This window comes from Natrinema sp. 74, assembly GCF_046097095.1.
In the GTDB taxonomy this organism is placed as follows: domain Archaea; phylum Halobacteriota; class Halobacteria; order Halobacteriales; family Natrialbaceae; genus Natrinema.
This window is the reverse complement of record NZ_CP175699.1, coordinates 519045-634387: the sequence shown is the minus strand read 5'-3', so window position 1 is coordinate 634387 and position 115343 is coordinate 519045. Positions and strand designations below refer to the sequence as shown.

The window sequence follows — 115343 nt, the reverse complement described above, 5'->3', positions numbered from 1 at the left end:
TATGAGTAGCCGCTCAATCGAGGGACAGAACCCGCTCTACCTGCCACAGGCGAAGGTATACGACAAGTGCTGTTCGATCGGTCCCTGCGTCGCGTCGGCCGAGAGCGTCGGCGATCCCCACGAACTAACGATGTCGATGGAGATCAGCCGCGACGGGACAGTTCTTTACGACGGCGAGACGTCGACTGGAAAGATGGAGCGTACCTGTGAAGAACTGGTCGACTATTGGCGCGACCACAACGCAGTTCCGGGGAACGGCGTTTTGCTCACTGGAACGTCGCTCGTCCCCGAGGAGGAATTCACGCTCCGCCCGGGCGACGAGGTGCGCATCTCAATCGACAGAATTGGCGAACTCGTTAACACGGTCGTCGAAGTATAACCGTTCTCGAGCACTGTCTTACACGATGACGAATGTGACGTTCATTGGAGCCGGCAGTATTGTGTTCGCGAAGAACCTCCTGACGGACATCTTCTCGTTCGAGGCCCTCCGGGACAGCACGATCACGCTGATGGATATCGACTCACAGCGGCTGGCCCGGACCGCCGAGGTCGGCGAGGCGATCGTCGACCACCACGACCTTCCCGGAGAGATCCGCGCCACGACGGATCGGCGAGCGGCCCTCGAGAACGCCGATTACGTCCTCAACATGATCAACGTCGGCGGCGAGGAGCCGTTTGAGAACGAGATCCGCATTCCCGAGGCGTACGGCGTAAACCAGGCCGTCGGCGACACGCTCGGTCCCGGCGGCGTCTTCCGTGCGCTGCGGACCGCGCCGACGGTACTCGACATCGCCCACGACATGGAAGCGCTGTGTCCCGACGCCCTTTTGCTGAACTACACGAACCCAATGGCGATGCTCTGCTGGGCGGTCGACGAAGCGACCGATGTCGACGTCGTAGGGCTCTGCCACAGCGTCCAGCACACGACTGCGGCCATCGGTCGCTACCTCGATATCCCGCGCGATGAGATCGACCACTGGGTCGCCGGTATCAATCACATGGCGTGGTATCTCGAGGTAGAACGCGACGGCGAGGATCTGTATCCGGCACTTTGCGACGCCGCGGACGACCCCGATATCTACGTGCAAGATCCGGTTCGCTTCGACGTGATGGACCACTTCGGGGCGTTCATCACCGAGTCGAGCCACCACCTGAGCGAGTACCTCCCGTACTTCCGGACGGACCAGGACGTCATCGACGAGCTGACCCCCGAGGAAGAGTTCGGTCACTACACGAGCGAGTGGATGCCGACCGGGCGGTATCTGGAACACTGGCGGTCCTACCAGCCGACCAGCGAGGGCGAGTTCGAGGTCACCACAGAGGACGTGGCGCTCGAGCGCTCCGCCGAGTACGGCTCCCGGCTCATCCACTCGATCGAAACCGGCGAGGAGCGTCGCATGAACCTCAACGTCCGGAACGACACCGGCGCAATCGATACCCTCTCGGACGACGCGTGCGTCGAGGTCCCCTGTCTCGTCGACGGGGGTGGCGTTCATCCCTGCTCCGTCGGCGACCTGCCGCCGCAGCTCGCGGCGTTGAACCGATCGAACGTCGCCGTCCAAGAACGCGCCGTGACCGCGATCCTCGAGCACGACGAGACAGCGCTCCGTCAGGCCGTCAAACTCGATCCGCTTACGGCGGCCGCGCTCGACCTTGAGACGATCGACGAACTGGTCGATGACCTGCTGGTCGCGAACGCCGAGTATCTGCCCGACCTGGACTGACGCGTCCCGAACGAGTTCTCTTCTCCGTCGCCCCTCCGAATTTATCACGCCGATCACGGAGCACCGGCGATTGCCGCGTAGACGCGGTGTTCATCTGGAAAGCGGCGTCGGGAGGTCGACACGCAGGTCGCGGCCGACGGCCTCGTACGTCTTGGTAGGCCACGATCCGGTGTCGGTGACCGCGTCGACGCCGGCCGACGAAACCAGGACGGTGTCTTCCGCCTTCGCCCCCTGCACCGTCGGGTTCCAGGCGTACGGCGCGGGCGTTTCGACGGGCGTGTCGGCCGACGGCGTCGCGGTCCACTCCCGGCTCTCGAATCCAATAGCACCGCCCTGGTGATGTCGCCGCCACTCGTCGTCCCAGCCGACGGCCGCGTACGCTCGCTGGATCTCGGCGAAGACATCGCCGACGGTGCCATCATCGACCGTCGCGGCGTCTCGTGTCGCCGCCACTGCCGTCGCCGCAACGCGGCTCGCGTCGTCGTGGCGCTCGCGCAGCCACGCCGGTGCGTCGAAGTCGACGGTTCGCGTGACGGCGACGTTGACGCCGCGGTCGACCGCGACGACAGTCAGCAGCGCGTACTCGCCGAGTGGTTCATTCGTCGGCGTGAAGTGGCGATGGCGCTGGGAACGCTCGGCACCGCCGACGAGAACGACGGGCGACTCGAGGCCACGCTCCCAGAGTTCGTCGCGGAGGCGTCCTGCCACGGCGCGCTCGGTATCGCCCGGTGAAACTGCTCTCGCGACCGTTTCGACCGCATCGGCGGTGGCTCGGCCGGCCTGCTCGAGTATCTGCCGGTCGTGTTCGGTAAAGGGCAGCCGCAGTTGCGAGGCATCGACCGGCGCTACGCCCGGGACCGTCGGGACATCCGCACTGGCCCGGTCGGCGCTCTCCTGTGCGACCGCCTTCTCGAGGGATGATTCGTGCCAATCGAACGTCTCGATCGGCACCGCCGGCGGCAACTCCTCCTCGCGGAACCGATCCGCCTCGTTGTTCGACGTGAGCGCTCGCACTGCGTCGCCGTCGTAGCCGAGCGCGGCGACGCCGATGTCCGCCGCGCGGTCGACGGTCGAGTTTCCGCCGGCCAACCACGCGACGTTCGCCGGCCTGAGAAACCAGAGTTCGGTTACCGCTTGTTCGGCCATGTATTCGTCTAAACGCGTCAGTTTCTGGTCGGATACCGCCGTCATATCCTCCGCAACGAGAGCCTTCCAATAAATCATTGTGGATGCGGCACGTTCGGATCGATACACAGCGCTATCGCACCGACTTATCGACTCGAGAGTCGGAAAGAGAAGGCATGGGAGGAGCACGATGATACCATCATAGTACCGGAGTAGCGAGCGGTCACGTCGTCTTTGAAGCAGGCGGCTTTTCTACTGGAGAGACCGCGCGTTTATTCACATATAGTGGTATAAAACACGACTATCGTACGGTCTTGGACGATCGGGATCCCCGACTGTATATTAGACCACGGATTAGGCAAGAAATATATGTGATGTTATTGCAGAGTCATCATACATAGAAGATAATGATTGGAGGTGACAGCGGTAATGGTACGTCTCGACGGCATAGGTAGTTCGACGAACCGACGACGATTCCTGCAGGCGGCGGGCACCGCTGGGATCGCTGGGATAGCCGGGTGTGGAAACCTCGTTACCGCCGGCAACGACGACGGGATCTCGTATTGGACGCTGTTTGGCGGCGGCGACGGAAGTACGATGAAATCGATCGTCGATAGCATCAACGACGAAACCGATCTCGACGTCAACCGCCAGCGAGTTCCACCGGACGAGTACTACAACCGCCTGTATACTGCACTCGCCGCCGGGGAAGTCCCCGACGTGGCCATACTCCGCTCGGAGCGACTCCGAGAGTACGAGGACTACGTCGTCCCGATGACCGATGACATCGACTCCAGCGTCTACGCCGACGCGATCATGGAGAAGGTGTTGGTCGACGACGAACTCCTCGGGGTGCCACTCGACGCGCATCCGTACGGGCTGTGGTGGAACAAGGACGTCTTCGAGGAAGCGGGGCTCGATCCTGAAGACCCGCCTAACACACCGGAGAAACTCCGGAATGTCTGTCAGACGATCACCGAGAACACCGATTACATCGGCGGACATATCCACGGTGATTCGATCTTGGCGGCGATGTTCCAGATGTTCGTCAGGAGCATGGGCAGGCCGCTCCTGACCGAAGACAACGAACCGGGCTTCGACAACGAGGACGGCGTCGCCGTCGCGAGGTACTTAGACGAGATTATCAACGAGCGCGGCTGGGTGCCACAGGACGGCACTGCCGGGTGGGAAGCCTGGAACAACGGCGAAGCGGGCTTTCTCATCGACGGCACATGGCATCTCAGTGTCGTCCGCGAGATCGGCTTCGATTTCGGACTCACGACTCCGGCGGTGATGCCCGACGCAGAGAAACACATGACCAACGCGAGCAGTCACACCCTGATTATACCCTACGACGAATCCCGCACCGACGCGCGGCGAGAAAAGACGATCAAATTCATCCGCGAACTCACCCAGAATCACGCTGTCAAATGGGGTACCGATGCGGGACACCTGCCCGCGAGTAAGGCGGCACTCGAGAGCGACGACCTCCGCAACAGCGACGCGTGGTCGAAGTCGGTGGGAACGTTCTACGAGATGTCCCAGAACGGGCAGTTCGCGTACGAACCCCGGACGGACTCGAATACGGAGTATTTGGATGTGATCTGGCAGCGAATTCAGTCCGTTCGGCTGAACGACGTCGACCCCGAAACGGGGGTCAAGCAGGCCGCAGACGGCATCCGCGGGGTGTTCGACTGACGACCATGGCACAATCTAAACACCGTTCTGATGGAACCGACGACGGTCGCTTCAGACTCGACCAGATAGTTCGAGGGCGACGCGAGCAACTCGCAGGAATCGGCTTCGCGCTGCCGTATCTCGTCATCGCCACCGGATTCCTGTTTGGCCCGCTGCTACTTGGCCTGTTTATGAGTCTCCACGAGTGGGATCCGGTCTTCCCGGCACAGTCCGAGTTCATCGGCCTCGAGAACTACCGGATACTATTGAATGACCCGCGGTTCTGGCAGGCGTTGCGGAACACGATCTACTTCGTAGTGCTGACCGTACCGACGATCGTCGCGCTGTCGCTCCTACTCGCGCTCGGCGTCAACCGCGAGATCAAGGGACAATGGCTGCTCCGAACGATCTTCTTTAGCCCGTACGTGCTGACCGTCGCCGTGATCGGGCTATTATGGAGTGATCTGTTCAGCGCCAGCGGACTCATTACTCACTACATCCCCGTCGATACGGGGAACTGGTTAATCTCGTCGACCCTCGCGATGCCCGCTATCATGCTCGCGACGGTCTGGTGGTCGCTTGCGTTCAACTTCGTCGTCTTGCTGGCGGCGAGACAGAACGTCTCCGACAGGCTCTACGAGGCGGCGAAATTGGACGGTGCCAGCAGCTGGCGAATGATGTGGGACATCACGATCCCACAAATGAAGAATCCCCTCATCTTCGTCGTCATCACGACGTTCGTCAATTCGTTTCAGGTGTTCGGCCAGCCGTTCATCATGACACAGGGCGGGCCGTCGTTCTCGACGACGACGATCGTGCTGTACCTGTACAACACGGCGTTCAGCACCGGTGACTTCGGCTACGCGGCCGCCGTGGGCTACGTCCTGTTTATGATCCTGATTGCGGTGTCCGCGACTAACTTCTACATCCTCGGAGGTGATACGTCATGAGTACCGAATCGGGCGGATTCCTCGAGGACGTCTCGTTTTCCGAACAGCGGCTTCGATCGATCGCCCTCTACGTCGCGTTGTACGGCACGGCCGCTCTGTTTCTCCTTCCGTACTGGTGGATGTTCTCGACGTCGATCAAGCCACGCGAGCAGATCTATTCGTCGGTTCCGCACTTACTCCCCAGCGAGATCACGTTCGAAGCGTACCGGATCTTGCTCTCGAACTCCCAGATCGTCCAGTGGACGATAAACACGGTCGTTCTCGCGACTCTGACGACCGTCACGGTACTGGTAATCGACGCGATGATCGCCTACTCGCTGACGCGCCTCGAGTGGCCGGGACGAAGGATCGTCTTTACGGTCATCGTGGCGTCGTTCCTCGTACCGGGTATCGTCAACCTCGTCCCAGTATTCATGATCGTCGCGAAACTCGGGTTGGTCAACAATCTGTTCGGCGTCGTATTACCGAGCGTCGCCAACCCGCTGGGCGTGTTCATGCTTTACCAGTTCTTCCGGGACATCCCGGAGGAGTTAGAGGAGGCCGCACGCCTCGACGGGTTCTCGCGGCTGCGCATCTTCACGCATATCATCCTGCCGTTAATGCGCTCTGCGCTGGCCGCCCTCGGGCTGTTCATCTTCATCTGGACGTGGAACTCGTTCCTGTGGCCGCTGGTCATCTTGCAAGACAGCAGCCTGTATACGCTCCCGATTGGGCTCGTGACCTTACAGGACAACATGGGAATCGTGAACCCCGGCATCGTGATGGCGTCCGCGGTGATCGCGTCGCTGCCGCTGCTGCTGGTGTTTCTGGTCTTGCAACGGCATCTGGTCAAGGCGGTCGAAGCGCAGGGGACGGTCAAATGATCGAAACGAACCCCGACACGCACGACCCCCTGCATGCGACGATACAGTCGACGGGGCGGTTCGTCTGGACCAATTTGGTCTCGGTGGTCGTCATCAGTCTCGGATGGTTCCTCGCGTCGCTCCCGATCGTCACCGTCGGGCCCGCGACAGTGGGTGCCTACCGTGCGGTGCTGTCGCTCCGCGAAGGTGACATCGATGGGATCGACCGAGACGCGGTGTGGACGACCGTTCGCGAGCAGTTCGTCCACGCGACGCTGATCGGTCTCGTTCCGTTCGTGATACTCGCCATCGCGGCGACGTACGCGTACACGTATCTAACCACAGGAACGCTCATATCGGGCCTGCTGGCCCTGATCGGCGGCTACACCGCGATCTACCTGTGGCTCGTCTCCGTGCCGACGTTCGTCGGGCTGGCGGAAGGCAAGTCCGTCGTCAACGCGGTGACGGCCGGCTACCGCTGGACCGCACGCCATGCCATCGGTGCAGTGGCGCTTGCCGTGGTGACAGGTACGCTGTTCGTCGTCTCGTCGCTACTGACGGTCGCCGTGGCGCTGCTGTTTGCCGGCGTCGCCTTCGCCTTCCACGTCGAGTTCGTCACGACCGTCTCGGAGACCGATTGGCCGAACGAACGGGCAGTAGACACATGATCCGATACGTCGCATACGGACGTCCGCGCACAGTCTCCAACGAGCGACCGCTCGCTCGTTTCGGCAGTACAACCGACGATATCGCGAACCACGATCGGAGGATACACCATGAGTAACGAGAACAATTCGAGCGCGTCAGTCACGTTCAACGACACGAGAAAAACGTACGACGACTTCATCGCCGTCGACGGCTTCAACGCTCGTATCGAGGCCGGCGAGTTCATCACCATCGTCGGCCCGTCGGGCTCTGGCAAATCGACGCTGTTGCGGATGGTCGCCGGCCTCGAGGAGATTTCGGACGGAGATATCCAGATCAACGGACAGAGCGTCAAAGGCGTCGAGCCCCAACAGCGGGGGATCGCGATGGTGTTCCAGAACTACGCTCTCTACCCGCACATGAGCGTTCGCAAGAACATGGCCTACGGGCTGAAGCTGACGACGGACCTTTCCGGCGACGATATCGACCAACGGGTTCGCGAGACGGCGGCGATGCTGGAGATCGAGGACCTGTTGGATGACAAGCCGGCGAACCTCTCCGGCGGCCAACAACAGCGAGTCGCCACAGGACGGGCCATCGTTCGCGACCCGGAAATCTTCCTGATGGACGAACCGCTCAGTAATCTCGACGCAAAACTCAAAGTACACATGCGGACGGAATTACAACGCCTCCAGGAGGATCTAGGGACGACGACGATCTACGTCACCCACGATCAGGAGGAAGCGCTGACGATGAGCGATCGGATCGTCGTTCTCAACGAGGGCGAACTCCAGCAGTTCGGTACCCCGGAGGAAGTGTACGACCGCCCTGCAAACCGATTCGTCGCCGACTTCATCGGGAGCCCCGCTATGAACTTCTTCGACGTGGAACTGAACGGGTCGACGCTCGTCGGCGAAGGCCTCGAGTATTCGATCCCGTCGTCCGTCGCAGAGACGATCGGCGATACACAGACGGCATCAGGTCTCGAACTCGGCATCCGTCCGGAAGACATCCGGATCGAAGCGACGGGCGAGAACGCAATACCCGCGACCGTCGACGTCGTGGAGAACGCGGGCAGCGACAACTACCTCTACCTCGACATCGACGGCCAAGAGTGTCGGGTACGGGCCGCAAGCGGCGTGACACCCACCGTCGGTGAAACGCTCCACGTGACGTTCGATCCGTCGGACGTCCACGTGTTCGATACGCGGACGGGCGAGAATCTCCTCGTCGATGAGATGGAGCAGGCGATGGTGTCGGACGAACCACCCGCCTGAAATACGGACGTGTACGGAACGCGGCGGTCCGGACAGCAATTCCGTCACGCTCGGTCGTCGGCCTCGAGTCAGTGTCGTTCCCGCGGCCGACTCGCCGTCGAGACACCGGCGTCTGCGGCCGGCGAAGCCGTACGGTGATGCGTTGCGTCGGCGAAACACCGTCATCAATCGGCGGCGTGATTTGGGACGTGGCCACAGTCGAGACAACGCCACGACTGCCGAACGAACGTCAGGTCTCCCTCACAGTTCGGACATCGATATACCCGGTCTGTCGCGTCCTCTCGTTCCGTCATTAGTGGCTCTTCAGGAAGACCGACATTAAACGTTCCCCCGATACGCTCGCAGTGCAGTTTCCCTCATAGATCGAACGATCCGGTGGCGTAGCTAATCTCACACCGTTCGTTTTCGACGGCCGTCGAGGTCAACTGAAGCAGCCGTTTGCCGCCCTGTAGCGGGAGTATTGGCGTCGTCCAGCCGACCGTCTGCTGACCGACATCGATCGCGTCGTCGAACTGAAGCGGGGCGGACACGGTCGTCCACGAGTCGAGTTCCGAGAGATCGGTCGCGGCGAGGAGCGTCTGTCCGCTTCCGGGGGCCTGATTTCCGTCCTGATCGCGCAATGTCTTCCCCGAGACGAGGACAGTTCCCTCGTCACCGCCAGCGGCCGTCCAGTTGATGTAGGGGCCGTTCACGAGTTGGTACCCCTCCGCCGTCCGTACCGGAGAGCCGACGGCGGCCGGATCTCCCCACGATCGTCCGTCCGGCGAGGTCTTGACGAAGATTCCGCCTTCATATTTCGGCCCGACGATCTCGACGGCCATCGCGTACCTGCCGTCGGGGAGTTTCGTCACGACCGGCATCCCCGGACGCTCTTCGCCGTCGGGTATCGCGACGTCGAACGTCTCCTCGCCCCACGTTCGACCGCCGTCGCGGGAGACACGGTGGCCGACGAGTTGATTGTACCCCTGCTCACGGTGGCGTTCGTCGGCGAAGTAACAGACGAGGTTCCCGTCGACGTCGAGCGCGAATTCGGGCTCCCAGACTGGCGTTTCGCCGGCTCGAGGGACCGCCTTGCCGCCCGTCGCGACGGTGCTCACATACGACCAAGTTCGGCCGCCGTCCTCGCTCGCATAGACATCGATCTTCGTTTGAGACCGATCTTCGGGGATGGCGTTCCCCGCGGCCAGTATCGTCCCCGCTTCCCACGGGCCGATCGACTCGGGCAACTCGAACAGCGTCGGCTGATATCGAAGCCCCCACCCGTTCTGTGTATCGCGGATCTCGGAGAACCGCGACCAGGTCCGTCCGCCATCTAGACTGCGATACAGGGGAAAGGCCGGCGGATCAGACCCGTCCCTGTCGCCGCTTCCGTACTGTTCGAAGGTCGTGAGCAGCGTCTCCCCCGCGGACTCGTCGTGTGCCAACCGCACGACGCGGGGGTACATCGCGCCGGGGCCGGGAGTGTCCGCTGGTGGCGTAAAGAGGACACGTCGGCCTCCGTCGGCCGGCGATCGAGGTTCGTCAGCCGTCATTCGAGTTCCCACCGTCCTTTTGTCGATTCGCTCGGCTCGATACCGAGCCGTCTCACTGGTCTGTTCACGAACCACACGTTCGCTCGAGCTCACATAAATCTGAGTGATCGACGCGAACCGTGAGGGGAGCGAACGCGAGCCCCCGTGCGATCGCCGTCGGTTCGCCATCGTGGCTCGGTCTCCGTGAGCTGAAGCAACAATTAAGTGACTGGTCGAGGGAGGCACCGTATGGGAGAGATAGCGTACGATTTCTCTGATGAGACCGTGATCGTGACGGGCGGCACCTCCGGTATCGGCCGTGAAGTCGCACGTCGATTCGGTGAGGCCGGCGCGACGGTGATCGTGGCTGACATTCGGGAAGCGCCCAAAGAGGACCACGTCTCGGGGCCGACACACGAACTCATTCAGGATCGCGGCGGCCGCGCGGAATTCATCGAAACCGACGTCTCGGACCCGGAGGAAGTCGGCGCAGTCGTCACGGCCGCCAGGGAGTTCGGCGGCGTCGACGTGATGGTCAACAACGCCGGGATCTACCGCGAAGCGTCCCTGGTAGAGACCGACGCGGACGCGTTCGATCAAGTGTTCGCGATCAACGTCCGCGGCGTCTTCGCCGGCTGTCGGGCGGCGGCCAGGGACATGCTCGACAGGGATACGCCGGGATCGATTGTGAACACGGCTTCGATAAGCTCCGAGTACGCTCAGGTCGGCCACTCGATGTACGACGCCTCGAAGGGCGCGGTCATGATGCTCACTCGTGTCGCAGCACTCGAGCTCGCCCGATACGACATCCGGGTCAACGCCGTCGCGCCGGGGATCATCGAGACGACGTTCGGAACCGGCAACCCCGACTTCGCCCGTGAGATTGGCGACGGATTCGTCCTCGAGGACGCGGCCCTCCCCGATCTCAACGCCCAGGAGATCGACCCTGAGATTCCGATGGGGCGGATGGGAACACCGGACGAACTCGCGGGGTCGTATCTGTTTCTGGCCTCCGACGCGGCCTCCTACGTTACCGGCCACCTCCTGTACGTCGACGGTGGCTACCAAATTCTGTAACGGCTATCCGTCTCGAGGCCACGCCTCGTCGTCTCCGTCGAAGGGCGACCTCCCTCGTCCCCGTTCCCGTCTCCTTCCAGGACGACACTCGTCCTCATCGCCGCCGAAGCCGGACCACACGCCGTTGTCACCGATCACGTCGGGGCGTCCGTGATCGTTGTCGACGAGCAATCGAACCACCGACGCAGGACCGACTTCGATCGAGAGGGTCCCGTCCCGGTCGACGCGCTCGATGGACTGGGCTACTTCGTAGACATCCGGTTCTTCCCACGATTCCTGGAATTCGTGGGGAAGCGGTCGTTCGCTCGCGGTCGCGCGGTGGCGGGTGATCGCCACCGGCTTCCCGGCGTACCATTGGGGGAGTTTGACCGTTGTTTCGCTGTATTTCCGGAGGTTTCGGTTCGTCAGAAAGAGACACAGTTCCTTGCTGCGCTCGTTTTGCATGGCGGCGGCGTCGACGTATGGGACGTCCGCCATGTGACGAATGCGCGGGCCGGTGTCGGGAATCGTTCGCCCGGCACCGCCGACGTCGATATCGACCGCGTGCCACTCGGCGGCGGTCTCGAACACCGCGGAGTAGAGGCCGAACACCGAACCCGCCGGCGCAAGCGGGTTCGGATCCGGCGGCGACTCGGTGAATTCCGGCGGAAACAGACGCACGGGTACCCACGTCTGGGACGCCTCTACGACGGTCTCGCTTTGCCGGATGAACGAATTAAGCATCCCTGCGACGTACGATCCGCCCGGCATCGTCTCCGGTCCGGGGTACGGCGCGCCCTCGTCGACCGTCGGGAAAAGCCCGTACTCGCCGACGTTGATTCGGAAGTCCTTGATGCCCGCCTCGGCAGCATCGGTGCTGAGTTCGTCCATCAACTCCCCGAACTGCGTGGGGAACATGACCAGCACCTCGTTGTAGTCAATCGGCCCTGCGTCGTTTGCCTCGTACCACGCGTCTCGCTCCGCCTGCTCCTCGATTCCCCAGTTATAGCGATGGAGATCCAGTCCGTCGAGACGGTCGCCCGACTCCGCGAACAGCGTGCCGTTCCACTCGTCCGGGTCCGGCGTGTTCGCCTCGTCGTACCCCGGATCCATCCCGTCTGCGAGGACGGTGATGGAGTCGTCGACCGCCGTCATCGCATCGTAATACGCATTGAATCCAATCCGCTCGTCAGAACCGCTCGCGTACTCCGATGGATCGGCCGTATGGCCGCGTTGCCACGGCCCCCACACCTCGTTGCCGACTTCCCAGTGTTCGATGTCGTACGGCTCCGGATTCCCGTTCTCGGCGCGGAGCGCGCCCATCTCCGTCTCCACGGAGCCGTTACAGTATTCGACCCAGTCGGCGGCGTCTTCGGGGAGGATCTGTCGCTCCGAGGCCCACTCCCCCGGATTGTCCCACCAGCCGACGGTGAGACGCGGCGTGAGATCGGCGACCTCACACAACTCGAGGTACTCGTCCGTGCCGAAGTAGTTCGGATCGACGCCGCCCCACGCGTGGTTGAAACGCATCGGACGCTCGTCCAGCGGGCCGACGCCGTCCCGCCAGTTGTACTGGCTCGTAAAGTTCCCACCCGGCCACTTCAGCCAGGTCGTGTTCTGCTCTCGCATCAACGCGACGGTCGACGGGTTGAACTTGCCGTTGATCGCGTCGCCGGCCCGAAGCGTGATCCAATCCAAATCGACGTGCCCGCTTCCCTCCGCGGTGAACTCGAGGACGTACTCCCCGTAGGGGGTCTCGACGTTCGCGACCGATCCGGCGACGTACTGATCACCGCTGTCCTCGCTGAGTTCGACCGCGACCTCGTGGCGCTCCCAGCCGTCGCCGACGCTGACCTCGGCGGCTGCGAGGCATTCGCCGTCCATCGTCGTAATCGCGGCGGAAAGGGCCTCGAGCCCCTCGCCGCGAACCGAGAACGAGAGGTCGTATTCCAGTGTGCGGAAATCCGGCAGGACGATTTTCTGCGAAATCCCCCCACGGACGTCCTCGAGAACGACACGTTGGTAGTCGGTCGTCTCGACCGCGGCGACACCGCCGTCGCGCTGTTCGAATGCGACACCGTCGCCGTCGACGGGTTCCCACGGGAACGGCACGTTCTCGTGGCGGTCGATCGTCGCGGGGTCGAAGAACGTCTTTGGTCCGAAGTAGTCGTCAGTCGACCACTCCCTGGGGTAAAACGAGTTGTTCTTGACGTGCTCGGAGTAGACGCCGGGGTAGATCGTTCCCGCTTCGTAGTGCTCACAGAGGCGACCGAATATCTGATCCGACACGGGCCTCTCCGTCCGATCCGAGGGATCCACTGAGACCGTATTCTGTACGCCATCGGCGGCGTCGGGAGCTGACTCCGCCGCTGCCGTTCCGGTCGCAGCCCCGGCGACGATCATCGACTGGAGCGCTAAAAAACGCCGTCGCGAAACGATCCCGCGCTGTTCATCGTCGTTACCACGACTGCTGGTGGGCCTATGGTTGTTACCACGAACCATGAACCTATTATTCATCACCATTTATTAAGTATTCTTCGACAATGAGTCTGTTCGAGAGGAAGCTCGAGTGGAGCACTATTGCTTGCGTCTCGCTCGAATTCGAGCGAGACATCACCGTCCTCGCCATCGAAGACGACACCTTTGTCAACAGAGGCGGTGCCTCGTCGTTCTCGGCCATAGAACCGCGTTCTCTCCTCAACACACGATGTCTCGCGAGAGCCGATCGTCCACTCGAGATCGAACGAACCGACCACAGCAGGCGGAGGAGAGAATCGGGGTTGATCCCTGTGTTACGATTGTATTTGTGTAAAGAGCGTCGGTGACTGAATTGCCCTCTCTCCGGTGATAATAGCGAGTTCGTCGTGCAACCTTGCGCTCGATCGGCCACTAATAGAGAACGACGGTGAGCATGCTCCGAGTGAGATTCTGCAGTTACCCGGGTCGCGTTGATCCGTTCCGGTCGTTTGCGACCAGTCCCGTAGATGCCCGCTGTGACGGTCTCCCTCGATATAACCTTTGTACCAATACTAAGGAGTCATAGAACAGTTGGCATCGTTTCCGGATGTCGGTTAAGAGGTCCACTCTCAGTGGTTCTGCTGATCGAGATATCGACTGTTCCCCAGCCACTGGTTTTCAGGCTGTTTCTGAGAGGCACGAAGAATTCTATGACATTCTGTCAATACCGCTGGATGCCCTTACGGGCGTTCCACGTTTGACGACGGCGTCATTCTTGCTGGTCATGGCGATGTGTTTTCGTCACCGTGTTCGTTGTATGCGCCAACCGCACCCTATCCACCAGCTCCACCGCTACCTTCGGTGGTAGTAACGAGATACCCAACGGTCTCGCCGGGGTGATCGCTCTCAGAATCGTTACTTTGCTCTTCTTCGACTTCGATGTCCACACCGCTAGTATCGGGATCTCTGTATCGGAGGGTTGCCACATCGCCGCTGTTGGTTGTCTGCATATCCGCGACAAATTCGGGCGACGAGTAGCTACCATTGAACTCGAGTCTCTCCCAGCCGTCGGTTACACCACTTTTCCGCCCAATTTCGACCTCACCTCCGCCGAGGGTCGTCACACCGGGTTCGATAGCGATATAGGCGGTCACCTCACCACGGTGGCTTTTGTTACCTGTCTCTTGGAGTCGGACGATGAAGTCTTCTGTGTTTACATGCGCGTTGCGTGTAACGACTGGGTCCGAACCGTTTACTGACTGTGTCTGTGTGAACACGATGGGGGCTTGATTGAAGTTCGATTCGAATGTAAGAGTACTAAATGACTCGTCAGCGGTCGTCGTTCCAACTTCGAGGTTGTTCCCATCGCTCGTCACTCCGGTTCCTTTCTCCATCGCGAGGTAGCTGATTGTCTCAGGGCGGTGTCCATCCGCCGTGTATTCCCACTCTTCGATCATGTACTCGAAGCCACTGCTCGTCACATTCCGGATTCGAGTGTGACTGGGGTTCTCACCGTTGAACTGCGCTACCGGCTTCATTACCACGATCGGGTCAGCGAACGACTCGTCGAACGAGACACTTTGCCACATGTCCGAGTCCTGTGAAACTGTTCCGATTTCAGCGGTAAGCGACCCATCCCCGCCGCTCCCCCTATCGCCTCCGTCTCCGGAACGCGGATGACCGATATCCGAAGCGGGCTCGTCACGACCGTAGTGGTTATTGGTGAACGTAAGATTCATCCAGTTATCCTGGGGAGTCTTGTATTGACGGAACGGCTGTCCGTTTTCGCTAGTGTTAGTACTATCTGGTTTGTTCTGCCCATCCGGGAGATCGTGGTAGAACCAGTTGTTTTCTAGTATGGCCTGTTCATCCGGTACACCGCGAACGGTAACTCCTTCTTGTCCGGTTTTGTAGACATAACTTTCCTCAAACTGGAACGTATTGTGGTGGATGTGCATCTCGTCACCGGCGCGCTTGCCACCGGTTACGTCACCAGTCTCTTCTCCATGCATGTCGAATGCATGGCTGACCGTATGCGGTCCAACCAAATTATACCGCGCTTCATAACTACATCCTGGCGATCCACTCGCAGCGATTGAATGACGATTTCTATCGAAATAATTCCATTCGATTGTCGGATTGCCCACAGTAACTCGAACTCCGTATCCGTATCCTTCCATTTGGTTGTTATGGAGGCTATTATGGTGAATATGAGTGTTTACAGCATAGCCATCATAGGCACCAGTCATGATCGGCACCCACGGCCACCCATACATTTGGCAGTTATCTACCTCCACCTCAGAACCCATAATCAGGAATCCACGTGTCGCATGGGTACCCATAGCTTCGTCATCTCGACATTGTAAGCCGGTTTGGCCTTCGCATTTGCCTGGATTAAAATAGTCGGCTCGTGGCCCCTGCATCCGAAGACCAGTGATACGAACGTTATCACCCCTGATTTCGAAAACAGGGGTACCCGATTCTGAATTTGTATTGATATGGTCCGTATACAGCCGGCCACCGGGCGCACCGTTGATTCCGCGTCCACTGGCTAAGGTCACACCTGAGTTAATGTGGATGTTCCTCTCTTTTCCGAGGTCGATTGCTACATCATTCGGGATGTAGACGGTTTCTCCAGAATCAGCACTGCTTAGCTTATCGACCAGCTGATCTTTTGTAGAGACAGTATAGTCTCCTTTAGAAACTTTTCGCCCATACTGTTCCCCCCCACCAATGGCGGAGTCAACCGGTGCCGGGTCAGATAGAGGGTTCGATGCCGCGCGTGCAGTCCTCATTCCTTCAGTGAGCACTGCTGGAGATACGGCTATCCCAGTCGTGACAAGTCCTGCTCGCAGATAATCACGTCGCGAAACGCTGTCTTCCTCCAATTCGCTGTTTCGGGAATTCTCTTGTACCATGCATAATCTCGCTACGGCTTCGGACTTCATCCTACCGATTAATATATGAATTAAAACATAAAATTATTCTCATCTTCATATGGCTTAATCGATATACTACCCGTTCTGGATGTAGGGCACTAACTCTTCAGACCTAGCACCTCGCAAAGCAAGTTAGTTGAAACGTTTGATTGGTAATTATGCAATCACGAAACAGTAGGTGAACGACGAAACACACGCAGACCGTCCACTTTTCGTCGCCGGCTATGGCATCCGGTACTCTCAGTCGCGAACCTTCCTTTACAATGGTTTCTCAGTACCGGCTTCTGCGTCGGCTCGCGTCTCAGAAGCAGTTAATGAGAGGGCTTTGTAAGGAACCGATCTAAGCGATCACGTATCGTGCTCTGCGAACGCGTCGCCGGCGTCTTTGGCCATCTCCTTCGCTTCGATGTGCGAGTACGATTCTCGGACGACTTCTTCACTGTTATCCAGTAGACGGGCGGCGGCGGTAAATCCGCGTTGGCGAACCATCACTTCGCCCGCGCCGCGCCGGCCGCCATGTGGTGCGAGATAGCCGTGTTTATCGTCGAGATCGATGTCGGCACTCTCACAGAGACGCCGCATGATCCGTCGAGCGCCGTCGGTGTTGATCGAAGGTGGCGTGAGCTCGTGCGCTCGGAGCGCGTCGAATACGTCCACTTGGCCGGTGAGTTCGCCGACGTACTCCTTGACCTCCGTTTCCGACCAACCGCGGTCCTCCTGTAGCCCGTTCCGAAGCGTCTCGTAGAGCGTCGGGAGGTGAAATGTCGGAAAGACCGGCCAGTCATCCCCCGCGGGATCGAGGATTTTTCTGTATCGCGACATAGGATTTATCGTCTGTTCCGTTAGCGATCGATCGGACCAGTTTTGCTTCTTTGCGAGAACGGTCATCGTCCGATCCTCGAGCGAAACATCATCCCATCGGAGGCCGTTTCGACGGTCGTCTTTCGGATCTGCGAAAATCTCACCGCCGCGGACACCGGAATAGCAGAGGACGTAGACGAGCGCTCGGTCACGGAATTCTCGGACAGCGTCGAACCCCTTCTCGTCGGCAGCGTCGTGGGCCCGCTCGTCGACGTAGCGCGTAATCTGCGCTCGGTGGTCGTCGGTCCAGGCCTGCTGATCGCCCGATCGACGGCCGTCGTTGTCGGGGAGCGGTTCCTTCGCGACGTTTCGCTGGGCGTAGTTCGCCTCGAGGAGTCCTTCGCGAACGCACCAGCCGATGTAGGCGCTGACGTGTGCATAGTAGGTGAGCACCGTCCCTGCTGTGAGGTCTCGGTTTGTGAGTTCTCGCGCATATCGGCGGAACGTCCGTTCGTCTAACTCGCCGAACGTCCCGTCCGAGCGTGCGTCTTCCGCAAGCCATTCGAGGAAATCTTCGATACAGCGCTCGAGATTGCGTCGGTAGTTCCCGCTGTCTTCGCCGCCTTTCGATTTCGACCGGAGGAACTCCTCGAGCGGCTCGGCGACTGCCATCGATGCTGGATTCACGTGCGATCACCCTCGAAAGGCAGTTTCCGCTTCCCTCTCATTGTTCGTGATTCGTAGAGAAGACGGACTCTCATAAAACCACACTTGATTAATTGGCGTCAAGTAGATCTACGTTGTTGTTCGCGTAGTGTTCAAATAGGTGATTCCGGCACTGTCTAGATAAGGGAAACCGCAAGACGTGGAACCAGTGAAGACGTGATGGCTCCTGTGACATCGTCATCTCGTCTCTGACAGAAGTGGGACTCGATCGACGAGCAACGAACATTCAGCTACCGCAGCATACTTCTCACAAAGAGTGAGTATTTCATCCTTCAGCAGTAGTGCTGCGACAGCCGCTAAAGCGTCGATCGACGCCAGAAGTGCGTAACTAGACAGTGCCGCCGCTGTGTGAAACTCAGCGAGCACTCCATCAACGTGTTTAGGGTTGCGGATCTTCTCTTCGAGGTCATCAACTACCAAGTGTTTCAGCCCTATTATCATAAAATCCTCGAGAAGAGACGAAAAGAGACCGACTTACGCGACTGCTTCTCTTCGGGTTCGACGATGTCTTCACCGTCAGTGTAACGCATCGGTCGGACGTAGACCCACACGACCTCGTTGCCCGACGATACTGAGGCGTAGTTGATACTCTCGAGGGGCTTGATGATCTCGTCGAGAACAGCGCTCTTGGGCGTGACGTTGTCGTAGAGCTTGTTCTTTGCGGCCTCGAGGGTCACGCGAAGCTCGGTTTTATGGGGAGCCGATGCGCGCTGGTGGAGCATCCGGTAGGCATCAGCGAGCCGTTCGTCGTCGGGAAGAATCGGCTGGGACTCGTGCAGATCGCCTTTCGCCTCGATTTCGTTCCGGACCAGTTCGCGCAGCTTCTCGCTTCGGTTCTTGTCCTCGCGGTCGGCGATCTCGTCAAGCGTCTCGAGCAACTCGTCGGGACAGCCGAACGAGACGCGACTCGAGGGATCGTAATCCATCCGGGCCATCACTGGCTCACCCCGATTTGCATATCCGGTGAATACGCAGACGGCGTCGGGACGTGCAGTTCGTATACAAGGGGGTGGGGACCCGTACGGAGACGGCTATCGCGCAGGTGTGTATGCGCCTCATGCGAGACCCTCCACCTCCCACTCATAGTCACGGTTTGCTCGATCGCAGCATCGTGTGGTTCTCCCTCGAGCGTCTCGTTGGTCGCGTGGTGTCTCTCGTGTTCGTCGTCGGGGCTGCCGTCGGTCGCCCCGACACTGATCAGCCCGAGGAAGTCCCCAGTCCCGCTTGCAACCCAACAATTAAATTATGATGGTTTCAGAAATATATAAAACAGCATCTATTTATTACCGGACGGTATGTGTGGGAAATCTACTGGTGACGGGAAATTGGAGTGGGTGAGTTCTCGATTTCGACCTGGTTCACTCGGACGGCCTTTCGGAATCCTCTTCGTCGCATCCATAGGTTCATTCGTGCTCTCAACGATGAGCCTCATAGTACTGGGCTGGTGGCTGCCCGCAGACGTACCGGAGTTTTCGGTAGGTGACCCACCCGTTCTCGCCTTACTCGGGTCATGGGTGGGTATGTGGGCGTCACCGCTTGTGTACAGCGGCTGGTCGTTCTGGCAACTTCGAGGGATGACAATCGAACGATCCCGTCCACGATCCCGAAACCCACTGGTACGCGGGTACCAATTGCTTGCACTTGTGTCCGCAGATCTAGACGAGTTAACAGCGTACGAAAAACGACTGCAACTGATCATCCAATCGTTTCTCCTCGGAACGATTATACTGGTCGGTCCCACGTACCTCGTCGTGAGCGGTCACGGGCGGGGTGTCACGACTCCCAACTATAGTAGTCATTAGAAGTAATTGCTCACTTTTGGAAGCGAGAGTTGATCAAGAGCGGTATCAATCGCTGCTGTGAGTTCAGGAAGTGAGTCAAAGAGCCAGTTGCTAGGGCTGCTTGGAGCTGTCTCCAGCACTCCTCGACCGGATTTAGTTCGGGAGAATACGCCGGTAATCTCATGAAGGCGAGGTCGTCACGGGCCGCCAGGTCCGTGACGGCCGACGCCTGAAAATACGGCGCTTCATCCAGCACGATGATTAGATCATCTTCGAACTATTTCCATAACGCAAGAATGAAATGTTTTGCGTGGGCGGCGGTAACGTACTCTTCGAACCGAGAGAAAAAGAGATCACCGTCCTCGGTGATCGCGCCCAACAGACACGTCCAGTCGCGTTGTCCAGACAGTTCGACGGACGGCCGCGTGCCGCGCGGAAACTAGGCGGCACGCGGCTCAACTTGCACGGATTTTTGGTTTGATCGATACAGACTACTGTGGCGTCCATCTCCCGCCGCTTTTTTTGAGTTCCTCACGGAACGTTTCTTGCTCCTCAGCATCTGATTCGACGGCTGTAGGACGTGGTTTTGATAGCTCAATCCCGCTTCTTTGAGCAACCGCCGGCAACTCGAGATTGAGTACTTGACATCGTAGGTCTCGTTGAGATACTGCTGGACGAGCGCCGGCGTCCACGCCGACGCGTCTACCCCAACTTCTTCGGGAGATTCGTGGACTGTTTCTTCGAACTCTTGTTGCTCTTTTTCTGAGAGCTTTCGCTTTCTCCCAGATCGGTGAGCATCAGTAACAGCCTGCTCAAGCGACTCGTCAGTGTCGAGTCGCTTGAGCCAACTGTAGATTGTTCGTCGGCCGGTGTTGTGCCACTCGGCAAGTTCGGTCTGCGTGACGCCGTTTTGTACGCAATTGCCGCTAATAGCCGCTGTGACGGCTTCTTTCCCCCGACGTTGTCGAGTGCATCGTGAAGCTCTTCGAGGGAGATTTCGTCGAGATGGTCTATTACAAACAGTAACAATTTATGGGCAGAAAATTCTAACAGCTACTATAGTTCGAAGATTGAAATCATCTAGAGCGTCTTGGTTCTTTCACTAAATTATTGTTAGACGTACTATGGTAAGTACGATTTTCCGTCCGGGAAATGGTCTATCGCCACGATAAACCCATTAGCCGAATGGTCACAGGATTCAGAGGATAGGCAAAGAAATTTCCGCTGGGCAGCCGCATCTATATTCGTGACAACGACCGATCAACTCGCCAGATTCGTTCAAGAGGTCTCTGCTAAAGAGTTCTCTGAGAATACACAGGAGGAAGTGAAAAAGCGGGTACTTGATTCGGTCGGCATTGCAATCAATGCCTTAAGGGCGGAGCCAGTGGAGGTAGTTCACCAGACTGTCCAGCGAACTAACCCTGGTGACGACTGTACACTCTGGGGCCGAAATGAGACTGCGTCGCCGGTAGGCGCTGCGATGCATAACACAGCGTTGACTCGCTATCTCGATTTCATGGACTCTTTTCTCGCGCCTGGAGAGACACCCCACCCAAGCGATAACATCGGAGCCGTCGTTGCGGTCGCCGAGGCTGCCGACGCGTCTGGTGAAGAACTTCTCGAGGGCATCGGCGTCGCCTACGAGGTTCAGGGCGAACTTGCCTGGAACGCCCCAGTCCGCGACATGGGCTGGGACCACGTGACCCACACGGTTCTCTCGGCGACTTGCGGCGTTGCGAAGGTACTCGACCTCGACGTCGAAACGACTAGGGACGCCATCGGCATCGCCGGAACCGCCCACAACGCCCTCCGCGTAACCCGCACGGGTGGCATTAACGAGTGGAAGGGTATCGCGTCGGCCAATGCTGCCCGCAACGCCGTCTACGCGGCCCTGTTGGCCAGTGATGGGATGGAGGGACCGAAGAACCTCTTCGAGGGACAAAAGGGGTGGAAGCAGGTGATCAGCGGCGAGTTCGAGGTCGATCTTGACCCACGCTGCACCCACGTCCATGACGTCATGACGAAGCGATACGTTGCGGAAACGTACGCCCAATCTGCTGTCGAGGGCATCATCGAACTGGCCGAACAGGAAAATCTCGATGGGAGCGATGTCGAACTTATCGATCTGAAGACGTTCGCCGGCGCGAAGCTCATCATCGGTGGTGGCGAGGGAGATCGCCACACGGTTGAGACAAAGGCACAAGCCGATCACTCACTCCCGTATATGCTGGCAACAGCACTCCTCGACCGTGAGATGGGGAACGCCCAGTATGAGCCGGAACGCATCACCCGTGATGACGTCCAGTATCTCCTCCGGCACGTCACCGTTGAGGAGGACGAGGCATTTACTGAACGGTTCGAAGCCGGGGAGATGCCCGCTCGCGTGACGGTCGAACTCGAGGACGGCGCTACTCACGTAGTCGAGAAGGACGCCTTCCAAGGCCATCCAACGAACCCGATGAGCTGGGACCAGATCGAGTCCAAATTCCACGATACGGCTGGCACTCACCTCGACGAAGATCGTCGGGACACTGTCGTTGCGACGGTCAGGAAACTAGAGTCGCATACCGTTGACGACCTGGTGAGCCTGTTGACGTAGGCCGTTTTCCCGTCTGTTGGGTCTCGTTAAACGGACTATCCGCGTCGCTAAGTTTTCCATAGGTATTCCTCATATTCAGATTAACCTGATCATTGCACCCCGCACTAAGGATACAGACACCGAAGCTGCTACCGGATTATGGTCGACCGCACGTTCGAGTTCCTGCATCACAACGAGCGCGAAGAGAAGCCCCGAGAGAAAGGTATCACGGAGATTCGGGGACCATATTACGATCCCATGGGGCCCCGCGAGCTCCGCGACATCTTCGAGACGATGGGGCAATACGTCGACATCTACAAGTTTAGCGGCGGCTCGTTCGCCCTAATGCCGGAGGAGGCCGTGACGGAGCTAATCGACGTCTGTCACGAGTACGACGTCAAGGTGTCCACGGGCGGGTTCGTCGAGAACGTCCTTATCCGCGATAACGACAAGGTCGAGCAGTACTTTGAGGAGGCCGAACGGCTCGGGTTCGATATTGTAGAGCTTTCGAGTGGTTTCCTCGCGATTGGAACCGACGACATGGTACGGATGACTGAAGTCGTGGCAAATGACTACGAAATCGATCCAAAACCGGAGATCAATGTCCAGTTCGGAGCAGGCGGCGCTACCGATCCCGAGATTCTCGAGGAGCAGGGCCAACAGGACCCCGAGCAGGCCATCGAGGAGGGCCGTCGCCACTTAGATGCTGGCGCCGAATTACTGATGGTTGAGGCCGAGGGTATCACTGAAGAGGTGACTGAGTGGCGAACCGATGTCGCCTACCAGATTGCGAACGAACTCGGGATCGAGAATCTCGTGTTCGAGGCGCCGGGCCCCGAAATGTTTGAATGGTATATCAAGAACTTCGGCCCCGAAATCAACCTGTTCGTGGATAACTCCCAGATCGTCGAACTCGAATGTATGCGTTCTGGCCTCTGGGGCAAGGCGACTACCTGGGGGCGGACCGTCACGTGGAAGGGTGATGACCTGTAGCTAGACGCTATATCTGTTGGGCAACAGTAATCAGATAACATGGGTCTATAGCGTTCTATTTCGATCACGATTTCATCGAGACTGGCACTGCAGAGATGCAATATCTACTACTTCCATGTCTGTGTAGGCAGAGTAGAGAGACGATTACGCTCCATGGACATCGCTTGGCGTTCCACGTCTTTGTCGAGTTCTGCGATACGATTGACGCCGTCAAACTGGGAGAACGCGCGAGCGCGGTCAGATCTCGGAATACAATTACGTAACGGATATCTTGAAGATAGTCAGTGATTTCGGTCAGAAGACGAACTATCGTAATAATTTGATATCTAGTAGGCGTCTGGAACGTGATGTTGTCTACCGTCCGAGGCGCAGAGCAGTTCAACGGGATGATTATCGTCTCGTAGCTGTTTGTTCGTTACGTATATTTCGCATTCCGCGGTAGAGAATAGCCACGCTCATCGCTAATGCACCGCCGAGAAGAAGGGTCAAACTGAGATCGTGTAACAGTTTGATATCGAATGTATGGCTGATGGTTTTACTTGCGACCGACACACTTCCGACGAGTAGCATGACACCGAAGCTCGTTCTGAGCTCTGCATCATTAAGATAGTCAGTCAGCAGAGCTCCAATGCGGGTTCCGACCGTACTGCCGATCAACAGAGGGAGCAGCATGGCGAAATGAATCGCCCCTCGCTGTCCGTACACGAACGTCCCGTAGGCACTAGAGATTGTGATCTGAAAGATATCCGTTCCGACCGCGACGGCTCCCGGCATCGCCAGACCGTACACAAGTGCCGGCATCATTAGAAATCCTCCGCCAACACCGAGGAATCCGGACAGAATTCCGATCAGTACTGCGATTAAGGACACGATCCAGATCGAGATATCGATGCTTCCGTGAAAGGAAACCATGGGCGGTAAATAGACTCGCTCGAGGGCCAGTGGAGCTCGATTCACGACATCCGTCTCTTCTTCGAGTGCGGGATGTCGTCCGTCACGGATGACAAATATGCCAACTACGGCGAGAAGGACGACATAGAGTATGCTCACTACGAGATCCGCAAGTCCGAAGCCAGCGAGTACGAGTAGTGCTCGCTTCCCGATTTCGATGCCGACCGTCATCCCGACGATTAGCAGACTACCGAGCCGATAGTCGATATGATCGAGCTCTCGATGAGCAAGAGTAGCAACAAGCGAGGTCCAAAACACGAACGCAAGACCGGTTCCAACAGCGGTGGGAGCGGAATGGCCGAGAACGAGTAGTGCCGGGGTGACAAAGAAACTCCCACCCATCCCAAAGAAACCAAAGAGGATTCCGACAGTCAAGCCGAACACGACGAAAAGGAAGACGAGTGGGATGGTTACCTCGAAAAGGCTCATATGTTCACACACGGTCGCAACCACTACAATCGTTTCTCCCTTGAGGCGAGCAAAACAGTAGGTGATAGCTAAGTACTGTTCCTGTGGTTCACGATCACCACGACTTGGAGGAACCAGTGAATGACCACGGACATGGCCCCCTCATGGCCACACCGAATCTGAAAGTCATGTGCTCTCCGGTAGGCTGACTGTCGTCATGGACAGACTCCAACTTGAGGCCTCCGAGGCTCGAATTAAATTTATTGGGGGATTGATTATTATCCACACAAATAGGGCCGAAAGACCAGTCGTTAGCGTTGTTTTCGCCTTCTGATTCAAACAGATATCCACCATGACCCGCAACGACTTCCTCACTGCTCCGTGTGAGGCCTATTTCCAAGGTGGTCAACTTCTTCTATAGCTTTCATAGCGACATCGCCCAATTCCCCGGCCTCAATATGCGAATACCGTTCACAGACCATCTCTTCCGAATTATCGAGATATCGAGCCGCGACCGTGTAGCCGAATGCCCGTACGAGGACTTCGCCCATCCCACGTTGACCGCCGTGGGATGCGAGATAGTCGTGGTTCGGATGGTCGATATCAATCTCTGCTGCGTCTGTGAGTCGCTGAAGGATCGCCCGTGCGCCATCCGTCCTGATCAACGGCGGCCGCACACCCTCGTCAAGCGCCAGTAAGAGGTCACGAGCATACTCACCACGTCGCTTTTCGATTGCATCTGGGGATTCCCCTTGGTCGGCCAGCTCATTCTGTACGAGCGTCGCGAGCGTCCGTTGATCGAACGTCGGAAACACTGGCCACCGCTCCATTGGTGGATCCATCAGCTTTCGATAACTCCGAAGCGGCGAAATCACCGGGTCAGTATGGCTGGCGGCGTCCCACTGCTGTTTCTTCCGATAGACATCCATACTCCCGTCGTCAAGCGAGATCTCCTCCCATTGAACCCCGCGCCGGCGCGGGTCGTTCAGGTCCCGAAAGAGTTCGCCAATTCGGACTACTGTTACGTGAGGACGAACACGGGGACCCGGACGACGTTGACGACGACCCATGGTTCAACGACGTACTCAAGGCGATTCGTGAGGACGAATACGAACTAGCACAACAGAATAAACCTATTTACGTCTCGTTTGGATAGGTGATGCCATGCCTGCCCGCGATAATGATAGGGGATTAAAATCTATAAAGAAAACATTAGATATAATAAATTTAATTTCAGAGTTAAATGGCGCAAGAACATCTGAAATCGCGGCTGAGTTAGACATCCCCAAGAGTACAGTACATATACATCTCCAGTCACTCCTCGATCGAAGATATCTCGTTAAAGAAAACGATATCTATTATACTGGTCTGAAGTTTCTCGATATCGGAATTCAAACGCGAGAGCGACTTCCAATCGTTGAAGCCGCTCATGCTGAACTCGAGACGCTTGCTGAGAAAACGGAAGAGACGGTCTGGTTGTTCACGGAAGAAGAAGGCCTCTGCGTCTACCTAGACTTACATACGAGCGATCAGTCGATCCGCGCCCGTGGGCGTGTTGGGAAACGGGAAAAGATGCACTATGTTTCCGGCGGAAAAGTTCAACTTGCACACATGAACAACGAAAAGGTTGAGGAAATCATTGACCGTCACGGCTTACCGAAAAAGACCGAGAACACGATTACGAATAAACGCCAATTATTCGACGAGCTAGAAACGATTCGCGAAAACGGATACGCAGTGAACGATGTTGAAGAGATACCCGGCGTTTACGCGGTCGCAGCGCCGATTCTTTATAACCAGGATGTTGTTGGGGCGGTTAGCGTGTCTGGTCCGGAGAATCGCATGAAGCAAAATGAGAAAAAAGAGATGGTCCAAGAATCAGTACTTGCCGCCGGCAACACGATCAGCCTGAAACTTGACTACGATTGACGAATTGGCGGGAGCGAGTGATAGCACTGCATTAGTTCGTTTGCAGTAGACGAAGCACCGCCTGCGATCTCGGTCGCCAATTGACGCTATTACGCATTGGGATCATCCTTCACACCTCGTCGTTCTTTAAGAAATTCTATAATAGTCAGTTTCCGACTGCGATAGTATCCTTTGTCTAGTGTTTCAGTCTAATGCCTGCAGTAGTATTGGCTCAGATATGCAATATTATGGCCAGGTGGGATCAGAACAGGTAATTAGAAATTCGCAGATGATTGGTCCTAGAGTGATCTTTTAGGACAAGGCGGATCTAAGATGTCTTTTCTGGATATTTGCATTATTTTGCTCTCTAAATAGTCCGATACTGCCCGAATTCCAGAATACCCATCTACAACTACTCCCCATATTTGTATTAGGAATCAAATAATTACTTGTTTCCCCCTCTTTATCAGTATTTCTCATTTGATACAATACTTGACGCGGTGGGGAATATAGAATTAATATTATATGTAGGTATCTCGGCGTGTTCAGTACGTCCAGCACGAGTTTCTAAAAATTGATCGACGCTTCCCTGTCCGATGTCTTACCAGCGACGACTCACCGTGCTCTTATAGGTCCGGCTCGTCTGTCGAGAGGTAGACGGCCTTTTCTTGGGTGTAGTGACGGAGCGCGTCTTTACTCAATTCACGACCAATTCCCGAGCGCTTGAATCCGCCAAAGGGGGCCCCTGGAATCGGCGTAGCATAGCCACCGTTAATCCAGATTGACCCTGCTTCGATATCAGCAGCTGCTCGGTGAGCGATAGATGTGTCCGTAGTTGCCACACCTGCTGCAAGTCCAAACTCGACATCGTTGGCGAGTTCGATCGCTTCCTCGTACGAATCAAACGTGATGATCGTCTCGACTGGACCGAAGATTTCCTCCTGAGCAATACGCATATCGTTGTCTACATCCGTAAATATCGTCGGTTCGACGTACCAGCCGTTGGCCAGCGATTCATCATCGGAGACACCGCCACGGACGAGCGTTGCTCCTTCTTCTTTTCCGACTTCGACGTACTCGGTTACCTTTTCGTACTGGTCTTTCGAGACGAGCGGCCCAACCTTGGTGCCCTCCTGAAGCGTATCACCGGGTGTCAACGACTCAGCACGGTCCGCGAGCCGCTCGGTGAACTCCTCGGCGATATCGTCGTGGACAAGTACTCGCGAACAGGCGTCGCAGGACTGTCCGGCGTTGTAGAAGATTCCGTGAGAGATGTCTCGGATGGCTTTCTCGAGGTCTGCGTCAGGGAAGACAAGATACGGCGACTTCCCGCCGAGCTCGAGAGTGACGGGAGTAATATTCTCCGAGGCAGTTCGCATGATCTGCTCGCCGGTCGCGTCCTCGCCTGTAAAGGAGATTTTCTGAACCGTCGGATGTTCCGTCAGCGGTGCACCGGCCTCCGTGCCGAATCCGGTTACGACGTTAAAGACGCCATCCGGGAGCACGTCCTTCGAAAGCGAGGCAGCATAGAGCGCTGACAATGGCGTCTGTTCGGCGGGTTTGAGGACGACCGTATTCCCTGCAGCGAGGGCAGGCGCGACTTTCCACATCGCGATGATCAGGGGAAAGTTCCAAGGGACGATGAGTCCGACCACGCCGTAGGGTTCGTATCGCGTATAGACGTGGGTATCGGGTCCGGTCGGAAGAGTCGACCCTTCGTCGGCTTGTGCGACCTTTGCGTAGTATTCGAGGAATTCGATCGCATACTGTACTTCGGCTTTCGCATGCGTGATCGGTTTTCCACCGTCAACGCTCTCAATTAGTGCCAGGTCATCGGCGTTTTCCTTGAGCGCTGTCGCCCACTCGAGGAGACGGTTAGACCGCTCCGTGGCGTCCGTGCTCTTCCACTCTGACTCAAACGCCGCTTCCGCGTGCTCGACAGTCGTATCGACCGAGTCGGCTCGACACCGTGGAACCGAGAGGATAGGTTCATCGACAACCGGGTCTCGTGTCTCGAAGGTGTCACCGTCGGCAACAGCCGCCCATTCCCCGTCGACCCATGCGTCAAACTCGCCAAGTGCAGCGACATCTTCTCGTGCGCGTTCGTGATTCTGCTCGATATCGTCTGTATAGTACTGTGAAGACACGTTGGTCACCAGTTCGTGTGTACCGCCTTGCCAAGGCACCGTCTTAGCCTTTTCCATCTAGTTGTTTATGTTTTATATGGAAACGTACATCGCCCTCGTGACGGCCTGTCCCCTCTCTGGGGGCCGTTTGATGCAGTTTTATTGGGATAACTAGGTGGGTTCGGTGCTCACCGCATAAATACCGATGCTCATGACGACAGCACCGAGGAAGAACAATGGCCCAACTGATTCGTGGAGTACCAGCACACCGAGTCCGACGCCGATAGCTGGTTGGGCGAAGAGGTAGATGGAGACCGTTCCGGCCGACGTATACTTCAGACCGGTGTACCAGAGGTACCACGCGGCGGCCGTGCTCATGATACCGAGATAGAGGATTGCTAGTACGACCGAGGGGGAGAGATCTGCGAGGGTGAATGGTCGCTCGTAGAGTATCCAGTCGACCGGGAGAAACACCGCGATCATCGGCACCGATGCAAGTGCCGCGTACGCCGCTACCTCAACGGGTGAGTACCGCTGGATCAGTGACTTCCCGAAGACCGTAAACGAGGCCCACGCCAGACTGGAGGTGAAAAACAAGCCGACGCCAAGGTAATTTGATGCGGCGATCGACGACATTCCGTACTGCGCAAACACGATGCAGGCGACACCGCCGACGGCGACGGCAACCCCGCCGAGTTTCCGCAGTGTCATCGTCTCGTTCAGGTGGTGAACGCCGAGAACCAGCGTGAAAATCGGTGTCGCCATGGTAAAGATCGACCCCTGGCTGGCGTTTGTGAAGTCGGTTCCAACGAACTGGCCAACGATCGTGATCGTCACGAACATGCCCAAAACACCAAAGCCGATCCAGTCTCGCCGTGGAACCGCTCGAGTGGGTTTCGTCACCTGAACGATCACCATGAGCGCCAGCGCACCGATTGTTACGCGGAAGAAGCCGAGAGTGATTGGACCGATCACCGGGAGGCTCCACTTCGACACGACGTACATTCCACCCCACATGAGAGATGCGAGCAACGGGCCGATATCACCGATGAGTTTACTATGCTTCCTCTGTCGTATTATCGACGGCGACACCATACTCACGGACGTTCTCTAACCGCATTAATATATGTACCTACTAGATGATGAACTCAGACATCGTAAGTGACCGCCTGTAGGCACCGTCTCTGTCAACTATAGTCACAAAAATTATTTGTAACCCCTTCCGAAAGGGGGCTATATGGTTTCGTCGAGAGAACTCGATGCATACCACTTCTATCGACAGGAGTGGGATAGCTATGACCAGCTCAAAGAACAGTTCGAATGGGACATCCCCGAGACGTTCAATATGGCAACGTACGCCTGCGAACGCTGGGCTGACGATCCCGGTCGCGTCGCGGTTTTCTACGAGGACGAACAAGGTAACACCGAGACGTACACGTTCTGGCAGCTCGATCGAATCACGAATCGTCTCGCTCATTACCTCCGTGAACGCGGAGTAGAACGGGGAGATCGAGTCGGGATCAACTTGCCACAGCGCCCCGAGACGGTGATGGCTCACGTCGCCGTCTGGAAACTCGGTGCCGTCTCGCTTCCACTCAGTACCCTGTACGGCCCTGACGGGTTGACGTATCGTCTCGACGACGCGGACGCGAAAGCCTGCATCGTGGACGAAGAGAACGTGGACTCACTCCGCGAGGCGGCGACCGACTGCGACGCGCTGGAGACGGTCCTCACGACGGGTGCGGCCACGCCGACCGAGGACGAAGTCGATTTCTGGGAAGCAATCGAGGAGCAGCCAGCCGAGTTCGAGACGGTGGCGACCGACGCCGAAGAACCCGCGTTGATCCTGTACACGAGTGGTACTACGGGCGACCCGAAGGGCGTCGTCCACGCCCACCGTATCCTTCTCGGTTTCCTCCCAGCTATCGTCACGACGGTCGGGAACAACGACATCCGTGAGTCGGATCTGTTCTGGTCACCGACCGAGTGGGCCTGGATTGGGACATTGTTCCTCGTCGTCGTCCCACCTTTATTCTACGGTCGTCCCATCTTAGGGTACAACGGTGGGAGCTTCGATCCCGAGAAGGCCTTTGAGTTGATCGAACAATACGGGGTCACGAACTTCTTCGCACCACCGACCGCGCTCCGGATGATGATGCAAGTCGACGATCCAACAGACCGCTATCACACCGAGACCGTTCGTACAATCACGAGCGGTGGCGAGACGCTCGGAACGAACATCGTCGACTGGACCGACGATACGTTCGAAGGAGCCGCGCTCAACGACTGGTACGGACAGACCGAAGCCGATCCGATCGTGGTCGGCTCGAACGCACTCATGGAATTCAAAGAGGGCAAGATCGGTCAGCCAGCACCCGGCGTCGAAGTCGCGCTCGTTGACCCCCACACTGGCGAGCAAATCACTGAAGCCGGAACGATCGGGGAGATCACCGTCAATGTCGAGGCGAGCGAACCGGTCTGTTTCAAAGAGTACTGGAACAAGCCGGAGAAGACCGCGAAAAAAGTCCAAGACGGTTGGCTCTACACCGAAGACCTCGGCGTAATGGACGAAGACGGCTATATCGCCTTCCACAGTCGGAAGGACGACGTGATCATCTGTTCGGGGTACCGGATTGGTCCAGAGGAAGTCGAGGAATCGGTCATGAGTCACCCGGCCGTCCAGGACGCGGGCGTCGTCGGCGTCTCCGATGATGTCCGTGGCGAGGTTCCGAAGGCGTTTGTCGTCCTCACCGACGAGGCGGAGGCGTCCGACGGCCTGAAGGAGGACATTCAGACTCACGTGAAGGACCGATTAGCCAAGTACGAGTATCCGCGAGAGCTCGAATTCATCAAATCGCTCCCGCAAACGGCGACGGGTAAGACCAAGCGAAACGCGTTACCGACCGACGACGACCGATAGAGCGCTCACTCGAATCGATCGAGCGCAACTGGACCAAGGTCTGAGACGGTATCTGTCCCACCGTCAAGGATCAGATCGGCGACGATCCTGCCGACCATTGGTCCAATTTGGAATCCTTTTCCGCTGAACCCGGCTGCGATATAGTACTCTGGAAGATCCGGGTGCCGGTCGATGATCGGTTCGGTGTCCGGTGTGATCGTGTAGATACCTGCCCAGCCGTTCGCTATCTTAAAGTCCGTAAATTCCGGAACGCGGTGGTCGATAAGGTCGAAGACGTCAAGCGCGAACTCCTGATCGTGGCTTTTCTCGTAAATATCAGGATCTGCCGGCTGCTCGTCTTCGCTTACTTCTTGATGAAGTCCCATCATGGCCTGTTCGCCGCCCTCGTCTCTGAAGTATAGTCCCGGCTTACTCCCCGCAGGTGTGTACTCCATCACCATCGGGACGGTGTAGCCAAGTTCGAAGTCGGCTGGCGGTTCGGCCACGAGCACCTGTCGTCGGTACGGTGCTGCGGGGAGATCGAGATCGACATCTTCGGCAAATTGGGGTGCCCAGGGACCGGCGGCATTAACGACCGACGTACACTCTATTCGTCCGTCGCTGGTTTCGATGGCCTTGATATCACCGCCTCGCGTGACGACCGTCTCTGCTTCGACGCCCGTTCGAATATCAACGCCTCGTTCTTGTGCACGTTCCGCGTACACCTGGGTAATCGTGTAGGGGTCTGCGTATCCGTCGCTCGGCCCGAAGATAGCACCGTGAACATCCTCGGTATTCATGTCAGGCACGAGCTCTTGGAGTTCGTCCCCCTCAACGTACCGAGCGTCGTCGATACCGTATCGCCGCTGGATACGGATGCTCTTGCGATATGTTTCTTCTTCCTCAGGATCCATCAGAAGACGGGCGTAGCCGACCTGATTGAACTCTGCACGCGTCTCTTGGGCGAGCCGTTCGAACTCCGCAACGGCTTGAGCACGAATCTCGACATCGAATTCGGTCATGAATTGCGTCTCGATGACGCCTGCTGATCGACCGGTCGACGCTGAGGCTAACTGTTTCTTCTCAAGGAGGACGATGTCGGTCTGCCCTTGCTTCGCTAGGTTGTTCGCGATACTTACACCAGTTATGCCGCCGCCGACGATTACAATCTCCGCTGAGTCGGGTACTGCCATCAGCCGACTGTTTTCCTTAGGAGGTAAATATGTGTATTGGTCCCGCCATCACATAGCATAGTCTGGTTGTGCTAACTACTATCATAGAATATGAACAAGATCACCAGTCGCTTGACCATATCGTCCCGCGTATGAAGCGACTCTACGCTACCAGTTTACGTCCTCGATAGCGTGTCCGTACTCGTTGACGATCTCTTCCTGTTGCATGATATCCTCGATATCGAGGGCGTGGTTGAGTACGTGCTTATTGAGGCGGAGAGCGGTCTGCGACTTCGAGTCGATCAAGTCTCTCGCAACCGATTTAACCTTCTCTTCGAGGCGGTCGGACTCGTACACGCCGGCGAGAAGTCCGAGCTGTTCCGCCTCGCGCGCATCGAATTCCCTGCTCGTGTAGATCAGTTCCTTCGCTTTCCCGCTTCCAATCGCAAGTGGAAGGAGAATCGACGATCCGTTGGTGATCGTGACGCCAATCTCCGATTCGGGCATCTTGAAAGTCGTCTCCGGCGTCGCATAGCAAATGTCGAACGAGAGGGTCCACTCGAATCCGCCACCGACGACCCACCCGTCCAGTTTCCCAATCACGATACCGTCAAACGAACGCACGGCGCGCGTAATTTCTTGGAACAGATCGCCAGCGTCGTCTTCTTCGTCAAGATCGGCACCGGCTGTGAATGCAGCACCCGCGCCCTCAATGATGAGGACATCGAACTCGTCGTTCGACTCGTCAACCGTCTCGGCGAGAGACGATAATAACTCGATATTGAGCGCGTTGAGCGATTCTGGTCTGTTCAGCGTGATCCGTCGGATTCTGTCGCTGACAACTGCCGTCTTCAGGCACATATCAAATCTATAGAGGAGACCTAGGTCTTAAATTTCGCGCTTTTCATCCCTCTCGTGTTCGTTTGAGCGGGTTCAACGATGTAGAACGATCATCGAAGACGATGTCCGGGTCGTGTTATTCGCAAATGTTGTGCTAAGACTGTTGATGAGGTTTCGCTGTATTTGATGGCCGCTTCGACCGGACGATCAAGACCCGAATCATCAAATAACACGGCTCGTCGTTCAATAATCCTGTGTAGCCGTTATTTACAAACGTATGCTTGTATCCAAGGTGGTACACTTCACGCCCCTTCATTACAACCATACCAGTGTAAGATACATCTTCACCATGATGTGTGACAACCAGTCACGATCGAATTCTGCGTTCGATAACGTTGGATTCGCGCCGGTTGTGGATTACTCGGTAATATGTTCCCCGTCGCTTGGAACCCGCCGCTTGACGATACTCGGATCAATCAACGAGAGGACCTCCGTCCCAGCTTGGTTCGTCGTCGTAATCCCTACTTCGAGCTCTCCCCAGTTGGGATCCGATGGAGAGTCCCACTTATCGATTACCTCGACACGAATGGAAAGCGTATCGCCCGGGAATACAGGTGCCAAAAACCGAACGTCTTTCAGCCCACGTCCGACCACGAACGCTACGTCCTGGAGGAATTCGTCACTATAGAGCCGGATTGTAAGGCACAGTGTGTGGAGTCCGCTCGCGATGATACCGTCGTACATTGACTCGCGCGCTGCTTCCTCATCGACGTGGATCGGCTGTGGGTCGAATTGCGTCGCAAAGTCGACGATCTCGTCTTTCGGGACTGAGATGCTGCCGAACGATTCTGGCTCTTCAACCTCGATATCTTCGTAGTATTGCATCGCTGCAACTCGTCTTTCACTCGTCAGTGCATTAAACTGATACCGTTCACAGCCCAATGCATTCATAATAACGCTGATATAATAGCTGCCCTGAACTACTGATAAGGAAAGATATATATGGTGCTCTATCCTGGGTTGATTTGGCACACCATGAACGGATGGTACATACTCGGCCTTGAGGGGTCCGATTGGCGTGAAAAACTACTGTTTTTCACGACGATTGGGTTCGTGTGTTCGCTGGCGAGCGTCGGGATCATCAATCCCGATCTTCTGGCCAACACGATGAACGGTGCGTTCGACTTCGTGATCCACCGCTTCGGGTGGTGGTTCATGTTACTCGGTTTCCTCCTGTCTGCAATTATGGTTTTCTTCGCGTTCTCCCGGTACGGGAATGTCCGAATAGGTGGCCCTGATGCGAAACCCGAATTCGATACGTTCTCGTGGTTTTCCATGGTGTTTACCGTCGGATTCGCGGCGTCGGTGATCTTCTGGGGCGTCGCCGAACCGGCGCTTATCTTCAACAATCCACCGAAACCGATGCCGGTGGAAGGATCCACTAAGAGCATCGCGCTCGCATTTATGTTCCTTCACGACATCCTTCCGGGACTAGTCGCTTGGTTCATGCCTTTGGCAGTCGCGTTCGGGATCATCCTCTACACACGGGGTGCAGAGAGCTATAAAATCAGTTCGATGCTCGAACCGGTCTTAGATCGCGAGCGATACGCGGTCGTCTACTGGGTAACCGATCTTGCCGCACTGATCGCCATCGTCGGCGGTCTTGCGACCTCGCTCGGACTTACAGGACAACAGCTCTCGAAGATCATTTCCAGCGTTTACGGCATCGAAACAGGAGTAATCACGTACGGGCTGTTCGTCCTCATCGGCGTCTTGTTTCTGGTCGACGTTTGGCTCGGCCTCCGCTCGGGCATTCGGAATATGGCTCGCGCGACCGTCGTTCTCGTCACGATTTTGTTCTCTATCTTACTGGTAGTCGGGCCGACGTTCTACATCTTTAACATCAGTCTTGATGCTGCGGGAATTTGGATTGGAAGTCTCCCAAGACTGATGCTATACACCGGTGGCACCGCGAATTCCACTTGGGCCTATGAGTGGACGAGTTTCTGGTGGGCATGGTTCGCGGCTTGGGGCATCTTCGTTGGAAGTTTCGTGGCACGCGTCTCTAAGGGACGGACGATCCGCGAAACCTTCATCATACTCGGCATAGCCCCAGCGTTCTTCCTATTCATCCAGCATGGTATCCTCGGTGGTTGGACGCTGGCTCCCGGGAACGTCGACGCAATCACGACCGCCCTCACCGAAAACGGCGAACCGGCAGCGCTCGCCGAAGCGATCAATATCACGCCGATGTCTCCTCTGATCGGACTGTTGTTCATGCTGGTGCTCACGGGCTATGTCATCACGTCGCTCGACTCTGCAGTCTTCATGCTCTCGTCAATCAATATCGGCGACGAGGATCCGAACGCGCGAAACCGTGCCTGGTGGGGCGTCGTCTTGGCTGCTCTCGGTTTGATGACGCTCGAGTTGCCGGGGACGCGACCGCTTGAGTCTTTCTCTGCCGTGTTAGCACTTCCGTTCACGGTTTTCTTCTTGGTCATCCTCTACGCAACCTACGTAACCATCCGAGACCACTATCACGATGTGTATGGGTCAGATCGAGACTCATTATTCACACGACATGAGGCCGACTCAGAAACTCCTGACGAATCGTCGTCTACATCGTATGCAGATGACTGATATCCATCAATACAGCCATTAATAGGGGATCGTTTCGGCTATTCCGAAGTGCTGTTGAGGTCTACTACTTAGTCTTTCCCTTTATCAACATCTATTGGTGCTGGTTCGTTACGCATGAAAAGTGAGGCGCATGATTATCTGGTTCTCTATGCCAAAAATTGGCCACATCAGTGGATATAGCGGCTAAATTAATTTGTGGAGCGTGAGCAGATACCGCGTCAACCGATGGAGTTCGGTATTCGATACCATCTTGCTAATTTATCTTTTTCAAATACTATTCAAAGATGAGAGAGGTTGATATCGAACACAGTCGGAAGTAGCTCACGATTAGGTTCACAAGTGTGATCTACAGCCGGCAGTTGATGAGCCTCCGAATCACGTCGCGCTTGACGAGACCGTGATTCGACATGACCACACCGTTATTGGTTGTACACTACTGTTGACTCACAAACGAACAACATTCTCCATATATGGCTATAGTCAACGACTACAACCGCGTTGATAGAACAATTCTTGCAGAAACTCTCTGAGAAACATGACCTCAACGATGCCATGTTTCTCGTCGATGTTGCAAAACAACTCTAGACTTCACTCCGCCTATTTAGACTCCAATTTTAATATAAAAACATAGAAATTAGAATGTAACCGAACATATCATTTGAAGGATAGAATGCTGTACCTCCTTGTTCTCAAACTGCTCTAACCATGCGAAATCATCAACAGTAGAATCGTTGCTCCATGCCTTCGCTGTCGGGCACAATATTACAAGGTAAACGCGACCCTTCTAGGGGGCAAATGACCTCAAGTAAACGACCAGTTCAATGTACAATCGTCAGTACCTCGTAGCATAGCTTCTTTCTTAGAACGACTCCTGAAACCGAATCGCCCAATCGAATAACTACAGTTGCATGCTTATCAGGTGAGAGGCTGTCTTAGACCAGTGAGATTCCAATAACAACACTGCCGCCGATACCAGCAAGAATTCCAACCCCACGTGCCAGTCGCTCACCCCACGCAACCGTCCGTTCGAGCGAGAGCACAACTGCGATGAGTGCCATCCAGACGATATTCATCGTGCCTACGATCACCATAAACGCGAACAGGGCCCAACAACATCCAATACAGAAGCTGCTGAACTGCCAGCTCATCCGGACGGCACCACGCACCCCTGGCCGATAATGGCCCAGAAGGAAACCGAGCGGTGACCGACAATACCGCAGACACCGGTGTTTGTATGGTGAGAGCTGGTACCCCGATAAGAGTAGCAGCGCTCCACCCAATAGAAGCCCACCGTGGGCGTTCGTGAGGCTGGCGATCGGCACCAGCGCATTGACAACAAGCGGGACAATTCCTGTGAATGTCCAAATAAGCGCGTACGTCCCGATAAACGCCCCAACTCGCGTTGCTTTACCCGTGACTGTCGTCCCCTCAAGTGTCTCGGTGTATAGTCGGAAGAGCGGGACCGACGATGGATACATCATAGCGACCATCATCACCCCCCACATGAGCAGGTACAGGCTGATACCAGTCACCCCGTTCGAGAGCGCCATCGTCTCCGGTGCTCCTGGGTCGGACAAGTGCATTTTCACGCCCATCTGTCCGCCAGGCATCGGAAGCCAACGACCGATGACTGCTGCCCACGCGAGCAGCGCGATTACGTAGGTAACGACCGCGACAATTGGAGTGTACCGGCGGGTAATTCGATCTCGAAATGAGTCATGTGTCCCCATGATCGACTATGTCGCTATCCTACCACCCTTAGGAGTTCGCCAATTCGAAGTCGCCGAGGTAGGCGTTGTTTCCGGAGACATCCCATGTGAACTGGTCATCGTAGGAGACGGTGGCCGTGGTCGACTTCCCGGTTTGTACCTCCGTACTCTTCGTCAGTGGATGGGGCGAGATCGTACCAACTTCCTCGTTGAATCCGACCGCACCGCTCGCATCCATTTCGATGGCGTCCCCGATCTCGACGGAGAAGTCCGACTCGTCCCGCGAGAAGTTGATCGGAACGGTCGTGACATCGACGGATCGGACGTGTGTGTCAGCGACGGGCGCCCAGATGCCACCGGCGCGGCCGGAGTAGATGTCCTCGAGGGCCTCACGCTGGTTGTCGTTGGCTGTCTCGTCGAGGAGTAACACGATGTCCCACTCCGTCTCGGGGGCGAACATGACTCCCTCATCGGTCGAAATGAGCATGCCGACAGCTACCCCATCTAGGTCGACATCGCCGTAGTTTCCCTCCTCGATATGCCACGCCAGTGAGACGGTACAGACATCATCGTCCGGCGACTCCATCCAGACACATTGGCATGCAACATCGCAGTTACAGGCTTCAACGTAGTCTCCCTTGATGGTCCATTCTTGTACCATTGGTGAACACCATGTGGGACGCCATCAAGTAGCACGATAAAGCTATCCGGTGAAAATCTGGCACCTCGTGAAACCGTGAAATTGACCGTTTTATCACCCGCAGGTGTGAATACTTAGCAAAATATGGTGTGCCATATCGTTACTCGGTACTAAACGCGATTTTTCTGTCTAACCCCGATACCGAAATTGTATCCCAACTACTGGTACGATTGACCGTTCCTTTCGGAGCGGGGGTGATCCCAGTTCGGATCTCGAGATCGACACGTCTGAGATGTTTGCAACCACCGGTGGGCTGGCAGCGCTCCCAATCTGGGCAGGTACACGTCTCCGTCATAACGTCAACCTCGCAGGTATTCCTGCTCTCGCTGGCGATCTCGTAGATAGGGGCCACCCTGACGAACCGGATGTCCATTTCCTCGTTCAATGCACGCCGGGTTCGCGGATCCTCGCTCGAGTAGCCACGGCCTTGAGCGGAGCCGATGGATCTGGGGTCAGTCGATCTGTATTCATGGATGTCCTCTCGAGGTACGCGTGGGCGTGCTTTACTCATCAAGCGCGAAAAGACGGCTTCGAGAGCGGGTTGTGGTGGAGGAGAGCAAGTGCTGACTGGAACGAGCGGATCCCGTCCTTCGGCCCCCTCCTCGAGCTCTCCTCCCACGAATAACCTATTAGAAGATCCTCTTCCCCCATCTTAGCGTTCAAAAATAGCCACACATGAAGTTCGATTGAAACGGAAAGAATTTAGACACTATAGTAATTCAATAGAAACCGAAATATGCCCTCCATTCAGACGAATGGCTTGACGAAACAATTCGGCGATAACATGGTCGCTGTTGATGACCTCAACCTTTCTGTTGAGAAAGGAGAGATATTTGGTTTTCTCGGTCCTAATGGAGCCGGGAAATCAACAACGATCAACATGCTCCTCGACTTTATCCGGCCAACGGAAGGAGCTGCACAGGTCCTCGGAATGGACGCCCAAAAAGATACTGCCGCGATCCGCGAACGTATTGGTGTCCTTCCAGAAGGGTACGAGTTTGACAACTACCTCACTGGCCGTGAATACATCGAATGGACTATTGAGACGAAAGCAGCCGATGATGACCCAGATGAGATACTCGACACTGTCGGTATTCGTGACGACGCAGCTCGGAAAGCATCCAGTTATTCCACCGGAATGCAACAGCGTCTTGCTTTCGGAATGGCCCTCGTCAACGATCCTGATCTCCTCATCCTCGATGAACCTTCCGCGGGGCTGGACCCGAACGGAATCCAACGCATGCGCTCGTTGATTCGTGAGCGGGCTGATAACGGAACAACCGTGTTCTTTTCGAGTCACCTTCTTTCGGAGGTCGAAGCGGTCTGCGATCGAGTTGGCGTCATGAATGAGGGGCGACTTGTGGCGATGGACACGATAGAGGAACTCCGAAAAGAGGCGGGCGGCCGCGAGAGCATCGAACTGGAGTGTGCAACGCAGCCGACGACAGATGCTGTCGACGGTCTCAACGACGTTAGTGAGGTACTCATTGAGGGAACAACGCTGACCGCGTACTGTGCGGATCCAGCGGTCAAGGCCGATGTAGTCAGACGGGTTGACAACCAAGCCGATGTCGTGGACATCTCTGTCGATGAGACATCGCTCGAAGAGCTGTTTAACCAATATACCAGCGGTGGGCGTGACGGAATGGCTCAGGAAAAGGCAGATGCCGAGTCCAATGAGGTGCCAGTATGAGCTGGCTCACTGTCGCAAAGAAGGACTTTAAGGGAGCACGGCGATCCCAGTCACTCTGGGCTGCTGCTGTCTTACTCGGGCTGATTGCCGTGTTACTGGCCTACGTCAACCAACCATATAGGCAAACGGAGGTAGAGGCTGTCCAGGGCATGTTCCGAACGTTGACACAGATACTGGCAGTCTTGCTACCCATTGTTGCTTTGACTGCGACGTACATGGCCATCGCTGGGGAACGAGAGGGTGGCGGAATCAAGTTCTTACTTTCCCTGCCGAATACCCGACGGGACGTCTTCACTGGAAAGCTTCTGAGCCGACTGGCCATCGTCGCAGCAGGTGTTGTCTTCATGTATGTCGCTGCCAGTAGCATTTCACTGACGAAACACGGTGTGTTCCCGCTCGGCGTTATCGCCGGGACACTCCTATTGACAATTATCTACGGGTCAGTGTTTGTCAGTATTGCCGTCGCAGTATCAGCAGCCGCAGCCTCTCGAAGTCGCGCTATTGCCAATGCACTTGCTTCGTATTTTGTCTTGGTCATTCTTTACGTGTTCCCTATAATTCAGGTCAAAAGCTTGGTTCGGGGGATACACACGTCAATCCTGGGAATGGAGGCTAATCCAGATCTCTATAACGCTGTCCAGTACACGAGTCCGTTCCTCGCGTATCAGAAAGCAACCAACCTCGTGGTTCCCGACCAGTTAAAACAACAACTGTTCCGTGACAGCGCGACGAACGTGGACGGAGGCACATCGATGCGGGCAACCACCGTCGATCTCAACCTGCCGGTGTACCTAACTGATGAATTCTCGCTTGTCATTTTGGCGTTCTGGCTTGTTGTCCCGCTTCTCGTTGGGTTCTGGGTATTCAAAGGAGCTGACTTAGAATGATTCCGATGAAGAAACGAAACAAATTCGGTACGGCGTTCGTTGTCCTCGCACTCGTCCTGTTTACCGTGCCGGCCCTCTTCCCGATGCAGGCGATGCTCACTCACGATACGAGGGATTCAACATTTGATGGGCAAGAAAAGCTTGAAGAGCAAGGTGTCGAGATCATCAAATACAATAATCTTTCCGAGAAGGGGCAAGAATTGTATGTTCAAGCGCTAAAAAATGGTGGCGAGTATCGCGTCTCGACAGAACAGGGAGTCCCTGAATTTGACTATATGACTAGTGCAGAACGTGCACAACTTCAGGAAGAAAATCCGGAGTATCGGCACGGGGTTGTTGCGATTGAACGACCGGACGATGCCACTCTCCCGCCAGCAGATGAGCCGGTCGATCGAGTCCCAAGCGAAAATAATGGAGAGGAGGAGCAGCGCCGTGAACAAGTGCAGCGCTACGATTTGATGGAAATTTCAAAGGGGCCACCTCCGCTCGGCGCGACTCCGCAACTGCTACGCCTTGCGGCTACTCTGCTTGCAGTTGTCTCGTTCGGTACTGGGGGGTATCTTCTGTCTTCAAAGTCAACGTAGTCCGCCATAGAATATCTCCAACTGGCTTTTCCTGACCAAAGCAAAGACTAGTTTGGGGAATGGAATGGAACGGAACGCCTGACAAAGCTTAGTGTCCCAGCCGTATTTCGACCAGTGTCGTTACTCTCGGTCTCTCGAAGGACATCACTTACTGGCCGCATCTAGCGCGTTCTGGAGGGCCGTCGCTCGGACCATCGGGACACGCTCTTGTACGGCATCGCGTCGCTTAGACTCGCCCGGATCCGATCCAACAACAAGCAGATCAGTCCGGCCGGATACGGAGGAAGTCACCCGACCACCCATCTGTTCGACGGCGGCCTGTACCTCCTTGCGGGTGTAGCCTTGGACCGACCCGGTAAACACCACGGTTAGGTCCGCCAGTGACTCGGTCCTTACTTCACCGGGGTCAGGAACCGCAGCTCGTGCGAGAGGGACGAAAAGGTCTGCGGGATCCAGCGACCCGAAGTCGCCGGCGACTTCCAGTAGGGCGTCGAGTGCAATCGGGGAGACGATGGTGGCCGCCGAGTCATGGGTACTGTCGTAGAGCAGTTCAATCACCGACAGGAGTCGCTCCGCTTCCTCGTCGCCATCGGGTCGGCTCGCGATGGTTTCACCTGCCGAGACGGCCAGTTCCCGCACCGCAGCAGGGTCATCTTTGGCGGCGGTAACTACGGCGTAGTGGACCGCCTCGCGGACTGCCTCGCTGTTGTCGTCGATATAGTCGGCGAGCGCACGGACGTGATCGGCGACAGCCGACGGCTCCGCCTCGACAGCCCGGCGGAGTACCGGCGGCACCCGCTCGCGGAATTTGTATCGAGTGTACTCGAGAGCAGTAATCAGTAACCCGAGTCCGGCACCTGCGAGATCGGACGGGCCATTCTCGACACGTTTGAGGAACACCTCCGCGATTTTAAGTCGCCGGCCGTAGTGGTTCAGCTGCGTATCGAGTCGCCGAACCGCCGTCAACGCTATCTCTGGAGCGGTGTCGTAGACGACGCGTATCGCATGTAGGATGTCGGTCGCATCGCCAGACCCTGCCTCACAGTGTCGGTCGATGAGCATCTGAAGTTCGTCCTCAACTAAGGATGGGTCGACCACGGCGAGGACGGCGAGAGGGTCCTCGTGGTGGGTGGATACCCCGTTAGACTCGCTCTCGGCACTCGTCCAATTACCCTCCTCGAGCAGGGACCGTGCAACCGGGGGGAGCGACTCGTCGGTGGATTCGTCGACCGCCTCGAGGACCGATGCGGCGCTCGCTCGCCCCTCGTAGTGGGTAAGCCATGCTGTGAGGTCATCGACGACGGGAATTGCCAGGGCAGAACGCTCGACAACAACCGATTCGAACGCCGAAAGGACGCCGCGGGGAACCGCTTCCGGATCTTCGGCCAGCGTCTCTTGGAGAGGAGCAACTAGGGGTGTAAGGTCGGCGTCGTCGCAACACCAAAACAGAAGATCAGCCGCTGCCGTGCGTCGCTCGCCGCCAGCCGCGATCATGTCCGCGAGTTCCTCCGTCGCGGCGTCTAAGATCGTCGGATCGACCTCGACGATGTCTGTTATCCACCACGTCCAGTAGAGTTGCTCGCGCCGGTCAGGGTCCTCGGAAAGAAGGCCGACTAATTCGCGTACCCGCGCCGCAACGAAGTCCGGGTGACCATCCACGATAGTCTTGAGCGACCCCTCCTCAGCGAGAGCGCGGACAGCAGCCGGGACGCGTTCAGGGTCGGCCTCTGTGAGGGTAGCGAGGACGTCTATCGCCGCCGAACGGACCTGTCTGTCGCCGTCGGCTACCGCCAAATACAATGTGTCCAGTTCGTCGCGAACTCGGGTGGGATGGCGTTTGACGATCTCTTGGAGCGTCTCCAGTGCCTGCTGGACGGCCGTTCCTTCCTCGACGGCAGTAAAGAGCGAGGGAACCGCGCGGTCAAGGGGATACTCGTCGGTGTCTAAAAGCAGGGTCACTACCCGAGATGCTGTCACCCGGTCCGCAACGCTGGCCTCAGGATCGAACATGTCGTTGAGGTGGGACGCGAATGCATCTGGGTCGACCTCGGCCAGGTCCTCGAGCAAACGCCGGCACCTCTCGCTATGCCCTTTCCGGAACCCCTCAACGAGGATCGGGAGGACGGCGGTGCGCCAGTTGTTGTGGTCGCGCACGTCTGCAGCGCTCAGGAGATAATCCGTCTCTCGGCGGACCTCAGGATCCGAATCGACCATGCAGGCCGCCACTCGTTCGACATAGGTCGGCAGGAGTCGGTCAGTTATCTCCTCGTCGACATCGTAGAAGAGATCCTCAGAGAGTGGACGGACCGCAGCACGGCGAACCAGCGGATCCGAGTCGTTCAACTGGTCGATGACCGCCGAGAGCGCTTTGTCGTCCGTGCGCACTGCCAGCGCTACTACGGCGGTCACGCTTGCCCGCACCGCGGGGTCGGGGTCGCTCAGTGATGGGAGCAACGCGTCTAAAGACTCGCGTACTGCACTACTATCATATCGGGAACAGGCGAAGACCGCACTCATGAGCGACCGACGCACAGCAGGGTCTTCGTGGGCGAGGGCGTTCTCCAAAACCGGGCCGTCGACGAACACCGTCGTCTTGGGTGTCCTGGCGAGGTGCTCGACGACCACTGCTCGTTCGCGATCGTCACCGCCATCGTCGACGATTGCCTCGAGAAGGTTGACGACTCGATCGGACTCGTCGGACCACTCCGAGCGTCCGGCAGTAAGCGCACCTCGGGCATACGTTCGGGTTGCATGGTCTGGATCAGCGGTTAGAGCCGCCAGTGCGCGAGCAGTCGACCAGTCAAGAGTCGTCTGTTCCCCGGTGTTCCGGTAGCATTCGTGGGCTGCCGCCCGGCGGGTTTCGGTGTCGTTGCTCCGAAGTCGCTCAATCCGGCCGCCCACCTCAGAGCCGTCTGGCATCAATCCCGTACCTCCGTTCAAGATAATCCGCGACATCTGCGCCATACAGTTCGTCTCCGCTGGTTTGATCAACGAGGACGAGGTCCTCGCCCACCCGTTTGTAGAGATACCCCGTCCCAGTCATTGCGGTGTCGTATATTTCGACCATCGCAACCTGGGTTACCTTCTCCCGTTCGGCGTCAATCATCCGGCGAACGATCTCTCGGTCGTGACTGTGCCGGCAGAGGGTCACAACGCCGTCACGAACACGCTCCCACCGGAAGAATTTGCCGGTCGGTAAGGCCGTAAGCAACTCGTCTGGATCAACCTCTGACACAGACTCGATTGCCACGTAGAGTTTGTTGGCACCCATAGTTTGCCATCTCACGGATGGGTCAAAAGTTCTAGTACTGAGGAAATTCCAACCGTCCGTGACGACGCCATCCTGTGGCCGAATACCCAGCCGACGCCAAAACAGCCACTCCACGAGCCCCACGGCCACCAGTACCACTCGAGACGCTCGAGTCCGCTGTCGACGGTCCGTACGTGATCATGCTCGACGAAGCGGCCGTCATTCCCGACCTGGACGTCCTCGCCGACCGCGATCTCCAGCTACACTTCCACGGCGATAGCCAGATTCGGTTCGGCACGTACCACGTCGACGAACGCGTGGATATCTTCGAGCGCGCGTGGAACATGGCCTGGTCGAGACTCTGATCAACGGAGGCCGGCTCGAGGAGATCGCCGACGAGATCGGCGGCGTTGCACGGTGGGCGATCACGACCGTCCCGGCGGCCGCCGAGTGTCGCGGAAAGAAAGTGCTGCGGCGAAGGGGTCTAGTAGCTACTGAAACGATACACACTGATCGCAATGCCAGCCAGCGATCGGGTGTGCAGTGACGGTCAGTGGCTACCATGATAGCCAGGGTGAGCTGCAAATTACGTCGGGTTCCTCTAATTCTTACTCGCCACTCGACCGCGGCGGGCGACGGTCGTCCTCATCGTCAGCCCACGGCGGCCCGTGATCCTCGTCGCCCGCGCCGGCCCACGGCGGACCGCACCGGTCATCGTCCTCGTCTCGACCGTCATCTGCATAGCGCTGCCAGTTCTCGAGGTCACCGTTGAGCACGGCGTTGTCGAAGTAGACGAACTGTGAGTCGTACACAGAGTCGTTGTACTTGGCGTAGACCTGGAGATCAGTACTGCCGGTAGCGAGCGTGGCGAACGCTTCGCGGTCGAAGTACATCACCAGATCGTCGCCGGTGAAGGTGACGCGTTCTGCCTGGAGCGTCCCGGTCGTTGCGTTCTCGATCTGAACGGTGGAAGCATTGACGCTGTCGACCGTGTCGGGCACCTCGTAGTGGATCGGAATCTGTTTGCCGCCGCCCGGGAACAACCACTCAGCGCCAACCTCGCGGTCGACGCGGCGAATGCGGTTGGTGTCCTCGGGCGCGATGGTTCCCTTGGCCTCGATGTACTTCGCGACGGCCGTTCCGTAGAGGGTGTACTCCTGGCTGACCATGGGCTCGTCCGCGAGGTCGTCCCAGCCGGCCATGTAGGAGTTGACTGTGACGTTGTAAGTCGCGTTCGCCTGAAGCGGTTCGCCGCCGACGGAGACGTCTCGAATGATCGGCTCAGCGCCTTCGTGCGGGACGAACTCGTACGTAACTCCACTAACCTGCAGCGAGGCTTCCGCGCCGTGTTGCTGGCCAGTGTCGGAGTCCAGTGTGACGACCTGGCTCTCGAGTAAGTTTGTCAACTCCGTGCCGTTCAGCCGCTTCGTGACGAGGGTGTTGCCGAAGGGCAAGGAGGTGTACACGTCGTCGTAGGTGACGTTACCGCGGTCGATCACGAAGTTGCCGCGGATGCCGCCGGCGTTGGTGATCGCTACCTCAGCGCCGGTCTGGTTCCGGAACGCGTCCGTGATGACGTTTCCCCAGGCGGTCTCATCGTGGTAGTTGGCGGCGAACGTCGAGTTGAGCCGACTCTCGGTTTTCCCGATAACCCTCAGGAGGGACTCGCTACGAGCGTCTGCGACGATACTATGTGCGGTCTCGTTGATCGGGATGTCCCCGTTGTCGGCGACGGTCAGCAGACGACCGTCCTGCATCGCCACTGACCCGTTCTTGCTGACAGTCAGGTTGAGTTCGCCGAGATAGGCGGCACGGCCCTCGGCCTCCATGATGACCGTCTCGTCCGTCTTCTGTGGCGAGTAAGCGACCTCGTCATCGCCGGTGACGATCACGTCGATGTGCTCGGTCTCGCGTGCGAGTTCTTTCGAACCGGGTACGCCGATGTGGGCCGCGGCGATGACCACGTCGACGCCGTTCTCCTCTTTGAGTTTCGTAGCGATCTCGCTGCCTACTGTGCTGTAGTCGGCGACGCGGTAGCCGTTGGCATCGAAGTCGACCGCAGTTTTTGATTTGATCGCCTCGTCGACGAGACCGACGATCCCGATTTTCACGCCGTCACGCTCGACGATGGTGTAGTTCTGCGTCCCTGGAACGCTGCCCCCATCTTCGTGGCGAACGTTCGCGAGCAGCCACGGGTACTCTGAGGCATTGGTGTATTCCTCGACGGCGGCGAAGCCGTAGTCGAGGTCGTGATTGCCGACGACGTCGGCCGCCGGATCGGCGACGTTCGTCGTCGCGACCGGGACCGTCCAGTTGCTTACCGGCGAGAGCGAACTCGGACTCACCTGGTCACCGCCGCCGACGACCACGGTCGGGTTGGTATGGGCGGCGCGACGCTCGTTCACCGCACCGACGAGTCGCCCCGTCGCGTTGGGGTTCGACGCCGCCGTCTGCAGGTCGTTGTAGGACAGCACCGTCAGCGTGGTGCTATCTGTCGGTGTTCCGTCGTCACTGCTCCCGTCGTCGCTGGGTGGCGTGGTCGTGCCGACGTGTTTCGGCTGGATCTTGTACGTGCCGAAGCTGTATGACACTGGTCCACGGAGTGTATCGACCGTGCCACCGGTTTCGTTCGGCGTCGCTGCATCGCCGGCGCTCACGTCGTCGACGGCGATATCGCCGCTACTGTCGTCGACCGCCCATTCACCGTACTGGCCCGGTGTCGCGGTGACTGTCGCGTTGTGCACTTCGACCAGCACGCCCTCGTAGGCTTCCTGACCGACCGAGCCGGTGTCGAGGTCGGCCGCTGCTGGTACCGACGCCGTTCCGGTCTTCGTCTGCCTCGCTGAGCTCACCGTCGCGTCGAGCTCGGTCTGATCGTGGAACTCCTTTACCGGCGCCGTCACCTCCACGACGTCACCGGGTTCGAACTGCGGTTGGCTGCCGGTGTAGACGGAGACACCGCTATAGTGTCCAGTACCGTTTTGGATATAGTACCTCTCGGCGGTAACTCCCGTCACGGTGCCCGTCGTCGTGACGTTGGTCCCCGCGTAGGGTGAACTTCCGCTACTGCCGTTCGGTCGCTGAATCTCTTGGATAGAGACGGTTTGTGGCTGGGTCATTGCGCCCGCCGGCGCCACTGCGGCGACCGACGAAACGACGAGTACCAGCGTCGTCACTGCTGCCAGAAACGTATCACTCTGTAGGTTGTTACTCACGTCTGACTCCCAGATATTGTTACGATCGTTACTATCTTGAAATATGCTATGAGGGATATTGATCTCTCTTGAAGACACCTGTTCCAACGATAGCGCCATGTAGTTTCCGTAGGTATTCCTATCCACCCACTCATGTTGACAATCTGGCTTTCGCTATCGATAGCTGTAATAGCTACAATAGGTACCTCAGACACCTATTGTTGTTGAGGGAGATAGTACGGAATAGACAGGCTGGTCGGCAATACACGTCATAATGACTGCGAATCAACCCCACAGCGGACTCGTACCTGCACTGCTTCGGCGGTGCCCGCGAGGGGGTCGCAGAAGCGGGCGGTCAGCGAGTCGTCGTGTACGTGAGGAACACCGTCGTGCCGAGCGCCGCGGCGTACCACAGTGTCCCCACGCGAATCACGATCGTAGCGGCGGCCGCAACGGCTTCGGGGTAACCAAACGTGAGCAACACGGCGACCATCGACGCCTCCGCCGCCGCGAGACCGCCGGGAAGCATCGATATCGCGCCGATGACCGACCCGAGACCAAAGACGAACAGGCCGATCACGACGCTTGCCTCCAGGCCGAACCCGTCGAGGACCAGCCAGAGCGCGACGCCCTCTAGCCCCCACGCCACGAGGCTAAGCAACGTCGAGACGATCAGCGGGCGCACCTGGAACAGGCGGTACGCACTCTCGTAGAACCGCTCGAGTTCGGTCGCGTAGTCGCCGACGATCGGAAGTGCCTCGAGTCGGCCGAGGATCGTTAGACAGGCTCGTCGCCACTGGAGCAGCCCGATCCCGACCACGATGGTGGCGAGGACGACGGCGATAGGGAGCGACGATCGGCTGTAGACCAGGAGTCCGAGCGCAGCCATCGAGCTCAGCGCGATGAGATCAGTAATGCGTTCAGCGCCGACGACGGAGGTGGTCTCGCTCGCAGACACACCGCGTTCCTCCTTGAGAAACCACGCTTTCCAAATCTCGCCGGCTTTCCCCGGTGTGACCACCATCATCAGGCCGCTGAAGAAGGTGATCGCGCTCGCGTCGAGCGGAACGCCCATCTCGAGATACCGGAGATAATAGTGCCACTTGGCAAACCGGAAGCCGTACCCGATGGTCGTGAGACCGATGACGACCGCAAACGTTCTCCAGTTTACGGCGGCGAGGGCGCTCAGTACATCGCCGACGTTCGCGTAGATGGCGAGGCCGAGGAAGGCGACGACCGAGAGCAGCGCCGTCAGCCAGACGCCGTGGTCGCGGACGACCGTGCGGCCGTAGTCGGCGACGGCCGCACCGTAGTCGCTCATCTCCGTAGGGGCCCCCCTGCCAGAACGTTCGTGACGGCGTAGTTGGTCGCGGTACGGAATTGGTGGAACTTCGTCGCGACGTGCCCCGAAAGGTACCGTCCGCGACCGCTCGGCCGCACGCACCCTTCGCGGACGGCGTCCACGATCGAACCGTCGCCCTCGACGGTGGTGTACGCGCGACCGATTTCCATCGGAAAGTGAGCGTCGCTCCCGCCGGTCGCCGCTAGGCCGTGGGCGGCCGCAAACGCTGTCGCGCGCTGGTTGAATCGGTGGCGGACGCAGCGGGAGTTTATCGTTTCGACCCCGTCGACGGCGTCGGCGAGGGCGTCGAGATCCGTCTCGTAGTACTGTCGTAGCGCGTCGAACGGATGCGAGAGGACGGCGACGCCCCCCTGAGCGTGGACGTGGTCGACCACCGTCAGCGGGTCACGTTTAGGCGGCGTCTCCGCGACGTCGAGCGCCAGAAGGTGACCTTCGGTCGTCGTCACTTCGACCCCGGGGATCACGTCGAAACCGTCCGGTACGGCGTTCTGGACGGCACCGACGTTGGCGAGCGTATCGTGGTCGGTGACGGCGATACCGTCGAGTCCGGCGGCGGTAGCGACAGCGGCTACGCGCTCGGGAGACGTACTCGAGCAGGGCGAGGCGTCCGTGTGAACCTGGAGATCGTATCGTCGTGGCATGGTATCACAGAACAGTATCGATCGAGATTGTCACGCGATCACCTCGAGGAGTCGGACCGGAATCTCGTAACGGACTGCGACGACGAGAAGTCCCCAGACGGCGAGGTTGGCAAGAAACGGGCGATCCCCGAGGAGGAACTTCGGGTCACCACCGACGTCCCGCGTGTGAGCGAGAAAGTGATAGCGAAAGGCCGCGAAAAAGGCGAACGGGAGCGTGGACATCATCCACGGGTTGCCACGGAAGAACGTGTAGAGCGAATAGGAAACGAGCAGCGCCGCAAGAACGACGACGAGCAACTGGTCGAGTGTCTCCTCGGTGTACTCGGCGAGGGTAGCGCGCGATGCGGCCGGGTCGTCGCTGACGACCATTTCGTGGCGGCGCTTGCCGAGGGCGAGCATCAACGCCCCGAGGAACGTACAGACGACGAGCCAGGGGCTCAGATAGACGTCGATGGCGACGACTCCCGCGATGGCTCGCAGGACGAAGCCGACTGCGATGACCATTACGTCGACGATGACGATGTCCTTTAAGACCAACGAGTAGAGGGTGTTCTGGACGAGGTACGTACAGACGACGAGAAGGAACAGCGGACCGAGAGACCAGGAGACGGCGAGCCCGCCGACGAAAAGCAGGAACGCAAACGACACTGCCACAGCGATCGGTACCTGTCCGCTGGCGATGGGGCGGTGTTTCTTCCGGGGATGGTTGCGGTCGTCCTCGATATCGAGGATGTCGTTGCCGATATACGTCGTGCCGGCGATAGCACAGAAAGCGACGATACCGAGGATGACGTTCGCGGCGGCGACCGGGTCGAACAGACTCCTCGAGAAGACAAGCCCGAGCAGCAACACGCTCTGTTTGTACCACTGCCAGGGGCGCATTTCCTTTAGTAGACCCGAGAGGGTTCCGACGAACCGGGTTTCGTCGGTGTGAGCGCGAGCCATCTCTCCACCCTCCCACAGTGGACGCCAAAAAGGGCCAACTTGCTCTCAGCGGCCAGGCGACGCTACGCTACTCCTAACCGGCGATGGGGTACCGGGAGCGTAGCGGCTAAACAGGTATTAATGAGCCCAATAGCCTCTTTTAGGACGATGAACGGGAGTTAGTGTCTTACCGCCGTTCGACGACTCACAGCGTCGTCTGATCGAGCGACGGCGGGCTGTCGGGGAGAGTCTGTAATACGCTATTAACGGTGTAGACCGCTAGTTCGTCGGCACTGACGTCACGAGGACAACAATCACTCGTCGAACACGTCGATCGCGCTCTCGCACCGTCGTTCTTCGGAGTCGCGATCGCCGAGGTTACTCGGCGATACACGCCTGCAAAACGCCGATACACTATTGTAGCGCCGTAGTGACATCCGGTTTGATACCACGATGAGCGATCGTGAGAGCGCCAGCGACGACTCGAGCGGCTCGGTCCTCGTCACGGGGGGGACTGGATTTCTCGGCCTTCACGCGTGCCAGCACTTCCGTGATCGGGGGTGGAACGTCACCGCGTTCGATCGCAAGCCCTTCGAAGGAGCCGACGACACGGACGGGATCGACTACGTCGCGGGGGACGTCCGGAGCGAGGACTCCGTGGCCGTCGCACTCGAGGAGAGCGGTGCCTCCGCGGTGGTGCACACGGCTGCTGCGCTCCCGCTATGGGACGCCGACCGCATCCGCGAGACGACCATCGACGGGACGCGGAACGTGCTGTGGGCGGCGCGAGAACACGCTGTCGATCGGGTGTGTTACATCTCGTCGACCGCGGTGTATGGAACCCACGACGAACATCCCATCACCGAGGAGTCGCCGTTAGACGGCGTCGGCCCCTACGGCGAGGCTAAGATTCAGGCCGAGAAGATCTGTCAGGACTTCCGTCGTATGGGGCTGTGCGTCCCGATCCTCCGCCCGAAGACGTTCATCGGCCCACAGCGACTCGGCGTGTTTCAGGTGCTGTTCGACTGGATCGAAGACGGCGCGAACGTCCCGCTCGTCGGCTGGGGGAACAACCGCTACCAGCTGTTGCACGTCCACGACCTCGTCACTGCAATCGAACTGCTGCTCACCGGCGACGAGGAGGCGGTAAACGACACGTTCAACGTCGGAACCGACGAGTTCGGCACGATGAAGGCGGATTTCCAGGCACCCATCGACTACGCGGGGACCGGGAAACGCACCATCGGCACGCCCGCCTTCCTCACGGTCGCGGTTCTCCGCATACTGGACGAACTGAACCTCTCTCCCCTGTATCCGTGGGTCTACGAGACGGCTCACGAGGACTCCTACGTCTCGGTGGAGAAGCTGAAAGGCCTCGGCTGGGAGCCCGAGTACTCCAACCGCGAGGCGCTCGTGGAGACGTACAAGTGGTACCTCAAGCACTACGAGGCCGACGAGGCGGCCGATGAGACCGGGCTCGACCACCGCGTTGCGTGGGACCAAGGTGCTCTGACCGTCGCGAAGAAGGTCTCACAACGGATCTAAGATAGCTCCGCGTATCGAGACGTGCTTCTCTGGCTCGCCTTCGTCACGCTCGGCGTCCCCGTTGCCGTAATCGTAGTACTACCATTCTCTCGGGACCAGTTGGCACGTCGGCTCCCCGCCTCCGAAGTCGACGCTCCGCACGCTGTAACAGGAAACAGAGGTGGAGGGAGAGGCCCCCTTCCTAATAACGCCGGATGACGGAAACGTCCCGCCGGTGCAGACCATCTACTGGGAGCAGCAAACGCCCGAGATAGGCGAGGCAAAGTTACGATAGCGACTGACGCAGAGTGCGCCGATAGTGCCGCTGCCAACGGGGTTTCAGCCGTCGTTCGACGTCCGGTCGAACCCGATCACGATGATTCCGTTGTACCGGTTCACCGCCGCCGGATCGCCGTACTCGGGGTGGTTTGCGACCGCTTGGAGGATACGTCGGTTGGTCGACGAATCAGTATACGAGAGGACGATCCAGACGTCGTCGTGCCCGTCGACTGACGCTCGTATGTCGTCCGGCGGTGCGTCGGGCGCGATTTGAACTGTGGGGACATCCGCTCGGTCGAAGTAATAGCCGAACGTCCGCTCGGTGAACGGCCTGCTCACGAGGACGACGTCGTCGGCATCGACGTTCGATTCGACGGTAGTAGCGGCCGCCCGCCACTGTTCTTTCTGGTCGTTTTGATAGTACGCCGGAAGCGGCAACGCGAGGCCGATGAGGAGCATCCCGGTTATGACGTACCGAAGCGACGGCCGGGAGACGGTCCGCACTCCGTTTGCGATCAGGAGAAAAAACGCAAGCGACGCTCCGATCGAGTAGCGATCTACGAAGATCGGTGTAATGACGTGCGAGAGCGCGACCGGCACGAGTATCGGCACCACGAACCAGAGGACGACCACGTACGTGGCGTTCAGCGATGCGTCTCGACGGTCGGTCGCTGTCCACCGGTTGCTCGAGAACGCGAGGACTAGACAGCCCACGGTGACGAGCGAGAGCAGCAATGGAAACGATTCACTGAACAGGTGACCGCCGAGATACGCGGCGAACGTTTCCCTGATGGTCGCGGCCGTCGGGAGCGGAATCCATCCAACGTTGCTCGTCTCACCGCCATGTGCAGCCACCGTGCGGCGGAACAACCGCACTATCCACGGGGCGAGTAGGAGGGCAGTGATCCCCTCGAGGGCGATCCATCGGCGGACCGTCAGTCGCGACCGGGGGACGATCCGGACGAGGTACCGAGAGAAGACGTACGCGTTCTGGGCGAGTATCGCGAACAGCCCGAAGACGTGGGTATATCCGAGGAGAACCGTGGCGATGACGTATCCGACCTCGGCCCGCACACTGGTACCGTCGGGCGGACTCTCCGTCTGCATCCGCACAAACCAGTAAAAGGAAAGTACGGTCAGGAATCCGAGGAGACTATACATTCGCACCTCCTGGGAGTACCAAACGTGAAACGGAGAGACGGCGACGAGCACCGCTGCGATCGCCCCGACCTCCCGATCGAACAGTCGTCGGCCGATCCCGTAGAGGACCACGACGGTGGCGATACCAGCGACGGCTGACAGCGATCGCGTGGCCAGTTCGCCCGCCCCGAAGACCGCCGTCCAGCCGGCCAGAAGGAGATAGTAGAACGGTGGATGGGGATCGTTCCCCGGCACACTAACCAGCAGTTCGTACGGCGTATTCGATAGGACAGTGGTCACCGAGAAGGCTTCGTCGAGCCAGTAACTCTCGGCCTCGAGCCGGAACAGTCGGAGTGCAGCCGCGAGGAGAATAATCGGGTACAGTTCGATCGGTGCACCCAGCAGGGAGCGATCCCTGACTATCTCGTCGGCCGCTTCAGTCACGGCGGACAGCGACATGGAGCCTTTACGACGATCCGGCGTATGAAGGTTCGCGGGCGCTCAGAACACACCGACCGAACGACCGTCTCCCCGTCTCCTTGGCCGTCGGACGGGACGGTTCACAAACCGCCATCCGTTCTCGCGGCGCGAACTCCGATCGCCGCGCCGAGGCTCGAGCGCGGTCTCGAGTCGGTCGTCCGGTGACGAAGCGCGGGTCGTGATCGGCCGGGTTGTTGAACTCTCATCCTTCACGTCGTCACGTGAGTGTGAACGGTAGCAGGTGGATATCCGAGAAGGATTATTATGCGGGTCGTGGGCACTACACGTCATGCGATCGCTCTCCCGCCGCCGAGTCGGCTGGACGCTGGTCGTCGCCGCTGTCGCCGCGGTCGCACTCTCACTCGGCGGCACCGCTCTGGTGGCGCCACCTATCGAGAAGACCGACGATACGCGTGACGGGGCCACACTCGCCACCGGGCAGAGCGACGGCGTCGTGACGGCGTTTGACGGGACCGGCGATGTCGTCTGGAACATCGACGTCGGCGATAAGGCGTTCGACGCGACGCGTCTCGACGACGGAACCGTGCTCGTCGCGGTGACGTACGAAGACGTTGAGGACTGCGGCCGGTTCGACCCGCCTTGTGGACGGACCGGATTCAAGATCGTCGATCCGGGGTCGGACCCGCGGGTGGTCCGCGAGTGGACAATTCCCGTAAGAGGTGCCAAGAACAGCGAGGTCCACGACGTCGAACCGCTTCCCTCCGGCGAGATCCTCGTCGCGGACATGGAGTATGAGCGCCTAATTACCGTGGCCGAAAACGGATCGGTCACCTGGCGCTGGAACGCCAGCGAACGGTACGACGAGCCTGCGGACCCCACGGCGACCGACTGGCTCCACGTAAACGATGTCGATACGCTCGGCGACGGCCGATACCTCGTCTCGGTCAGGAACGCCGACGAGCTTCTGATCGTCGAGCGCGGTGAGGGCGTCGTCGAGGTGATCGAAGGCGTCGCCGACGGGCGAGCCGACCGGGTACTGTTCGAGGGGCAGCACAATCCCCAGTATCTCAGTGACGACGCCCTGCTCGTGGCCGACAGCGAGAACGACCGAATCGTCGAGATCCATCGCGAGAACGACAGGTGGACCATCGCCTGGAGCATGGCGTCGGCCAACGGGCTCGCGTTCGACTGGCCGCGTGACGCGGACCGCCTAGAGAACGGCAACACGCTGATCACCGACTCCCGTCGCCACCGCGTCGTCGAGGTCGCGCCCGACGGCTCGACCGTCTGGAGCGTCCGCGGTCCTCACCTCGTCTACGAGGCCGACCGCCTCTCGGAGGGGGAGCGAGTCGGCGCGCAGAGCTACGGTGACGCCGTCGCGTCCGACGGCGAGGCGTCATCCGGTGGCCGAGACGGGTTTTCGCCGTTCGACGGCGGGCTCCCACTGTTCGGCGCGGTCCATGAATCGCTGACTCACGTCGTCCGCGTTCCCTACTGGCTTCGCCCGTGGCACCTCGCCGTGATCGCGGCGGCGATTCCGACGGCCGTGGCCGGGCTGGCGCTCGTCTGGCGGAATCGGTCGGACGAGTAATGGGCCACGTCGCGGCGGGCGCTCGACGCTGAGACGCCACGACAATGGGAAGTGGCGAAACCCGAGTCTCGGCGAAACAGATTAATTTGACAGACCAGGTAAATTATCCGCTGAACAGGCGCAATACCACGGCCTTCAGGCCGTGGATACGCGCCGCCACTCGATGACGAATCCCACCAACAACTGCATAGTCGAATTTCCAATCCGTACTTTGAAGTTCTAAGAACCGCTGTACAGTGGTTAGGTCAGGTCGGAGCGGAGCGGATTCCGAACGGCCTTCGGAGGCGGTCTACCCGCCAACCCAATGAGACAGTATCCGAAATGCCGACGCGGTGAACACGAATCCTAGAAGGGTTCGTCTGTGCCCGTCGGTTGAGCAAGCCCGCGGATACCTCCGAATCCGTCGCAGTCTGCCGGACGCTCCGTGGCAAAAACAACACGGGGCGTCCGAACATGATGGAGGATAGGAGTAACAGCCGTTTGGCACGGCTAGACAGCCACCGACCACGACGACTGGGTTAAACGGGTTCCCGTGAAGTGGCGGTGTCCATGGTTGCAAACCTGAAACTCCCACCGCTCGGGATTCCTCCGCGTGAACGCGGAGGAGGATGTCAAATACCTATCTGCTCATCTCAGCCGGTGGCAGGCTACGCTACGGTATAGCGACGATAGCGTCGGATCGCATACCGATACGAGCCATACGATACGCCGACGGTCAACAGCAGGTACATACTGACGCTGACACCGAACACTAGTGTGAGAACCGAATGCCCTGCAACTGCGAACCAGGTCGCGAGCAATCCGAGGGCCGTACCGCCACCGACGACGAACAGATACACCATGAGTACGAGCGTCGATGGCACGACCGACTTGGTGCCCCAGAGTTCACGTTCCTCGTAGATCGGATACGCCGCGCCGATTCCGACCGCAAACAGCGCCGCGGCGAGACACGTACCAATTCCGGCCACCGCGAACGCGAGAGCGTACAGCGGTGGTGTTCCGAGGAGTATCGACGCGACCGGAGCGAGGGTCGCGACTGGAATCCCGACGGCGATACCCGCAAGCAGCCGTCCCCGGACGACGGTCTGTGGCTCCGTCTCCGTCAGCAAAAGCAACGGCAACTGCGGCCGATCGTCGCCAAGCGGGTTCAATCCGAACGTCGCTCCTGCGAGGTACGTTCCGAGCACGACACCGATTCCGGCGACGAGTTGGCCGAGTGCCTCGCCCGATGTCCCGGCGACTGTCGCGCCGAGCGGAGCGATGAAGAACACGACCATCTGGAGGTGGCTAAACTGCTGGGGCTGTCGGCCACCCCGAACGAGAAGCCCCCATGCGATGCGGCCTGCGCTGGTCCAGGCAAACGGCTGAGGTGCAGTGAACCCACCGTTCGACGTGGTTGCCCGCTGTGATTTGCGCTGGCTCGAGGCGGTAGAAAACCAGAGGGAGACGGCTTGTCGGGTCGCAACGGTGAGTCCAATCGGTGTCAGTGCGAGTAGCGTCACGAGCACTGCAATCGAAGACGCTGCTGTCGGTTGGGCGATCGGAGTTCCGACGAAGACGAGCGCGACGTAGTCGACGACAGGTTCGAAAGTGAACCCCGAGAGGACGCCCTGGATCGAGACGTTCTGCTCGGCTACAAAATAGCCAAGAAACTGCGAGACGACGACGAGACCGAGCACCACGATGGTCCCGCCGACTTTCAAAATCCGACGGACGCTGGGAAGCTGTCTCAAGAGTCGTAACACGCCGAGACCACCCGCGTAGCCCCAGACGGCAGTACAGCAGATCAGCGGGAGAGCGATGAGCCACGCTGTAACCACAAGCAGTGGTGATCCCAGCCCCAACGCGAACGCGATTGTGAGCGCGCCGATAGGAAGCCCGAACCACAGGAAGATCCGGCCGATCTCGGCCATAATGAGCCCGAGAACCACTGCTCGCGGATGGACAGTCATCAAGATCAGTTCCTCGGCTTCGATACTCCCTGCCCGTTCGAGTGTCTGGAGTATCGTGAGCAAAACGAGTACGACCGGAATGGCGGTCGCGGCTGGCCCGAAGAACGGAATCGCAGTGACCGAACGAGCAGTTCGACCGATCGCGTACGCCGCCGGGAGCGCAAAGATGAGATTCCCACCGAAAAACAAGATAATGATACCGAGTCCGACGAACCGACGCGTATCTCGAAGGTACTCTCGCAGGCTTCGAACGAATTCCGCGCGACTAATTCGAAGCCCGTGACGAATGTCCCGCTGGATCATCAGTTCTCCCCCGCCGTCGCTCCCGCCTCGTGCTCGCTGGTGACGGCGAGGAACGCATCCTCGAGCGACCCGCTTTCGCCCGTCTCCGAACGGGCCTGTACCTCCGCAGGCGTTCCTTCAGTTACCAGACTCCCGTCGAACAACACACCGACCTCGTCGGCGACGGCCTCGACGACCGGGAGGATGTGCGTCGACAGGAACACGGTCATCCCCGCGTCGGCAAAGGCGGTGATGGACTCGCGGATTGTCCGTGCTGCGCGGGGATCGAGGCCGGATGTCGGCTCGTCCAGAAACAGGACGTCCGGATCATGCAAGACGCTCTGGATGAACGCGGTCTTCTGTCGCATCCCCTTCGAGTACGCCTCGATCCGCTTGTCGGCGTCGTCGACCAGATCGAACTCGTCGAGATAGTCATCGATTCGGTCGCGGGCGATATCTTGTGGAATGTCTCGGAGATCGGCAACGTACTCGAGTTGTTCGCGGGCGCTGAACGCTTCGTAGAGCGGCGGCGTTTCGGGAAGGTAGCCGACGTGGGGGGCGAGTGCACGCCGGTCAGCCACGTCAACGCCACAGACATGGATGGTGCCGCTCGACGGTTGTGCGAGTCCGGTCAGGAGTCGCATCGTCGTCGTCTTTCCCGCACCGTTCGGGCCGAGAAACCCGTAGACGGTTCCGGTCGAAATCGAGAGTGAAACCCTTTCAATCGCCACCTCGGAGCCGTAGGTCTTTCGGAGGTCAGTCGCGTGGATAGCGAGGACTTCGTTGGTGGAATTCATCTCAATTAGCTATAATTGTCGAAACGATCTCCTATATGTTACGGAACTATCGAGTTGAATAGAGCTTACTGCCGCAGATTACACGAGCACCTCTCGTCTCGGATTCAGGTGGATGCTGAGCACAGTGATTGATTCCACGTACCACATATTGCGTCACACCGTCGGTTCGGTCTCGCCGTTTTCGGCGTAGTGGAGGGATGGCCAGACAACGGGCGGCCGGTTACGAAAGCGAAAATTTCGCGACCGCTCCATCGTCGAGATACGAGACGTAGGCCGAATTCGCAGCCGTGACCAGGGCGAACCGGCTGGCGGATTTCGGCTCGTGGGTCCACTTCGTCGCACCGGTCGATCGGTCAAGTGCGACGAGTTCTCGCTCTGCCGCGAGGAGAACCGTTTGTTCGAAGAGAGCGACATTCTCGATGTCAGGAACCGTCGAGACGGTCTTCCAGCGCCGCGTTCCGTCGGATTCGAAACAGTCGAGTCGGCCGTTGGTACCGCCATCAGGGTCGGCGACCCGACTCCCGACGAAGATGGCGTCGGCGCTCGGTTCGATGTGTCGGATCTGATAGCCGGTTGGCTGTTGCCAACGGACAGCCCCGGTCGCTCGGTCGAGGGCGAGGATTCCGGCTCGATCGCCGGCCTCGTAGGTGAGATACACCTGCGCTCCGAGAACGGGCCCGACTAGCGACTGGACGTCGTTTCGCGTCCGTTTCCACTGTCGCGTCCCGTCACCGATCTCGTACGCTGTGACGGTGGTGTCGTGGGAGGTCACAACAAGGTTCTCGTCGGCGACAATTCCCACGGAAGACGGGTGGGGATCGGTCTCCCACCGAACGCTCCCGTCAGCCAGCGACAGGACGGCGACGCGGAACCTGTCGCTGCCGGCTGGCACGGAAAGAGCGAGCCCAGCGGCCGTCAGGCCGGAGCGCCGATAGCGGCCCGTCGACGACGTAAATCGGACGTCTCCGGTCGCCGCGTCAAAGCCGCGAAGGCTCGAGTCACCAGACTCCAACCCGGTCTCGACGAGTAGCGAGCCCGACGTCGCGAGTTCGCCGTACTGGGAACTGCCTTCGTGACTCCACAGGCACTCGCCCGACGTATCGACTGCGTAGATATCGCCGTCGGTGCTCCGAACGTGGGCGAGACCGTCGCCCGCGGACGCAACGGGGCGAGCCGTTATCGGACCGCCCGTCTCGTACGTGAACGCCCGGTCGCCGTTGGTCGCGTCGAACGCGTACAGTTGCTTGTCCTGTGCACCGACGAGGAGGACGTCGTCGTTGACGGCCGGTGGACTGGCCGCACTCGCGTTCGACATCGTTCGTCGCCAGTCCGGCGACGGTCCACCGAACGACACCAGGTTCGAACAGCCGGCGACGGCGACAGCGCCGGCCGCGCCGATCGCCTGCAGGGCACGCCGGCGCGTACTCCATCGCTGATCGGCCGCCACCGCTGCCTGTTCGGTCACATCTCGCCGCGAGTCGCCGTCTCGACGCGGCGAGCGCTCACTCGGCATTGAGCACCTCCTGGGCGAGCCGGGCGAGTTGCCACTCCTGCCCGAGGTAGACGCCGTCGTCGGTCGCTACGGCCCACATGACCGATCCGCCCTCGAGGTAGCCCTCGAATCGATACTGTCGGATCTGCTCGCCAGCGGTATCGTGAACGTACAGAACAGTCGGCGAGGACGGCACAGTTCCGCCCGGTCCTCGGTGCCGGCCTGCACCTCCGACGAGCGTGACCAGTCTGTCACCGACGACGGTCGGACCGAACGTGACGGCGTTTGCCAGTTCCGTGCGCCATTGTCGGGTTCCGCTCGCTCGATCGAACGCGGCCAGATAGTAGTCTGCACCGCCGACGAACACCCGATCTCCGACGACTAACGGGCGCGTAAGCAGCGTGTTCTCCAAGGGGGCGCGCCACTGCTCGTCACCCGTTGCAACGTCGACGGCCAGCAGGTGTTCGGTCGGGCTGCCGACGTAGGCTGTGCCGTCGGCAATCGTCACGTCCGAAACGGGTGTGCCGAGATCGACGCGCCAATCCTCCGTCCCGTCGGCTGCGATCCGGCGGAGCGTTCCGTCCAGCAGTGACACGAGAACAGCAACACCGTCAGTGGCCGGCGCGCCCGCGAGAGACGACGCGAGGTCGTGATCGAACATGTGCTCGCCGGTGGCCCGGTCGAACGTCTCGAGTCTATCTGGGATATCGTCCTCGGTCCCCGAGACGGGGACGACGACCCGGTCACCGAGGGGGATCGGCGCGAACTGGACGACGCCCGGATCGGCCTCGTCGATCGGCGCTATCGGCACCTTCCATTCGACCTCGCCGCGCCGATAGTCGACGGCGAATGCCTCCGCGGCCTTCGTGAAACCGTACGCGAACGTTTTGTCGGTCCCGATCGGGGACTTGCGGCCCGTCTGCCCGGGAACGGTCCACAGTTCGTCGCCGGTCTCCGGGTCGCGGCCGCTCAGGACCGGGGTATCGTCGAACGGGCCCCGTGAGCCAACCACTAAGGGACCGTCGGACGGGGAGCTAACCGGCGTTGGTTCGTCAAAGTGGATCCGCCATCGCGTGGGCGCAGGGAGGGAATCGTCATCGCCGCTGAGAGCACTGCAGCCGCTGAAGCCGACAGCGAAGGCGGGGAGTACTTTCAATGTGTTTCTGCGGGTGAAGGAGGGCATTTATTCTTCAGTTCTACCAGACTTCCTTTAACCCCGCTATTTCACGTACTTCCGTCGACCGGACCGCTTCCGAAGAGTGGCCCTGCGCTGAATTTCGTGGCCGCCGCTCGAGTTGCGACCGGGAACGTCCACCGACCGTCCCGGCGATCGGTTCACCGTAGCGCGTACTGCCGGATACCGTCTGCTTCGCTGATGGCGACGCGGTCTTCGTCCTCGAGCAGGTCAAGATGGCCGATCACCTCGGACATCCCGGGGAAGACCTCCGTCGCCGGGAGATCGGGAAACAGCTCTTGCATGACCTCGTAGGCCGTCATCGGACCCGTCTCTCCGATCAGATCCGCGATTCGATTCTTTCGGCGGTGGTGATGGTCGAGAATCTCCTCGGCGCGACCGTTCAGGTCCGAAATCATCTCCCCGTGGCCGCCGTGGCCGACCTCGGCGTCGACCGCTTGGATCGTGTGTAACGAGTCGAGATACGTCGGGAGGCTTCGCGTCCGTTCGTCGTCGGTTCCTGGTGCGACCGTGAGAAGCGGGTTCGGAGAGATGTGCTGGAGCACGTGGTCACCGGTGAACGCGATCGGCTCCGTCTCACGGACGAAACACACGGATCCCGGGGCGTGGCCGGGCGTGTGGACGGCGGTCAGGTCGACACCGATATCGACAGTCTCGCCGTCTGTCAGTTCGCGGTCGACCGCGAGCGGCTCTTGATACTCCGTATACGCTTCGGGGAGCGTGACGGCGGTTTCGGCGATCTGCTCTGGCACGCCCATCGTCGTCAGAAACGGCTTGAAGAAGGTCCGCTCGCGGTCGAAGTGTGCGATCGGATCGGCGAGGGGCCTCGTCGCATCCCGGTGTGCGACGGTACGGGCATCGGACGCTTCGACGACCCGAGCAGCGAGTCCGAAGTGGTCCATGTGTGGGTGCGTAATGAGCACTCGGTCGACATCGGCGACGGCGAATCCCTGCGCGTTTAGTCCGGCTTCGAGTTCTTCGTACGCCGCCTCCGTCGACGGTCCGGGATCGAGTACCGTCAACTCGTCCGTAGCGAAGACATAGCAATTTACTCGTCCTACATCGAACGGCGTCGGAATCTCGAGCGTTTGCACAGCGTCCATACGTAGCCGTTCTCCCCCTCGAGGTAAAATCGATACGGCAATCTGTGCGCCCGACGGGTGGCCGGCGTGGTATCCGTGGATGTGACGGATCGATCGAATTGGTGTTCTACATCGAGATGACGTATTCTGTCCCGAAACAGCCGAAGCCATCTAGGCTTTTAAATAACTCCTCACGGTCGTCCCGAATTACGCGCTTAATCGTTCGAGCGAGCCATATAATTCCACCGATGGCGGCGGCCAACCAGATAAGCGGCCACACCACTCAAGGAGGAATACTATGAACGAAACCGAGAAAATTTGATAGAAATTTGGAGAAAAGTTCAGGCTGCCCCGAGAATAGAAATAATATAAATATAATTGAACAAATCCACTTACAGCCATGCAGAAACACAAACGTTCTTTATCGAAGGTGGTGGAATCGGCACGACCAAAGTTGAACTTGAGTACGGAACAGTTAACCTCAGAAAAACTCCATTAGTCGAAATGCGACATCTGAATCGATTCTATGACATGTTCGGGTGTTCCGTCGAAATCGAGAACAGTTCTTGCAGAATGGGTCTTGAGTAGGTGCTACAATAGACACAACCGATAGACTGATTCTCGATGTCGCAGTATTTGGATGATGAGGCACCGGTCCAGCCGTTGTGTTCCTGCATCGGTTGACTGCGAACCACGATCTTTCTGCGGCTAAGTTTTTAGTCGATAGCTACGGCTATCTGACTACCGTTTCCCGGTTAGGGTTGAGCAGTCAATTTGATCATGTCGACCGAAATTACAACGTACAATGGTTTTAGACCATCGAGACGCGAGTTGATCGCTTCCATACCTCACGTGTTGGCAGTCGGGCAAGCGCCGCGAATAGGTTGATTAGTTCGTACACTACTCCAACACACAGTGCAAGAAAAAGTAACAAAATAAACATAATTCGGCAGAGGTGCTAAACTAGACGGTGACACTTCGTTCATGCTATCGAATTTGTTCGATGATAATTAACTCACGACGAGTGTCGACCGTTTCAAATCGCACGTTCCGTATCTTGTCGTAGCGCCGTTGCATGGGAACACACAAGCGCTCGAGGGCGAACATACTGTCCTTGCAGACATCGAATCCCGAATCTCTTGATCGCTGACGCTTCTTTGGGCTATTAAATATTTTCTACATGGGTGGGAAATTACACCAGTACATATGTAATACTCAGCGCATGGTTTCTACCAGCTGTTTCCACACCGCATTCATCACACTTCTTCCTACTTATAGTTACCATGGTGCGTGTATACGACTGAAAGCGGCGGTTCGCGGGTCCTTTCGATTAGCCTGCTTTCTCCTAGTTCATCGGCAGGCTGCTGAAACCGAACGAATCGAGGCGATGGCGTTCCCCAGTTGGGAACGGTCTCCGGACGACTACGTTCCGTTCGACAAGATCATCCGAGGAACGGAGACAGACTGTCGATAGAGAGGAATATCAAAGTTGAGCAGCGAAGAGTCGAGGTCGACGGGCGCGGAGTGACAATGGCCGACAATCGAGAGACGATTCGAACGACCGCGTCGAGCGACGGCCGTAGCGGATCGCGGGCAGTGAGTGCGCAATCTCAACTTGTGTCCGGTAGTAGCCTTCTCCGTACTCGTTCTCCTGTAGCAAACAGGTTGTCACCTTGTGCTACGTCAAAAGAATCCCCGCTTCACTAATTAATTTTGGTGATTAGTAACGAATCCGTTCATAGATACGAATCATATAGTTACATTCTACACACCTTCGCGCCTTTGCTGACAATTGATAGATGATGGTGGTTGCAAAACCGATCAATCGAACTATCCGCTATCGGCAGCGGTTTTCCGATCAAAAATACCGTTCTCGGTCGGTATGGAGGCTCTCCGATTCCGACCGAGGCAGGGTTCGGCAACCGACCGGGAACTGGTATTCCCGGTAGGGGAACGATGCACCGATTACTGCTTCCTCGCTACATCGAAGTATCGTCAACGCTCGCCGCGCTCGGCCACCGCGCCCTCGAGCCGCCTCTTTTATGATCGGCGTATCAGGCCGTCAATGGTCGAAAAGGAGGAGGGCGGAATTTACGTGACCTGTGCCGGCGCTTCAAGCGCGCTACGCGTAGTGGAACTCGGTCCAGGCCCCTTCGATGAAGGGGTACTCCTCGATCACCTCGAGATCGATGTCGATGCCGAGGCCAGGCTCATCGGGCACGGTGAGCCGGCCGTTCTCGACCGGGGGCCGACCGTCGACGATGTCGAACGCGAGATCGAACGGATACATTCCGGGATCGCCCGAGGCGTCGACGAGTGGGTCGTTCTCGAAAATCGGGTACTCGACGAGGTCGACGTCGGGTGCGGCGGCGACGAGGTGTGCGTTCGCGAGTAGGCCAAGCCAGGTGCCGAAGTTGTGGGGGACGAACTCGATGTCTCGACCGCGGCAGTACTCGATAGCGCGGTGGCAGCCGGTGAATCCGCGGTGGTGACGGACGTCTCCCTGAAGGAAATCGACGGCACCGGTCTCGGCGAGCGCGAGCAGTCCGTCGGGAGACGACTCACTCTCGCCGCCTGCGAGTGTCGCTCCGGTCGCCGCGAGGCGCTCGTAACCCGCGTAGTCGTCCGGTGCGACCGGTTCTTCGATCCAGTACGCGCCCTGTTCGTCGGCGTAGGAGACGATCTCGTCGACGGTCTCGTCGTCGTACCCGTCTTCGAGTTTCCACCATGTGTGTGCGTCGAGCATCAGTTCGGTCTCGTCGAGCGCTTCCGAGACGCGGTCGATGGTCCGGCGGTCGGCGTCGGGACCGATCCCTGGCCTGTATTTGTAGCCGAAGAACCCGGCCTCTTCGACGTAGCCGGCCTGTTCTGCGAACTCCGCCGGCTCCATGTACATCCCGGAACTCGCGTAGAGCGGAAGCACGGTGGCCGGGGCAGGCGGGTCTTCGTATCGCTCGTGGAGGAGTTCGTACACCGGTGCACCGAGTTCCTTCCCGCGGATGTCGTGTAAGGCCACGTCAACCGCGGAGATCGCCTTCGTCTCGAGGCGGGCGGGGAGGGCCGTGGCCTCGATGCGTTCGTGGGCGTCCGTGATTTCGTCGATCTCCTCGCCTTCCAGCGCGTCGGCGACTTCGTTCTCGAGGACGTCGGCGAAGGTGCCGTGGGAATCTCCCTCGAAGTACTCTCGCATCGCGGAACTCGTTGCGCCCGCCGACGCGGCCCCGCGGAGTCCGTCTGCGGTCTCGACGACGGCGAGTACGACATCGCGTTTCAGCAAACGGCGAGTCCCGCCGTGGAAGTCTCGGTCTTGTGGCGGCTCGATCGGGGAGGAGAGCGCGAACCCTCTGACGTCTGTAATGTGCATATTTTGAGACCAAGCTGTGGTCACATAAATTCCCCGCCCCGTCTCGAGCGCTCGAGTCCGGCGTCGCGGAGCGCCTGTCACACCCCACCGGACGGCGTCTTTCGGTCGCCGACCGGCGTCGGAAGGGCGTCGAGGGAGTCGCCACGGAGCGCGCTGGCCAGCCGAACGAGCGCGAGCGGCGTCGGATCGTCGAGAACCGCCCGGCCCGACCCGTCGGTAAACAGGCCGTTCTCCCGGTCGTCCAGAAGGCGACCACCGACGCGGCCGGCGGCGTCGAGATACGAATCGTCGCCGCTGGCCCGGAACAGTTCGAGGAGCGCACAGACCAGCGCCGGTCCGACCGCATCGGGAGCCGGATCGACGTCGAGTGCCGGCCGCGCGTCGGGGTCGCCGATGTCGCCGAGTCCGAGACCGGCGGCGATGTCTCGCGCCGTCGCGTAGCACACGTCATCGCCGCTCGCTCGATACGCGCGAGCGTACGTCCAGAGGAAGTCCGGGCCGGCCTCGATCGGGCCGATGACCCGTCCCTTCGGACCGAAATAGCCCTCTCGGCGGACGACGAACCCCTCGAGACTCAACCCGTCGGTGAGCATCGGTTCGAACTCGTTTTCGACCGGCTGATAGGCGGCCTCGCGCCATGCCCGGAGTTCCTCGAGCGCCCATCGGGCGAACGGTGCGCCGCGCTCGCCCAATCGGGCTGCCAGCGCGAACTGCTGGCGCTGTACGATCGGACGGGGGCGAAACAGCGTGCCCTCGAAGACGCGGTGATCGCCGTGGATGTACGGTGCGAACTGATACTGCGCCCGGTCGCCCCGGATGTCGGGGCCGTTGCAGTAACTCGCGTGTTGGCTGAACTGGTAGCCGCTGATTCCGGGCTCCTGTCTCGTCTCGACATACCGCCGTGCGAGCCGCTTCGACCACGTCAGGGGGTCGTCCGCACCGGTGAAATCGGCGAGGAGTCCGGCCGCGTAGTAGAGATCGCTGCCGGTATTGACGAAGGTGAGCCCGTCGCCCCAGAAGAACACGTCGCCGCCCTCGTACTCGTGATCCCAGAGGTCCCCCATCGGCTCGTTCCAGCCGCCGTGACGGTTGAAATCGAGAGCTGCCCAGTCGAGTACGTGGGCGTTCCAGAACGCCTCGACGAACTGCCGGGTAGCCTCGGGGGCCACGTCGTAGAGATACTCGTAGAACGGGTACTCGCACTTGAGTTCGTGGTCGCTCTTGCCGACGACGACCGCGTCGGCCTCGAGATCGTAGGCGGCGTGTCCGCCCCAGTACGGCAGGCCGGCGTCGTCGGTGACATGTTCGAACGTCCAGGCGGTGAGCTCGTCGGCGGTCAAACGATACGTTCCGTCACCGGTAACCTCGCTCAGACCGACGAGCGCGCGGAGAAACGACTGCTGGAGGGCGAAATTCGAGAGTCGGCCGTCGGCGACGTCGCGGCCGTCGTACGCGATACCGGTCAGCGTCGTCGCATCGAGCGCGTCGACGAGGAGCGGCGTCCGTTCGTCGCCGTAGTCGTCGCGGGCGTGTTCGAGAACCGTGTCGACGTGAGTCCGCACGCCGTCGATGATTTCGCTCGCGGAAGGAGCAGCCATACGGTCTCGTTACTCACAGCGGGCCTTGTGTGTTCGGGCGTCGGTGACACATCCGGCGTCGCTAATTGGGAGCGGTGCCGGTGACGTGTGTCGCCCGGATTCGTTGCTGTCGCGTGCCGTATTCCTCTTTTTGGCTCGCGTTCTCAATCGAGAGGCAGTGGACGTCCGTCGAAGTCGCCGCCGACCACCGTATCGAACCAGTGCTCGAGAGCGGACGCACTCCGGCCGTCGACATCTGGCCGTCCGAGACCGAACCGGTGTCGAACCGTTGGCTGACAGTTCGCCCGTGATCGTCACAACGCTTATTCGTATACTGCTGAAACGAAGCGGCATGGCATCCGAGGCTGTCATCGACGTGCAGCAACGCGGAGCAGCGGGCGACGGCGATCAGCGGGATACCGACGTACTCCAGTCGGCACTCGACGAGGCCGCTGCGAGCGGCGGAACGGTTCGGCTCCCGCCCGGAGAGTACGTGACCGCGCCGCTGGTCGTGGGCGACGACACGACGCTCCAGATAGACGCCGGCGCGACGCTCCTGTTCGTCCGTGACTACGAGGCCTTCTCGAGCACCGAGAGCCGCTGGGAGGGATGGGACCAGGTCGGCTTCCACCCGTGTCTTCGGATATTCGAGGCCGAGAACGTGGAGATCACCGGTCGTGGAACGATCGACGGACAAGGCGACTACTGGTGGCAGTTTTACGAAGCCGACGATGCGGAACTTCCCGATGGGCTCGTAGAGCGACTGGCCGAGTTCGGCGAGCGAAACAAGAAGGAAGACGACGTGAGCAGTTTCACGCTCCGGCCGCCGCTGTGTCAGGTATACGACAGCAAAAACGTCTCCGTCTCCGGCGTGACGCTGCGGCGCTCGCCGTTCTGGAACACGCACGTCGTCTACTCCGACAACGTCACCCTCCACGACGTGAACGTGGTAAACCCTGCGGACGCGCCGAACGGTGACGGCATCGATATCGACTCCTCACAGCACGTCCGTATCAGCGACACGTACATCAACGCGGGTGATGACGCGATCTGTATCAAGTCCGGAAAGAACGAGGAGGGTCGCGAGGTCGGCGTCCCCGCCGCCCAGATCACCGTCACGAACTGTACCGTCGAGGCCGGCCACGGCGGCGTCGTTATCGGAAGCGAAATGTCCGGCGACGTACGCGACGTGACGGTCTCGAACTGCACGTTCACCGATACTGACCGCGGCATTCGAATCAAAACCCAGCGCGACCGGGGTGCCGTCGTCGAGGACCTCCGCTTTGATACCATCGTCATGCGCCACGTCGCGTGTCCGTTCGTCGTCAACGGCTACTACTTCATGGACATCGACAGCGACCGAATCCCCGTCGACGAGGGAACGCCGATGGTCCGGAACGTACACTTCCAGAACATCACGGCCCGCGACGTGGAAAGTGCGGCCTTCCTCGCCGGCCTCCCCGAACAACGCTTCGCCAACATCAGTTTCGAGAACGTCGCGATCGACGCGACGCGAGACCTCGACGCCTCCGGGCTGCGCCCCGCGATGGCGAGCAACTACGAACAGCGCCACGGCCTGTTCTGTAAATCAATCGGCGATATCTCCCTTCACAACGTCGCGATCACGACTTCCGAGGGGCCGGCGCTGACGTTCGAGGAGACCGATTCCGTGACCGTCGACGGACTCGACGTATCGGACGTCTCCGGCCCGGCCGTCGTTACGAACGACGTGGCCCGAACGATCGTTCGCGGCTGCGACGGAGCGACCGCGCCCAAGCCGTTCCTTGAGGCACGCGGCAGCGGCGTCGTCTCGCTGGCGGGTAATCACGGCTCACTCGCCGACAGGATCGACGCCGGAGACGGCGTCGTCGTGGACGAGAACTGAGCGAGGCGGATACATCGATCCTGGGAGCAAACAACTATTTCCGTTTGGTTGTCAGTGTATCTCGTAATGGCTGGAAATTCAGACGCAGTAACCGAAGACACGGACACGATCGCCGTCGGTGTAGCGGGCGTCGGCAGTCTCGGTCGACGGCTCGCGGAACAGTTCGTCGAACTGGACGGCGCGGAACTCGTCGCGCTCGAGGACGTAAGCGAGGCGACGGTGGCCGAGGCCGGCGATGAACTCGGCGTTCCGGAGACGGCCCAGTACACCGAGTACGAGCGGCTGCTCGACGACGAGCGACTCGACGCGGTCGGTATCGCGACGCCCAACGGCCTCCACTACGAGCAGACGATGGCGGCCCTGGAGGCGGACCTCCACGTGCTCTGTGAGAAACCCCTCGCTACGAACGTCGAAGACGCCTACCGCGTAACCCGACGCGCCGAGGAAAGCGACACCGTCGTCATGGTCGGCTACCAGCGACATGTCAATCCCGCCTACCACGTGGCACGGGACCGTTGGGCGCTCGGCGACCGAGAGCCCCGCTTCATCACCGGGGAAATTACCCACGACTGGCAGTCCTACTACGAGAACATGGACGACTGGCGGATGGACCCGGAACTCAGCGGCGGCGGCCATCTGCTAAACGTCGGCACGCACGTCATCGACGCCATCCTCTGGACGACGGGCTTGAAGCCGACCGAGGTCAACGCGAACGTCCAGTTCCACGACGACGAGCAGCTATTCGACACGCAGTCCACCGTCAACATCGAGTTCGAAAACGGTGCGGTGGCGAACGTCTCCGACACGGGCATCGTCGCGCGAACGCGCGAACACGTCCACATCTGGGACGAGGAAGGAGCCGTCTATCTCGAGGGTCGCGAGTGGGACGACCGGACCGGTCACACGATCGACAGCGAGGGAACGGAACACGACCCGCACTTCGAGTATACCCGTTGGCTGAGCAAGGGGAGCGCGTTCCTCGAGGCCATCGACGAGGGAACCGAGCCGCCCGCGACGGTGTCCGACGGGCTGAAGGCGGTGGTCGTGACGATGGCCGCCTACGAGTCCGGTCGTCGGGCGGAACGCATTGAAATCGACAAGGAGTACCCCTTCCTCGAGGGCGTCTTCGAATAGCGATCGTTCCCCACGAGACGGAGCGAACGGACCGGCAGAGATCCGCGACGGCGTGGCGCTCGAAGCGCAGGGCAACGATGTTTACGGCGTTGCTGGTCGTCGCAGTGCTTGCAGCCCTACTGCAAGGGGCGACAGCGACGACTTCGACGACACGCCGGGCTTTGGCATCCCCGCCGCAGTGATGGAGGTGTTTCCCGTCGATCCCCCGTACCGCCGCGACTGACGGGGCATCGAGCCGTCGAATCTTTTTTACGGGCGGTTGGAATGGAACGTGATAGCGCCATTCAGAGGCGTAACGAACATGACGGACGACACGGAGGCGAACGACGAACTGGAGCATCGGTCGGCGAACGCGGACGACATCGTGGTCGCGAAAGACGGCGGCGATTACGAGACGATACAGGCGGCTATCGACGCGATTCCCAATTGGAACAAATCGAGAACTGTCGTTCGGATCGAGGCAGGTCGGTACGAGGAGAAACTCGTCCTTCCGGAGTCGAAGACAAACGTCACGTTCGTCGGAGCCGGACCTGAGAAGACGGTGCTGACGTACGACGACCACGCAGACAAGACCGACGAGAACGGCGAGGAGATCGGGACGACGGGATCCGCGAGTGTCTTCGTCAACGGCGACGGATTCACCGCGAGGAATGTCACGTTCGAGAACGACGCCGATCACGTCGCACAGGCCGTCGCCGTTCGGGTAGACGCCGACCGGGCCGTCTTCGAGAACTGTCGGTTCCTCGGCTGGCAGGACACCCTCTATACGTACGGTGCGGACACTCGCCAGTACTACCGCGATTGCGACATCGAGGGGCGCGTCGATTTCATCTTCGGCTGGGCGACGGCCGTCTTCGAGGACTGCGAGATCCGCTGCGTCGGCGAGAAGGGGTACGTCACGGCCGCTTCGACGCCCGAAGAGTCCGACTACGGCTACGTGTTCGTAAATTGTGCGGTGACCGGCGACGCGCCGGCCGATTCCTTCTATCTCGGTCGCCCGTGGCGACCGTACGCACAGACCGCGTTCCTGCACTGCTATCTCGGAGACCACATCAGACCCGAGGGATGGCACAACTGGCACGAGCCCGATAACGAGGAGACGGCGACGTACGTCGAGTACGACAACAGCGGTCCCGGCTCCGCCCCCGAAAAGCGCGTCGAGTGGGCCGACCGGCTCACGGACGCGGCGGCGGCCGAGCACGCCTCGCTGGAGACGGTGTTCGATGGCTGGAACCCGACGGAACGGCTCGAGGACGCGACCTGAGTCGCTTCGGGACTTCGACCGCGCGGCGTCTCGGCACGCATCGCGGCGGTGCGGAGCACTCACGAAGCAATCGTGTCCACCGGAGAGGAGATCGTATCGAAGCAAGCGACCAACCCGTAATTATATATGTATTTACATCTCAAAGGGAACCATGCCAGAGTCTAACAACTGGCGAAGCCACACGAGTAGACGAGACGTACTCCGATATGGCGTGGCAGGTGCGGTCACCGCCGCTGCCGGATGTATCGGTGGGGGATCGAATAGCACCGGCGCATCGTTTAACGTATTCGACCCGACGACCAGCAGAACGTCGCCGACGAACCGCCATCTGAACCCGTGGAATCCCACGCAGAGCGGTTGCTGGCATCCCGGCGCGAATATCTTCGACCGCGCGGTCGTCCACAGCCCCGCGACGAACGAGGGGTATCCGATCGTCGCCCAGGAGTGGGGGATGGTCGATGACACGACGATGGAGTTCCGCCTCAGCGACGCATTCACGTGGCACAACGGCGATTCCCTCACCGCGAAGGACTGGGCGCTCCAGTTCGACATCGCGCTCGGCCTCCTCGCGGCGCAGGCGGAAGACGGCGCGCGCCCGCATCCGCTCGTCGAATCCGCCGAAGCAGTCGACGACACGACGCTTCGCGTCAGTTTCCACGACGCGCTTGACGAGAGCTGGGCGCTCCAGAACGCCACCGCCGGCCTCGCCGGCCGCGAGGGGCGAGGGATTTTCACGAAAAGCGGCGAGGAACCCTGGGAAGGGTGGCGAACCCGCCTCGAGGAGGGCGACGGCTCCATCGTCGAGGAGATTACGACGAGCAGCAAGCCGGCGCTCAGCAAGGACACCGTCGGCAACGGCGTGTTCCAGATTACCGAACTCGGGGACACCTCTATCGTCATGAACGTGTACGAAGACCACCCGAACTCCGGCAATATCGATCTCGAGGAGTTCACGCTCGATCTCTACGAGAGCGGGAAGCCGACACAGCCGTACTCCGCACAGGAGGTCGACGCCGCACACAGCGGGTTCCCGGTTGCGGATGACCTTCGCAGGCAGATGCCACAGGGACATACCCTGTTCCGCGAGACGCTCTCTGCGAACAGGCTGTTTGCGTTCAATTGCGGTCACGGACACAATCACGACACGCCGTTTTCGGACCGTCGGGTTCGGCAAGCGGTCTGTCACGTATTCGATCGCGAGAAACTGCCGCAACTCCTCCAGGGCGTGAATCGACCCTTTAACTGGGCGCCGTGTCGCGTTCCCGGAAATATCCTCGAAGAGGGGTCCCACGATGCGGCCGACTGGGTACAGGACTTTACCCTCTACGGCCAGAACGATACCGAACGCGCGACGGAACTACTCAACGACGCAGGCTACCAGCGGGACGATGGAAACTGGTATCGGCCGAACGGAGACCGCTTCGAAATCAACTGGATGAACGGTGTCAAACGTCAGGATCACCAAATCCTCCAGAAGAATCTCAAGGACTTCGGCATCGCTATCAAGCAAAATCAGGTCGACGATGCGACGCTCGACGAGCGGCGGACGTCTGGGGACTATCACATCATGCCTGACGGGTCGTCCGCGAACGGCATTACGGCGATGTGGACACTCGACCTCGTGCCGAACTGGATCCAATCGATCACCCACTTCGAGCCCGAGACCGAGGTGCCGATGCCGGTCGGCGATCCAGATGGGGGAGACGGCATGCAGACGATTAACGTCGAGGAGCATATCCGCCAATGGCAGTCCACGGGCGATCCGCAGTACCACAAGGAACTCATGTGGTGGTGGAACCAGGAACTCCCCGAGATGGAAGCGATGTACCAGCCCGACGCCGGCGCGTACGACAGCGGTAACTGGGAGATCGACTCACAGAAGGCGGTCCTCGACGGGGTAGACGACGCGTTATACGTCACTCCCAAGATGAAAGACGGAACGATCCGATACGTCGGCGACGAGTAGCCGGTCGACGCCGCAGTCGACCGTGCTTCGTCTACTAGTTTAATTAACGTGTGTCAGTATGTGCGGATATGGGATTCTTACAATCGATGGCACAGATCGTTCTCGCGACGGCCGTCCTGTTCGCCCTGTTGCTCGTCTTCTCGCTGCTTGCTGGCGAGCCAGGGACGGGACCGTACGTCACCGCACAACTCACGCTCGTTCCGGTCGTACTCAGTCTCATCACGAGTATCCTCGTGATCTACACCGGATGGGATCCGTTCTAGCGCGGTTGTACTGCAAGTTCTCTCCCGCCGCTGACGTCCAGTGGTCGTTCGCTTCCTGAAAACGGAGGGAAACGTTCATTAGGTACTATGTGGAAAGATTTGCCAGCCCGAACTATGGTATCCATTGACTGGCGCATACGGAGATTAGGCCAGACGGTATTCACGGTGTGGGCGGTCATCACGCTGTCTTTCGCCCTCGTGAGACTGATGCCTGGGAGTATCATGGGATCGATGGTCTCGCGATTGGCACGGCAGGGGTACAATCCCGCACAGATTCGAGAGCTCATCGACGCCCGGCTCACGATCGATCCGAATCGACCGATACCCCTCGCGTATATCGATTATGTCGTCAGTATGCTTCAGGGAAATCTCGGAGAGTCGGTATACTACGCGCGTCCCGTGACAGATGTCCTCGCCGAGGCGCTCCCGTGGACACTGTTCGTACTCAGTTGGGCCGTGTTCATCAGCTTCTTCCTCGGGATCGCCATCGGCGCACTGATGGCCTACTGGGAAGGAGGGAAGCTGGACATCGGACTGACGTCCTATGCCGTCATCGCCGGGTCGATTCCCTACTACGTGATGGCCATCCTGCTGTTGATCTTCCTCGCCTACCACGGACCGTTCCCGTCGGGCGGCCGCCAACCGGTCGGCGTCGATCCCGGGTTTACGTGGGCGTACATCACCGGTATCATCAACCACGCCGCATTACCGATTATCTCGATGCTCGTGGCGTCCGGGATCGCCTCGCTCGGCATGCGCGGGAACAGTATCCGCGTCCTCGGCGAGGACTATCTCCGCGTCGCGCGTCTCCGCGGCCTCTCTGACATCCGGATCTCGACGCAATACGTCGCTCGCAACGCCGTCCTTCCGATGTACACGACGTTCCTCATCAGTATCGGCGAGATGTTCGGCGGCTCCGTCGTCCTCGAGCAAGTGTTCCAGTACCGCGGACTGGGCTACTATCTATTCAGCGCGCTCAATCAGCGCGATTATCCGCTGATGATGGGTGGCTTCGTCATCATGACGGTCGCGATCGTCATCGCCCTGTTAATCGCCGATCTGACGTACTCGTTCGTTGACCCGCGAGCCGGAGGCCAGCACAATGAATCGTACTGAGAGCACGGATCCGGTTCGACACCGCCGATCCGGGACGGACACGATAGCAAAGCGATGCGGTTCGAACGCCACTCGAGACGATACCACGGACGATGACTGACGACACTACCGAACCCACGACCGACGGCGGAAGTACGATAGGCGACGCGTCCCCGTTCGACGTCGTCTCCGAGTACGAGGAGACGCGACGGGAGAGACTCGAGAAGTTGTACCGGTCGTACATATACACGCCCATTTCCATTGTCTGGACCGACTGGCGGGCGCGGATCGGCTTTACCATCGTCCTCACGTATCTCCTGATGGGGATCCTCGGCCCGGTGTTCGTTGAGCAAACTCACACCCTCGATGGGCCGGCCCTCATAACGCCCTTCCAGTCGTGGGAGTACCCGCTCGGTACCGACGACATGGGTAGGGACCTGCTGGCACAGACGATCTACTCCACGTCGAATATTCTGAAGATGGTCGCCGCTGGCGCGATATCGACCGTCGCCATCGGGACCATCGTCGGTTCCATCGCCGGCTACAAGGGCGGCATGACCGATACGGTACTCAGTTCGATTACCGACGTTTTCATCAACATTCCCGGCTTCCCGCTCGTGATGGTGCTGGGGCTGATGTTCGACGACGTCCTCCTCGGCAATCCGTGGGCGGTCGGCTTACTGTTGAGCGTCGCGGCCTGGGGTGGGCTCGCCCGCTCGATTCGGTCGCAGGTGCTCACCCTTCGCCAGGAGTCGTTCGTCGAGGCTTCGCGCTCGCTCGGGCTTCCGACGCGAACTATCGTGTTCAAAGACATCGTCCCGCATCTGATGCCGTTCATCGTCATCAACCTCACTAACTCGGGACGGCGGGTCATCTTCGAAGCCGTCGCACTGTACTACCTCGGGATTCTCCCCTTCCAAAACCTCAACTGGGGGAGCATCCTCAACCTCGCGTACAGCGCCCAGGCCCACACCCGAATGGCACTGATTCACTGGTTCCTCGTACCGATGGTCGCGATCGTCATCATCTCGATTGGCCTCATCTTGCTCGGGCAGTCCCTCGACCGGGTGTTCAACCCGCGCGTCAGGGCGCGCCACGAGAAGCCAGACGGTGAGGTCGACGACGAGGTCGACGACGTACCCAACGCAGGCGGTCAAACCGGAGGACTCTAACCATGGCTGATACCGAAACGACCTACGCACGCGGACTGAAACAGGACGACTCGATTCTGGAAATTCGGAACGCATCCGTCACGTTCGACATGGAGCGCGGGACGTCAAACGTGCTCGACGACGTGAGCTTGGACGTGCAACGAAACGAGATCTTCGGCGTCGTCGGCGAGAGCGGCAGCGGCAAATCGATGCTCGCGTCCGCCCTCCTCGACGCCGTCGTGGACCCCGGTGTGTTGCGGGGAAATATCACGTATCACCCGACGCCCGACACGGATGTCGACATCCTCGATCTGGACAAAGAAGAGCTGCGGGAATTCCGATGGGAGGAGATATCGATGGTATTCCAGGGAGCGATGAGTTCGTTCAACCCCGTTCGCCCCATCCGGACGCACTTCGTGGAGACCCTCGACGCCCACGACTACGACATCAAGGAGGGAATGGAGCGCGCTCACGACATTCTCCGGAACCTGTATTTAGATCCCGACCGGGTCCTCGACGCCTACGCCCACGAACTCTCTGGCGGCATGAAACAGCGCACGCTCATCGCGCTCTCGCTCGTCCTTGAGCCGAACGTGCTCGTGATGGACGAGCCGACGGCGGCGCTTGACCTCCTCATGCAGCGTTCGATCATCTCCCTCATCGAGGAGATACAAGAGGAGTACGACCTGTCGATCGTCTTCATCACGCACGACCTGCCGCTCGTCGCCGACATCGCCGACCGGATCGGTGTCCTCTATGCCTTCGAGTTCGCGGAGATCGGCGATACCGACGAGATCCTCAACCACGCGACGCACCCGTACACGCGGTTGCTGTTGAAGTCGACGCCGAACCTCGATTCGCCGATCGAGGCCATGCAACCGGTCGATGGAAGCGCACCCGATCCTGTCAACGTCCCGCAGGGCTGTTCGTTCCATCCGCGCTGCCCGCTGGCCACCGGCCAATGCGAGGCGCAGGATCCCGGCACCGACGAAGTCACCGAACGCCATCACGTCTACTGTCACCACTGGGAGCAGGCCGCCGACGAGATTCCGATGACCGACGAGGTCGACGACCTCGAGTCCGACTCGGTGGATCGCTTGAACTTCGGCGAAACGCGGTCAGAGCGAAACGCGAGCGACCCCAATACGGAACCCGTCGTCTCGATGGAGGACGTGGAGGTCTACTTCGAGCAAGAGAGCGACTTCTTCGACTTCTTCGCCGATCCGGACGTCGTCAAAGCCGTCGACGGTATCTCGCTCGACATCTACGAGCAAGACGTTGTCGTCCTCGTCGGCGAGTCCGGCTGCGGAAAGACCACGTTCGGAAAGGCGGGCGTCGGACTGCAGGAGGTGACCGGCGGGTCCGTGAAGTACCGCGGACACGACATCTGGGACGTCAAAGCCAACGGCGGCGACGGACTCTCATGGGGTGAGATCCGCAAGTCGCTCCAGATCGTTCACCAGGACCCCGGAAGCGCACTGAATCCCCACCGGCGCGTCAGAGCGAGCCTCGAGGCACCGCTGAAGCGCTGGAACGGCGAACTCGACGGCCACGACCGGAAACAGCGGATTCTCGGCCTGCTCGAGCACGTCGGAATGGCCCCACCAGAGGACTACATCGAACGCTATCCTCACCAGCTCAGCGGCGGGGAGCAACAGCGCGTCGCGCTCATCCGCGCGATGTTGATGAACCCGGACCTCATTCTCGCCGACGAGCCGGTAAGCGCCCTCGACGTGTCCCTGCGCGTCGAGATGATGGACCTGATGATCCAGCTCCAGGAGGAGTTCGACACGTCCTATCTGTTCATCAGTCACGACCTTTCGAACGCCCGCTACATCGCCGAGAAAACGGGCGGTCGGATCGGCGTCGTGTATCTGGGCAAGCTCGTCGAAATCGGGCCGCCCGAACAGATCATCCACGACCCCCAACACCCCTACACGAAAGCGCTCCGGTGGGCGACGCCGCAGTTGCACGCCGAGGGCGAGCGCACGGAGTCGCCGATCCGCGACATCGACATTCCGGATCCGACGGACCCACCGAGCGGTTGTCGGTACCACTCGCGCTGTCCGGAGGCCCGCAAGGTCTGTACGCAAGAAGCGCCGGCGTCGTTCGGCGCTTCGGAGGCGGCCTCGCACGAAGCAATGTGCTTCCGCGTGCACGAAGATCACGACTACTGGGATAGCGACCCCGTCGCCGACCTCGAGAGCGAAGAGAGCGAGGACGCGGCTGTCGAAAGCAGGTAACCCGTTGTTCCTTTTCGGACCGGCCGTCAGTTGACGGTCACATTTCCGTCGCCGAGTGGGCCGTCAGCGTTCGATCGGTTGGGCCAGCCCGCAGTAACGACTGGCCGAAGACGCGGTCGTCGGGCGGCGTTGCGATGCAGACGTGATTTTATATCGGTCGGCCACACACACGAACGTATGGAGACGTTCGAAAGCGATGACGGACACGTTATCGTGCGACTGGACCGCGGCGACCTCGCTCTTGAGTCCATCGAGGCCGCCTGCGAACGACACGCCGTCGATACCGGTGCGGTCGTGTCTGGCATCGGGACGTTCAGCAATTTAAATATCCACTACGTCGACCGGACGGACCTCCCGGCAGACCGGTCACAGCGAACCGTCGACCTCACGCTCGAGGGGGCGTGGGAGATTACCGACGTCGGCGGCGTCATCGCGGACGGCGACCCGCATCTCCACGTCACCGCGTTCGACGGTGAGCGGACGGTCGGCGGCCACCTCGAAGCGGGCTGTGCGGTGAACGTCCTCGGGGAGTTTGCCATTCGGTCGTTCGACGGGGTGTCGTTGACGCGGGAGGCCACCGAACACGGCGTTTCACGACTTACGCGACGATAGGCGCGATGCGGAGTCGGCGGAGAACGCGCCGATTCAGTTACGGCTCCACCAGAGGACCCCATATCCCACGAGCCCCGTAAGCACGAGGCCGGCTCCCCAGGCAGCGAACACCGCCGCCCAGATGCTCCAGAGCCCGCCGGCTGAAACGAGGACACCGGAGTCGAGGAAGCCACTAAGAAGGACGAAGAGGCCGCCTCCGATGGCGATTTTCAGCAGTACCGAGTCGCGTATGGCACCGCTGATCCCCTCCGGCGGCTCGTATACGGATTCGTTTGCCTCTGTACTCGCGTCCATGTCGGTCTCCGTCTCCGATCGTGTCGCTCCCATTATTTCTTGTTACAGGATACCACTATAAATCAGTTTGGCCGTCAACTCGAGCGGGCCGAATCAGGATCGAACGAGCCATCGACGCACGGAACCCGGCGAGCAACGACGGCCGCAGTAGGCGTAGCGACCGTCACCGAGCGGACGACTGCGAAACCGCGACTCGACGTCCGTTACTCTGGAGGGCTGTCCCACGTTTCCCCGTTGTCTTGCGGATCGTAGCCGATTCTCGCACGCGCGTGCTCGAGGTCGAACCACCGACGGAAGTTGTCGCTAACACCGTTGAAGATGCCAAACTCCACGTCGTTGTCGTCCAGACAACACTGAACCTGGTGGGCGAAGTCCCGACGGGACTGCCACATGGCCTTCATCCGAGCGACGGTGTGCTCGTACTCCTCGCTCCCGCGTTCGAACTCCCCATCGTCGACGCCTTTCTCGGCGTCTCCGTAGGGGTGGTCGTATTCCGGCAGCCGGACGCTACACACGCGAAGCGCGTAGAAACGCTTGGGGTACTCGTGTCGTTCGACGTAGTACCGCCCGAGATCCTCGCCGAAGGCCTTGGACGCGCCGTAGTAGGAGTCCGGTCGGACCGGATCCGTGTGATCTACGACGAGGTCGTGATCGGGGTAGTAGATCTCGGGGGTGTTATCGCGTTCGTACAGCCCCATCACGTGATTCGAGGAGATGAAGACGAACGACTCGAGTTCCTGCTTGCGGGCCGCCTCGAGCGCGTTGTACATTCCCACGACGTTCGGCTCGAAGACGTCGGCCCAGTCGCCGTCCGTGTAGGGGTAGGCCGCCATGTGGACCATCGCGTCCTGTCCCTCGGCGGCGGCCGTGAGCGCGTCCTCGTCCGCGATGTCCGCGACGACGGTATCGAGGTGCCCGTAGGGGTGCTCGTCGGGGCGGTCGGATCGATTGAAGTACGTAAAGTCGTACTCGGGGGCGTCGTGCAAGTGGTCGATAACTGCGGTCCCACACCGGCCGTACGCACCGGTCAGCAGAACGTTCATAGAAGGTAGTGTACTCCGAACGGTAAAATACTTTATTCGCGACGAAGCCTCGAGCACCGAACCGTTCCCGTTCGGCGCGGGCCGCGGCGACGAGACCGCTCGAGGGGGAGCCGTCCTGACGCGCGGGTGACAGCGTCGACCCGACGGCTACCGCTCTCCGATGCTGCCGTCGGCGCGGCGACCGACCGGCCGCTCGAACGCGAGAGCCGTCCCGTCGAACGCCTCGAGCGCCTCCTCGTCGACGTCGACGCCGAGTCCCGGTCCGGACGGAACGTCGAAGTAGCCGTCCGTGATGGCGAAGCATTCAGGATTCTCGACGTACCGGAACGCACCCTCGGTCGTGTGTAACACCTGCTCTTGAACGAGCGCGTTCGGCGCGACGGTATCGAGGTGCAACGAGGCGGCGACGGCGATCGGCCCCATCGGGCAGTGCGGGGCGAACGCTATATCGTGGGTCGCCGCCGCGTCCGCGATCTTCTTCGTCTCGGTGATACCGCCCGCACTCGAGACGTCCGGCTGGATGATGTCGACGCTCCCGGCTTCGAACAAGGGACGAACGTCCCAGCGAGAGTAGTACCGCTCACCGGTCGCCAGCGGCGCGGTCGTCACGTCGGCGAGTCGGCCGAGCGCGCGGTCGTGTTCCGGTGCCACCGGCTCCTCGACGAACATGGGCTCGAACTCGTCGACGGCGGCGGCGAGCCGTCGTGCCATCGGCCGCGACGCTCGGCCGTGGAAGTCGAGCGCGATGCCAATATCGGGGCCGACCGCCTCCCGGACGGCCCCGACGATATCGCGAGCGCGTCGGACGGCGGCAGCGTCGTCTACGGGTTCGACGCCCGCGACGGGCAGGAGTTTCAGCGCCGTGAACCCGTCGGCGACGTGTGTCTCCGCGTCTCGAGCGGCGGCCGCCGCCGGATCGTCGGCGTCGTGGGGCACCGAAACGTGCTGATAGGCGTGAATTCGATCGCGCGAGCGCCCGCCGAGTAGTTCGTACACCGGCAGTCCAGCCGCCTTGCCTTTCAGATCCCACAGCGCTTCGTCGATCCCCGCGATCGCACTCATATGGATGGGACCGCCCCGATAGAAGCTAGCGCGGTACATCGACTGCCAGCAGTCCTCGATGCGTGCAGGGTCGGCCCCGAGGACGTACTTCTGCATTAGCTGATCGACCGCGCTCCTCGTCGGCGTCGGACTGTCGTTGACGTGGTGCCACTTCGTGTACGGCTCGCCCCAGCCGACGAGACCGGTGTCCGTCTCCAGTTTCAGGAACTGCCAGCGAGGGGGCACCTCGTAGAACTCGTACTCGGTAACGCGCATTCGATACCCCTTCTCGTGTGAGAGCAATCAAACTGCCGACCGCCCCGATACGCGTCGCACATATCAGAGAACGGAAATGCACAAGAGGTAAGTGTGTTGCCATTGCCGATCAGAAACGATGAAGTTCGGAATATTCCCAATTGAAGGCGGCGAGACGTGGGACGGCGTCGTCGAGCAGTGTCAGATCGCGGAGGACGTCGGGTTCGAAACCTGCTGGGTCAACGACCACCAGGCGACCGAAGGTGACAACTACTGGCCCGCGCCGCTGACGCGCCTGACCAGTATCGCACAGGGCACCGAGGACCTCGAGCTCGTAACGAGTGTCATGATCCTCCCGCTGTACAAGCCTGTCGAGGTCGCCCAGCGTGCGGCGATGCTCGACAACATCTCCGGCGGTCGCCTGACGCTGGGCGTCGGCTTGGGCTACGTCGAGAAGGAGTTCGACGCCTTCGACGTCCCGATGGACGAGCGCGCGGGTCGGCTGATCGAGGGCGTTCAGTTCCTCACGGAGTTTTTCGAGTCCGAGGGACCCGTCTCCTACGATTGTCCGTTCTTCTCCGTCGAAGACTGGCAGCCGCTTCCGGATACGATCCAGCAGCCGCGACCCGAGGTCTGGATCGGCGGCTGGGGCGACAAGCAGATCAGCCGTTCCGTGACGTTCGCCGACGCGTGGGTGCCCGGCGTCGTCGCCGACCTCGCCACCGTCGAGGACCGCAAGGAACTCCAGCAAGAACGCGTCGCGGAGACCGACCAGAACTGGGCAGAGTTGTCTCATCCGCTGATGCGTGAGGCCGTTATCGCCGAGACCGAAGCAGAAGTCATGGAGCGCAAGGAGTACCTCCACACCACCTACCTCGACGAGTACGGCGGCGAGTTCTCCCACCCGCTGATGAACGCCGACAGCGTCGAGGACTTCGAGGCACTCGCCGACGACCGCTTCATCTACGGGACGCCCGACCAGATCATCGAGCAGATCGAGGCCATTCGGGAGCGGTTCCCCCTGAACGAACTCACACTGCGCTTTCACCACTCCGGGATGCCAAAGGACCTCGTCGAAGACCAGCTCCGCCTGTTCGGCGAGGAAGTCATCCCCGCGTTCGAGTAAGGCAGCCGCGACGGTCTGATAGGCGCGGCTTCTCGCGTTCGACGGCAGTAATCTCGCCCGCGACTCCCGACCGGGTACAGCTACTCCCGGCCGGGAACACCTCGAGACGAACGTCGGGCGGCGGCTACTCGTCGATCGACTCGATCGGTGCGACCTCGCCGTATACGGCCGTAGCGCCCTCGGCGGGTGCCGCCCACTCGACGGCGTTTCGAACGACCGTCCGTACCTCGTCCTGGTGAAAAATGGGATACGCTTCGTGGCCGGGGCGGAACGCGAAAATCCGCCCGCGACCGCGACGATAGCAGATGCCCGAGCGAAACACCTCGCCGCCCTCGAACCACGAGATGAACACGGTCCGGTCGGGTTCGGGAACGTCGTAGGGCTCGCCGTACATCTCGGTCGACGGGATTTCGAAGCTCTCCTCGAGGCCGTCGGCGATCGGATGGCCGGGATCGGCGACCCACACGCGTTCGGTCTCGCCGCCGTGGCGGTACTTGATGTCGCAGGTCGTTCCCATCAGCCGCGTAAACGGCTTGGCGTTTTTCCCGGAGTGGATCGGCACGAACCCCATTCCCTCGTGGACGCGCTCGACGACGCGGTCGGCGACCTCGTCGGCCACCTCGTCGTTCGCGCAGTGAGACCACCACAGGAGGACGTCGGTGTTCGCCAGCACTTCTTCGGTGAGGCCGTGTTCTGGTTCCTGAAGCGTCGCCGTCCGAACCGTTCGCTCTTCGCCGTCTACCGCGTCCGCGATCGCGCCGTGGATCCCGTCGGGGTATCGTTCGGCGACGGCCGGCTCTTCTCGTTCGTGGACGTTCTCGTTCCAGACCGTGACCTGTAACGCCATGTCCGATTCGTTTCCGGCATCCGGGATAAGTCCTTGTCCTCGAGACGGCGGTTACCGTCGCTCCAGACGACGTCGCGGGTTCCACCCGCTGAGGACGTGTGCTCTCGTGTACGCTGTAGCCTCCGTCTCGCTGAGCTGGTGGCTCCAGTCTACGCGCTGATCGGGCGTGTATCCCGGGCCGCTGTTGTCGTGTTCCGCGAAGAACGCCGTCTTCGTCTTGTCACCGTGTTCTGGTTCGTCCCACGGCTCCCAGCCTCTCGGTCGGATGTGATCGCCGAGTTCGCAGTCGATGTAGACGGTTTGTCCGTACGGTTCCCACGGTCGACCGAGGTAGACGGACTCGTGTGGCGCGTCGCCGACCACGTCGCAGTCCGCGAACACGAACCCGTGCTCTACGTCTGCCGGCTGTGCGGGTGCTGCGATGAACCCTTCGCCCTTGCAGTAAATCTCGCAGTCCTCGAAGAAGGCCGTCGCACGACCGAAGATGAAGTCCACGTCGCCTTCGACGTAGCAGTCCCTGAAGTATTGGCGCGTCCTGCGCCCGAAGTTATAGAGGGTGTCCTGATTGCCGAGGAAACGGCAGTTGTCGAAGGCGACCCGGTCAGCGTCGATGCGGATCGCGACGGCCTGTGCGACGGGTTCGGCGGCGTTCTCGAAGGTGACGTTCCTCGCGGTGAAGTCGTCACCCCAGACGAAGAAACTTGACGAGCCACTCGTTCCGATCTCTTCGCCGTCGTCGCCGATCTTGTCGGCGTGGTCGTCGTACGTCAGCACCGTGTTCTCGGCGCTCTCACCGATGAACGTCACGTTGGGTCGGTCGGCGGGGAGCTCTAACTTCTCCTTGTAGCGGCCGTCCCTGATGTACACCCGCGTCTCGTCGGACGTGTTCGGCTGTACCGCGTCGATGGCGGCTTGGACGGTCTCGTAGTCGCCGCTGCCGTCCCGCGCGACGACGATGTCGTAGTCGTCGTCTTCGTGACAGCCGTCCTCCGCTCCGTCTTCCTCGTCGTTTCGGCTCTCTGGGCTCGGCCCTGCCGTATTCGTCGACTCGTTCGATGGTGGGTCCGCCTTACCATCGCCGCTATAGCCGGCTGTCGTACCGAGCAGTCCCGCCCCTGTGAAGGCGACCATTCGTCTGCGTGATACCGTCGGTCGGCTCTCTCGAGCATCGCTGTCGACCATGGACTTCGTTACCACATGCGTATTGTTAACTTTTAGTATAGAGGAAGCTCACGGCCGGCCTCATCGTCCGCTGGCGGCCCGGTTGTCTCGTCGTTGAGCGCTACGGGCGGCGCATCGACGCGTCGAGTCGCGCTCGGAGACCGGTGGGCACGCGAGGAGCCAGCCGAATTCGTCGCGCCGTCAAACGCGGCCGATAAAACGGCGAGAGAAGGGTTACAGGCGGTCCAAGTCGCTGAGGATATTGCGTAATTCCGTGCGCTCCTCGGGGCTGATCTGCTCCTGTGGCGGGAGCACCGTCTCGTGTTCGAAGACGCCCTGCATCTTCAGTGCGGCCTTGACGCGGACGCGGTAGCGCCCCTCTGGTTCGCCGAAGATGTGGTTTGTAAGTGGGAGGAGTCGTTCCCGAATTTCGCGGGCTCGCTCGAGGTCGCCGTCGTGGACGGCGCGGAGTTTCTCGACGTGGAGGTCGGGCACGAGGTTCGCGTAGCCGATGAGCCCCGTTTCGGCACCGAGCTGGTATGCATGCAACAGGAAGGTGTCGTTGCCCGTCATGATGGTACAGTCATCGCGCAGGTCGTCGACCGCCCGTATCGTTCGATCGTAGCGAATCGGGTCGAAGGAGGCCTCCTTGAACCCGATGACGTGCGGGAGGTTACAGATCTCGACGTGGGCGCTGATCGGTAGTCCGGGGCTCCCCCAGGTGGGGAACTGGAAGTTGATGAGCGGGATATCGACCGTCTCGCCGACGTACTTGAAGTGATTGATCGGTTCGTCGGGGAGTTGGTGGGCGTAGACGTCGAGGGGGAGCAACATCACGCCGTCCGCGCCGGCGTCTTTCGCCGTCTGGGCCAGTTTGGCCGCCTCGATGGAGCTCTCGCCGTACACGCCCGCAAACACCGGAGTGTCGCCGGCGGCCTCGACGTGGGTCTCGACGACCTCGCGGTACGTCTCATCGTCCAACATCTTCGTCTCGCCGGTGTGGGCGTTGGCAACGACGGCCTCGATGCCGTCGACCGCGACGAGGTCCTCGACGTGCCTTTGCAGATCGCTTGTTACTAGCTCGTAGTCGTCCGGACTCCACGGGTTCGCCGTCGCTGGAATGATACCGCCGGAGATGCGCTCCTTGAGGTCACGAAACTCGTCTTTGAGCATGTGGCAGTAGCTTTCACGGTACCGGTCATAAAAGTTACCGCTCTTCCCCACTCTCTTCGGTTGTGCGTGATCCCGCGTTCGTGTCCGACATCGCCGGAACGAGAACCGAGATCGCCGCTCGAGGAGGCGAGACAGAGAGGTCCGGGAGAGCGATGCCTCTGTCGAGGCGCGAGAGCGATCGCGTCAGTCGACGAGCCGGTCGATGTTATCGTCGAGCGCGGCGTAGATCTCCTCGGCAGACGCCTCCTCTTCGGGTTCGAGCGGGCGGATCGGAGCGCGGACGCTGCCGCCGTGGAGCCCCGCTAGCTCGAGTCCTTTCTTCACCGCGGGAACGCTGATGGCACCGGGGATGGCGTTATCCTGTCCGGTCTCGTCGCGCAGTTTCTGGTAGGGCAGGCAGATATCGCGGAGTTTGCGGGCCCGCTCCCAGTTTTCCGCCGTGAGCGCGTCGAATAACTCGAGGCCGATCTCGGGCCGGAAGTTGGAGACGCCCGCGGAGAAGCCCTCGATTCCCTCCGCCCAGTAGGACACTGCGAAGGGTTCGGCGAGTCCGTCGACCCACACGACGTCGTCAGCACCGGCGGACACGCCCTCGCCGAGTTTGACCGGATCCTTCAGCGCGTATTTGATGCCGACGATTCCGTCGATATGCGTCAGATCCTTCAGATAGTCGATCGAGGGGTCGAACCCGCGGACGTACGGTACGAGTGGCGTCTCCGTGGCTGCGTCGAGTTTCCGATAGTAGTCGAGAAGCGCCCGCTCGTGGACGTAGGTGTGATCCGGCGGCATGATCATCATCGCGTCGACGTCGATCTCGTCGTAGGCCTCGATGAGTTCGACGGCGTCCTTCGTAGACCCGCCGACGCCCGCGAGAACGCAGGCGTCGTCCGGGAGCGCCTCGATGCTCGTCGCGGCCACGTCGATCCGTTCCTGCTGGGAGAGCGAGTGGTATTCGCTGATGTTCGCGGTCGCGAGGAACGTTCGAATACCCGAATCGTAGAGAGACTCGGCGTTCTCGGCGAGTTTCGAATGTTCGATCGCACCGTCATCGTCGAACGGTGTTAGCAACCCGGCTGCGACGTCGCGCAGGTGGTCTTTCACCTGCTCGGGGGGATGCGACATAGAGGTATGATCCGCAGCAATGCTGATAAATCCACCGTCCGTGCCGTGTGATCGTGTATATCCCTCGCCCGACGGACGGCCGCTCTCGGCCGCTATCGTTCGAACGTCGCCGCATCGATGCGCTCGTAGCACTCCTCGACGCGGCGCTGAGCGGCCGGCGAGAGCGATCGAAGCGGTGGCCGCACCGGACCGCCGGCGGCCCCGGCCAGTTCCTGTCCGTACTTGACGACCGGGACGTTGTTCCCGGCCGGAAGCGTGTTCCCCAGCCCGGGCGCTGCACGGAGGTCCTCCAGTGGCCGGAGGAGCCGCCGGATTTCGCGAGCACGCTCGAACTCTCCCGCCTCGAGGGCGTCGAACAGCGCGAGCGTCGCCTCGGGGACGAAGTTCCCGATGCCGGTGGTGTACCCCGTCGCACCCTCGATGGCGAACGGGAGGGCATACCGTTCTGCAATCCCGTTTACCCACGTCACGTCGGCTGGTCCGTCTTCGACGGTCTGGGCAAACTCCCGAACGTCGTCGACTGCAAACTTCACGGCGACGACCTCCTCGCGAGCGGCGAGCTCGAGCAATACGTCGCGGGTGATCTCGGGGCTGCGCTTGTAAATGACGACGCCGATATCGACTTGGGCACAGATTTCGCGGTAGTAGTCGGCGAGTGCTGACTCGTTGATGTACGTGTGAGTCGGGTGCATCACCATCACCGCGTCCGCACCGGCGTCCTCGTAGGCCGCCGCCAACGACGTCACTTCGCCGATGCTCCCACCTGCCCCGGCGACGACGACCGCGTCGTCACCGGTTGCCTCGACGTGGGTCTCGACGATCGAAATCCGTTCCGAATCGGTGAGCGCGTCGTACTCGCCGGTGTTCCCACAGGGAACGAACAGCCGCGCGCCGGCGTCGTACAGGTCGGCGAGGTTCGCGGCGAGTGCGTCGTGGCGCACGGTCTCGGCGTCCTCGCTGAACGGTACGGCGGTCGTAAACGCGACGTCCTCGAACCGATTGCGGAGAACTGCTGACTCCATCGTCAGACGACACGAGGGCCGGGTTCAAAACGGTACCGCGCCGGCAGTAACTCGGTCGGTCGCGTTCCGTGGTTCGCAGGGCCGTGCCACCCCAACACAAGATATTTCCGGCGGTCGGTCGCTTCTCGGTGTATGGAGATTACCAAACTGAGCGTGATCCCTATCGCGTACTCGCTCCCCGACGGCGACGGCGTCGGCGACGCCCGCGGCTTCGGCCACGAGCGCGAGACGACGCTCGTCCGCATCACAACCGACGACGGGACCGTCGGCTGGGGCGAGGCGTTCGCGCCCGGCTCTATCGTCGAGGCGACGGTCGACGAACTGTTCCGCGACGACGTCCTCGGCATGGACCCCTTCGACGCGCCGTCGCTCGCGGAGCGATCCTACACCGACCCGTATCACTTCGGTGGAAGCGTGTTCGTCCAGAGCGCGCTGAGCGCGATCGACGTCGCCTGCTGGGACATCGTCGGACAAACCGTCGGGCGGCCCGTCTATCGGTTGCTCGGCGGCACCGAGCGGGACTCGTTACTGCCCTACGCCTCGACGATGTACTACACCGAACGAGACCGCCCCATCGAAGAGCCGATCGAGGTGGCCGTCGCGGAAGGGTTCACCGCCGCGAAGATAAAGATCGGGACCGGTACCGAGGCGGACCGCGAGCGCGTCCGGGTCGCTCGGAACATCCTCGGCGACGACGCCCGCCTGATGGTCGACATGAACGGGAACTACCGACCCCGACAGGCCATCGAGACTGCGAAAGCGATCGCGGACTACGACATCACGTGGATCGAGGAACCGGTTCCCCCGGAGAATCGCTCCGGCTACCGCGAGATCAAACAGCGGATCGACACGCCGCTGGCGGCCGGCGAGGCCCACTACGGCCGCTTCGAATTCAAACGGCTCATCGACGACCGCACCGTCGACGTCGTCCAGCCGAACCTCGCGCGCTGTGGCGGCCTCTCGGAGGCCCGCGTGATCGCCGACATGGCGACCACTGAGAACGTCGCCGTCCGCCCCCACATCTGGAACAGCGCGATCGGGCTGGCGGCCGCCGTCCAGTTCGCGGCCAGCGTCTCCGAGTATCCCCACACGCGGAACGTCCCCGACCCGATGATGGTCGAGTTCGACCGGAGCCCCAACCCGCTTCGCGACGACCTCCTCGAGTCCCCGTTCGATCCCTCGGGGGGCTCCCTCGACGTCCCGCAGGAACCCGGACTCGGCATCGAGATCGACGCGGACGCGCTCGAAACGTACCGGACGGACCGCTGAGGGCGGGTCTCAGGAAACGAGTCGTTCGGCGACGGCGCGAAGAACGCGACCCGACGCCGACGGAACCGTCCTCCTCACGACGGACCGATATCGGTCGATACCTGACGTTTAACAGCCGCCGCCTCCCAGTACCGCTATGGCGTTTCTCGACGAGGAGTATCTCCTCGAGTCGGCATCGGCAAAGCGGCTGTACGACGAGATCCGCGATCTGCCGATCCTCGATCCGCACAGTCACGTCGATGTTGCGGCGATCGCCGCCAACGAGGGGTGGAGCGACATCTGGGAAGTCGAAGGCGCGACCGATCACTACGTCTGGGAACTGATGCGCAAGCGCGGCGTCGACGAGGAGCTGATCACCGGCTCGGCGAGCAACCGTGAAAAGTGGCTGGCGCTCGCCGATGTAGTCCCCGAATTCGCGGGCAACCCAGTCTACGAATGGATCCACCTCGACCTGAAGCGTCGGTTCGGCATCGAACGGCCGATTTCGTCCGAGACGGCCGAAGAGATCTGGACGGAGACGAAAGCACAACTCGACGACGCTTCGATGCGCCAGCAGACGCTCCTCGAGGAGATGAACGTCGACGTCGTCTCGAGTACGGACGATCCGACATCGACGCTCGAACACCACCGCCGGCTCGCCGAAACGGACGACACCGTCACGGTTCGGCCGACGTGGCGGCCGGACGCAGCGATGTCGATCGAGGCCGCGGACTGGCGCGAGTACGTCGCCGAACTCGGTTCCGCCACCGGAACGAGTACGGACGACCTGACTGGCTTTCTCACGGCTCTCGAAGTTAGCCACGAGTACTTCGACGAACACGGCTGTAACGCCAGCGATCACGGCCTCCGCGAAGTCGCCACCGGACCAGTCAGCGAGCGCCGCGCCGCCGACGTGTATCGACGCGCGTACGCCGGCGAGGCGATCTCACCGGCCGACGCGACCGACTTCAAGGCGTTCGTCCTCGAGCGCGTCGGCGAACTCAACAGCGAGACGGGGTGGGTCACCCAGCTCCACATGGGGGCCGTCCGGGACTACCGGCGGTCGCTGTACGAGGAGCTCGGTGCCGACGCCGGCGGTGACGTGTCGACCCAGTCGATCGACCTCACGGCGACCCTGGATTACGTTCTCGATCGATTCGACGGCGAGTTCGACACCGTCCTCTACACCGTCGATCCGACGCACTATCCGACGCTTGCGACGCTGGCTCGAGCGTATCCCGACGTGAGCGTCGGTGCGGCGTGGTGGTTCAACGACAGTCCCTACGGGATGCAGACGCAACTCGAATACGTCGGTAGCGTCGATCTGCTGTCGAACTACGGCGGAATGGTAAGCGATTCGCGAAAACTCGTCTCTCTGGAGTCGCGCTTCGAACTGTTCCGTCGGTCGCTCGCGAACGCGGTTGGTGCGATGGTCGAGCGTGGCCAACTGCCATACAGCGCCGCCTCCGAGTTGGTCGAGCGGGTCGCATACGACCGTCCGCGCGAGCTCTGGGACATCTGACGGCGTTGCCTGCCGACGCTCGACATAAGACCCGCGGACGAAAGGAAGGGACCGTCCCGTGCCGGTCTGCGCTACTGACTCTCCAGCGAACTGCTCGCCGCCGTTCGTGACGTTGCCACCACGGCTGAGCCGGACGGAGCGCGACGACGTTCACGATCGCGACCGACGGCGGGCGGGCGACTCACGGATCGCCTGCCGATCTTACTACGGTCGTCCCGGCGTCGTCGGCCGCCGGCAGTGACGACGATTCGACGATGCGCACGCGCTTGATGCGCGTGTTATCGACTCGTTCGACGGTCAGTTCGACACCATCGTAGGCGAACGTCTCGCCGGGCTCGACCAGTCGGCCGGCGCAGTTGAACACGAAGCCGGCGATGGTTTCGAACTCCTCGCCTTCGGGGAATTCGACGCCGATGGCGTCGTTGACGTCCTCGATGTTTACGTCGCCGTCGACACGGACGGTCCGTTCGTCGACGGTCTCGATCGGCTCTTCTTCCTGCGTGTCGAGGATCTCGCCGACGACCGCTTCGACGATGTCCTCGGTCGTGACGATCCCTTCCGTGGTGCCGAACTCGTCGATGACGACGACCTGCTCGACGCGCTCGGCGCGCATCTCGCGGAACAGGTCGTCGATCTGTTTGCTCTCCGGAACGTGGGGCGTCTCCTCGAGATAGGCTTCGAGCGACTCGCCCTCGGTCGACTCACCGTGCTTGTAGTCGCGAACGAGGGTACCGAGTTCGACCACGCCGACGACGTTGTCGAGTCCGCCCTCGTAGACCGGGAGGCGAGTGTGGCCGCTCTCGACGCACTTCGCGACGGCGTCGTCGACCGTCGCCGATCGGGCGACGGCGGTGATGTCGAGCCGCGGAGTCATCACCTCCTTCGCGATGGTGTCGTTGAACCGGAACACGCGCTGGAGCATCTCGCGCTCGTCGGCCTCGATGATCCCCTCACTCTCGCCGGTTCGGATCAGTTCTCGAATCTCGTCGCGGGTCACGTACGACGATTCGACGGCGGTGTCGCCGCCGGTGAGGCTGTTGACCAGCCGCGTCAGTTTGTCGAAGGTGACCACCAGCGGGTAGAGGGCGTACTTCGAGAACCGGAGCGGGCCGGCGACGGTGAGCGCCCACGACTCCGTGTTCTCGATGGCGTACGATTTGGGCGCGCTCTCGCCGAACAACAGGACGACCGCGGTCACCCCGAAGGTGGCCGCCAGCACCGCCTGGCCCTGTCCGATATACATCGCGAGCAGCCCCGTCGCAATCGACGACATCGCGATATTGACGAGGTTGTTCCCGACGAGGATCGTCACCAGCAGCCGATGCGGGTCGTCTTTCAGCGCGTAGACGGTCTCTGCACCAGACACGCCGTCCTCGACCAGCGCCTCGATGCGGTGCTGGGCCAGCGAAAACATCGCGATCTCCGCCGAGGAGAAAAACCCCGAGAGAACCAACAGGACCAGGAGAACGACGATGCCGATGAGAGCGGCGAGGTTCGGCGAGACGAGTCCGCCGGCGGTAGCACCGACGACGGCGGTCATCTCGAGTCCCGACATACAGGTCAGTCTCCCCCGTTGTCGGTAGCCGTCGGCCCACGGTCACGCGTTGATGGAACCGCTGTCTCGAGGTCGGCGGTGTGCCGACGCTGTCGGCGATCGGAGCCGGTCGGTGCAACGACGGCGTCAGGTACGCGTCGAGTCATGGGAATCGGTCCACGGAGGGTCGTAGGTCGGGTCGTTTGCGAAGCGATCGAGCGTCGCCGACAGCGACATTCGAGAGCCGCTGGGGAGCGATACGCGGATCGCTTTCGACTCGGGGCGTCCGCGCCCGGTGTCGCACTCGAGCGACGTGAATTCGTGTTCGCCGTACGCGCCGGCTTGCACGATCAGTTCGCGATCGGCTCCGCCGCAGTTGACCAGCGTAAGCGAGACGCCATTGCCGGTGATGCGCTCGACGAGCGCCGCGACGCCCGGCGGCAGACCGGGCCGCTCGCGCTCGGGGTCGAAGTAGCGAACCTGTGCCATCACCAGTCCGCCGTAGTAGATCGGTTGTGGCGCACCCATTGTGAGCTGGAGCAGCCCCCGATGGAAGACCGGATTTCGGTTCCGGAGGTAGTCCTCGTCGATGTCGTCGGGGTCGCCGCCTTCCCCGCGCATAAGCGCGAGCCGATCCTGGACGTGGGCGTGGTTTGCCTCCATGATCCGCTCGGGATAGTTCGGAAACGCTCCGTCGAGGTACGCCAACCAGGCGTACTCCTGACCGGCGTCGTGTTTGTTCGCCGGTCGATAGTCGACCTGCGTCCAGTCTCGAGCCCCCCAGTCTCGAAGCCGATCGACGCGCTCGCGGTCCGCCTCGGCGAGCGACAGATACCAGAGGTGAAACGCGTACGGGTCGTCCCGATGGGGGGCGAACTCGTACCAACCGTCGCGCCACAGGACTTCGCCGTCGTCCTCAGTGAGCACGCCCGAGGCATCGTAGTGGTAGTCGCCCGGATCACCGTACTTGTGTGGAACGTACAGCGTATCGTGGAGCGGGTCCTCGCTGACCTCGATGCCGTTCTCGATCAGCACGTCGAGTTGCGAGCGCGGGAACTCGAGGTACTCCCGGTCACCCTCGAGCAAGACGGCGTTCTCCGCGGCGACGATGGGGCCGATCCCGACGTAGTGCCAGCCGCCCCAGGACCAGCCGTAGTAGCCGCCGTACCATTTCCCGTCGGTGTACTCGCCGATCTCGCCGGAGCGGCCGACGTTGTCGGGGAGTATGCCGCCGTTTTCGGCCGTCCGTTCGCGCCACGCCTCGAGGTACTCCGTGACCCACTCGCGGTACCGATCGTCGCCGGTGTGGAGGTAGGCGTTGGTCACCAGGCTCGTCACGTTGAGATTCAGTGGGATGTCCCCCTTCGAACACCGCTCGTCGAGCACCTCGAACAGTCGCTCCTCGTTCGCTGGATCGAGCAGTTCCGCGGCCGCGTCGAACCCGACGTCACGCCACGGAAGTCCGTGGCTCGCCCAGCGGTAGTCGGCACCGTAGGGGTGGTGCTCGTACGCGGAGAAGTCGCAGAACTCGGGACCCATGCTTCCGTTCATCGGTCCCCTGACGAGCCGTCGCTCGCCGTCGTAATTGTTCGCGTCCGCGTCGTCGAAGTACAGGCGGGCGAATGACTCGGCCCGGTCGACGACGGTCTCGTCGTCCGGGGCCGCCAGCCCCATGTTGTAGGTGAAGAGGTTCCCCTCTCCCATGTGGAACCAGTCGCGACACTGCTCGAACTCGTCGACGACCATCGAATGGCCAAACGGCGTGTCGGTGGCCATACCGCGGCGTACCGACCCTTCGTAAGCGGTGTGTGCGTGCTCGAGGAACCGTTCGTCGCCGCCCATCGCGTACACCAGCGGCCAGTTGTAAAAGCCCTCGATCACGTCGTCGAATCCGTCGACGCCGACGTAGCCGTCGGGCGGCCAGAACGGGTCGCCGTCCTCGTCGAAATACTCGTCGACGAACCCGTCGAGCGCGTCGCTCATCGCGTCGAACAGATGCCGTTGCAACACCGCCCAATCGGGGGGACGTGTGAGTGCGGCGCTCGCCTCGATCTCGAACATACCGTATCAGAGTCGATCGAACGGATTAATAGTTTGGTGGCGGCGGAGCCGACGGTGTCATATCGCGGGCGTCCGCGGTGGCTCGGAGACGGCCGTTCGCGGTCGCACCCGTCGGAACGCGGGGGCGCGGCGGTGATACGGTCCGATACCGAGACGCGGTCGTGTTCGATCGCTACGTCTCGAGGTTCCCCTTCGAGTCCCAGATCTCGGTGATGAGGTCGACGAACAGGGCGGTCCGTTTCGGAACGCCGTCGGCCGTCGATTCGTCGATCGGACAGTTCTCGAGGTTCGAGACGAGATCCGGCGTATGTGGCATTTCTCTGACAGCATCGCGAACGTCGAACGTGATCGTCTCGTCATCGTCCGTCGACAACCACGCGGCCGCGCCCTGCCGCGCGGTGTACTCGAGGGTGTACGTTTCCCCACCGACGAGTTCGACGATCTGATCCATGGTCCCGACCTCGAGACGGGTCCGCTCGTGTTCCAGATAGAGCGTCCCGTCTTCGACCTGTGGTTCGTATCGCGGTTGGTTCGTCATCGTATGGTATCTAAACAAACAGTTCACGAACGTATAAATGACACGCCATCGCCGGCGGCTCCCGGTCGCTCCGACGGTCTCGTTGATCTACCTGGCTTCGGCGTCGCTCTCGAGGCCGGCGAGTACAAGCGGAGATGCGGGCCGTGAACAGACGCCGGTGTTACGAGAATTTGGTGTTGAGTTCGATAACGTTCGCGGCCCGCTGGACGCTTTCGGCGAGTACGCCGTGGAGGTAGTCGTCCGAGATCCGACTGACCGGCCCGGTGACGCTGATCGCACCGAGGACGGTGTTCTCGCTTCTGACGGGCGCAGCGACACAGCGGAGTCCCTCGATGTTTTCCTCGTCGTCGATCGCATAGCCGCGTTCGGTGATCCTATCGAGGTCCTCGCAGAGACTGTCGGGATCCGTGATCGTCTTCGGCGTCTGCCGCGTCAACGTGGTGTTGTCGATGATCGTCTCCCGACGGTCGGGCGGGAGGAACGCGAGGATGGCCTTCCCGAGCGATGTCGAGTGCATCGGTTGTTTTCCGCCGGCGCGCGACGCCGTTTCGACCGCTCGGTTCCCCCTCGACTTATAGAGATACGAGACCTTCATGTGCTCTTCAAGCCCGAACTGGGCGATTTCGTTGGTCTCGTCCGCCAACTCGTCGACTTCCTCGACGATCACGTCGTAGTTTGCGACCTGCTCGCGGACGTCGTTCGCCATGTCCAACACCTGCAGGCTCAGGCGGTACCCGTTTCCCGACCGGACGATGATCTCCTGATTCTCGAGGGTTCGGAGATGACTGTGGATCGTGCTTTTCGAGTGCCCGAGTTCATCCGCCAGTTCGGTCACAGTGATCTCGTCGTTCGTTCGAATCGTATTGAGGACGGTGAACGCGATCTCTACCGATCGTATTGTGCGTCTTGTTTCGTCGTTCGATGTGTTTGCCACACCCACACATGTTGCGGTTCGATAACATAAGTTTGTTCCCAAAACGGGAACCCGAAAGCAGCGGAGCGATGTCGGCGAGCAACGGCTGCCGATTCGTAGAACAACGATGATCACCGTCCCATACTCGAGGTCATAGATACGGGAGTCGTCTCACTATAACTCGGCTTGTCTCCTGTTCAGGGACACAGCGTTCTACATTTCGGCCGACCCAGATGGGGCTCCGTTCCCGAAAGAAGAATCGTACGAATTATCGGATTTTAGCCCCTAAAGTGTGCGTGCATAAACTATATCTGAATATCAGTTGTCTTTGACGATCCACCCCCGATATAATTACGAGTGTACGGTTGTAACGAAGATAGAAGAGTGATTACGAAAGTACTACTGTAAACGTTCGGTACGAGGGAATCGACCGGCTTCGACCGAGACCGCAAAAATCACACCGGTGCTACCCAGTACTGCTGACGATTGAGTCGCAGTAGCCGACTCGCTGTCTGTCGCCTCAGTAGTCCGCCGTCTTCGACGCTGTGACAGAGCCTACAGTCAAGACGGAGACCACGTCTCCAGCCCGGTGTCCGCTCCCGTCGGATGATCGCTCACAGCGGACTTTCGAAACCGGCGATCAGCGGTCCGGTTCGGCAGTTGCCTTGCCGATATGTACACGAACGCGCGGCCGGACGATCATCGACTTCGCCGATCTCGCGTTTCTCGCGGTCCGAGGTACGATCGACGGGCGCCGCCATCGGTGTAGACGATCACTCGATCGACGACGACGCTCGGGTCCATTGCGTACAGCGACAGCGTGTGGCGGCCCGATCGATCGAGTTCGTGGTCGGTCGTCGAGTAGACGCTCGAGCGGAGCACGTTTCGCTGCCACTGCGGGTCGTGCTCGCCGCCGTTTGCGTCGAAATCGACGACCGTCGGCGTCGCACCGTCAATCGCAATCGCGTACCGGTGGGGCGTCGACTCGGTCGGCGCGTGCGTCGGTAGCACCTGAACCTCGACGCGGACAGCGTCACTATCGGCCTCAAAGTCGTACTCGAGGCACGCCGCTCGCTCGCGGATTGCGTCGGCGTCGCCGTCGACGCTGGGGCCGTCGATCGGGCGGCCGGCCATCGCGGTCCCGGTCGTTCGACTGAGGCCGTCGACGGGTTCCCAGCGCGTCTCCCCCTGCGTTGTGGCCGTCGGATGCTCGGCCTCGATCGCGACGCGGCCGTTCGATTCGACGAAGACCGGCGCTCGCTCGAGGCCCGGGTCGGACTCGCCGGCGGCCTCTCTCGCGGCCGGTCGCTCTCGCGGCCGGATCGGGACCGCGACCGCGAGTTCCCGACCGGTGCCCGCGATCCGAATACGGCCGGTCGTCGGCGACTCCGGCGCGACGTCCCAGTCGACGCCGACCCAGAGCCGCTCGTCTCCCTCGACCGTTCCCGACGTTCGCTCGAGGTTGATCCATTCGTCGTCGACCGTTGCCGTCCACTCGATCGTACCTGTGCCGCGGTTGTAGCAGTCGACGAACCGCGGTCGGTCGACGCCCTGCACGATCGTCGGCAGTCGACGGGTTCGCGGCCCGGTTCCGGCGACGCCCGCCCGCCCCTCGACGGCGACCTCGAGAGTTGGACCCTGCTCGTCGGTCACGCACCCGGTCGCGGGCTGCTCGAACACCGGGAGATCACGCGGGCTCGCGGACATCATCCCGCGCCAGTTGCCGTCTGCCGAGGTGTTGTACTGCTCCGTCGCGGCGTCGATTCGCTCGAGCGCCGCCTGCGATCGGTCTGCGTACGCCGCCGCGCTCGTCCGTCCCTGTCCCGCGTAGAGCCGGCTCCGCATCGCCTCGAGGGCCCCCTCGTTCATCGCCCGCGCACAACGGATCGGGTACTCGACGAGGTGGAAGAACGCCGTTCGCGACGCCGCGGGCAGCGCCTCGCCGATCTCGCTGGCCGCCTTGTCGATTCGCTCGTAGGCCTCGAGCCGTCGCCGAGCCTCGTCGCCGTGGTGGATCGCGCTGAACGTCGGCTCGTTCTTCTCGGTGTTCGGATACACCGCATTCCAGCCCACGTGCTCCGGTTTGCGGGCGAGCACGAGTCGGTAGTACTCGGTGAGCACGTCGGCGATGTCGTCCGCGTAGGACGGATCGAACTCGCGGGCGGCCCACTCGGCGAGCCAGTCGGCCGTCGACCGCTCCGCGACGCCGTCGACGTCCCAGGCCAACTCGAAGAAGTACTCCGTCTCTTTTTCCGCCGGCTTGAGGTCGCCGACGTTCGCCATCCACAGCGTGTCGACGCCGTGTCGGTAGGCCCGATGCAGTTCCTCGCGGAGCAGCGCTGGCGGGATCGAACACAGCCACTGGTGGTCGTGCGGCCGCCCCCAGTACGAGAGGTGGTAGTAGACGCCGTGGCCGCTGGACCGCGCTCGCTCCTCGCCGGTCGGCAGTCGCCGAAGGTAGCCGAAGTTATCGTCGGGCCAGACGAGACAGACGTCTTCGGGCACCTCGAGGCCGTTTCGGTAGAGTTCGAGCGTCTCCTTGTACGGGCAGAAGATCTGCGGAACGGTCTCGACCGGTGGCCCGTGGTGTTCGTCGAGAATCTCGCGCTGCTCGTCGATCACCCGCTGGAGCAAGTCGACGCGGCCCTCGAGCGTGTCACCGCCGGGCATCCCCGAATCGTGGATCCCGCGCATGCCGACGGTAAAGATATTCTCCCGGCCGGCGACCTCGGCGACGCGGTCGGTCCAGTACTCGCGGATCCGTGCGGCGTTGGTCGCGTAGTTCCACTCGCCGTCTGCCTCCGCGTCCCACTCATCGACGTTGTTTCGGTGCATCGGCTCGCAGTGGGAGGTGCCGACGACGATACCGTACCGGTCGGCGGCCTCGAGATTGCCCTCACACCGGTAGAACGCCGTCGTTCCCTCGTGCATCGCCGGCCAGATCGTGTTCGCTTTGAGCCGCAAAAGGAGTTCGAACAGCCGTTCGTAGGTCTTCGGCCCGATGCCGTCCGGCGTCGCCGAATCGTGCGTCTCCTGTGCCCACTCCCGGAACCCGAAGTCCTCGTCGTTGATGAACACGCCGCGATACCGAACCGACGGCGGCCCCACCCGCTCGAGGCCCGCGGTCGCATAGAGGGCGTCCCGGTCGGGCGTCGGCACGTCCGCCCACCAGTACCACGGCGAGACGCCGATCCGCTTCGACAACTCGTACGCTCCGTAGGCCGTCCCGCGCCGATCGCTCCCGGCGATCAGCACGGCCGACTCGAGACCCGGCAGCGGCTCCGAGACCGTTCCGATGGCGAAGCGCTCCCGTTCGTCAGCCAGCGCCGCGCTGTCGACGTCGCTCGCCTGCAGACACCGATCGACGCTCTCCGAGCGACCGACCGTTCCGACGATCACGGCGACCCCGGAGAGATCAGCGAGCGACCCGGTGATCGCTGGTCGGCGTCCGGTGACACGTTCGATATCGTCGGCAAGGTCGGTCGCCGCGATGGTCGCGAGTTCGCGATCCGTCTCGTCGACGTAGATCTCGGCGACCGCGTTCCCGGTAACGATCGGCACATCGCCGTCTGACGGCTCGTGGGTTATCATAGCGCGTACGTCGGTACTCGAAACGGGACGGGAAAAAGGCCACGCCGTTCGCTCGTGGCCTGTCGCGACTCGAGGGATGACACCGATATCGGGACCAGTGCTCGGTCAGCTGGACTGGCAAGCACCGAATTAACCGGTTCGTCGCCGGTCAGTACCGGTCGGTCGCCGCGCGGTCGGCCGCAGCGATCGGCTGGAACGCAAGACGGAACGAGACCGGCCGCTGGGGGTCGATCCGGTACTCCTCGAGCGTCGCCGGACCGCAACTTCCCGTCCCGATCCCGCAGTGGCGGTCGTCGATCGACACCCGGATTCCCTCGCGCTCGGGCAGTTCGTGGTCGTGCGCGGCGGCCTCGAGGTCGGCAATGTCGAAGCGGCGGGCGCTGAAATCGAAGGTCGTCTCGCCGGTGACAAAGAGGCCGATCCCGCTCGAGTCGGCGAACGTCACCCAGCGGGTGTCCGTCCGATTGCCGCTCTCTTGGGGTCGCACGTATGGCGTGTGGAGGTCGGTGACCGGTCGGCTGTACCGGCCGAGCAGGGCGGCCTCCGTGCTGTCGACGTACGACTCTCCCGGTCCCCGTCCGTACCACGTGACCTGATCGAGATCGTCCGCGAGCGTGAGATCGAGTCCGATCCGGGGGAGCGAGGGCAGCACCGACAGGTCCCCTTCGGGCTCGAGTGCGGTGTCGACGGTTATCGCACCGGTGTTCTCGATCGCGTACGTCTGCTCGACCGCGAACCCGTGATCGTATATCGGCGGTGCGAGGCGACCGTCGACGGTGATCGTGACGCGGTCGGCGTCTCGCTCGCACGCGACGTCGTCGGCGCGAAACTGCAGCCGATCGAGCCCGTGCTCGCGCCAGAGCCGTGCGAAGCCGACGGTCGCGAGGTCGCCCGCCCGAACGCGCTCCTCGTTCTCGTAGCGTTCGGTAAACTGCGAAAGCAGCGTCCGCGAGAGCGGAAGCCCCCTGTCGTTGTCCGTCGGTGCGCGCCAGATCCCGACCGAGGGACCGCTCTCCAGCAGCGACCGGTTCTGGAAGGTCAGCGAGTCGATGACGCCGAACGTGCGATCGAACGTCAGGTCGAACTGCCCGTTCGAAACGCGGATCTCCTCGTCGGTCACGTCACATGTGAGCGGCGCAGAGACGCCGGTCGTCGACCGCAAAGCGGAGTCGGCCTCGGTTCTGCGTTCCGTGAGCTCGAACTGGCCGGTCGCGATCGTGTGTCCTCGCGGTGCCCACGCCGTCTCAGCAGCGAGCGAAACGTCGACGGAGAGGACGTGTTCGGCGTCTGCATCGAGTCCGTCCGCGTCGACGGGAACCGCGACCGTCGCGGCCTCGCCGGCGGCGACCGAGGGCAGCGGAAGCCGCCCGCTCTCGACGACACGGCCGTCGGCCAGCACGCGCCAGGAGGCACTGAGATGCTCGAGCGACCGGAAATCGTACCGGTTCTCGACGGTGAGTTCCCCGTGCTCGAGGGCCGCCTCGCGCAGGACGACCGGTTCGATCACCTTCTTGTACTCGGCGAGTCCGGGCGAGGGCTCCCGGTCGGGGAAGACGAGCCCGTTGATGTTGAAGTTCGCGTCGTTGGGTTCGTCGCCGAAGTCGCCGCCGTAGGCGAACCACTCCGTCCCGTCGTCGGCGGTCTGCCGGAGCCCCTGATCGATCCAGTCCCAGACGAAGCCGCCCTGTAACCCGTCGTGTTCGTAAAACAGGTCCCAGAACTCCCGGAGGTTCCCCGGCCCGTTCCCCATCGCGTGGGCGTACTCACAGAGCACGACCGGGTGCTCGAGGTCGGCGGCGGCCCACTCCTCGAGTCGCTCGAATGGCGGATACATCGGTCCGATGATGTCCGAGACCGCCTGTTCCGTATCTGGCTCGTAGTGGATCGGGCGCGTCGGGTCGCGTTCGCGAGTCACCGCCGCCATCCGTTCGTGATTGGTCCCGAGGCCGGACTCGTTGCCAAGCGACCAGCAGATAACGCTGGGGTGGTTTTTGTCGCGTTCGACCATCCGAACCATCCGATCGACGTAGGCTGCCTCCCAGCGCGGGTCGTCGCTCACGTGCTCGGTCGTCTCCGCGTGGCTCATCCCGTGGCACTCGAGATCGGTCTCGTCGAGCACGTAGAGCCCGTATTCGTTACAGAGGTCGTAAAATCGCGGATCGTTCGGATAGTGTGCCGTCCGCACCGCGTTGATATTGTGTCGCTTCATCAACTTGACGTCCTCGCGCATCGCCTCGAGCGGGACGGCGCGGCCGCGGTCGGGGTGGAAGTCGTGGCGGTTGACGCCGCGGATCGTCACCGGGCGGCCGTTGACAAGCAACTGTCCGTCGGTGATCTCGACCTCGCGGAAGCCGACCGTCTGCGAGAGGACCGTCTCGTCGTCGCTTTGGCCCTGCGAGACGCCGAGGACGAAATCGTAGCAATTGGGCGTCTCCGCGGTCCACTTCCGGGGCGACTCGACGGCCGTCTCGAACTCGAGCGTCGTCGCCGCGCCGGCCTCGAGCGAGACGGATCGGGCCTCGAGCGTCGTCGAGACCGGCGCGCCGTCCGCGTCGCGCAGCGTCGGTTCGATCCGGGCCGTCCCCTCGTCGTCGCCGACGGTTCGCACGTCGACGGACGCCCGCAGGACGGCGTCTTCGTATCGGTCGTCGAGGTCGGTCCGGACGTCGATGTCCGCGACCTGTACCGTCGGGTGGGCCGACAGGGTGACGTCGCGGAAGATCCCGCTGAGCCACCACATATCCTGATCCTCGAGGTAGCTGCCGGTCGACCACTTGTAGACGCGGACGGCGATTGTGTTCTCGCCCGCGGAGACGTAGTCGGTCACGTCGAACGCCGACGGCAGTCGGCTGCCCTCGCCGTAGCCGACTGCCTCACCGTTGATCCAGAGGTGGAACGCAGAGTCGACGCCGCCAAAGCGGAGCCGGAGCTGGCGATCGCTCCACTCCTCGGGGACGGAGAACGTCCGCCGGTACGACGCGGTCGGGTTCTCGGTCGGGACGTGTGGCGGATCGAGGGGGAACGGGTAGACCACGTTCGTATAGTGGGGATCGCCGTAGCCGGCCGTCTGCCAGTGCTGTGGCACCGCGATAGTGTCCCAGTCACCGACGTCGGCCTCCGGCTCGTGGAACCCGTCGGGCGCGGCGGTCGGCGTCTCCGCTAACTGGAACCGCCACTCGCCGTTCAGCGACGCGATCCAGGGCGAGGCCGTCCGGTTTCCCGCGGTCGCGTCGCTCGTCTCGGCGTACGGGAGGAAGTACGCGTGCGGATCGATCCGATTTCGACTGACCGTCTCCGGGTCGGCCCAGTCTCGAGTCATCGACCCCTAGTGGTCGACGAACCACCATCAATCCTCGGACGCGACGGCTCGCGCCGAACGGCGTCGACTCGAGGGCGAAACGGATCTGTGGTGAAACAAATCAATGGGAAATCGTTTTAGACCCGTGTCAACATACGTCAGTCATGAATCCGACCGCGGAGAATCCGCTTCGGACGCGAGCCGATTTCGAACGAGCCGTCGAGGACCTCATCGAGCCGCTGTACGAGCACGCCAGTGCCGGCGGCGCACGGGTGCGGCCGATGGCCACCGGGGCACACTTTCCCGCGGTCGACGCCGAACTCGAGGGGTTTGCGAGACCGCTGTGGGGACTCGTTCCGCTGACCGTCCACGGGACGTCCGATCAGTGGGACCTCGTTCGACGCGGCCTCGTCACCGGGACGGATCCAGACCACGAGGAGTACTGGGGCGAGGCGGGCGACGGCTCCCAGAAGCACGTCGAGATGGCGTCGACCGGGCTCGGACTCGCGCTGACTCCCGAACGAATCTGGGAGCCGCTCTCCGAACCGGAGCGGGAGCAACTCGTCCGATGGCTGAACCAGATCAACGACGCTGAGCTCCACGACTGCAACTGGCTGTTCTTCCGGGTCATGGTTAACATGGGGCTCCGATCGGTCGGCGCGGCCCACGACTGGGAGCGTACTCAGGAATCGCTCGATCGACTCGAGTCGTTCTATCAGGGCGAGGGCTGGTACACTGACGGCCAGCCAGGAGACGGGAGTCCGATCGACTACTACCTGCCGTGGGCGATGCACTTCTACGGGCTCGTCTACGCCGCCGTCTGCGGCGACGAGGATCCGGAGCGGGCCCGCCGGTTTCGCGAGCGGGCCGCCGAGTTCGCGACCGAGCACGTCCACTGGTTCGACGACGACGGACGCGCGATCCCCTTCGGTCGGAGCCTCACCTACCGCTTCGCGCAGGCCGGGTTCTGGGGCGCGCTCGCGTTCGCCGATCTAAACCCGCTCCCATGGAGCGTCCTCAGAGGGCTCTGGGCGCGGAACGTCCGCTGGTGGCTGAACCAGCCGATCTTCACGGACGGCGGCCTGCTGTCAGTCGGCTACCGGTATCCGACGCTGAAGACGTCGGAGGTGTACAACTCGCCGAACTCACCGTACTGGGCGCTGAAGGCGTTCCTGCCGCTCGCGCTCGAGCCGACACACTCGTTCTGGCAGGCCGACGAGGAACCGCTTCCCGACCGCCCCGAGACGGTCGTCCAGTCCGAACCTCGGAAGGTTATCTGCCGGGACGACGACCACCTGTTCGCGCTCTCGCTCGCCCAGGACAGCATCTACGGGGCGGAGAAGTACGGGAAGTTCGCCTACTCCGCGACCTTCGGGTTCTCCATGGCCGGGCAGAACGCGGGCCTCGGGGAAGCGGGACGCGACAGCACGCTCGCGCTCAGCCCGGACGGCGACCTGTACAAGTCCCCTGCCCCCGAGTCGGTCGCCGCGACCGAAGTCGACGGGACGACCCTCAAATCGCTGTGGACCCCGTGGGACGACGTCCGCGTCGAAACCTGGCTGGCGCCGGCGCTTCCGTGGCACGTTCGAGTCCACCGCCTCGAGACGTCGCGACCGCTCCACAGCGAGGAGGGCGGATTCGCACTCGATCGGACGGGCGACGACGTCCCGACGCAGTTCTCCCACGAGACCGAGGGAGCGACCGCTCGAGCCACGTATCCGAATGGGACGAGCGTCGTCGCCGACCTGCGCGGCGATCGCCGACCGGAGATCGTCCCGGCGGAACCGAACACGAACCTCATGCACCCGCGTACGGTCGTCCCGACGCTCCAGAACCGATACGACGCCGGCGAACACTGGCTGGCCACTGCCGTCCGAGCGACGGCCGAGGGGCCGGTCGATTTCGATCGGCCGCCGGAACTCATGGCGGCCGGTGACGACCGCGTCGAGATCGAGACGGCCGACGGTGACAGCGTTCTCAAGTGTCGGGCCGGCGAGATCGCGACCGCGGACCGAGCGGAGTGACGGGACATCGACCGCGGCGTTGGATACCGTGTTGCCCCGCGGGGTCGTCTCACCGGAAAACGAGGGGCGCGTGACGCCGGGTTGAAAGCCGGCCGAAACGCTACGAACTGCAGCGTCTCGAGCGCCGTACCCCTCGTGTCGGTACGCTTTTATGAGCGCCCGACGGGATGGCATACGAACACGACGATGTCACGGAACCAGCCAGTAGACCTGCGAACCGAGTACGCGTCGCGTCCGATCGGCATCGATACCCCGACGCCCGACCTACGCTGGCGGGTTGCCACCGATCGCCGCGGGGCGCGACAGACCGCATTCAGAGTGCTCGTCGCGTCGACGCCGGACCTGCTGTCGGTCGGCAAGGCGGACTGCTGGGACACCGGCAAGCGATCGACTGACCGGCCGGCGGTGACCTACGACGGCGCTCCCCTCGAGTCCGGACGCGACTACCACTGGGCGGTTCGCGTGTGGGACGAATCCGACGAACCAAGCGAGTGGAGCGAGCCGAACCGGTGGGAAATGGGGCTTCTCGAGCCTGCAGACTGGGAGGCATCCTGGATCCGCCGGCCGGACGACGGTGCGTTCGAGCGCGGTCGATTCACCTATCTGCGTCGCGAGTTCGCTCTCGACGGTGCCGTCGAACGCGCCCGTGCGTACGTCTCCGCGAGCCACCGGTACGAACTGTCGGTCAACGGGCGCGCGATCGACCGCGGTCCGGCGGCGTCCTACCCGGACAATCAGTACTACAAGACCGTCGATCTCACCGACGACCTCGAGTCGGGAGCGAACGCGATCGGCGCGCTGTGCACCTGGAACGGTGCCGGACAGGGCCGACCCGCCGCCGAACCCGGATTCGTCTGTCAGCTCGAGGTGACGTTCGCCGACGGGACTGAGCGCACCGTCGTCACCGACGGGTTGTGGCGCGTCCGCGAGGCCGAGTGGCGTGAGGACGCGCCGCTACGAAACGACGAGATCGCAGAGCCGGTCGAGATCATCGACGCTCGTCGGGCCCCGCTCGGCTGGAGCGAGCCGGGATTCGACGCGGAAGCGTGGAACCCCGCGACCGTCGTGGGCACCCACCCGACGCCGCCGTGGGATCGGCTCGTCGCCCAGCAAAGCGAGGTCGATCGGTCGCCGATCGAGCCCGACTCGATAGACCGGCTCGAGGACGGCTCGTATATCGTCGATTTCGGACGGGTCTACGCCGGACTCCCCGAGGTAGGCTTTACGGACGGGACCGATGGGCACCGGGTCGCGCTCAGGGCGGGCTACCGGCTCGCGGCGGACGGCTCGGTCGCCGAGACGGACGGGACCCAGCGGACGGACATGCGCTACGAGTACATCCAGCGCGAGGGCACGGGGACGTTCCGCCCGTGCAACTACCTCGGTCTCCGCTACCTGCAGATCGATGATCCGGGCGAGCGACTCGAGCCCGATCAGGTGCGGTTGCTAGCGACGCACAATGCCGTCCCCGACGAGCGGGCGGCGACGTTCACGTCCGACGACGAGACGGTCGATTCGGTCTTCGAACTCGCGCGCCACTCGGCGCTGTACGGCTGTCAGGGACAGTTCGTCGACACGCCGACCCGCGAGAAGGGGCAGTTCCTACTGGACAGTTTCAATGTCTCGCAGACGACGACGCGAGCGTTCGCGGAGCGTGCGCTGAGCCGACGGGCGATCGAGGAGTTCTGCCGGTCGCACTACCGGTACTGGGCGGGCGAAGGCCGGCTGAACGCCGTCTACCCGAACGGCGACGGTAAGCGCGACATCCCCGATTTCACGGTCTCCTTCCCCGAGTGGGTCTGGCGACACTACCGCACGACCGGCGATCGAGCGACGCTCGAGCGCGCCTATCCGGTCGTCACTGCTATCGCGGCGTACGTCGAGCGCCACGTCGACGGCGAGACCGGACTCGTCGCGACCCTCTCGGGCGGTGAAGGCGGCCCCTACGAGGCGGGACTCGTCGACTGGCCGCCCGAAATGCGCTACGGCTACGACCGCGACTGGCCCGTCAGAACGACGGTCAACGTCCTCTGTACGAGCGCGCTTGGCCGGGCGGCCGACATCGCGGCCGCGCTCGACCGACCGGCTCACGAGCGAGCGCACTACCGCGACCGCCAGCGCGCGCTCGAGGCGGCGATCGACGACCGGCTCCGGCAGGGCGATCGCTACGTCGACGGCTGCGACGCGACCGACGCGAGCGACACTGCCTCCCAACACGCCAACGCACTGCCGCTGGCGTTCGGTCTCGTTCCCGACGCGCGCGTCGACGCCGTCGCCGAGCGCGTGGCCGACCAGGGGACGGCGATGGGGCCGATGATGGTGCCGTGGCTGCTCAAGGCGCTCGAGACCGCCGGTCGTCCCGGCGTGGTCGTCGACCTGCTGACGAACACCGAGGACGACGGCTGGGCGAACATCATAGCACAGGGGGGCACGTTCACCTGGGAGAGTTGGCACTGTCGTGACTCTGCCCTGTCGACCGAACAGCGACACAACCGCAGCGAGTCCCACGCGATGGGCGCGACGGTGCTGGTGTACGTGCTGCGGACGCTCCTCGGCGTTCGCCCCGACGGCGTTGCAGGCGAACGCGTCGAGATCCGTCCACCCGAGACGGGACTCGCGTCGGCGTCCGGTCGGGTGCCGACCGAACGGGGACCCGTCGCGGTCTCGTGGACGCGCGGCGAGCGCGCGGACGGCCAGACGGACGACGGCGGGGAGCCGTTCCGACTCGAGGCGACGATCCCGTGGAACGCGTCGGCGACGGTCGTCCTCCCGACGAGTCCCGAAGCCCTCATCGCGACCGTCGACGGCGACCCGGTTCGAGCCGACGAGGATGTGACGACGCTGCCGGACGGCGTCTCGGCCGTTCGAGACGGCGAGCGACTCGAGATCGACGTCGAATCGGGGACCTACCGGTTCGGACTCGAGTGACCGTCGGAATCGACTCCAGCGACTCGGTGCTCGGTTCGTCGTCAGTCCGCGAGCAGCGACTCGAGTTCAGTGGCGAGAGTCTCGCCCATCGTGATCATCGCGTTATCACCGGGGTGGACCAGATCGGCGGTAAGCCCGTCGATGGTCGGTAGCAGGTCTGGCCCCTCGAGGAGCGAGACGTTCTCGTGGGGCGTCTCGGCGACGACCTCGCGAAGTTCTGCGCGGAACTGTTCGCACAGTCCCTCGGGGTCGGCACGCCGGCAGACGTCCCGTGAGTTGCGGAAGATCGTGACGGCGACGACCGGGTTCTCGGGGTGAGCGCTCGCGACTCGGTCGATCAGCCGTTCGGCGCGGTCGCGAAACTCTTCGGGGGAGAAGGAACCGACCATATTCACCGAGATCGCGAGCGTCGCGATATCCCAGTCGTCACGCTCGGCGATGTGGTCGGCCATCGCGGCGTCGCAGTAGGCGGTGCCACAAGAGCCGAGATTGATCGGATCGGCGTCGAGCCGACGGGCCGTCTGGCTGACGTAGGTCAGGTGCTCGCCAAGCGCCATCTCACCTTCGGTGATCGAGGTGCCGTAGGCGAGATAGCGTCTGTCGGGCAGTTCGTCCTCACGAGGCGGACGGACATCGCCCTCGAGACCGTGATACGCTATCGGTCCGCCACGGTGCTCGCCCGACGGCCGGAGCCGACAGACGCGGGGATCGAACGCGAGGTCCTCGACGGCCGACGGCTCGAGGTCGGCGAGTGTCTCCGGGAGCGAGACCTCGATCGCCGTCGGCTCAGAGCCGACGACGACCTCCGTCGACCCCTGAATCGGGCCCCAAAAGACGCGGACGGTGTTCTCTCCGGCGCTCCCGCCGGGGACCGTCGAGAGCGTGACCGTCGCAGAGCCATCGGGGACAAATCGGAGTTCGACGCCCGCGGGGTGGCGCATCCGCGACTGTGCGCCGTCGTTGAGTTCGGTTCTGACCGCCTCGGGAACCCGTTGTAGTAACTCTCCGTCCCGACCCTCGATCGATCGCACATCGCCGACGTTGTGAAACTGGACGCCGTCGTCGTACATATCGAACACGTTCCTTGCGAACCTATATCAACTATGTGGTGGCGCGGGTCGCGCTCGAGCCGTCTGACCCGCTTAGCTGCAGTACGAGTTTCCGCTGACGTCCGTACTGTTCGCGTACGTCTCGACCGCTCCGCTGGCGTTGTTACAGAAGTGATTGCTGACGATCGCGTTCCGTTCCGTCTCGGGACCGGTCTCGTAGACGCCGTACTCGGCGTTGCCCGTGAGCTCGAGGTTCCGAACTGTAACGTCGGTCGTATGGGGGTACTCGGCGCTGCTCCGCGAGTCGATGCGGATGCCGCTGCTGCCGGTGTTCGTGACTGTTCCACCGTCGATGAGTAGATACCGGGTGTCCTGGACGAGGTTCCCGCCGTTACCGTCGAGGTAGATGTCGTAAATTTCGATGCCCTCGCTCCCGGAGACGGTGAAGATCCCGCGGCCGCAGTCGACGGCGTCGACCCGATTAACGACGATTTCCGGGCCGGCATCGTTCGCACACCGGAAGCCGGCGTAGCCTCCGCCCTGGTCTGCCCGAGTGGCGTTGACGTAGTCGACCGTTGCGTATGCCGTGTCGTTCAACAGCAGTCCGCAGCCGCCGGTATCGACGGTCTCGACGGTGCCGATATCGATGGTGTCGACGCCGTAGGTCTCGACCGCGTGATGGTTGGATCCCTCGATGGAGGCATACTCGAGCGAGACGTTCCGGCTCCGGCCGCCGTCGCTGTCGTCGATCCGGATGCCGATGCCAACGGACTCGGTATCCCACAGCGACATAGTGATCGTGCCTAACTGTACGTTCGAACAGCTCTGGACCCAGATGCCGTAGCGGGGGTTGCCCTCGATGGTGACGTTCCGGATCTCGATCGACTCGACGCTCTGTGCGCGAAACGGCACGATCAGATCTTCGCCGGTGTCTTCGACGAAAATCGTCCCGTTGTGATCGATGACGGTGTAGCTTGGCAAATCGACGGCCTTGACGTCGCCGTCCCACGAGTGCGGACCGACCGACCCGGAGTTTTTGATCAGAACCGTCTCCTTCGAAGTTCGACCGGGGGTGAGGCTATCGACGGCCGCCTGTATCGCGTCGAGGTAGTCCGTCCCCTCATACACCGTCTCGTCGTTCGCGGCGTACCAGATGCCGTCGGTCTGCCACACTTCAGCGTCGTGAGTGCTTGCCTGTGCGGTACCGATCGCGCCCGCTGCCAGCCCCGTGGCCGCGAGCGATACCGCGCGGCGACGGGTGACGCCCGATATCGCGGTGCTCGAGTCGGCGCACTCGGTCTCGTCGCGGTTACGTTCGGTTGTGCTATTATCTGTCATAGCGACACCAATAACCACCACAACCACTATTGTTAATTATTATCTCCATACCATACTAATTATATCCACAACACTACCTGTGTCGATTTAGGTCGTGACAAACTGCTCCTCGAGCGGAATTCGATTTCGGTCGGTAAGACGTGGTACGGGTTATTAAAAGTCGGTTCCGGCGTCCCTAAGCCCGCTCCGGGGAGGCCGGTACCCAATACAACGAACCGGATGAGGTCAGCCCTCGAGGACGGCAGCGCCCTCTAAGTCGTAGTCCTGCAGGTAGTCGCGTTCGCGGTCGACGAGTTCGGCGAACAGTTCGCGGGCCGCGTCACGGTGGACGGTGACCAGCGGTTCGTTGAGAAACGCCTGAAAGGCGAGGTCCAGATCTCCGGCGAAGCCGGCGTCGATCAGCGTCTCCTGGTTGTGCACGGCCGTCAGTACCATCGACCGCACTTCGCGGGGGAGGTCGCCGGCGGTGATCGGCGCGACGCCGCCACCGGTGATGACGGCGTTGGTCTCGACGACGGCTCCGGTCGGCAGATCCGGCGTTTGGCCCCGATTCGGGTGATTGACGTGGGTCTTGATCGGCTCGAGTCCCTCGAGTGCTCGCATGATATCGACGACCTTCTCGCCGGACTCGGTGAACTCGAACGCCGCGTCGCCGGACAGATACTGGTCCATCTTCGCCGGCCCCTCGCCGTCGTCGGTCCGGGCGGAACTGGGCGTTAGCCTGATTCCCCAGCGCTGAATCTCCTCGGGCTCGTCGATGTCGAGATACCAGGGAACGAACTCGGCGAGGTGACGGTCGCCCGCCGCGCCGAGCAGCCCGAACCGGTCGTAGAGATCGAAGGCGATCTGGTGGTGGTTCGTCCAGTACGACTCGTCGTCGAGTTCGCCAGGGTCGAATCCCGGAATCGGCTTTCGCTCCTCGAGTTCGCGCTCGAGGTACTGAAAGAGGTCGTGTCCGTGCCAGTGTGCCTCGTCGGCCCACGTGAAGTGGTTGATGCCCTTGACGTTCACGTCGATCTCGTCGGCCGTGACGTCCGCGGCGTCGTCGACGTACCGCTCGGCGATGTCAGCAAGCAGCCGCTGGGTCTCGAACACCTCGTGACAGAGCCCGATCGCGTTGATATCGGGATACTCCTCGTAGAGCGTCCGCGTACAGACCGTCATCGGGTTCGTATAGTTGATTACCCACGCGTCGGGACACTGCTCGCGGACCGTCGCCGCGATCTCGCGATACTGTGGGATCGCTCGCAGCGAACGCAAGACGCCGCCGGGACCCACCGTGTCCGCGACGGTCTGGTAGATGCCGTACTCCTGTGGAACGTCGATATCGTGGACGAACGTCTCGTCGACCGGGTCTTGAATCGAACAGATGACGAAGTCGGCGTCCGCGAGCGCGTCATTGACGTTCCGACGTGCCTCGAACGTCCACGCTCCGTTGGCGTCCGACCGACTCGTGAGGGCGTTCGCCAACTTCGCGTTCTGTTCGGCCGCTTCGTAGTCGACGTCGTAAAGCGATACCGTCCCCGCGAGATCGTCACACTGGAGCACGTCGTTGATGAGCGTGTGCGCCCACCCGCGACTGCCGCCACCGATATAGCCGATCTGTACCGACGACTGCGACTGTGACGACGCGCTCTCCTCGAGTCGGTGCATACCAACTGTACGGAGATCGTAATATAAAGTAGTTGTGTCGTCTGCCGTCCGATACCGACGGCGTGAGCGTATCGCTCCCCTCGACATCTCTCCCTCCATGGTAACATCTACCACGCTCTGTTCGGCGTTACCGGACGGCCTCCGAACTCGACGTTCCGCGCCTGTACCGTCCAAATTCGGCTCGAAGATCGGATTCGGACTGAGTCGCTGAAATAATTTACGAAGGTACGTCTGTAACACACGGCCCGCGGACGGTCGACCGTACTGGTCCCCTGTTCGGTCCTGGCGGACGCTCTCCTGAAAGAGACCGGAAAAACGATCGAGGTGTGTCCTCGAGCGCCTCCTATCGCCGGTCTATCTCGGTCCAAACGTCATTTCCGGTGCTATCGGATATATGGTCGGGGTACCCTACTCAAGCGGTCGGACCATTGCAGAAACGAGACGCCGTCGACGGGTTCGGCACAAAGGCGACGTGTCACTCTCGAGGCTGCACCGAGAGGCCGTCGATCGCGTCGGTATCGGCGATCGCAAGATCGAACGGACTGATTTCCGGGCCGCCAAGTTGCCACGACAGATCCCCGTCGATCGTCGCCGCGACTGGATCGCTCCGGAAGTTCATCACCCAGGTGTAGCCGTCGCGCGACGCGACGCGGACACCGTCGGGGAGTACGTCCGTACGGCGAACGCCGGCGCGGCCGAGGAGCGACCCGACGAGATCGTTCGCGAGGTCGGTCTCCGGCCAGACGCCACAGTAAACGACGTGTCCCTCGCCGACCGCGTTTCGAACGGCCGCCGTCCGTCCGCTTGCGATATCGTCGCCTGCGTACTCGAGGAGCGGGACGGCCACGTCGACCTTGAGCCACTCGGCCCACGTCCGGAATGCGTAGTCCGTGTCCGTCTCGTCGGGCCGGACGACGGTCGGCTCGAATCGTGCAGGGAGCGTCTCGTGCTGGTCGACGCTCGCGCCGACGAGGTCCGACAGCGGACCGGGCTGGAGTTCTGGCCGGAGGTTGTTGTATTCGTCTTTTACGCCCGTCCGCGGGCCGAGCAGCAGTTCGCCCCCGGATTCGACGTACGCGGTCAGGTGGTCGGCCAGCGAGTCGGTCGCCAGGTGGAGCGTCGGCGCGACGACGGCGTCGTACGACTCGAGGTCACTCTCGGGGTGGACGATATCGACCTGTACGCCGTGGGCCCGCAGCGACGCGTAGAACGACTGCAACAGCTGCCAGTAGTCGAAGTCAGGTGCGTGGAGCTGTTCGCCGAGCGCCCACGCGTTCTCGTAGTCGTGTAACAGGGCGACGGGCGCGTCGACGTGGTCGAGGTCGAATAGTTCCTCGGCGGCCCGCATCGCGTCATCGTAGCCCCGGTCCGCCGTCCCGTCCTGCTTGCGGAGGCCGGCGTGGTACTGCTCTTGGCCCTCGAGGCAGCGCCGCCAGCGGAAGTAGACGACGGCGTCGGCACCGTGGGCGGTTGCGTGGTGGGCCCAGAGGCGCATCGCCCCCTCTGCGGGCTGGGCAGAGTGGGGCGGCCAGTTAACGTCGCCCGGCTGCTGTTCCATCACCCAGAACGGTCGGTCGAGCACACTCCGGTAAAGGTCGTGGTTGAACGAGAGCAGGTCGGGATTCCCCGCGCGGAGTTCGTCGGTCGTCGCCTCGCCGCTGCCCTGCTGGACGTGGCCCGTCGGGTACGAGTCCCACGCGATCAGATCGAGGTCCGCGTCGAACTCGTAGGTGTCCACCGACTCGAACAAGTGCATGAAGTTGTGCGTGACGAACCACTCCTCGTTCGCCTCGCGGAGGAGGTCCGCCTGCAGCCGATTGTACTCGACGACGCTGTCGCTGGCGAACCGGGCGAAATCGAGCAGCATCGACGGGTGATCCTGCGCGGGCGTCGGCCGCGGGAGGTCGACCTGTTCGAAGTCGTCGTACTGCTGACTCCAGAACGTCGTTCCCCACGCTTCGTTGAGTGCGTCGACGGTGCCGTATTCCTCGCGGACCCAGTCCCGGAACGCGGCGGCGCAGTCGTCACAGTAACAGCGCGTCGTGCCGTGACAGCCGTACTCGTTGTCGGTCTGCCAGCCGACAACGCGCGGATCGTCGGCGTAGCGGTCCGCCATCGCCCGGACGACGCGTTCAGTCTCCTCGCGGTAGGCCGTAGAGTTGAAGCAGTAGTGCCGTCGGCTTCCGACGTCTCTGACGGTCCCGTCGCGGTCCCGCTGGCGGATCTCGGGCCGTTCCGCGACGAGCCACCGCGGTGGCGACGCCGTCGGCGTACACAGGACGGCCTCCATTCCGTACTCGCCGACCAACTCGAGGATCTCGTCGAGCCACTCGAAGTCGAACGCGCCGCGTTCGGGCTCAAGCACCCCCCACGAGAATTCGGCCATCCGGACGTATTCGATCCCGGCATCGGCCATCTGCCGGATATCCGTCTCCCACTGGTCACGCGGCCAATGCTCCGGAAAGTAGCACACTCCGATTGACATAGGTCAACGTTCGCACCGACCGTTGTAAACGTTGGCATGCAAGGGGGTGGTGGCTCGAGGAACGCTCCGCTGTGCTCGCCCGACGATTCAGCGGCCGACTAGTAGACCGCAACACCACCGTAAGGTTGACCCACGTTCGACAGCGCTCCCCGCGTCTCCGTGCTGGAACTGCTGAGACGGAGACCGGCGAGCCGGAACTACGACTCGAGCCATCGTGTTCCGGTAAACGAGATGGTAAACAGCGCTATAACGACCTTCGGCGAACTGACCGCTCAGTCGCTCTTTGCCGAGACGAGTTCGATGTCGGGCGTTGGCGGCTCGTCCATCCCGTGTCCGAGGAAGTAACTCGGCCACGGCGGCTGATTGTAGCCGGCGTTCTGCCACGCGAGCGCGGTTCGATACTGCGGGTCGTGTAACAGCGTGTACAGTCGGTGATCGGTCTCATACGGCGTCGCGTACAGACGAAGCGCTTCGCTGTCGTCGGTCCGCCAGATCACCTCTTCGCGCCAGTCGCCGAGGATGTCGCCCGAGAAACACGGATTCCCCTTCGAGCCATTGTTCGACCGCGTGCCATCGAAGGACCGCAGGAGCTCCAACTCCTCGGTTTCGGGGTTCCACTTCTTGATCCAGCCGTGACCGTACCCTCCCTCGTCGTAGCCGAGGAAGTCGTGGTCCAGCAGCTCTCGGTGCAGGTCGCCGGTCCACCAAATTCCGAAGTTCATCGAGTTGACGGAATTCTCATTGATCTGCTCGCCCTGAGCGGACCACAAGCCGATA

General features: G+C 61.1%; 81 protein-coding genes and 4 pseudogenes (2 of these 85 cut by a window edge). 35 read left to right on the top strand and 50 right to left on the bottom strand.

The window, feature by feature from the left end:
* A protein-coding gene (locus tag ACJ70B_RS20750) for a fumarylacetoacetate hydrolase family protein (RefSeq protein ID WP_408960332.1) crosses the window boundary here: on the top strand, nucleotides 1–379 show its 3' end. Its footprint begins 488 nt before the window's first position; only the last 379 of its 867 coding nucleotides appear in the window; the start codon falls outside the window, past its left edge; its stop codon occupies nucleotides 377–379.
* Nucleotides 380–404: 25 nt separating this feature from the next.
* Nucleotides 405–1724 carry an alpha-galactosidase gene (gene melA / locus ACJ70B_RS20745; protein ID WP_408960331.1) on the top strand — a complete coding sequence of 440 codons (1320 nt, stop codon included), beginning with the start codon at nucleotides 405–407 and terminating at the stop codon, nucleotides 1722–1724.
* A gap of 90 nt (nucleotides 1725–1814) precedes the next feature.
* On the opposite strand, the gene ACJ70B_RS20740 is transcribed toward melA, so the two are convergent.
* Complete coding sequence (locus ACJ70B_RS20740; RefSeq protein ID WP_408960330.1) at nucleotides 1815–2915, bottom strand: M24 family metallopeptidase; 1101 nt, start codon at nucleotides 2913–2915, stop codon at nucleotides 1815–1817.
* A gap of 363 nt (nucleotides 2916–3278) precedes the next feature.
* Between ACJ70B_RS20740 and ACJ70B_RS20735 the strand changes: the two genes are divergently transcribed.
* From ACJ70B_RS20735 to ACJ70B_RS20715, 5 genes are all read left to right on the top strand, one after another.
* Complete coding sequence (locus ACJ70B_RS20735) at nucleotides 3279–4547, top strand: extracellular solute-binding protein (RefSeq protein WP_408960329.1); 1269 nt, start codon at nucleotides 3279–3281, stop codon at nucleotides 4545–4547.
* A 5-nt stretch (nucleotides 4548–4552) separates the two neighbouring features.
* A complete protein-coding gene (locus tag ACJ70B_RS20730) occupies nucleotides 4553–5476 on the top strand; it encodes a carbohydrate ABC transporter permease (protein ID WP_408960328.1) in 924 nt (307 codons plus the stop codon).
* On the top strand, nucleotides 5473–6339 hold the full coding sequence (locus ACJ70B_RS20725) for a carbohydrate ABC transporter permease (protein ID WP_408960327.1): 867 nt from the start codon (nucleotides 5473–5475) through the stop codon (nucleotides 6337–6339). The genes ACJ70B_RS20730 and ACJ70B_RS20725 overlap by 4 nt, the downstream gene beginning before the upstream one ends.
* Nucleotides 6336–6986 carry a DUF624 domain-containing protein gene (locus tag ACJ70B_RS20720; RefSeq protein WP_408960326.1) on the top strand — a complete coding sequence of 217 codons (651 nt, stop codon included), beginning with the start codon at nucleotides 6336–6338 and terminating at the stop codon, nucleotides 6984–6986. The genes ACJ70B_RS20725 and ACJ70B_RS20720 overlap by 4 nt, the downstream gene beginning before the upstream one ends.
* A 108-nt stretch (nucleotides 6987–7094) precedes the next feature.
* Entirely contained in the window at nucleotides 7095–8240 is a 1146-nt protein-coding gene (locus ACJ70B_RS20715; protein WP_408960325.1) for an ABC transporter ATP-binding protein, read from the top strand.
* A gap of 356 nt (nucleotides 8241–8596) precedes the next feature.
* On the opposite strand, the gene ACJ70B_RS20710 is transcribed toward ACJ70B_RS20715, so the two are convergent.
* Nucleotides 8597–9772 carry a sialidase family protein gene (locus tag ACJ70B_RS20710; RefSeq protein WP_408960324.1) on the bottom strand — a complete coding sequence of 392 codons (1176 nt, stop codon included), beginning with the start codon at nucleotides 9770–9772 and terminating at the stop codon, nucleotides 8597–8599.
* 228 nt (nucleotides 9773–10000) lie between these two features.
* Between ACJ70B_RS20710 and ACJ70B_RS20705 the strand changes: the two genes are divergently transcribed.
* Nucleotides 10001–10828, top strand: a complete 828-nt coding sequence (locus ACJ70B_RS20705) for an SDR family NAD(P)-dependent oxidoreductase (protein ID WP_408960323.1) — start codon at nucleotides 10001–10003, stop codon at nucleotides 10826–10828.
* A 3-nt stretch (nucleotides 10829–10831) separates the two neighbouring features.
* Here ACJ70B_RS20705 and ACJ70B_RS20700 read toward each other — a convergent pair whose 3' ends face one another.
* From ACJ70B_RS20700 to ACJ70B_RS20675, 6 genes and pseudogenes are all read right to left on the bottom strand, one after another.
* Nucleotides 10832–13096 (bottom strand): alpha-L-arabinofuranosidase, encoded by a 2265-nt coding sequence (locus ACJ70B_RS20700; protein ID WP_408960322.1) that lies wholly within the window; start codon nucleotides 13094–13096, stop codon nucleotides 10832–10834.
* Nucleotides 13097–14097: 1001 nt separating this feature from the next.
* Complete coding sequence (locus ACJ70B_RS20695) at nucleotides 14098–16182, bottom strand: hypothetical protein (RefSeq protein WP_408960321.1); 2085 nt, start codon at nucleotides 16180–16182, stop codon at nucleotides 14098–14100.
* A gap of 369 nt (nucleotides 16183–16551) precedes the next feature.
* Nucleotides 16552–17676, bottom strand: a complete 1125-nt coding sequence (locus tag ACJ70B_RS20690; RefSeq protein WP_408960709.1) for a tyrosine-type recombinase/integrase — start codon at nucleotides 17674–17676, stop codon at nucleotides 16552–16554.
* A gap of 231 nt (nucleotides 17677–17907) precedes the next feature.
* A complete protein-coding gene (locus tag ACJ70B_RS20685) occupies nucleotides 17908–18171 on the bottom strand; it encodes a hypothetical protein (RefSeq protein ID WP_408960320.1) in 264 nt (87 codons plus the stop codon).
* Nucleotides 18168–18665, bottom strand: coding sequence for a ribbon-helix-helix domain-containing protein (locus ACJ70B_RS20680; protein ID WP_408960319.1), 498 nt, complete (start codon nucleotides 18663–18665; stop codon nucleotides 18168–18170). The genes ACJ70B_RS20685 and ACJ70B_RS20680 overlap by 4 nt, the downstream gene beginning before the upstream one ends.
* 863 nt (nucleotides 18666–19528) lie before the next feature.
* Nucleotides 19529–20525: pseudogene (locus ACJ70B_RS20675) on the bottom strand (IS630 family transposase).
* Nucleotides 20526–20757: 232 nt separating this feature from the next.
* Between ACJ70B_RS20675 and ACJ70B_RS20670 the strand changes: the two are divergent.
* On the top strand, nucleotides 20758–22110 hold the full coding sequence (locus ACJ70B_RS20670; RefSeq protein WP_408960318.1) for an MmgE/PrpD family protein: 1353 nt from the start codon (nucleotides 20758–20760) through the stop codon (nucleotides 22108–22110).
* A gap of 138 nt (nucleotides 22111–22248) precedes the next feature.
* Nucleotides 22249–23082, top strand: coding sequence for a phosphosulfolactate synthase (locus ACJ70B_RS20665; protein ID WP_408960317.1), 834 nt, complete (start codon nucleotides 22249–22251; stop codon nucleotides 23080–23082).
* Nucleotides 23083–23472: 390 nt separating this feature from the next.
* Here ACJ70B_RS20665 and ACJ70B_RS20660 read toward each other — a convergent pair whose 3' ends face one another.
* Both ACJ70B_RS20660 and ACJ70B_RS20655 read right to left on the bottom strand, forming a co-directional pair.
* Complete coding sequence (locus ACJ70B_RS20660; protein WP_408960316.1) at nucleotides 23473–24462, bottom strand: sulfite exporter TauE/SafE family protein; 990 nt, start codon at nucleotides 24460–24462, stop codon at nucleotides 23473–23475.
* A 350-nt stretch (nucleotides 24463–24812) separates the two neighbouring features.
* Nucleotides 24813–25463: pseudogene (locus ACJ70B_RS20655) on the bottom strand (site-specific integrase); the annotation flags it as partial.
* A 142-nt stretch (nucleotides 25464–25605) separates the two neighbouring features.
* Between ACJ70B_RS20655 and ACJ70B_RS20650 the strand changes: the two are divergent.
* Entirely contained in the window at nucleotides 25606–26370 is a 765-nt protein-coding gene (locus ACJ70B_RS20650; protein WP_408960315.1) for an IclR family transcriptional regulator, read from the top strand.
* A 605-nt stretch (nucleotides 26371–26975) separates the two neighbouring features.
* Here the strand turns inward: ACJ70B_RS20650 and ACJ70B_RS20645 are convergent.
* Nucleotides 26976–28496 carry an aldehyde dehydrogenase family protein gene (locus ACJ70B_RS20645; protein WP_408960708.1) on the bottom strand — a complete coding sequence of 507 codons (1521 nt, stop codon included), beginning with the start codon at nucleotides 28494–28496 and terminating at the stop codon, nucleotides 26976–26978.
* A gap of 150 nt (nucleotides 28497–28646) precedes the next feature.
* On the bottom strand, nucleotides 28647–29570 hold the full coding sequence (locus ACJ70B_RS20640; RefSeq protein ID WP_408960314.1) for a DMT family transporter: 924 nt from the start codon (nucleotides 29568–29570) through the stop codon (nucleotides 28647–28649).
* A gap of 142 nt (nucleotides 29571–29712) precedes the next feature.
* On the opposite strand from ACJ70B_RS20640, the gene ACJ70B_RS20635 reads away from it, so the two are divergent.
* Nucleotides 29713–31395, top strand: coding sequence for an acyl-CoA synthetase (locus tag ACJ70B_RS20635; protein WP_408960313.1), 1683 nt, complete (start codon nucleotides 29713–29715; stop codon nucleotides 31393–31395).
* 5 nt (nucleotides 31396–31400) lie between these two features.
* Here the strand turns inward: ACJ70B_RS20635 and ACJ70B_RS20630 are convergent, their stop codons facing one another.
* The 3 genes from ACJ70B_RS20630 to ACJ70B_RS20620 all read right to left on the bottom strand — a co-directional run bounded on the left by ACJ70B_RS20630 (nucleotide 31401) and on the right by ACJ70B_RS20620 (nucleotide 34271).
* Nucleotides 31401–32567 (bottom strand): NAD(P)/FAD-dependent oxidoreductase, encoded by a 1167-nt coding sequence (locus ACJ70B_RS20630; protein ID WP_408960312.1) that lies wholly within the window; start codon nucleotides 32565–32567, stop codon nucleotides 31401–31403.
* A gap of 147 nt (nucleotides 32568–32714) precedes the next feature.
* Complete coding sequence (locus tag ACJ70B_RS20625) at nucleotides 32715–33407, bottom strand: enoyl-CoA hydratase/isomerase family protein (protein WP_408960311.1); 693 nt, start codon at nucleotides 33405–33407, stop codon at nucleotides 32715–32717.
* Nucleotides 33408–33803: 396 nt separating this feature from the next.
* Entirely contained in the window at nucleotides 33804–34271 is a 468-nt protein-coding gene (locus ACJ70B_RS20620; protein ID WP_408960310.1) for a MaoC/PaaZ C-terminal domain-containing protein, read from the bottom strand.
* Between the two features lie 150 nt (nucleotides 34272–34421).
* Between ACJ70B_RS20620 and ACJ70B_RS20615 the strand changes: the two genes are divergently transcribed.
* Nucleotides 34422–36026 (top strand): BCCT family transporter, encoded by a 1605-nt coding sequence (locus ACJ70B_RS20615; RefSeq protein WP_408960309.1) that lies wholly within the window; start codon nucleotides 34422–34424, stop codon nucleotides 36024–36026.
* Nucleotides 36027–36221: 195 nt separating this feature from the next.
* Nucleotides 36222–36799 (top strand): annotated as a pseudogene (locus tag ACJ70B_RS20610) (IS6 family transposase).
* A 159-nt stretch (nucleotides 36800–36958) separates the two neighbouring features.
* Here the strand turns inward: ACJ70B_RS20610 and ACJ70B_RS20605 are convergent.
* Both ACJ70B_RS20605 and ACJ70B_RS20600 read right to left on the bottom strand, forming a co-directional pair.
* Nucleotides 36959–37756 carry a DUF2182 domain-containing protein gene (locus tag ACJ70B_RS20605; protein ID WP_408960308.1) on the bottom strand — a complete coding sequence of 266 codons (798 nt, stop codon included), beginning with the start codon at nucleotides 37754–37756 and terminating at the stop codon, nucleotides 36959–36961.
* Between the two features lie 28 nt (nucleotides 37757–37784).
* Nucleotides 37785–38321 carry a DUF1326 domain-containing protein gene (locus ACJ70B_RS20600; protein ID WP_408960707.1) on the bottom strand — a complete coding sequence of 179 codons (537 nt, stop codon included), beginning with the start codon at nucleotides 38319–38321 and terminating at the stop codon, nucleotides 37785–37787.
* An 850-nt stretch (nucleotides 38322–39171) separates the two neighbouring features.
* Between ACJ70B_RS20600 and ACJ70B_RS20595 the strand changes: the two genes are divergently transcribed.
* From ACJ70B_RS20595 to ACJ70B_RS20585, 3 genes are read left to right on the top strand one after another with little or no spacing between them, the layout of a single operon-like run.
* A complete protein-coding gene (locus ACJ70B_RS20595; protein WP_408960307.1) occupies nucleotides 39172–40128 on the top strand; it encodes an ATP-binding cassette domain-containing protein in 957 nt (318 codons plus the stop codon).
* Entirely contained in the window at nucleotides 40125–41015 is an 891-nt protein-coding gene (locus ACJ70B_RS20590) for an ABC transporter permease (RefSeq protein ID WP_408960306.1), read from the top strand. The genes ACJ70B_RS20595 and ACJ70B_RS20590 overlap by 4 nt, the downstream gene beginning before the upstream one ends.
* Nucleotides 41012–41599 carry a hypothetical protein gene (locus ACJ70B_RS20585; RefSeq protein WP_408960305.1) on the top strand — a complete coding sequence of 196 codons (588 nt, stop codon included), beginning with the start codon at nucleotides 41012–41014 and terminating at the stop codon, nucleotides 41597–41599. Before ACJ70B_RS20590 ends, ACJ70B_RS20585 begins: the two co-directional genes overlap by 4 nt.
* Before the next feature lie 144 nt (nucleotides 41600–41743).
* Here the strand turns inward: ACJ70B_RS20585 and ACJ70B_RS20580 are convergent, their stop codons facing one another.
* On the bottom strand, nucleotides 41744–44518 hold the full coding sequence (locus tag ACJ70B_RS20580; protein ID WP_408960304.1) for a HEAT repeat domain-containing protein: 2775 nt from the start codon (nucleotides 44516–44518) through the stop codon (nucleotides 41744–41746).
* A complete protein-coding gene (locus ACJ70B_RS20575) occupies nucleotides 44502–44870 on the bottom strand; it encodes a hypothetical protein (protein WP_408960303.1) in 369 nt (122 codons plus the stop codon). The genes ACJ70B_RS20580 and ACJ70B_RS20575 overlap by 17 nt, the downstream gene beginning before the upstream one ends.
* A 74-nt stretch (nucleotides 44871–44944) precedes the next feature.
* On the opposite strand from ACJ70B_RS20575, the gene ACJ70B_RS20570 reads away from it, so the two are divergent.
* Nucleotides 44945–45214 carry a hypothetical protein gene (locus tag ACJ70B_RS20570; protein WP_408960302.1) on the top strand — a complete coding sequence of 90 codons (270 nt, stop codon included), beginning with the start codon at nucleotides 44945–44947 and terminating at the stop codon, nucleotides 45212–45214.
* Nucleotides 45215–45457: 243 nt separating this feature from the next.
* Here ACJ70B_RS20570 and ACJ70B_RS20565 read toward each other — a convergent pair whose 3' ends face one another.
* From ACJ70B_RS20565 to ACJ70B_RS20550, 4 genes are all read right to left on the bottom strand, one after another.
* A complete protein-coding gene (locus ACJ70B_RS20565; protein WP_408960301.1) occupies nucleotides 45458–48064 on the bottom strand; it encodes a 5'-nucleotidase C-terminal domain-containing protein in 2607 nt (868 codons plus the stop codon).
* Between the two features lie 334 nt (nucleotides 48065–48398).
* Nucleotides 48399–49364 (bottom strand): YbhN family protein, encoded by a 966-nt coding sequence (locus ACJ70B_RS20560; protein ID WP_408960300.1) that lies wholly within the window; start codon nucleotides 49362–49364, stop codon nucleotides 48399–48401.
* A complete protein-coding gene (locus ACJ70B_RS20555; protein WP_408960299.1) occupies nucleotides 49361–50047 on the bottom strand; it encodes a PHP-associated domain-containing protein in 687 nt (228 codons plus the stop codon). The genes ACJ70B_RS20560 and ACJ70B_RS20555 overlap by 4 nt, the downstream gene beginning before the upstream one ends.
* Before the next feature lie 30 nt (nucleotides 50048–50077).
* On the bottom strand, nucleotides 50078–50992 hold the full coding sequence (locus tag ACJ70B_RS20550; RefSeq protein WP_408960298.1) for a decaprenyl-phosphate phosphoribosyltransferase: 915 nt from the start codon (nucleotides 50990–50992) through the stop codon (nucleotides 50078–50080).
* Nucleotides 50993–51424: 432 nt separating this feature from the next.
* Between ACJ70B_RS20550 and ACJ70B_RS20545 the strand changes: the two genes are divergently transcribed.
* Nucleotides 51425–52516, top strand: a complete 1092-nt coding sequence (locus ACJ70B_RS20545) for an NAD-dependent epimerase/dehydratase family protein (protein WP_408960297.1) — start codon at nucleotides 51425–51427, stop codon at nucleotides 52514–52516.
* A 318-nt stretch (nucleotides 52517–52834) separates the two neighbouring features.
* On the opposite strand, the gene ACJ70B_RS20540 is transcribed toward ACJ70B_RS20545, so the two are convergent.
* Nucleotides 52835–54373, bottom strand: a complete 1539-nt coding sequence (locus ACJ70B_RS20540; protein WP_408960296.1) for a glycosyltransferase family 39 protein — start codon at nucleotides 54371–54373, stop codon at nucleotides 52835–52837.
* 310 nt (nucleotides 54374–54683) lie between these two features.
* On the opposite strand from ACJ70B_RS20540, the gene ACJ70B_RS20535 reads away from it, so the two are divergent.
* Nucleotides 54684–55946 carry an arylsulfotransferase family protein gene (locus tag ACJ70B_RS20535; RefSeq protein WP_408960295.1) on the top strand — a complete coding sequence of 421 codons (1263 nt, stop codon included), beginning with the start codon at nucleotides 54684–54686 and terminating at the stop codon, nucleotides 55944–55946.
* Between the two features lie 647 nt (nucleotides 55947–56593).
* On the opposite strand, the gene ACJ70B_RS20530 is transcribed toward ACJ70B_RS20535, so the two are convergent.
* The 5 genes from ACJ70B_RS20530 to ACJ70B_RS20510 all read right to left on the bottom strand — a co-directional run bounded on the left by ACJ70B_RS20530 (nucleotide 56594) and on the right by ACJ70B_RS20510 (nucleotide 62767).
* Complete coding sequence (locus tag ACJ70B_RS20530; RefSeq protein ID WP_408960706.1) at nucleotides 56594–58204, bottom strand: hypothetical protein; 1611 nt, start codon at nucleotides 58202–58204, stop codon at nucleotides 56594–56596.
* Nucleotides 58201–58977: an ABC transporter ATP-binding protein gene (locus ACJ70B_RS20525; protein WP_408960294.1), complete on the bottom strand. Its 777-nt coding sequence runs from the start codon at nucleotides 58975–58977 to the stop codon at nucleotides 58201–58203. Before ACJ70B_RS20525 ends, ACJ70B_RS20530 begins: the two co-directional genes overlap by 4 nt.
* A gap of 220 nt (nucleotides 58978–59197) precedes the next feature.
* Entirely contained in the window at nucleotides 59198–60490 is a 1293-nt protein-coding gene (locus tag ACJ70B_RS20520) for a PQQ-binding-like beta-propeller repeat protein (protein WP_408960293.1), read from the bottom strand.
* On the bottom strand, nucleotides 60480–61481 hold the full coding sequence (locus tag ACJ70B_RS20515) for a PQQ-binding-like beta-propeller repeat protein (RefSeq protein WP_408960292.1): 1002 nt from the start codon (nucleotides 61479–61481) through the stop codon (nucleotides 60480–60482). The genes ACJ70B_RS20520 and ACJ70B_RS20515 overlap by 11 nt, the downstream gene beginning before the upstream one ends.
* 323 nt (nucleotides 61482–61804) lie before the next feature.
* Complete coding sequence (locus ACJ70B_RS20510) at nucleotides 61805–62767, bottom strand: MBL fold metallo-hydrolase (protein ID WP_408960291.1); 963 nt, start codon at nucleotides 62765–62767, stop codon at nucleotides 61805–61807.
* Between the two features lie 563 nt (nucleotides 62768–63330).
* Between ACJ70B_RS20510 and ACJ70B_RS20505 the strand changes: the two are divergent.
* Nucleotides 63331–63677, top strand: a pseudogene (locus ACJ70B_RS20505) (IS6 family transposase); the annotation flags it as partial.
* A gap of 1191 nt (nucleotides 63678–64868) precedes the next feature.
* Here ACJ70B_RS20505 and ACJ70B_RS20500 read toward each other — a convergent pair.
* Both ACJ70B_RS20500 and ACJ70B_RS20495 read right to left on the bottom strand, forming a co-directional pair.
* Complete coding sequence (locus tag ACJ70B_RS20500; protein ID WP_408960290.1) at nucleotides 64869–66110, bottom strand: mandelate racemase/muconate lactonizing enzyme family protein; 1242 nt, start codon at nucleotides 66108–66110, stop codon at nucleotides 64869–64871.
* A gap of 77 nt (nucleotides 66111–66187) precedes the next feature.
* Nucleotides 66188–67708 (bottom strand): pectate lyase, encoded by a 1521-nt coding sequence (locus ACJ70B_RS20495; protein ID WP_408960289.1) that lies wholly within the window; start codon nucleotides 67706–67708, stop codon nucleotides 66188–66190.
* 331 nt (nucleotides 67709–68039) lie between these two features.
* Between ACJ70B_RS20495 and ACJ70B_RS20490 the strand changes: the two genes are divergently transcribed.
* From ACJ70B_RS20490 to ACJ70B_RS20450, 9 genes are all read left to right on the top strand, one after another.
* Nucleotides 68040–69572, top strand: a complete 1533-nt coding sequence (locus tag ACJ70B_RS20490; protein ID WP_408960288.1) for a glycoside hydrolase family 28 protein — start codon at nucleotides 68040–68042, stop codon at nucleotides 69570–69572.
* Nucleotides 69573–69638: 66 nt separating this feature from the next.
* Entirely contained in the window at nucleotides 69639–70706 is a 1068-nt protein-coding gene (locus ACJ70B_RS20485) for a Gfo/Idh/MocA family protein (RefSeq protein WP_408960287.1), read from the top strand.
* Between the two features lie 301 nt (nucleotides 70707–71007).
* Entirely contained in the window at nucleotides 71008–71970 is a 963-nt protein-coding gene (locus ACJ70B_RS20480) for a pectinesterase family protein (protein ID WP_408960286.1), read from the top strand.
* A gap of 151 nt (nucleotides 71971–72121) precedes the next feature.
* Nucleotides 72122–73936, top strand: a complete 1815-nt coding sequence (locus ACJ70B_RS20475) for an ABC transporter substrate-binding protein (RefSeq protein WP_408960285.1) — start codon at nucleotides 72122–72124, stop codon at nucleotides 73934–73936.
* Nucleotides 73937–74004: 68 nt separating this feature from the next.
* Nucleotides 74005–74199, top strand: a complete 195-nt coding sequence (locus ACJ70B_RS20470) for a hypothetical protein (RefSeq protein WP_408960284.1) — start codon at nucleotides 74005–74007, stop codon at nucleotides 74197–74199.
* A gap of 114 nt (nucleotides 74200–74313) precedes the next feature.
* Nucleotides 74314–75315, top strand: a complete 1002-nt coding sequence (locus ACJ70B_RS20465) for an ABC transporter permease (protein WP_408960283.1) — start codon at nucleotides 74314–74316, stop codon at nucleotides 75313–75315.
* A gap of 92 nt (nucleotides 75316–75407) precedes the next feature.
* The gene (locus ACJ70B_RS20460; protein ID WP_408960282.1) at nucleotides 75408–76466 is read left to right on the top strand and encodes an ABC transporter permease; all 1059 of its coding nucleotides are present in this window, start codon (nucleotides 75408–75410) and stop codon (nucleotides 76464–76466) included.
* Between the two features lie 2 nt (nucleotides 76467–76468).
* Nucleotides 76469–78688: an ABC transporter ATP-binding protein gene (locus ACJ70B_RS20455; RefSeq protein WP_408960281.1), complete on the top strand. Its 2220-nt coding sequence runs from the start codon at nucleotides 76469–76471 to the stop codon at nucleotides 78686–78688.
* 177 nt (nucleotides 78689–78865) lie between these two features.
* Complete coding sequence (locus ACJ70B_RS20450; protein WP_408960280.1) at nucleotides 78866–79300, top strand: PPC domain-containing DNA-binding protein; 435 nt, start codon at nucleotides 78866–78868, stop codon at nucleotides 79298–79300.
* Between the two features lie 33 nt (nucleotides 79301–79333).
* Here the strand turns inward: ACJ70B_RS20450 and ACJ70B_RS20445 are convergent, their stop codons facing one another.
* The 3 genes from ACJ70B_RS20445 to dgoD all read right to left on the bottom strand — a co-directional run bounded on the left by ACJ70B_RS20445 (nucleotide 79334) and on the right by dgoD (nucleotide 81954).
* A complete protein-coding gene (locus ACJ70B_RS20445) occupies nucleotides 79334–79627 on the bottom strand; it encodes a hypothetical protein (RefSeq protein WP_408960279.1) in 294 nt (97 codons plus the stop codon).
* A gap of 170 nt (nucleotides 79628–79797) precedes the next feature.
* A complete protein-coding gene (locus ACJ70B_RS20440) occupies nucleotides 79798–80637 on the bottom strand; it encodes an NAD-dependent epimerase/dehydratase family protein (RefSeq protein ID WP_408960278.1) in 840 nt (279 codons plus the stop codon).
* Nucleotides 80638–80784: 147 nt separating this feature from the next.
* Nucleotides 80785–81954: a galactonate dehydratase gene (gene dgoD / locus ACJ70B_RS20435; RefSeq protein ID WP_408960277.1), complete on the bottom strand. Its 1170-nt coding sequence runs from the start codon at nucleotides 81952–81954 to the stop codon at nucleotides 80785–80787.
* A gap of 118 nt (nucleotides 81955–82072) precedes the next feature.
* Here dgoD and ACJ70B_RS20430 point away from each other — a divergent pair, with 118 nt between their 5' ends.
* A complete protein-coding gene (locus ACJ70B_RS20430; protein WP_408960276.1) occupies nucleotides 82073–83059 on the top strand; it encodes an LLM class flavin-dependent oxidoreductase in 987 nt (328 codons plus the stop codon).
* 124 nt (nucleotides 83060–83183) lie between these two features.
* Here the strand turns inward: ACJ70B_RS20430 and ACJ70B_RS20425 are convergent, their stop codons facing one another.
* From ACJ70B_RS20425 to ACJ70B_RS20405, 5 genes are all read right to left on the bottom strand, one after another.
* The gene (locus tag ACJ70B_RS20425; protein WP_408960275.1) at nucleotides 83184–83906 is read right to left on the bottom strand and encodes a ThuA domain-containing protein; all 723 of its coding nucleotides are present in this window, start codon (nucleotides 83904–83906) and stop codon (nucleotides 83184–83186) included.
* A 51-nt stretch (nucleotides 83907–83957) separates the two neighbouring features.
* Nucleotides 83958–85088: a pectinesterase family protein gene (locus tag ACJ70B_RS20420; protein ID WP_408960274.1), complete on the bottom strand. Its 1131-nt coding sequence runs from the start codon at nucleotides 85086–85088 to the stop codon at nucleotides 83958–83960.
* Between the two features lie 213 nt (nucleotides 85089–85301).
* Nucleotides 85302–86240 carry a dihydrodipicolinate synthase family protein gene (locus ACJ70B_RS20415; RefSeq protein WP_408960273.1) on the bottom strand — a complete coding sequence of 313 codons (939 nt, stop codon included), beginning with the start codon at nucleotides 86238–86240 and terminating at the stop codon, nucleotides 85302–85304.
* 183 nt (nucleotides 86241–86423) lie between these two features.
* The gene (locus ACJ70B_RS20410; RefSeq protein WP_408960272.1) at nucleotides 86424–87362 is read right to left on the bottom strand and encodes a dihydrodipicolinate synthase family protein; all 939 of its coding nucleotides are present in this window, start codon (nucleotides 87360–87362) and stop codon (nucleotides 86424–86426) included.
* A gap of 92 nt (nucleotides 87363–87454) precedes the next feature.
* A complete protein-coding gene (locus ACJ70B_RS20405) occupies nucleotides 87455–88384 on the bottom strand; it encodes a dihydrodipicolinate synthase family protein (protein WP_408960271.1) in 930 nt (309 codons plus the stop codon).
* A 132-nt stretch (nucleotides 88385–88516) separates the two neighbouring features.
* Between ACJ70B_RS20405 and ACJ70B_RS20400 the strand changes: the two genes are divergently transcribed.
* Together ACJ70B_RS20400 and uxaC are read left to right on the top strand one after the other, a co-directional pair.
* On the top strand, nucleotides 88517–89653 hold the full coding sequence (locus tag ACJ70B_RS20400; RefSeq protein WP_408960270.1) for a mandelate racemase/muconate lactonizing enzyme family protein: 1137 nt from the start codon (nucleotides 88517–88519) through the stop codon (nucleotides 89651–89653).
* Nucleotides 89654–89789: 136 nt separating this feature from the next.
* Nucleotides 89790–91154, top strand: a complete 1365-nt coding sequence (gene uxaC, locus ACJ70B_RS20395) for a glucuronate isomerase (protein WP_408960269.1) — start codon at nucleotides 89790–89792, stop codon at nucleotides 91152–91154.
* Between the two features lie 181 nt (nucleotides 91155–91335).
* On the opposite strand, the gene ACJ70B_RS20390 is transcribed toward uxaC, so the two are convergent.
* From ACJ70B_RS20390 to ACJ70B_RS20365, 6 genes are all read right to left on the bottom strand, one after another.
* Nucleotides 91336–92709 carry a hemolysin family protein gene (locus tag ACJ70B_RS20390; protein ID WP_408960268.1) on the bottom strand — a complete coding sequence of 458 codons (1374 nt, stop codon included), beginning with the start codon at nucleotides 92707–92709 and terminating at the stop codon, nucleotides 91336–91338.
* A 126-nt stretch (nucleotides 92710–92835) separates the two neighbouring features.
* Complete coding sequence (locus ACJ70B_RS20385; RefSeq protein WP_408960267.1) at nucleotides 92836–94749, bottom strand: hypothetical protein; 1914 nt, start codon at nucleotides 94747–94749, stop codon at nucleotides 92836–92838.
* A gap of 172 nt (nucleotides 94750–94921) precedes the next feature.
* Entirely contained in the window at nucleotides 94922–95287 is a 366-nt protein-coding gene (locus ACJ70B_RS20380) for a hypothetical protein (RefSeq protein ID WP_408960266.1), read from the bottom strand.
* Nucleotides 95288–95447: 160 nt separating this feature from the next.
* The gene (locus ACJ70B_RS20375) at nucleotides 95448–96221 is read right to left on the bottom strand and encodes an IclR family transcriptional regulator (protein WP_408960265.1); all 774 of its coding nucleotides are present in this window, start codon (nucleotides 96219–96221) and stop codon (nucleotides 95448–95450) included.
* A gap of 678 nt (nucleotides 96222–96899) precedes the next feature.
* Entirely contained in the window at nucleotides 96900–99791 is a 2892-nt protein-coding gene (locus ACJ70B_RS20370; protein WP_408960264.1) for a glycosyl hydrolase 115 family protein, read from the bottom strand.
* A gap of 148 nt (nucleotides 99792–99939) precedes the next feature.
* A complete protein-coding gene (locus tag ACJ70B_RS20365) occupies nucleotides 99940–103110 on the bottom strand; it encodes a glycoside hydrolase family 2 TIM barrel-domain containing protein (protein WP_408960263.1) in 3171 nt (1056 codons plus the stop codon).
* Between the two features lie 143 nt (nucleotides 103111–103253).
* Here ACJ70B_RS20365 and ACJ70B_RS20360 point away from each other — a divergent pair, with 143 nt between their 5' ends.
* Entirely contained in the window at nucleotides 103254–105113 is a 1860-nt protein-coding gene (locus tag ACJ70B_RS20360) for a DUF2264 domain-containing protein (protein ID WP_408960262.1), read from the top strand.
* A gap of 186 nt (nucleotides 105114–105299) precedes the next feature.
* On the top strand, nucleotides 105300–108041 hold the full coding sequence (locus ACJ70B_RS20355; RefSeq protein ID WP_408960261.1) for a family 78 glycoside hydrolase catalytic domain: 2742 nt from the start codon (nucleotides 105300–105302) through the stop codon (nucleotides 108039–108041).
* A gap of 41 nt (nucleotides 108042–108082) precedes the next feature.
* Here ACJ70B_RS20355 and ACJ70B_RS20350 read toward each other — a convergent pair whose 3' ends face one another.
* The 5 genes from ACJ70B_RS20350 to ACJ70B_RS20330 form a co-directional block, all read right to left on the bottom strand.
* Nucleotides 108083–109111, bottom strand: a complete 1029-nt coding sequence (locus ACJ70B_RS20350; RefSeq protein WP_408960260.1) for an SGNH/GDSL hydrolase family protein — start codon at nucleotides 109109–109111, stop codon at nucleotides 108083–108085.
* 72 nt (nucleotides 109112–109183) lie between these two features.
* A complete protein-coding gene (locus ACJ70B_RS20345; RefSeq protein WP_408960259.1) occupies nucleotides 109184–110428 on the bottom strand; it encodes a right-handed parallel beta-helix repeat-containing protein in 1245 nt (414 codons plus the stop codon).
* A gap of 225 nt (nucleotides 110429–110653) precedes the next feature.
* Complete coding sequence (locus ACJ70B_RS20340; RefSeq protein ID WP_408960258.1) at nucleotides 110654–112081, bottom strand: glycoside hydrolase family 4; 1428 nt, start codon at nucleotides 112079–112081, stop codon at nucleotides 110654–110656.
* 475 nt (nucleotides 112082–112556) lie between these two features.
* The gene (locus ACJ70B_RS20335) at nucleotides 112557–114566 is read right to left on the bottom strand and encodes a beta-galactosidase (RefSeq protein WP_408960257.1); all 2010 of its coding nucleotides are present in this window, start codon (nucleotides 114564–114566) and stop codon (nucleotides 112557–112559) included.
* Between the two features lie 272 nt (nucleotides 114567–114838).
* Nucleotides 114839–115343, bottom strand: partial view of a rhamnogalacturonan lyase gene (locus ACJ70B_RS20330; protein ID WP_408960705.1) — the 3' end only. Its footprint extends 1406 nt past the window's final position; only the last 505 of its 1911 coding nucleotides appear in the window; the start codon falls outside the window, past its right edge — the gene reads right to left on this strand; it ends in the stop codon at nucleotides 114839–114841.

What these genes read in the sequence shown, in the direction of transcription:
- melA (WP_408960331.1), top strand. Translation starts at nt 405, where the DNA reads ATGACGAATGTGACGTTCATTGGAGCCGGCAGTATTGTGTTCGCGAAG.
- ACJ70B_RS20740 (WP_408960330.1), bottom strand. Translation starts at nt 2,915, where the DNA reads ATGACGGCGGTATCCGACCAGAAACTGACGCGTTTAGACGAATACATG.
- ACJ70B_RS20735 (WP_408960329.1), top strand. Translation starts at nt 3,279, where the DNA reads ATGGTACGTCTCGACGGCATAGGTAGTTCGACGAACCGACGACGATTC.
- ACJ70B_RS20730 (WP_408960328.1), top strand. Translation starts at nt 4,553, where the DNA reads ATGGCACAATCTAAACACCGTTCTGATGGAACCGACGACGGTCGCTTC.
- ACJ70B_RS20725 (WP_408960327.1), top strand. Translation starts at nt 5,473, where the DNA reads ATGAGTACCGAATCGGGCGGATTCCTCGAGGACGTCTCGTTTTCCGAA.
- ACJ70B_RS20720 (WP_408960326.1), top strand. Translation starts at nt 6,336, where the DNA reads ATGATCGAAACGAACCCCGACACGCACGACCCCCTGCATGCGACGATA.
- ACJ70B_RS20715 (WP_408960325.1), top strand. Translation starts at nt 7,095, where the DNA reads ATGAGTAACGAGAACAATTCGAGCGCGTCAGTCACGTTCAACGACACG.
- ACJ70B_RS20710 (WP_408960324.1), bottom strand. Translation starts at nt 9,772, where the DNA reads ATGACGGCTGACGAACCTCGATCGCCGGCCGACGGAGGCCGACGTGTC.
- ACJ70B_RS20705 (WP_408960323.1), top strand. Translation starts at nt 10,001, where the DNA reads ATGGGAGAGATAGCGTACGATTTCTCTGATGAGACCGTGATCGTGACG.
- ACJ70B_RS20695 (WP_408960321.1), bottom strand. Translation starts at nt 16,182, where the DNA reads ATGGTACAAGAGAATTCCCGAAACAGCGAATTGGAGGAAGACAGCGTT.
- ACJ70B_RS20690 (WP_408960709.1), bottom strand. Translation starts at nt 17,676, where the DNA reads ATGGCAGTCGCCGAGCCGCTCGAGGAGTTCCTCCGGTCGAAATCGAAA.
- ACJ70B_RS20685 (WP_408960320.1), bottom strand. Translation starts at nt 18,171, where the DNA reads ATGATAATAGGGCTGAAACACTTGGTAGTTGATGACCTCGAAGAGAAG.
- ACJ70B_RS20680 (WP_408960319.1), bottom strand. Translation starts at nt 18,665, where the DNA reads ATGGCCCGGATGGATTACGATCCCTCGAGTCGCGTCTCGTTCGGCTGT.
- ACJ70B_RS20665 (WP_408960317.1), top strand. Translation starts at nt 22,249, where the DNA reads ATGGTCGACCGCACGTTCGAGTTCCTGCATCACAACGAGCGCGAAGAG.
- ACJ70B_RS20660 (WP_408960316.1), bottom strand. Translation starts at nt 24,462, where the DNA reads ATGAGCCTTTTCGAGGTAACCATCCCACTCGTCTTCCTTTTCGTCGTG.
- ACJ70B_RS20650 (WP_408960315.1), top strand. Translation starts at nt 25,606, where the DNA reads ATGCCTGCCCGCGATAATGATAGGGGATTAAAATCTATAAAGAAAACA.
- ACJ70B_RS20640 (WP_408960314.1), bottom strand. Translation starts at nt 29,570, where the DNA reads ATGGTGTCGCCGTCGATAATACGACAGAGGAAGCATAGTAAACTCATC.
- ACJ70B_RS20635 (WP_408960313.1), top strand. Translation starts at nt 29,713, where the DNA reads ATGGTTTCGTCGAGAGAACTCGATGCATACCACTTCTATCGACAGGAG.
- ACJ70B_RS20630 (WP_408960312.1), bottom strand. Translation starts at nt 32,567, where the DNA reads ATGGCAGTACCCGACTCAGCGGAGATTGTAATCGTCGGCGGCGGCATA.
- ACJ70B_RS20625 (WP_408960311.1), bottom strand. Translation starts at nt 33,407, where the DNA reads ATGTGCCTGAAGACGGCAGTTGTCAGCGACAGAATCCGACGGATCACG.
- ACJ70B_RS20620 (WP_408960310.1), bottom strand. Translation starts at nt 34,271, where the DNA reads ATGCAATACTACGAAGATATCGAGGTTGAAGAGCCAGAATCGTTCGGC.
- ACJ70B_RS20615 (WP_408960309.1), top strand. Translation starts at nt 34,422, where the DNA reads ATGAACGGATGGTACATACTCGGCCTTGAGGGGTCCGATTGGCGTGAA.
- ACJ70B_RS20605 (WP_408960308.1), bottom strand. Translation starts at nt 37,756, where the DNA reads ATGGGGACACATGACTCATTTCGAGATCGAATTACCCGCCGGTACACT.
- ACJ70B_RS20600 (WP_408960707.1), bottom strand. Translation starts at nt 38,321, where the DNA reads ATGGAGTCGCCGGACGATGATGTCTGTACCGTCTCACTGGCGTGGCAT.
- ACJ70B_RS20595 (WP_408960307.1), top strand. Translation starts at nt 39,172, where the DNA reads ATGCCCTCCATTCAGACGAATGGCTTGACGAAACAATTCGGCGATAAC.
- ACJ70B_RS20590 (WP_408960306.1), top strand. Translation starts at nt 40,125, where the DNA reads ATGAGCTGGCTCACTGTCGCAAAGAAGGACTTTAAGGGAGCACGGCGA.
- ACJ70B_RS20585 (WP_408960305.1), top strand. Translation starts at nt 41,012, where the DNA reads ATGATTCCGATGAAGAAACGAAACAAATTCGGTACGGCGTTCGTTGTC.
- ACJ70B_RS20580 (WP_408960304.1), bottom strand. Translation starts at nt 44,518, where the DNA reads ATGCCAGACGGCTCTGAGGTGGGCGGCCGGATTGAGCGACTTCGGAGC.
- ACJ70B_RS20575 (WP_408960303.1), bottom strand. Translation starts at nt 44,870, where the DNA reads ATGGGTGCCAACAAACTCTACGTGGCAATCGAGTCTGTGTCAGAGGTT.
- ACJ70B_RS20560 (WP_408960300.1), bottom strand. Translation starts at nt 49,364, where the DNA reads ATGAGCGACTACGGTGCGGCCGTCGCCGACTACGGCCGCACGGTCGTC.
- ACJ70B_RS20555 (WP_408960299.1), bottom strand. Translation starts at nt 50,047, where the DNA reads ATGCCACGACGATACGATCTCCAGGTTCACACGGACGCCTCGCCCTGC.
- ACJ70B_RS20550 (WP_408960298.1), bottom strand. Translation starts at nt 50,992, where the DNA reads ATGGCTCGCGCTCACACCGACGAAACCCGGTTCGTCGGAACCCTCTCG.
- ACJ70B_RS20545 (WP_408960297.1), top strand. Translation starts at nt 51,425, where the DNA reads ATGAGCGATCGTGAGAGCGCCAGCGACGACTCGAGCGGCTCGGTCCTC.
- ACJ70B_RS20540 (WP_408960296.1), bottom strand. Translation starts at nt 54,373, where the DNA reads ATGTCGCTGTCCGCCGTGACTGAAGCGGCCGACGAGATAGTCAGGGAT.
- ACJ70B_RS20535 (WP_408960295.1), top strand. Translation starts at nt 54,684, where the DNA reads ATGCGATCGCTCTCCCGCCGCCGAGTCGGCTGGACGCTGGTCGTCGCC.
- ACJ70B_RS20525 (WP_408960294.1), bottom strand. Translation starts at nt 58,977, where the DNA reads ATGAATTCCACCAACGAAGTCCTCGCTATCCACGCGACTGACCTCCGA.
- ACJ70B_RS20520 (WP_408960293.1), bottom strand. Translation starts at nt 60,490, where the DNA reads ATGCCGAGTGAGCGCTCGCCGCGTCGAGACGGCGACTCGCGGCGAGAT.
- ACJ70B_RS20510 (WP_408960291.1), bottom strand. Translation starts at nt 62,767, where the DNA reads ATGGACGCTGTGCAAACGCTCGAGATTCCGACGCCGTTCGATGTAGGA.
- ACJ70B_RS20500 (WP_408960290.1), bottom strand. Translation starts at nt 66,110, where the DNA reads ATGCACATTACAGACGTCAGAGGGTTCGCGCTCTCCTCCCCGATCGAG.
- ACJ70B_RS20495 (WP_408960289.1), bottom strand. Translation starts at nt 67,708, where the DNA reads ATGGCTGCTCCTTCCGCGAGCGAAATCATCGACGGCGTGCGGACTCAC.
- ACJ70B_RS20490 (WP_408960288.1), top strand. Translation starts at nt 68,040, where the DNA reads ATGGCATCCGAGGCTGTCATCGACGTGCAGCAACGCGGAGCAGCGGGC.
- ACJ70B_RS20485 (WP_408960287.1), top strand. Translation starts at nt 69,639, where the DNA reads ATGGCTGGAAATTCAGACGCAGTAACCGAAGACACGGACACGATCGCC.
- ACJ70B_RS20480 (WP_408960286.1), top strand. Translation starts at nt 71,008, where the DNA reads ATGACGGACGACACGGAGGCGAACGACGAACTGGAGCATCGGTCGGCG.
- ACJ70B_RS20475 (WP_408960285.1), top strand. Translation starts at nt 72,122, where the DNA reads ATGCCAGAGTCTAACAACTGGCGAAGCCACACGAGTAGACGAGACGTA.
- ACJ70B_RS20470 (WP_408960284.1), top strand. Translation starts at nt 74,005, where the DNA reads ATGGGATTCTTACAATCGATGGCACAGATCGTTCTCGCGACGGCCGTC.
- ACJ70B_RS20465 (WP_408960283.1), top strand. Translation starts at nt 74,314, where the DNA reads ATGGTATCCATTGACTGGCGCATACGGAGATTAGGCCAGACGGTATTC.
- ACJ70B_RS20460 (WP_408960282.1), top strand. Translation starts at nt 75,408, where the DNA reads ATGACTGACGACACTACCGAACCCACGACCGACGGCGGAAGTACGATA.
- ACJ70B_RS20455 (WP_408960281.1), top strand. Translation starts at nt 76,469, where the DNA reads ATGGCTGATACCGAAACGACCTACGCACGCGGACTGAAACAGGACGAC.
- ACJ70B_RS20450 (WP_408960280.1), top strand. Translation starts at nt 78,866, where the DNA reads ATGGAGACGTTCGAAAGCGATGACGGACACGTTATCGTGCGACTGGAC.
- ACJ70B_RS20445 (WP_408960279.1), bottom strand. Translation starts at nt 79,627, where the DNA reads ATGGGAGCGACACGATCGGAGACGGAGACCGACATGGACGCGAGTACA.
- ACJ70B_RS20440 (WP_408960278.1), bottom strand. Translation starts at nt 80,637, where the DNA reads ATGAACGTTCTGCTGACCGGTGCGTACGGCCGGTGTGGGACCGCAGTT.
- dgoD (WP_408960277.1), bottom strand. Translation starts at nt 81,954, where the DNA reads ATGCGCGTTACCGAGTACGAGTTCTACGAGGTGCCCCCTCGCTGGCAG.
- ACJ70B_RS20430 (WP_408960276.1), top strand. Translation starts at nt 82,073, where the DNA reads ATGAAGTTCGGAATATTCCCAATTGAAGGCGGCGAGACGTGGGACGGC.
- ACJ70B_RS20425 (WP_408960275.1), bottom strand. Translation starts at nt 83,906, where the DNA reads ATGGCGTTACAGGTCACGGTCTGGAACGAGAACGTCCACGAACGAGAA.
- ACJ70B_RS20420 (WP_408960274.1), bottom strand. Translation starts at nt 85,088, where the DNA reads ATGGTCGACAGCGATGCTCGAGAGAGCCGACCGACGGTATCACGCAGA.
- ACJ70B_RS20415 (WP_408960273.1), bottom strand. Translation starts at nt 86,240, where the DNA reads ATGCTCAAAGACGAGTTTCGTGACCTCAAGGAGCGCATCTCCGGCGGT.
- ACJ70B_RS20410 (WP_408960272.1), bottom strand. Translation starts at nt 87,362, where the DNA reads ATGTCGCATCCCCCCGAGCAGGTGAAAGACCACCTGCGCGACGTCGCA.
- ACJ70B_RS20405 (WP_408960271.1), bottom strand. Translation starts at nt 88,384, where the DNA reads ATGGAGTCAGCAGTTCTCCGCAATCGGTTCGAGGACGTCGCGTTTACG.
- ACJ70B_RS20400 (WP_408960270.1), top strand. Translation starts at nt 88,517, where the DNA reads ATGGAGATTACCAAACTGAGCGTGATCCCTATCGCGTACTCGCTCCCC.
- uxaC (WP_408960269.1), top strand. Translation starts at nt 89,790, where the DNA reads ATGGCGTTTCTCGACGAGGAGTATCTCCTCGAGTCGGCATCGGCAAAG.
- ACJ70B_RS20390 (WP_408960268.1), bottom strand. Translation starts at nt 92,709, where the DNA reads ATGTCGGGACTCGAGATGACCGCCGTCGTCGGTGCTACCGCCGGCGGA.
- ACJ70B_RS20385 (WP_408960267.1), bottom strand. Translation starts at nt 94,749, where the DNA reads ATGTTCGAGATCGAGGCGAGCGCCGCACTCACACGTCCCCCCGATTGG.
- ACJ70B_RS20380 (WP_408960266.1), bottom strand. Translation starts at nt 95,287, where the DNA reads ATGACGAACCAACCGCGATACGAACCACAGGTCGAAGACGGGACGCTC.
- ACJ70B_RS20370 (WP_408960264.1), bottom strand. Translation starts at nt 99,791, where the DNA reads ATGATAACCCACGAGCCGTCAGACGGCGATGTGCCGATCGTTACCGGG.
- ACJ70B_RS20365 (WP_408960263.1), bottom strand. Translation starts at nt 103,110, where the DNA reads ATGACTCGAGACTGGGCCGACCCGGAGACGGTCAGTCGAAATCGGATC.
- ACJ70B_RS20360 (WP_408960262.1), top strand. Translation starts at nt 103,254, where the DNA reads ATGAATCCGACCGCGGAGAATCCGCTTCGGACGCGAGCCGATTTCGAA.
- ACJ70B_RS20355 (WP_408960261.1), top strand. Translation starts at nt 105,300, where the DNA reads ATGTCACGGAACCAGCCAGTAGACCTGCGAACCGAGTACGCGTCGCGT.
- ACJ70B_RS20350 (WP_408960260.1), bottom strand. Translation starts at nt 109,111, where the DNA reads ATGTACGACGACGGCGTCCAGTTTCACAACGTCGGCGATGTGCGATCG.
- ACJ70B_RS20345 (WP_408960259.1), bottom strand. Translation starts at nt 110,428, where the DNA reads ATGACAGATAATAGCACAACCGAACGTAACCGCGACGAGACCGAGTGC.
- ACJ70B_RS20340 (WP_408960258.1), bottom strand. Translation starts at nt 112,081, where the DNA reads ATGCACCGACTCGAGGAGAGCGCGTCGTCACAGTCGCAGTCGTCGGTA.
- ACJ70B_RS20335 (WP_408960257.1), bottom strand. Translation starts at nt 114,566, where the DNA reads ATGTCAATCGGAGTGTGCTACTTTCCGGAGCATTGGCCGCGTGACCAG.